Genomic DNA, 115,343 nt, shown 5'->3' with positions numbered 1-115,343 from the left:
GGCTTTTACGCCAGTATCGGCTGCGGGGGGATTTTTAGGGGTGACCGTAGCGCAAGCGATTCAAATGGGGATTGCCCGCGGGGTATTTTCTAATGAGTCAGGTTTAGGTAGTGCGCCCATTGCTGCGGCTGCGGCAAAAACCAATGAGCCCGTCGAGCAGGGCTTAGTGAGTATGACTGGCACCTTTTTCGATACTATTATCATCTGCACTATGACGGGATTAGTGCTTATCATCACTGGGGTATGGAGCGGTGACACTGCGGGCGCGGCCATGACCAGTGCGGCGTTTAGCTTAGGCGGATCGGCTGCCATCGGCCAGTATTTAGTCACTATCGCCTTGGTCTGCTTTGCGTTTACGACCATTTTAGGCTGGCATTACTATGGTGAACGTTGCTGGTACTACTTAGTTGGCGAGCGCGGGCTGCGTGCCTATCAAATCTTGTTTTTAGGCCTGATTGCTGGTGGGGCTTTTATCAAGTTGGATGTGATTTGGTTACTGGCTGATACGGTAAACGGCTTAATGGCCATACCTAATTTGATTGCGATTATTGGATTACGGCACATTATCATTGCTGAAACTCAAAGCTATTTTGTTAGAACATTCACTAACCGTACGCTAAACCCTGTTTATTAATGTTGTGAAAACAATATATTAGTTCACATTATTTTAACTTTGAGATTGTCGCCACAGCGTTCTTCGTTTACTTTATAAGAGCTACCCCAAAAAGGGGGGGACTTAAAACGGGGGCTTTGAGGCGACGCCATGGATAAAAGTAAACTTCGTACTTTCCGCAGCAAAATTTTATCCCATATTGCGCTGCCTTTGATTCTTATCATGGCGGCCGTTTATGGGATTACTTCATGGTTTAATTATCTTTCCCTTGAAAAGCGGCTTTACGATCATTTAGCTCAACAGTCGGCACATTCAGCCTCTCGATTGCAATTATTACTCGAACACGCTCAAACAAATACTCAAGGGCTTGCTGATTTTATTGGTTTTTTGGCTGACAAGAATGATATTAACGATTCTGATAAGCTGCAAAAAGTCTTAACTAATCGCCTCGAACGTAACCCCGATTTTTATGGTTCTGCCGTTGCCTTTAAACCGGGCACTTTTCTCAATAAAAAACTTTTTTCTCCCTATGTATACCGCAGTGGTAATAGTTTCCATTATTTAGATATTGGCGCCGAGGGGTACGATTATACCGATGGGACTTGGGATTGGTGGACGCAAGCCATCAATAAGGTCGAAGGTTATTGGTCAAAAGCCTATTTCGACGAGGGTGCTGGTAATACTTTAATGATTACTTATGCGGTTCCTTTTGGAGTGCAGCCGAATTATTTTGGGGTTACAACCGTTGATTTGGCTTTAGATAGATTACCTGAGCAACTAGGGATAGCCCCTAATCGGCTGATGATATTAGATGAGCAAGGTCGGCTTATCTTTCATGGGGATAAAGAAAAGGTTTTAGCCACATCAGTTTCGGAATGGCTGGATAAAGGAAATCACAAAAATAATGCCTTTGGCGCTTTGCTGGAAGATGGGCTGACTGGGCAAGCCAGTTTTGTTGATGATACTGGTACAGTTTATCTTGCCAGCATTGCAGAAGTGGCAAAGTTAAAATGGCACGTGGTTGTTATGGTGCCACAGCAGGAGTTATTTACCTCGCTACTGGACGATATTTCCTCAGTTGTCCTCAACTTAAGTTTATTAACCTTACTGCTGTTATTGACCTGCTATATCGCCGCTAAACGGTTAACTCGTCCACTGGAAACCCTTGAATCCGGCATTTTGGCTTTCGGTCAAGGTAAAACACAGCAGTTGGTTATCCCTAAAGGTGCGATTAGCGAGATAGTGACCTTAAGTGAAACCTTTAACAAAATGGCAGATCTGCTTGCTCAGCGTGAGCAAGCTATTTTAGATTCCCGCGGTAACCGCTTCGCTCGCTTGATCGACGGTATGAGCGATAAATCCTTTTATTGCTCACTTGATCCTGACGGACAACTTGCACAGGTCAGTGAAGGGGTGACCAAAGTATTGGGCATACCGCCCGAATTACTTAAGCGCAAATATCAAAGATTGTTTTCGGCCAACCCCCTTAATGAGAAAAACTGGGAATACACCGATCTGGCACTCAAAGGGCAGAACGTCCCTTCACATCAAGTTGAACTCATCGATTCAAAAGGCCAGTCAAGGCGGCTCGATGTTTTTATGCAGCCTTTAGTGTCAGATACTGGCGAGTTAATGTCGGTGGAGATGCTATTTACCGATGTGACAGAGCAATTTTCCGCCGCTGCTTGGTCTAGCGCTGTACTTGAGGCCGCACCTGAGGCCATGTTGATTGTCGATCAAAGTGGCCAAATAGTATTTAGCAATAGTCGCTGTCAGCAGCTGTTTGGTTATGACGCAAAAGCTATGTTGGGATTACAAATTGAAGCTTTGCTACCCGAAGATTTAAGGAGTCCCCATGCCAAAGAAAGATTACAGTTTCTACGTGAGGGACGTGATAGGCCGATGGCAAATGCACGCCATGTGCGGGCGCTTAAGTCTGATGGGGATGAGTTTGTTGCCGAAATCGCCTTAAGTATTTTACCGAGTGATTTCGATGGTCGTCGCCAAGTGGCTGCATCGATCCGTGATATGACCCAAAAAATAGCGGTTGAACAAAAAATCCGTGATAGTGAAGTTCGCTTCCGTGGTTTGGTGACCAATATTCCAGGGGCTGTCTACCGCACTCGCATCGGCGAGGAGTGGGTGATGGAATATGTCAGTGACAATATTGCCGATATTACCGGTTATGCCGCGAGCCAGTTTATTGAGAATCGTCAACGCAGCTTTGCTTCATTGATTTTGGAAGAAGATCGCGAGCTGTGTCATCAGCATATTGATAGAGCCCTCGCGCAGCAGGAAACCTTTGAGGTGGAATATCGTATTCGCCACCGTGACGGCAGCATCCGTTGGGTGCATGAAAAGGGCAAGGCGAGTTATACCGAAGAGGGTTTTCCCCTATGGTTTGACGGCAGTATTGACGATATAACCAAGAGTAAGTTAGCCATCGTCGAGCTTGAAGCCTCAAGGCTGCAATTAACTAATATCACTGAGTCTATTCCTTGTACTGTGTATCAATTGCGCTGGGTTTCTCCTAGCGATCGCCGTTTTACCTTCCTTTCTGGCGCAGCATTTCACATGTTGGGCTTACACCGCGAAGATTTACTCAGTAACTTTAATATTATTGCTGAGCGGATTTTTGATGAGGAACGACCAGAAGTTATACGCGCGCTTGAGGGAATGAGTGACGATAAATTAAGCTGGATCCGCGAGTTCCGCTATCGTCATCCTAATGGTGGCATTCGCTGGATGGAAGCCGGAGCCAGTGGTCATTATGCCGATGATGGCGCCATTATCTGGAATGGCTATGTGATGGATGTGACTGAACGCAAGTCTATTGAAGAAGAACTTGCGGTCAGTGAGGCGCACTTTAAGGCCTTATTTGATGGGGCAACCATTGGTATCGTGAATGTCGATATCAAAGGACTTATCCTCGATTGTAATGATCAATTCTGTGAGGATATGGGGCTGAGCCGTAATGAATTACGTAGTACGCCGATTTTTGATGTCTTGAGTGCACAGGATAAAGAAGTTGCAAAAGCGCAGTTTAAGGAACTTGTAGAAGGTAAAGTTGATCACTATCGAGGGGAAAGAAGCTTTATTCGTCCCTCCGGTGAGCATTTATGGATGACAGTTAACGTTTCAAGCTTATTGGACAGCCAGAACCAATTTGAGTCAGCTGTGGTAAGCATGGTCGATATGACTGAGTTAAAACTGCTTTCAGAACAATTGCTTGTTGCCAAGGAAGAGGCTGATGCCGCCAGTAAGGCAAAAGGCGACTTCCTCGCGAATATGTCCCATGAAATCCGCACGCCAATGAATGCCATTATCGGGATGTCGCAACTTTGCTTACAGACTGATCTAGACAAAAAACAGAAAAATTATCTCGAAAAAATTGAGCGCGCATCGCAATCTTTATTATCAATCATTAACGATATCCTTGATTTTTCTAAGATTGAAGCTGGCAAGCTTGATATCGAAAATGTGCCTTTTCAACTCGATACCATGCTTGAAGATTTGAGCGATATCTTCTCCGAAAGGGCGGCTCAAAAGCAGATTGAATTGCTGTTTGCTGTCGCACCCAATGTTCCACGTTATCTGCTTGGCGATCCGTTGCGGTTGGGGCAAGTGCTGATCAACCTAATGAATAATGCGATCAAATTTACCGAAAGAGGAGAGGTATTACTGTCCCTCAGCTTGGTCGAGCAGCAAAACGATGATGTCATATTACGTTGTAGTGTGCGTGACAGTGGCATTGGGTTAACCCATGAACAACAAGCCAAACTGTCTAAGTCGTTTACGCAAGCAGACACGTCTACTACCCGTAAATATGGTGGTACAGGATTAGGGCTGGCGATTTGTAAACAACTGGTCGAATTAATGGGGGGAAGTATCGGGGTCGAAAGCCAGCAAGGCCATGGCAGTACTTTCTTTTTTACCGTTAAATTGCGCATCTCCAGTGGACAAAAGCTCATCGTAGGTCAAGAGCTTGAAGGTATGCCAGTATTAGTTGTCGACGACAATGCCACCGCAAGGGACATTATGCGAACCACTCTAGAGAGCATGGGCTTTCAAGTGGATACCGTGCGTTCTGGCGACGAGGCGGTGATGCGGTGCAGTCAGCAGGATTATGCTGTGGCATTGATTGATTGGAAAATGCCACATCTTGATGGGCTCGAAACCGCAAAACAAATCCTGCAACGGGCAAAAAAAGCGCCGCGTATCTTGATGGTATCAGCCCATGCGAATCAAGATTTCTTGACCCAAATCGAGCAACTTGGGTTAGCGGGCTACATCAGCAAACCTATCAGCGCATCAAGATTGCTTGATGGCATTATGAACGCACTTGGTCGCGCAGGGTTCCTACCCGTCAGGCGTCATCAAGACAGTATTGCGCCTGAGTTATTATTGCCCCTTAAAGGTAAGCGTATTCTGTTAGTCGAAGATAACGAAATGAACCTTGAGGTGGCGACCGAATTTTTAGAGCAAGTGGGGATTATTTTATCCATTGCCACCAACGGCCAAATTGCGTTGGATAAGTTAGCTCAACAGAGTTTTGATTTGGTATTGATGGATTGTCAAATGCCAGTGATGGATGGTTATCAGGCAACAAAAGCACTGAGACAAAGGCCTGAGTTAGCACAATTACCTGTGATAGCAATGACCGCCAATGCCATGGCTGGCGACAAGGAAATGTGTTTAAGAGCGGGAATGAATGATCATATCGCCAAGCCGATAGAGGTTAACTTACTGTATCAAACCCTCCTAAAATATTTAGGCGCACCGTTACCGGCTCAAGAGCTTATTAATGATTCACCCAAGCCTGTGAATATTGATGTTGATTCTGTCGTGAAATGGCCTGAACACCCCGAGCTTGATATTGATAGAGGCTTGCAGCTAGTGCAAAACTCCACGCGCCTTTACCAAAGGATCTTTGATCGTTTTGTTACTAGCCAACGTAATGTTGTCGAGCAAATCAACAAGGCCGTTGCCAGCAATAAACGTGAGGATGCGGTGCGAATGGCCCATACGCTTAAGGGACTTGCGGGCAATTTAAGTTCCACAACGCTTGCGGAATTGGCTCGGCAATTGGAACTTCACTTAAGTGAAAATACTGAGTTCCAAGCGGAGTTGGACCAAATCCAAACGTTAGTGGCATCGATTTGCCAAGCAATTGAAAAAGTTAAACCTGAGTTTGAAGAATCTAGTGGGCCGACGGCGGAGCATTTACCACCAGAAGCCCTCATTGAGGCCTTAACGCGATTACGCCAAAGTTTAGAAGAAGCGGATTCCGATGCAGTCGCCCAAATGGATGCACTTAAACCGCAAGTGAGTGCTCAGTTATGGCAGCAGTTGAGTCCAGCGCTAACGATGATTAATCAATATCAATTCGATGAGGCCGTCGAGTTGATTGATGAAGTACTTGTAGACTTAAAGTAAAACGGTCAATTATGCGCAGTGTTGATCATTGATAAAGCCACTGGAAAGGTGAATGTGTTGATGGATAAGGCAACAATATTAGTCGTCGATGATACTCCAGAAAATATCGATATTTTGGTGGGCATACTCGGTGATGACTATAAGGTCAAAGTCGCGATTGATGGACCAAGGGCGCTAGCCCTTGTAGCCAAAACACTGCCTGATTTAATTTTACTCGATGTCATGATGCCCGGCATGAATGGTTATGAAGTCTGTAAGCAGCTTAAACAGGAGCCCTTAACTTGCCACATCCCTGTGATTTTTGTGACGGCATTATCTGAGGTTGCCGATGAAGCACAGGGCTTTGCCTTAGGTGCGGTTGACTACATTACCAAACCAGTCAGCGCTCCCGTGGTGAAGGCGCGAGTCAAAACTCATCTCGCGCTGTACGATCAAAAACGCTTGCTAGAGCAACAAGTTAAAGAACGTACCCAAGAGTTAGAAGAAACCCGCTTTGAAATCATTCGCCGTTTAGGTCGCGCCGCCGAATACAAAGACAACGAAACGGGTCTGCACGTTGTGCGTATGAGCCATTATGCGCGGCTGCTCGCTATCAAACTCGGTTTACCGAGTACTTTCTGTGAGTTGTTGTATAACGCGGCGCCTATGCATGACATTGGCAAAATCGGCACGCCCGATGCGGTACTGAAAAAGCCGGGTAAGCTCGATGCCGAAGAGTGGAAAATCATGCAGCAACATGCCGCCATTGGTGCTGAGATCATTGGTGAGCATGGCGACCCACTGCTGCAAATGGCGCGGCGTATCGCCTTAACCCACCACGAGAAATGGGATGGTTCGGGTTATCCTAATGGTTTGTCGGGGGAAAATATTCCGATTGAAGGTCGGATTGTGGCGATAGCGGACGTCTTTGACGCGCTGACTTCGCGCCGTCCTTACAAGGAGCCTTGGACCATTGAAGCCACTGTCGAGTTACTCGAAAGTCAAGCAGGGCAACATTTTGACCCTAAGCTGGTGGCCGAATTTAAGCAAATCTTGCCCGAGGTGGTGGCGATTCGAGATACTTATTTCGAGCATTAAAAGCAAAAGGCGCCTAGAGCGCCTTTTTCAATACGATCCGCTTATCAGCGAGAAACTAGTCTTCGAGCGAGTAGGGCAATGCTTGAATACGTAAGCTAGATTGCTCGTCATCAGCGAAACGCAATTTGGCATCACTCTCGGTATCGTTGGCGAGCACTGCGCTGAGCAGCACTTGATTACCACGTTGAACAAATTCAATGATTTGTCCACCCTTGCGATAACCGTCTTCCAATTCTATCTCGATACCCGTTTCCAAATTGATATTTAAGGAAGTGGTGCCTTGAAGAATATAGAGCGCACGCTTGTTACCACCACGGTATTTCATCCGCGCCACAGTTTCTTGACCCATGTAGCAGCCTTTGTTAAAGCTAATGCCGTTAATAGCCTGTAGGTTACACATCTGCGGTACGTACTGATTAGCATGGCTTGGCGCTAGATTGGGGTAACCCGCAGCAATTTCTAATGCTTGCCAAGCACTGGCATCAAATACGGTATGCTCGGCAATGAGGGCGCTTGCGGCTTGTGGTTGTAGAACCAATATAAATCGATCCGCATCTTTTAAAATGGCGCCATGCTCGATGAGAGTGAGTTCCTGAGTGACTTCACCGTAGTGTTGGCTGACAAATTGTTTAGCCTGTTCACCCGCCACACCGAGTAATGTCCACTCATCAGAGGCATTGGTCAGGGTCGCCTTACTAAATACCGCATATTTTTGCAGTTGTGGCAGATCCACTGCAATAGTGTCCTTTGGCATCAACATCAACAGCGCATCTCGGATGGCAAAGGTGCGGAAGCTAGCCAGCATCTTTCCCTTAGGATCACAATGTGCGCCCCAGCGCCATTGGTTGGCTTCAAGTGAGCTGATATCTGTGGTCACTTGGCCATGGATAAAACTGCGGCCCTGTTCGCCAACCACTTTGATAAGGCCTAGGTGGGATAAGTTGGCGAGCATAAGTGGAGGCGTGGAGGCGTCCAGATCCCAATTGGGTGTCGAAACTGCAATAGTCATAGCGAGATCCTGAAAATGAAGGCGATGCAAGAGGCTTGATTGTAGCGGAATTCCTCTGGCCTCAAAAGCATAAGGCGCACATATCTTAAATGAAATGTGCGCCTTAGATGGGGGTAAACCTAAGCGGTTTAGGCTTTAGAACAACACGCGAGTACGCAGTGTGCCTTCAATGGCTTTAAGCTCAACCAAGGCTTCTTCTGCTTGGTGAGTGTCGACTTCCATTACCACATAACCGATTTCTGCCGTGGTTTGCAGATACTGAGCGGCAATGTTAATGCCTTTTTCAGAGAAGGCTTTGTTGATTTTGATCAGCACACCTGGACGGTTTTGGTGGATATGCAGTAGGCGAGAGGTGCCTTTGTGCATTGGCAGAGACACCTCTGGGAAGTTAACCGCAGATACGGTTGAACCGTTATCTGAGTATTTGGCTAATTTGCCTGCCACTTCGATACCGATATTTTCCTGTGCTTCGGCGGTGCTACCACCCACATGTGGCGTAAGTAGCACATTATCTAAACCGCGTAATGGGCTGATAAATTCATCATCATTCGATTGTGGCTCAATGGGGAAAACGTCAATCGCCGCGCCTGCAAGGTGACGCTCTTTGAGTGCCACCGTGAGCGCATCGATATCGACCACAGTACCGCGGGAAGCGTTGATAAAGATGCTGCCTTTACGCATAGCGGCGAATTCGGCAGTACTTATCATGTCTTTGGTTTGCGGCGTTTCAGGCACGTGCAAGCTTACTACATCGGACTGTGCCAGCAATTGCTCCATTGAATGGATTTGCTGGGCATTACCCAATGGCAATTTGTCTTCAATATCGAAGAACACCACACGCATGCCTAAGGTTTCTGCCAGGATCCCCAGCTGAGTTCCAATATGGCCATAGCCTATCACGCCTAAAGTTTTGCCACGGACTTCGTAACTGCCTGCGGCAGTTTTCATCCAACCACCACGATGGGCGATAGCGTTACGTTCAGGAATACCGCGCATCAGCATGATGATTTCGCCTAATACCAGTTCAGCCACGCTGCGAGTATTAGAGAATGGTGCGTTAAAAACGGGGATACCGAGTAATTCGGCGGTCGCTAAATCCACTTGGTTAGTGCCGATACAGAAACAACCAATCGCAATTAATTTTTCGGCACGTTTTAATACATCGGCGGTGAGTTGGGTACGGGAACGAATACCAACAAAATGAGCATCTTTGATGGATTCATGCAGGGCTTCATCACCTAACGAGGCTTTGTGATACTCAATGTTGGTGTATCCCGCGCGTTCAAACACATCTACCGCAGATTGGTGGACGCCTTCCAACAACAGGATTTTGATCTTATCCTTGTCAAGCGAATGTTTCGCCATGATATGGGTACCCTCTAATTAATTGAAGTGGTTCTTGTATGTTATGCTGACAACCTTGGCTCATCAAAGTAGCACTTTTTTTGCTCACTGTGGAGGGCTAGATGGCTAAAGTTAATATTCTAAAATTAGAACAATATCGCATAAGAGGAAGAAACATTGAATAATAAAATCGCTTGGTGCGGTATTTACCTCTCAGTATTAGTCTGGTCGGCGATAAAACCTGCTGATACTTTCACTTGGTGGCTTGAAGCTTTACCTGCATTAGTGGCGGTTCCGCTATTATTTTTTACCCGCAAACGCTTTGAGCTAACCCCAATAGTGTATTTTTTAGTACTTGTACATTGCTGTGTGCTGTTTGTCGGTGCGCACTATACCTATGCTGAAGTGCCATTATTTGACACCATTGCCCAATGGATGGGTAGTGAACGTAACAATTACGACAAGGTCGGGCATTTCGCTCAAGGCTTTATTCCTGCCATGTTGGCCCGTGAGATTATGTTACGCAATCAAGCCGTCAAACCCGGCGCTTGGTGCGCTTTTTTGGTCACTTGTTTTGTGCTCGCGTTTAGTGCCTTTTATGAGCTTATTGAGTGGTGGGTGGCCGCTGCAACGGGCGAAGGTGCTGAGGCATTCTTAGGTACACAAGGTTACGTGTGGGATACCCAATCGGATATGTTTTTAGCCTTAATTGGGGCCATCGTGGCGCTACTCAGTTTATCCCGTGTGCAGGATAAGCAAATCACTAAACTCCTGACTCAAGCCTAATCGTAGTCTGAGAACATCCAATCCCCTTTGAATTAGATTCAAAGGGGATTGTTATTCCCAAAAATGTCATCTTAAGGTGTTAATTTTTTGTTTAAACTTTCGATTGATGTTTTCATAGACTAAGGTATAAAGATGAATGTGATCTCCATCTCATTTAGTATTAATTGCTAGCAATTAAATACTATTTAGGGACTTAGTCGAATTTACTACATATAAATAGAGGTTATTAGTACATTTGGGTGATGGCATTCATACGGTAACTAGTCAAAATGGGCTATGTTAATGAGATGTATGCTGAGATTTAGGCAGATTTCATTAAGCCGGATAAAAAGATAATGAAATACTTTTCAGGGAGAAGAGTAAATTGGGTACTATCAATGAGTTAGTATTTTTACATCAAGTGGCGGCGCCTTGTCATCTAGCGATACTTGCTGAATCTATCGGATTGAAAACACGGATCGTTAAACATGCCTCAGAGTTAGAGTTGGATTTAGACAAAGGGCATCGCAGCTTTTGTTTAATCGCCCAGAAAGGTGCGGCCTTAGACAATAAAGGGATCCCTTTGCTGGCATCTCGTCTTGTCCCCCATATTCCTGTGGCTCTGTATCAAGTTGAGCGCAATTCCTTAGATCAAGAGTCAGCTATGCTGCTTGGCATACGCGGACTACTGTTTACTGACCAGCGTATGGATTTGATGTTGACCGGATTGCGTAAAATGGTTGCCGATGAGCTTTGGTACGATAGAACTTTGCTCAGTAAGATGTTTCGTCGCGTGGTGCAAAAGTTGGATGGACAACATGATATGCCTGCCGACACTGTGGCCATGCTGCAAGCTCTTACCTCTAGAGAAAGAACCATCATTCAATTCGTTTCCTGCGGCGCGAGAAATAAGGAAATTGCCCATCGTCTTTGCATCAGTGAGCACACGGTAAAGGCGCATATTTCATCGATTTTCCGTAAAACCCAGTCACGAAATCGTGTCGAGTTATTAAGGTGGGCTCAGACCTATCAAACCCATTTTGAGTTTTGTAGTTAAGCCTTTGTTTGTGATACCCAAACGATAAGACGAATAGTGATGTACTTTTGCGTGTGATAGGCAAATAAAAACGGGAACATTATCAATGTTCCCGTTTTTATTTAGTCGCCTTCAACTTGAAGGCGACTCATATTTAAAGATTAGTATTGCACAACAGTCGCAACGTTCATATCACCATTTTGGGTTACGCTGATGCTGTTGTTGTTACCCGCTTGTGAGCCTAATACTAAGTTGTCATTACCTGTTTGGGAGATCATTAGGCTGTTGTTGTCACCACTCACGCCAAATGAGTTGGCAGCAAATGAACTACCGCTATCACCACCGACCCAGTTGCCGTTACCCGCTTGAGTGATTTCTGCTGAGTTTTCATCACCTTCGATGATTAAATCGATAAGGTTCAGATCGCCACGGTGTTGCAGTGCAGTTACATCGGCGTTGTTACCTGTTACGCTAATGATGGTCTCGTTTTGATCACCATCTTGCTCAACATCCACTTCGTTGTCGCTACCCACGGCATCCACATAAGCGAAGTTCGCATCACCTTCTTGACTGATTTCGATGCTGTTGTCTTCACCTGTTGCGAAGGCAACCAGCTCGTTGTTATCACCTTTAGAGGATAAGTCGAAGTCGTTGTCAGTACCGTAAGCGCCAAAGGTTGCGAAGTTAGCATCACCACGTTGTTTTAAGTCTACGTCGTTGCTATCGCCCCATACTTGGAACTCTGCACCGTTGCTGTCACCTTTTTGCTTGATGGCAATATCGTTATCATCACCTTGAATATCAGCAACTAAAGAATCACCAACTGTGTTGCTATCACCATCTTGAGCGATGTCGATAGTGTTATCATCACCCGTAGTCATAGAGAGGTAAGCAATGTTATTGCTGCCTTCTTGCTTCATGCTGATATCGTTTTCGCTACCGGCTAAGGCGTAAACAAAGCCAGTGTGGTTATCACCTTTTTGGTAGATATCAACACTGTTGTCGTTACCAGCGATGCCTTTGGCTGCACCAAAGTTATTGTTACCAATTTGTTCAACTGATACGTCGTTGTTGTTACCCACGTTGGCAGTCAGATCGAGTGCAATTAGACCCGCTTGGTTGCTGTTACCGTATTGTTTGATATCACCGTCGTTGTTGTCGCCTTGAACACGGAATACGGCAAGGTTTTCATCACCTTCTTGCTCAACAAATGCACTGTTTTCTGTGCCAGTGATTTCAACATAGCTTTCGTTCAGCTCACCTAATTGGCTAACTGAAACAAGGTTGTCGTTGCCCACGACATCGTTGCTGCTTTGGTTGAAGAAGCCGTCTTGAGTCACTTCAACTTCGTTATTATTGCCTTCCACATCAACAGAGGCTACGTGCCAATCTGTTTGTTGGCTAACAGTCACTTTGTTAGCATCGCCAGTTGAGTTGACTTGTGCTTCATGCCACACACCGTCTTGTAATACGGTGGCAACTTGGTCGTTACCCGTTTGGGTTACTGCTGCTGCGTTAATGACACCAGTTTGAGCGACTAAGGTATCTTGACCTTGGCCTGTTTGCTCAACGCTGATTTCGTTGACTGTGCTTGCTGCTAGCGCATTACCACTTAATCCCGCAGTAATGGCTAATGCAATCAATGACATTTTTGCTTGTGATTTCATGTGACTCTCCCTGTTTAATACTGAGTTATTGAGATTGCGGCACCGTCCGCAATCTGTTGAATCGAAAAATTGCCGCTTCCTAGCTGGTTCAATTGCACCAGGTTGTCATTACCAATCTGGGTAATCGAAGCCATATTTTTAGTGCCGACTTGTCGTAGTTGGACTTCATTATTGGTTCCAATCTGTGTCACAAGCGATACGTTATCGTTACCCGCTTGCGTCACATAGGCGCTGTTATCGTTCCCTGATTGAAACACGATCCCTTGGTTTGCCGTGCCTTGCTGCACTAGGTCGATAAGATTATCGCGCCCTGAACGCTCAATTAGCGCCTGCAGTGTGACGGGCAATTCACTGACATCTGCCGCATGGGATGATGTCAGGCAACTACATATCAAGAGCAGCAGTACCAAAAAGCGTGTTAATGGATTTGGCACAAGTGACTCCTTGCATGTATTGGTGTTTTGGTCAGAGCACAGACTCCTTCCAACTCAGGCATCAAGGTACGAGCCATAGTGCTTAGAGACAATTGGCCAAAAGGGTATTTATTTTTGAGGTGTAATTTAAATGCTAACCAGATTAACTTTTGTTAATTCCATGAATATCTTGTTTTTTGTCGATAAAACCCTGCGTTTAGGCGGTATTTACCTCACCGAGTTGGTCTAGTAGTTAAGTTGTATTTAGCGTGCAGCGTCTTTTTTAAATTGAAACATTATGGCAACAATTTGCATGCAAACATGCTGGAAATTCGTCGTTTTTATCCATCTCACTTTGAATGGTGGCTGCGTAATTGCCGTTCCAGAATTTCAACGTAAAGGACTATAGGAAGCTTAAGTATGTCAATAAAACTCTCACCATTGGCGTTAGCAATTGCAGGGGCGATGACGTTGTCAGCGGTGCCTGCAATGGCAAAAGATGCACCAGTCTATGAAAAAGACGCCATCCTTGTGGTGTACAAAGATAATGTGACTAAAGCCGAACGTGCAGCAGCACAGCGTTTAATTCGCGGCACCTTAACCGATGCAAATGCTGATGGCGTAGACGATAAATTCCAGCATTTACTCAATGGTAAACTTGCCCGTTTAGCCCTGCGTAAAGGCGCTAATATTGAAGATGCGATAAAGGTGATTAGTCGTCATCCAGCGGTAAAATATGCAGAACCCAACTACATTCTTAAGGCGATAGGCACACCCGATGACCCAAGCTTTGCTAGCCTGTGGGGAATGAACAACACTGGCCAAAATGGCGGTAGTGCCGATGCAGATATCGACGCGCCAGAGGCTTGGGAAATCACCACGGGTAGCTCGGATGTGGTGATTGGGGTTATCGATACTGGGGTTGATTACAATCACCCAGATTTGCAAGCCAACATGTGGGTTAACGCTGGCGAAATTCCAGGTAATGGTATTGATGATGATGGTAACGGCGTGATCGATGATATTCACGGTTACAGTGCGGTAAATGATAACGGTAACCCAATGGATGGTAATGGTCACGGTACTCACGTATCAGGCACTATTGGTGCTAAAGGCAACAATGGTGTGGGTGTCGTTGGGGTGAACTGGGACGTTAAAATTGCCGCCTGTCAGTTCCTTGATGCCGATGGTTATGGTTCTACAGCTGGCGCTATTGCATGTTTAGATTACTTTACGGATCTGAAGGTTAACCATGGTGTGGATATCAAAGCCACCAACAACTCTTGGGGCGGCGGTAGCTTTAGCCAAGCCTTAAAAGATGCGATTGAAGCGGGTGGTGAAGCAGGCATTTTATTCGTTGCAGCAGCGGGTAATGACGCGGTCGATAACGATGCGAGCCCACATTATCCCTCAAGCTACGATTCTGACGTTGTCCTCTCGATTGCAAGTACGGATCGTAATGACCGTATGTCAGACTTCTCACAATGGGGTTTAACTAGCGTCGATATGGGAGCACCAGGCTCCGCGATTCTCTCTACTGTTCCAGGTGGTGGTTACGCGACGTATTCTGGTACCTCTATGGCAACTCCACATGTCACGGGCGCCGCAGCCCTGGTGTGGTCATTAAATCCAGATCTCTCACCAGTAGAAATGAAATCCTTACTGATGGCATCAGGTGATGCTAATTCAGATTTAACGGGTAAAACCGTGGCTGGTACTCGCCTCAATGTGGCTAACGCACTCGAGCAGGCTAACCCATCTCCTAGCTACAAGTTTACCGTATCGCCAGTATCACAATCTGTCGAAGCGGGCAGCACTGCAAGTTATAACTTTAGTGTTGGTAGCGTTGCAGGATGGGAAGGCGATGTAGCTCTTTCTGTCTCGGTTTCTCCAGCGCTAGAAGGTGTGTCCTTATCAGCCTCAACTGTTTCAGCTGGTGGTTCATTTACCTTAGATGTTGCGACAACGGCGCAAACAGTTTGGGGTGATTACAGCATTACAGTAACAGGTACCGATGGCACCATTGAAAAGGCTAAAGTCGTTTCACTGAATGTGTTCCCTCAAGGATTAAATGACTTTACCTATGGCAATGAGAATGCTGTTGCTATCCCTGATAACAATGCTAGTGGTATTGTGAGCACGATTGAAGTTACTGATGATGTGCAGATTTTTGGCGTGACCGCCGATGTCAATATCAGCCACACTTGGATTGGTGACTTACGCGTTGTGTTAACTTCACCAGCAGGTACTGAAGTGGTTCTACATAACCGTGATGGCGGCAGCGCTGACAACATTGTTAAGAGCTGGGACTTAAGCGCGTTTGATGGTGAAAACGCACGGGGTACTTGGTCATTATCAGTAGATGACAATGCAGCGGCTGACACTGGTACTCTTAATAACTGGGGCTTAGTGATCAGCGGCTTAGGCGAAGCATCTCCAGCGGCACCAGTGGCGGGCTTCGAGTATGCAGTTGAAGGTTTAAGTGTCGCCTTTACTAACACCAGTACCGATGCGAACGATGATATCGTGAGCTACAGCTGGGATTTTGGTGATGGTTCAACTTCAACTGAAATGAACCCTAGCCATGTATTTGCTGCGGCAGGTACTTACACTGTGGCCCTCACTGTGACTGACTCAATGGAACACAGCAATACTGTGACCATGGAAGTTCAAGTTTATGAGCATAGTATCAACGCATCCGTCACTCGCGCATTGGTATCACGCCGTGGTAGCGCTATGGTAGATATTGAATGGGATAGTGCATTAGGCGAAAGTATTGCTCTATACCGTGACGGTCAGTTAGTGGTGACAACTGAGAACGATGGCAACTATCGTGATCGCTTCACTACGTCTGCATCAAGTGTGACTTACCAAGTATGTGAAACCACTGGAACCTTATGTTCTGCACCAGTAGTAGCACAATTCTAATTTAGTCCTTAAAAATGAAGGCGACCGAAAGGTCGCCTTTTTGCTTTCAACCCCTAAACTAGCTGTTTAGTCGGTAGTTACCATTTACGTTTAATGCTCAACTAATGCGTGTCATTTTTTTGGGGTTCTTCGTGTTCTACATCGGCATTTATTTGGGTTTTTCTATCCGATAATTGCTGTATAAGTTGGCTATTGATTGTGGTGAGTTTATCAAAATGATCATTAATCTTGCTCAGTTGCTTTAAATAATCGGGATCACTTTTGTCTTTATTTTGCCAATATCGCTGCCGTTCTAGTTTCTGTAATTCACTGGCCCTTAGGATTTCAAAATAGCTATTCTCTTGTTTTAGGCTATAGATTTCACCGTCGAGTAATTGCAGCAGTTTCTTTGGGGGTAAGGAGTGATTATTTAACAAAGCTTGCAATGGGTCTACTTTGGTTTCACGTTTATCCGAATCAATTTCGTTGCTAATACCCAACTGATATTCAATTTTATGCTGACTGTATTCCTGCGGACAGGCGATTTGGCTAAAGATGACTTTATCGCCTTTGCGACATTTATAGACGGTATTTGCGAGCGCCGTGAGAGGCAAAAGCATACAAATAAGAGTCACTATGAGTCTTGCCATTCGACGACAAATCCTTTGTATACGCAATGAATGAAGTTATCACAATGGGTATTAAGCTAGAGTTAAATGGAGTTGTCTCACTTATCTCCCTTTAAACTTTAGCAGTTATAAATCCATGTAGTATAAACATATGTTACTTAACGTTAACATTGGTGAGTACTATGGCGTAAGTGAAAGAATAAAACCAGTTTTTTGACACTGGAATTTATTTGACGCTTCACTGGAACGCCAGCAATACCAGCGTTCTGAGGTAATAAAAAAGGAGCCTAAGCTCCTTTTCTCAAATCTTAAATAGATGTTTAGCGATCAAAGCGCAGATTATCAATAAGACGCGCTTTACCTAAGTAAGCGGCCGCCAAAATCACCAGGGCTTGGTCCGTAGCTTCCGCATGGGCCAGCGTGGTGGCATGGCGAACTTCTAAATAATCCGGTGTAAAGCCTGCGGCGATAAGGCTCGCTTTGGCTTCTGCGGTGACTTGTTCGATACTCACGCCTTGCTTGATCCCTTGTGCCATGGTATCGATGGCCTTTTTCAGCGCGGGCGCTGCGGCTTTTTCTTCCGCCGTCAGGTAGCCATTGCGTGAACTCATGGCTAAACCCGAGGCTTCACGAATGGTATCAATGCCAATTATTTCAATCGGCAGCGACAAATCCTCAACCATAGTGCGGATCACTAACAGTTGTTGATAATCCTTGTTGCCAAAAAACGCGACATCGGGCTGCACTATGTTGAACAGTTTACAAACGATGGTCGCGACGCCACGGAAGTGGCCGGGACGACTGGCACCGCAGAGCACATCGGAGATCCCTGGGACTTCAACATAGGTTTGCTGCGCTAACCCTTTGGGGTAAATAATCGCCGGTGTTGGGGTAAACAAGAGCTCGGCGCCCGCTGCGGTTAAGGCTTGGCTATCGGCCTCTAAGGTGCGCGGGTAGGCATCGAGATCTTCATTTTGCCCAAACTGCATGGGATTGACGAAGATAGACACGACTACATGATCGCATTTTTTCGCCGCTTCTTTCACTAAGGTGATGTGTCCCTGATGGAGATTGCCCATGGTCGGCACAAAGGCGACAGTCTCGCCCTTGGCACGCCATGCTCGCACTTGAGTACGAATATCATCGATATGGGCGCTAGTGATCATTAACTCTTACCTTGCTAAAACCTAAAATGAGTAGTCTGTGTGCTTAGCACAATTTAGCTTTATGAGTGCTAGCACTCTTAGTTGAACGTGTGATCTGCACTCGGGAAGGTGCCATTGGCCACTTCTTCAATATAAGCGCGAACCGCCGAGCGGATTTCGCCCGTTTGCTTGAGGTAGTTCTTTGAAAAACGTGGAATATAACCACTCGAAATACCAAGCACGTCGTGCATCACCAGAATCTGACCATCGGTGCTGGCGCCCGCGCCAATGCCAATTACAGGGATAGTTAATGCTTGAGTAATGGCGGTAGCAAGCGATGCTGGAATACATTCAACCACTAACAGCTGCGCGCCTGCCGCCTCTAAGGCCTTAGCTTCATCGAGAATGCGCTGGGCATTTTCAGCATCGCGGCCCTGCACTTTAAAACCGCCAAAAACGTGTACCGATTGCGGGGTGAGGCCCAAGTGGGCGCAGACAGGAATACCGCGCTCGGTCAGTTTAGTAACCGTTTCGAGTAACCAGTGACCGCCTTCCAGCTTGACCATATTGGCACCCGCCTGCATTAGTGCGGTGGCGTTTTCCATGGCTTGTTCTGGCGTGGCGTAACTCATAAACGGCATGTCTGCGATCAGCAGTGATCGCTCGATACCGCGACGCACACAACGAGTGTGATAGGCGATTTCGGCTGTCGTGACGGGCAGCGTATCATCGTGGCCTTGCAGAACCATTCCCAAAGAATCGCCGACCAGTAGCACATCGATGCCTTCGCCGTCGAACGCGCTGGCAAAGCTGGCATCATAGGCTGTCAGAGCGGTGAATTTTCTACCTTCCTGTTTGTATTTCAACAGGGTTGAGCTAGTAACTTTAGACATATGGGTGATCTTCAAACCAAATGGAAGTGGTGTTATAAGCTAACTGGGGGCTGACTTCAATGATCATTGCCCAGTAGTTGTAACTCGGCCAAGAATTTTTCACTGATAAGGCTGTGTAGCGGCGTTTTACAGGGCAACACGAGATCGGGCGCAATGGCAGCTAAAGGAACTAGCACAAAGCTACGTTCTTTCATGCCGTAGTGCGGCACTTTGAGTCTGGGCTCATCGATAATGGCGTCGCCATACAAGAGTAAGTCTAGATCTAATGTTCTGGGCCCCCAACGCTCTTGGCGTACACGGCCTTGCGTATTTTCAATGTGTTGCAGTGCATCTAATAAGGCCAGCGGGGGCAGCTGAGTTTCAAAGCCTGCGACAGCATTAATATAGTCAGGTTGCACAACCTCACCCATTGGCGTTGAACGGTAATAGGGAGATACCCTAAGACTTTGATTTTCAGCCAAGGTGGACAAGGCCGCTACGGCATTGTCCAGCTGTGCTTGGGGATCTTCAAGATTCGCTCCAAGGGCGACAAACACTTGAGTCATTATTCTTCGGCTTTGGCTGCACTTGGGCGGCGACGGCGACGCTGAGGTGAATTGCGATTACGGCTGCTCGAGGCTTTATTACCGCTGCGGGCAATCGCCAAACGCTCGGTTTCATCCGCTTCAACAAACTGTTGCCACCAGGCTGCACTCTTGGCCAGATTGCCCCCTTCGACTTCGCCACGCAGTAACAGTAAGTCGTATGCCGCTCTAAACTTCGGATGCTCTAACAGTTTAAAGGCGCGCGTGCCTTGGCTGCGCTCAAAGCGAAGTTGTAGTTGCCAGATATCCTTGGCTGGTGTGCTAAAACGGCGAGGAATACTAATGGTTTGGCATTGCTGCTCCATCACATCGCCCATGGCGGCGAAAAAGGCATCATATAAAGTAAGGCCACTTTCAACAGCAATATCTTCGGCGCGTTGGCGCAGTGGATACCAGAGAATCGCCGCATAGAAAAACGATGGCGTGACGGGCTTATCTTCATTAACACGATCATCCGTACTCTTCATGATGGCTTGCACCATCTTCATTGCCGGACCTTTAGGCGCTTCTTTTAATAGGGCGTCAACCTGAGGAAATAAGGGCGCAAACAGTTTATATTCCTGCATCATCTCAAAGTTTGCCATGGCTTTGCCGGCGAAGAAGAGTTTGAGCACTTCTTCATACATGCGGGCGGCAGGAATATCTTTGAGCAGTGGTGCTAACTGTTTGATTGGTTTAGCAGTTACTTCATCAATTGTCATGCTGAGCTTAGTGGCAAAACGCACGGCTCTGAGCATTCGCACTGGATCTTCGCGGTAACGGGTTTCGGGATCGCCAATCAGCCTTAAGGTGCCGGCTTTAAGATCTTCCATGCCACCGCCATAGCTGCGGATAGAGTAGTCGCTAATATCGTAGTAAAGGGCGTTGACGGTAAAATCGCGGCGCTCGGCGTCTTCATCGATTTCTCCATATACGTTATCCCTAAGTAAACGTCCTTCGGCATTAGCTTTAGATATTTTTTCGTTGCTTTCACCGTGGTGGCCACGGAAAGTTGCCACCTCAATGACATCGCGGCCAAATACAATATGGGCGAGGCGGAATCGACGACCAACAACACGGCAATTGCGGAACAGTTTTTTGATTTCTTCCGGCGTTGCATTGGTAACTACGTCAAAATCTTTCGGTTCAAGCCCAAGGAGCAAATCCCGTACACCCCCACCGACTAAATAGGCTTGGAAACCAGCTTTATTCAGTCGATATAGTACCTTAAGCGCATTTTCACTGATTTGCTTTCGGGAAATGGTGTGCGCATCCCGAGGCACGATCGCCAAGCTTAAGCCGCCAGATGTGAGTTCGGGCGTTTGGGGTTCAATCTGAGCTGGAGTTGGAGCGGTCGTTTTAGGCGCGTCTTCAAATAGCTGCTTGCAGAATTGGCTAATACGGCGAAAAATGGGACACCTCGGAATGTATCTGTTATGTGATTAAAAATCTGGCGGCTATGATATACCAATTGCGTCCCGATGGGTATATCGCGATTTTTGAGCTATGCCACGACTTAGCGCTGATAACATGATGCTTTTAGGTCGAGAACTTGCCCGTCAGGCTTTAAGGGGCGATCAGGATTTCCCGCTGTTTAGGGATTGCCGTCAGTTCAAACTGGGCCACTGCCTGGGCCAGCATTTGCGGCGCAGTTGTGAGCTCTACTGGTGCTTGACCCAAAAAGGCGAGGGCTGCATTGAGACTCGCTTGCGGATGCTGTTTATCGATAGCCTGCGCGTGATTTTGTTTTGACAGCTTAAAACCCGGACTTAAACTGGCGAGCGGTAAGTGCAACCACTGCGGCGCGGTTAGACCAAAGGTTTGATATAGGCTTAATTGGCGACAACTGGCTTCGATTAAATCGTAGCCCCGCACCACCTCGGTAATGCCTTGGTAGGCGTCATCCAGCACTACGGCGAGTTGATAGGCATAAAGTCCATCACTACGTTTGATAATAAAATCTTCAGCAGCAAAGGCTCGATCTACAATCACTTTTCCCATCAGGTTATCGGTAAACTCGGCCACTTGAGCGCGATTAACTAGCCGAATCGCACCACTGTGATGTGGCGTGGCTAACCGATGGCAGCGGCCATCATAAATTCCACCCATGGCTTGAATTTGTTTGCGGCTGCATTGGCAGAAGTAGGCGTTATCCTCAGCGAGTAACTCATCGAGTTTGGCCTGATAGGCCTCGGTGCGCGCACTCTGGTACAGCACCGCATCGTCCCATTCGAAACCATAAGCCTCTAAGGTGCGTAAAATATCATCGGCGGCGCCAGCAACTTCCCTAGGTGGATCAATATCCTCAACGCGTATTAACCACTTTCCTCCCTCTGAGCGCGCCCGCAGATAACTACCAAGGGCGGCGACTAGCGAGCCAAAATGCAATGCTCCTGAGGGCGAAGGCGCAAAACGGCCAACATAAGGATGTAAAGCGGAAGTGTTGCAAGAGTGAGTCGCCATCATAGGAATTTGCAGGAATAACCAGTCAAAGTGGCTGTATTTTAGGGGGATACTAACAAAAAAAGCGAAGTGAAACGAGAGGATGTTTATGCAAGATGCACAAACAAGTAGGCGGGGAACTCCCCGCCTAGGATGGCCGATTAACCCGCCATTTGCTTCTCTTTGATCTCTGCAAGCGTTTTACAGTCGATACACTGATCGGCTGTTGGACGCGCTTCGAGACGGCGAATGCCGATTTCGATACCGCAAGAATCGCAGAAGCCAAAATCGTCTTCTTCGATTTTCTGGAGAGTTTTTTCGATCTTCTTGATCAGTTTACGTTCTCTGTCACGCGCACGTAATTCGAGACTGAACTCTTCTTCCTGCGCTGCACGGTCCACAGGATCGGGAAAGTTTGCTGCTTCATCCTGCATATGACTCAGAGTACGGTCGACCTCCTCACGCAACTGATTGCGCCAAGCTTCAAGAATGATCTTGAAGTGACCCAGTTGCTTAGCGTTCATATACTCCTCACCGGGTTTTTCCTGGTAGGGACTTACACCTGCGATAGCGAGTACGCCAAGTTTTTTGGTGCCTTCAGGCATAACGCATCTCCTGTCATCATTTGCGTTTGTAGGGCGTCCTTAAGAACGGCCGCTATCTATATCAGAATCTTTACAACGAGGCAAATTTTTCGTTTCACCTTGACAGAATTTTTTGACTGCCTTCGCTAATTGAAATGAAAAAGTATTTTACTCAATCTTAACATCATACTCGGACTGGGCATGATTGGGCCAGATGTATCTCATCGGGGGATATTTCGCAGCGATACGCTAGTACTTCTACACCTGATAAAATAGCTTTTTTCAATAGGTTAGAATACTCAGGGTCAATGTGTGCCGCTGGTGCCACACTCATAATGTCAGTATGTTGCACCACAAATAGCAAGACGGCTCTATGCCCAAGGCTGGCCATGTGCATTAATTCCCGTAGATGTTTTTGGCCGCGAAGACTCACAGCATCGGGGAAATAACCTTGGCCATCCTCGAGCAAAGTACAACTTTTGACTTCTATATAACAGGCGGGTTTTTGAGCAGCCTCAAGCAAGATATCGATACGGCTATTTTCATCGCCGTACTTCACTTCGCGGCTTAAGCTGTCATAGCCTGCGAGTTCGGTGATGACACCTTTATTAAGCGCCTCCTCGACTAGGGCGTTGGCATTGCCCGAATGAATGCCAATAAGGCCACCTGCTGGTGTAGTCATTAACTCCCATGTGTTGGCATATTTGCGCTTAGGGTTGCTGGAGGTGGAAAACCACACAGTTTCACCGGGGAACAGGCAGTTGCGCATTGAGCCAGTATTGGGGCAATGCAGGGTGATTTCACTGCCGTCTTCGAGTTGAATATCGGCGAGAAAGCGTTTGTAGCGCTTAAGTAGCTTTCCCGATTTCAGTGCTGGAGTAAAGTGCATGTGATCCCTGTCGCTAGTTGATTCTGGCGCCAAAGACTAACAAATTTCGCAAATGTTTACAGATTTTACCTCGGTAACTTAGGCCGATGGCTTTCAGTCCTGGGCCACTGGCAGTAAACTGCCGCCAACCCCGTTGTATTGTGTGTACCCCAAAAGCCTGAGGATGCAGGACGTCTCACCTCAACTTGCATGGGTATAAGCGCAAGAACAAATTAAAATAAGGACCCCTCATGAGTGAACTTAAAGTGACTGAAGTGATGAGAGTAGAGTTAACCAAAGAGACCCCCGCCGCCCATTGGGGCAAAGCCGATGTGACCTTCAATGCCGAAGGCGCATTAATCCACTTAGGTGGCGGTGATGAGCTGCGCCAAATTCAAATGGCGGCGCGTAAGTTACGCAATCAAGGGATTAGCACTGTTGCCTTAGTGGGATCTCTTTGGGATCTGAATAGCCAATGGGTCTTCGCTCAAGGCTTTGCCACCGCTAAACCGGGTTACAAAATCCAATGGTGCGGCGATGCCGAAGTACAAGCCGAGTTACAACGTCGCTTAGACGTGGCGACATTTGCCCGTCAACTGATCAATGAGACTCCTGAAAATCTGTCTCCTGTGAAACTGGCGCAGCAAGCGGCCAAATGGTTAGCCGAACTCGGTGGTGCCAAGGTCAGTTACCGTATTATTGAAGGTGAAGCATTATTAGCAGAGCAATGGATTGGTATTCATGCTGTAGGTCGCGGCAGTGAGCGCCCACCTGCAATGTTAGAGCTAGACTTTAACCCGCTGTCAGCCGATGCCCCAGTATCTGTTGCCTTGGTCGGTAAAGGGATTACCTTCGACTCCGGCGGTTACAGCATTAAAGCTTCTGAAGGCATGCTGGGCATGAAGTGCGATATGGGCGGCGCCGCCACTGTTACTGCCGCTTTAGGTTTGGCGATTAAATCGGGCCTGAACAAACGCGTTAAGTTATTCCTCTGCTGCGCTGAAAACCTGATCAGCGGCCGTGCCTACAAACTGGGCGATATCCTCACCTACAAAAATGGCGTCACAGTTGAAGTGGTTAACACCGATGCCGAAGGGCGCTTAGTATTGGCCGATGGTCTACAAGCGGCTTCTGCGACGGGTGCTCCTTTTATTATCGATGCGGCAACCTTAACTGGCGCAGCTGTGATGGCGGTGGGCTCTAACTACAACGCGATTTTCTCGCCACAGACAGAAGTGTTACAACTGGCGCAGCAAAAGGCTTCGACAGTAGCCGAGCGTGTATGGCCATTGCCACTGGATCCTTGGCATAAAGACATGTGTCCATCGGCCTATGCTGACACGGCAAACAGCCGCCCAGTGAAAGGTGGTGGTGCGGGCGGTGCCTCGAATGCCGCAGGTTTCTTATGGCGTTTCGTTTCGCCAGAAGCCAAGTGGCTACACGTGGATTTAGCGGCCGCCTTCGAAGATTCTGCTTCTGCACTATGGGGCGCTGGCGCGACCACCCATGGTGTGCTGACCATCAGCGAGCTGATTAAAGGCTAAGTTTGCTTTCGCGACTGAGTTTGCTTTTGCGGCTAAGCTTGCAAGTAAAGCTTCTTATTGTATTAAAACCGCCTTCGGGCGGTTTTTTATTGCATAAAATTAAAGCGTGGGCAGTATGAGTCTTTATATGTTTATTTTATGATTCAGCGTATTAGCGGTTGGCTATGGTTATGGCCACAGCTAGGGCTAGGGCTATTTATCGGGATGACTATGCTAAGGATACGTAAAGCAACGCAATTAGATGCTAAGGCTTGCTGGGACATTCGCAATGCGGCGATTAATAAAGGCTGCGCCGGATTTTATGCTCAAGATGACTTGCAGATTTGGATGCAGGGCGAATTGACCGAATCTTTTCGTCGTATGGTGGGCGCACATTTTTATGTGGCTGAAATCCTTGATGATGAAACTCAAGAAGGCACTTTGGTTGGTACCATCATGCTGGATGAACCCTATGCTCAGGTCGAGGCGCTGTTCGTTGCTCCCGAGGCGATGGGCTTAGGTGTCGGCAAGTCGTTACTGCAATTTATTGAAACAAAAGCCTTTAACTTAGGCATCGCCCAATTGCGATTAGAATCTACCCTCAATGCCGTGGGGTTTTATCGCCACTACGGTTTCGGCGGTGAAGGTTTTGAGGAAGAATCTATCTATTTCTCACCCCGCGGTATCGCCTTGGAATGTATGGTGATGTATAAAAATCTGGTTTGCTAGGACGCTGCAAAAAAACGCTGTTGCTAGAATCTAGGGCGTTGCTTTGCAACTGCGAGAGCGCTTGGCTGCTAGAACCTAGAACCTAGAACCTAGAACCTAGAACCTAGAACCTAGAACCTAGAACCTAGAACCTAGAACCTATTTGGTTCAGCGGTGCTGACATACTCAAGGGAATCAACAGATCAAGATGGGGGAATTAACTCCCAAGAGTATGCCAACTATCGTTCTTTCGCCTGAAATCCCGATGCCAATAAGATTAACTTCAATGGCTTAAATCAAACTTAATCTATTGCTCAAAAAGGCTTTATTTCATTAGCCTTTAGTCAAACGTTAACACTATCTCAGTTCGCCTGCGGACTATTAAGCTGTTGGCGTTTTTCCATCAAATCTTTAATCAGCGGTGTAAGGATCAGCTCCATTGCGAGGGACATTTTGCCACCCGGCACCACCAAGGTGTTAACCCGTGACATAAAGGAGCCTTGGATCATGCTCAAATAATAGGGGAAGTCGACGTTGTTGATGCCGCGAAAACGGATCACTACAAAGCTTTCATCTAGGCTTGGAATATCTTTGGCGCTAAAGGGGTTAGAGGTATCTACCGTCGGCACCCGTTGGAAGTTGATATGGGTGCGCGAAAATTGCGGCGTCATATGCTTAATATAATCGTCCATACTGCGGACAATCGAGCCCATGACTTTTTCGCGGCTATGGCCACGCTCCGAAGTATCGCGAATGATCTTTTGGATCCACTCTAAGTTGACGATAGGCACCATGCCGATCAGCAAATCCACATGCTGGGCCACATTGGCATCACCCGTGACCACACCGCCATGTAAGCCTTCGTAATACAACATATCGGTGTTTTCAGGCAGTGGCCGCCATTGGGTGAAGGTGCCGGGCATTTGGTTAAATGGCACGGCTTCGTCAAAGGTGTGTAAGTAGCTGCGGGTTTCACCTTGGCCAGTGGCGCCATAATCGCGAAAGCATTGTTCTAGGCGGGCAAAGTTATTGGCCTCGGGGCCAAAATAGCTCAGGTTACGATTCTCGGCTTGGGATTTACGGATCATCACTTCCATCTCTGCGCGGGTATAGTGATGAAAACTATCCCCTTCTACAAAGGCGGCATTGATTCCAAGTTGGCGAAAAATATGACTAAAGGCGGTGGTTGTGGTGGTGGTTCCTGCCCCAGATGAGCCTGTAACTGCAATAATTGGATGTTTTGCTGACATGTTTTCTACCTAGGCACCATAAAGAGCCGCTCAGTGGGAGCGATAAACCGTATAAGCTATTTATACGGCACAGGGATACTAATGGTCAATCTTGCCGTTTGGCCACTTGGTCAGCGTGACGAATGGCAAAGGACTCATCCTCTTCACTGTATTCTAAGACAAGTTTACCTTGTTTAAGTGCTTGTTGGCATTGCACTATTGCGCCTGATAGTTCTTGCTCATCTAGGCTAGTAAAACTTCCATCTTCCACTTGCCCTAACAAATATTCGCGGATCAAATTGACTAAGGTCTCTTTGGGGAGTTGGAGTAAGGCATCGTAGGGGATAAGCATTCGGGTTCCTTAAGGTGCCGATGAAGCATCATTGGCGAGTAAAAAGTCTAAAATGCGCCGCTCTAAATAATAGCGTGGCTTCCATGGCGTGCCGCCTTCGATAAAACCAACATGGCCGCCATGGGCATGTAACTCATATTCCACATGTTCGGAAAGCTGGCTGGGATGCGGGATGACCTCATCCGTCATAAAGGGATCGTCCTTGGCATGCATAATTAGCGTAGGCTTAGTGATTCGGCTAACAAAGGGTAAGCCGCTGGCGCGGGTATAGTAATCTTCTACACCTAAAAATCCATGGAGCGGGGCGGTGACTTTATCGTCAAAGTCATAAAAAGTATTGAGATTAGCAACTTGGATTGGGGTCAAGGTCATAGTGCCAGCAAGCTCTGGATCATTAAGCTTTTGATTGACCTTATATTGTAACTGCTTGATTAAATGGCTTTGATACACCTTTGAAAAACCATTCTCTAAGCGTTTTGCACAGGCCGATAATTGCAGCGGCGCCGACACGACTACAGCGCGACTCAACAGGCTGTGCTCTTGATATTCGCCTTGATATTTGGTCAATACATTGCCGCCTAAGCTGTAACCTACTGCCAATAAAGGTGATTGCGGATAGGTTTGTTGCAGCTGGCTTAGGCTAAACTGCAAATCGTCGGTGTCGCCACTGTGGTAACTGCGGGCGAGACGATTGGCTTCACCTGAGCAGCTTCTATGATGGTGAACCACGGCGGCTAACTCTTGTTCTTTACAGGCTTGCAGAATGCGTCTGGCATAATGGGACTGGGCACTACCCTCTAATCCATGAATGATAACCACAATGGGTTTACCGATTTCTGGCCTAGCTTGCCAATCTAAATCGATAAAATCGCCATCGGGAAGCTCGAGTCGCTGTCGCTTAAGCACAGGTTTGGCCACTTTAGTGAATACGGGCAAAATGGTTTGTACATGGGGACTTTTGGCCCACCAAGGCGGTGTAAAAGCGTTTGGCATGGGATCTTATCTTGGCATCAACTATTGCTGAAAATTAAAACGTGTGTTTAATTTAGGTTCGCGGTCATTGTAGCACAGTAATTTAACACTAAGCGTCTTGGGGAGACATTGATGAATAGACGAACCTTTTTACTGGGCGCGTTTGCTGGTACGGCGGCGATAGCCCTAGGGGTGAATCTTTATTCTCCCGAATTTAGTCTATCCGATGAAGGCGAGGGGAAAGACTACCGCTTACTATTCAGTGTGCTGTTGCCTGTGATGCTTGATGGGGCTTTGCCTGATGTGGCAACCCATAAGGTGGCGGCGCAAAATCGCACCTTAGATGCCATTAATCAATCGATCGCTGTGTTGCCAGATGAACAGCAGTCCGAGTTATTTGAACTACTCGATATGCTCGAGAATCGCCTTGGATTATTGCTACTTACCTCAAGCATGACGCCACTGTTAATGCGCTCTCCCGCCGAGTTGACCCAAATGCTCGAGACTTGGCGCCACAGCTACTTTGCGTTATTGCAAACGGCTTATTTAGGCCTGCGAGAATTAGTGATGGCCAGTTATTACGCTTGTCCTGAGCATTGGAGCCGACTCCACTACGCCAAGCCTGAGTTGTTCAAATAGGTCGAATTTCTAATAATAACAATAATGTGAAGATGGAGTGTTCCAAGTGGCAATCATAGATCCCATAGTGACAGGCTTAAATTCCGGTTGGTTACATACCGATGCCAGTCAGCTGCAAGAAAACCAACAATTTGAAGCCGATGTGGTGATTGTGGGCACGGGCGCAGGCGGCGGCGTAGCGGCAGAGATCCTCACCCAAGCTGGGCTCAGTGTGATCATGATTGAAGCGGGGCCGCTTAAATCCTCCAGCGATTTTAATATGGAGGAGCGGGTTGCTTACCCGAATTTGTATCAACAGGCGGCGGCGATGAAAACCGCCGATAAAGCGATTGGTATTTTCCAAGGTCGCGCCGTGGGGGGCTCGACGACCATCAATTGGACCACCTCCATTCGTACACCAAAGGAAGCCTTAGCCTTTTGGGCACAGCATAAATCGGTAGCCGGACTCGATCCTGAAACCCTCGCGCCTTGGTTCGAGCAGATGGAGCAGCGGCTCAATATCCACGAATGGAATTATGAACCTAACCGCAATAACGGTGCACTCAAGCAAGGCTGTATCAATCTAGGTTGGGATTATACCGTCATTAAACGCAATGTGGCGGGCTGCTGGAATACTGGCTATTGCGGGATGGGCTGCCCAGTCAATGCCAAACAGTCGATGCTAGTCACGACAATTCCGAGTGCATTAGAGAAAGGCGCACAGCTGATTAGCCGTGCCAAAGTCGTTAAGATTGAACATCATAATGGCCAAGTCTTTGCCCTCAAGGCACAGGCGCTCGACGTTAATTTAAGGCCGACTGCGGTTGAGCTGCTGTTTAAAGCCAAACACTATATTTTGAGCGCTGGCGCTATCCACACGCCGACCTTAATGATGCGCTCTGAGGTGCCCGATCCCTACCAGTTATTGGGCAAACGAACCTTTTTACATCCCACTGTGCTTTCTGGCGGCGTATTTGCCGATGCGATTAATGCCCACAGCGGCGCACCTCAATCTATCTATTCCGATGAGTTTGTTTGGAAAAATGGCGCAGATGGCGAGTTAGGTTACAAGCTCGAAGTGCCGCCAGTGCATCCGATTTTGATCGCCTCTAAGACCATAGGTTATGGATTAAGCCATGCTGAGTTGATGGCGCAGTTTAATCAGTTGCAGGTGACTATCGCCTTGGTTCGCGACGGTTATCATCCCGATAGTCAAGGCGGGCAAGTGCATTTAACCCCAACAGGCTTTACGTTAGATTATCCATTAACCGACGCTTTTTGGCGGGCAGCGCGGCGAGCCTACGCCAGCATGGCCGAATTGCAATTTTCGGCAGGTGCATTAAAAGTGCTGCCTATCAGCGATGGTATGCCCTATTTGTCGTCATGGAAGGAAGCGAAAGAGAGCATAGCCCAAATGGACTTAGCGCCGCTAAAGACGGTAGTGGCCTCGGCCCATGTGATGGGTGGCTGTCCATTCGGCGAAGATGAAAAGCTCTCTATGGTCAATAGCTATGGGCAGTCACATTATTTGGATAATCTGTCGGTGATGGACGGTTCTATCTTCCCGACTAGCTTAGGTGCAAACCCACAGTTGTCGATTTATGGTATTACCGCGCGCAATGCCACCGCGCTGGCGCAAAAGCTCACCGATGGCAAAGGCTGATATTTCCTCGGCCGCATAAGTCAGTCGCTAACACTTATGCGGTCTAAGCCTAATGAGTCGTCTGCTAGCGTTACATGGCGCTAATGGGCAAATGGCCTGTTTTTACTAAGATAATGGTTTCCTCTGCGACAAAAGGAAAGTGGCCGCTCATATGTGGGCTGCGTATCCATGTGTGGCGCGGATATTCGCCAAGTTCATCTTGAAACTTGCCCGATAACACTAAGATTTCTTCGCCACCAAAATGCCGATGGGGTTGAAATTTTTCTCCCTTAGGCCATTTCACTAATGCGGTATGTTGGTGCTCGAACTCGTGTAACGGCATCACTTGTAAGCCACCAATACCCGGTAACCATAGTGTCTGCTGAGTATTCATTCTGATCAGTTCGAGATCCCGCGGATCGAATTGGTTAAGTTTTACGAAAATCACGCAACCTGTTTGGCTAAAAGGAGCATGTTGGCTCCCGGGGGGATGGCGAAGATAACTGCCCGCGGGATAATCACCGTTTTCATCGGAAAATACCCCTTCGAGCACAAGGATTTCTTCGCCCTGCGGATGCTGGTGGGTCGTAAACTGCGAGCCCGCGTCATATTTCACTATGCTGGTGGTGTGCCCTGATTCCTTAGCCTCCCGCTCCAGTGGTTTACGCCACACCCCTTGAGCAGGGCTTGGCAACCAAGGTTGCTGCTCAGTATCAATAACGATACGTTCACTAAAGTTCATATTAAGCATAGTGTTAGACCCGATTTAACCTTTTCTAATGATTAGTTATGTGTCGCTCGCAGTGCATTAACTCGCGAATTTAGTTGCGTCCTGCCATCACGCCGCCATCAACATCCCAAATTGCACCTGTTACCCAGCTGGTGTCATTGGATAACAAAAAGCACACGCTATTTGCCACATCGGCAGGAGTGCCGACTCGTCCTATTGGATGAAAAGCATCAAAGCTTGCAAGCACTTGGTCTAGCTCTTCCTTTGGAATAAAAGCGTTATAGATTGGTGTATTGACCACCGCAGGTGAAACCGCATTGACGCGAATATGCTTGTCCGCCAGTTCCATCGCTAAGTGTTGGGTTAATGCGTGTAACCCGGCTTTGGCCATCGAATACGCCGACGAAGGCGTGGCTTTAACCGCTTGTTTTGCCCACATCGACCCTATGTTCACTATACTACCACCGCCCGCATCGATCATCTTGTGGGTCACGGCTTGGGTAATCCTGAACAGCGCTTTATTTAACCCCATATACAGTTCGTAATCGGCTTCAGTGTGGTCAATAAAGGATTTGGGATTGAAATACCCCGCCGCATTGACGAGATAGCCGACCTTATGCTCGAGTTGGTTGATGTGTGTAATGAGTCGATTAAGATCCGCCGCTTGGTAAAGGTTGGCTTGAAATCCCTCGACCTGTAACTCGGGGGTTGTATTTTCCTGTTTGAGCGCAGCGACGGCATCAGTGAGTTTTTCTTGTTGATTACCCACGATAAGCACTGATACGCCTTGCTTGACCAGTTGTTTAGCGGTTTCAAAACCGATGCCGCTGCTACCGCCAATAATAATGGCCAGATTTGAGGTATTAAATTGCATTTGCTACTCCTATGTATTATCAAGGTGGTAATCTTATGAACTCAATAACTATCTGAACAGTAAGTACAAATTGGTTAGGCAGGTACTTTTTGGTACATCTTTATGAATAACAATGAAAAAATTATTTCTCGCAAATCGCCGCCTGAGCGCTCAGCCCGAATGGTCGAGACGATTTATGGTTGCAAATGGTCATTAACGGTTTATCAGTTGTTGGCCAATGGGATCCAAAGGCCTGGAGAAATGGTGCGCTCAGTCGAGGGACTCTCCACTAAGGTATTGAATCAATGTTTAAAAAAGAACATTGAATTTGGCATTTTAGATAAGGTCATTTATAACGAATTACCACCGCGGGTCGAATATCAAGTGACGGAGTTTGGCCAAAAATTTCTGCATATTTTGGATGAGCTGGAAAAATTGCAGCAAGAAATTGATGCGTAATGAGCTGTCTTGACTGGCCAGTTACACAAGATAATCAAGGTAACTTAATGTATTAGGTTTTTGCTCTGTTTGATGAGGGTTAATGGATATGTCTAAGATCTTGCAACAGGGTGGCTGTTTATGCGGAGCGATTCGTTATCGGATTGAGGGCAAGCCCTTCGATGCGGATTATTGTCACTGCTGCATGTGCCAAAAGAGTATTGGGGCAGCCTTTGGTGCTTGGATGGATTTTAAGGTGTCGCAGGTGACATGGCTTAAGGGCAACGTCACTGAGTTTGCCTCATCAGATTTTGTAAGACGCGGATTTTGCGCCCAATGTGGCTGCTCACTGACCTTTAGGCACACTGAGTATCCCGACTATCTCACCCTAACGATCGCCAGCTTAGATGATCCAAATTCAGTGCAGCCTAATTACCATATTTATACTGAGCAGCAGCTGAGCTGGCTTAACATTGAGGATAACTGCCAGCGTTATCCTCAAGCTCGCACTAAGTAAACCTGAGCTCGGGATAAGTAGAGCCGCTGAATAGGCATCTTTTCGGGCCTCTCTGCGTTGCTCTGTCTAACCATAGCTCGCTATGGCATACGACAGAGCGCCTTGATATGCGCAAAAATCTGCGCATTCAGTCAGAAAAAAGATTCTTCTTTTCAAAAAAATCATTTATAGCATTGATTTTGATTGTTAAATTTAGATTTTTCCGACACTCGTTATCCCGAGTTCAGGTTAAGTAAGCTGTGCGTGAGGCCAGTTAAGGTGCGATAAGATCTAGCGCAATAACATCCGCAGCGGATAAACCAAATAGCGCGAGGTAACTCACGAGATTGGTTTGTTGACCGCTAGGCGATAAATCATTGACGGCATGTAAAATGGTGCGCTGCGCCTTGCGTTCCATCATCAACTCAACATCGAGCATTTGCTGATATTCTGCTGCATTCAGGCTGGCTTTGGCGAGACGACGGAGACGGCGATAGGGTGTGAGAAACTTTTCATCCCATTCCCATACTGCATTGACGAGTTGTTGCCATTGCTCGGTTGAATATTCCCGAGGTCCCGCCACATCACTGGTGAGATCTAAATACTGCGCTAGCAGTAATAGATTCACATTCACCTGACAATTATCCTGAAGCTCAAGGCAAAGCACTTTATTTTGCCCATAGCTCATATCACACCAATGCCAAATTTGGCTGTCTAGCGGGGTTACATTCGACATACGGCTTCCTTGTCAATTAGGCGCCAGCAGACCGGTTATTGGCCCATTAACTCAAGTTCTATTGCATCAATTTCTTCTTGTAGCTCAAGCCATTGCATTTCACTTTCTTCTAGCGTCTGTGTCAAGCTGGTGCGTTCATTCAGTACCGAGGTGAGCTTGGCTTTATTGTCTTGATCATATAATTCGCCATCGGCGAGCAGGTGTTCTAACTCGGCAAGGCGCTCACTGAGTTTTTGTTGATCAATTTCTAACTTGGCTTGTTTCCGTTTAAGGGGCGACACTTTTTGGCGTAGCTCAGCCTCTAAGCGCTTTTGCTGCTTCTTATCGACAGCGGGTTTGGTGTCATCGCTGTTGGCCGTTTGGTTGGCACTGGCGGCTTTTGCGGCGTCGAGCAACCATTGGTGGTAATCGTCAAGATCGCCATCAAAGGCTTGTACTTCACCTTGGTCAACCAAATAGTAGTCGCTACAGGTTAAGCGCAATAAATGGCGGTCGTGCGATACAATCACCATTGCACCTTCAAAGGTTTGCAATGCCATAGTGAGCGCATGGCGCATCTCTAAATCTAAATGGTTGGTTGGTTCGTCAAGCAGCAACAGATTGGGCCGTTGCCATACCAATAATGCCAACACTAAACGGGCTTTTTCGCCACCCGAGAAGGGGCGCACTGGCGAGAGTGCCATATCGCCATTAAAGCCAAAACCACCGAGGAAGTTACGCAATTCCTGCTCGCGGGCATTGGGCGCAAGGCGCACTAAATGTTGCAGCGGCGTATCGTCTAAGCGTAAAAATTCGATTTGATGCTGGGCAAAGTAACCGATATTGAGGCCAGGATTGGGCTCATACAATCCGGTCATCGGTGATAACTGGCCCGATAACAGCTTGATTAGGGTTGATTTACCCGCACCGTTACGGCCGAGCAACCCAATGCGCGCTCCAGGCACTAAGTTTAAATGCACTTTGCTGAGGATTTGCTTATCGCCATAGCCAACAGCCACTTGCTCCATCTTAATCAGCGGATTGGGCAGGGCTTCAGGCGGGCGAAACTCCATATAAAACGGGCTATCTGCTTGAGATGGTAACAGCTCAGTCATCCGCTCCAGCGCCTTTAAGCGGCTCTGCGCTTGCTTGGCTTTACTGGCCTTGTAGCGGAAGCGGTCAACAAAAGACTGCATATGCGCCTGTTCTTTTTGTTGGCGCTCAAAGGCGACCTGTTGCTGTGCCATACGTTCAGCGCGGATGCGTTCAAAGGCACTGTAGTTGCCTTTGTAGAAGTTGAGTTTTTGATTTTCGACATGGACGATTTCATCAACGATTTCATCGATAAAATCCCTATCGTGGCTGATTAAAATCAGCGTGCCTTGATAGGACTTAATCCAACCTTCGAGCCAGTACATGGTATCTAAGTCTAAGTGGTTGGTCGGTTCGTCGAGCAGCAGTAAGTCCGAGCGGCATAGCAGTGCTTGGGCTAAGTTGAGGCGCATCCGCCAACCGCCCGAAAAGCTTTTCACTGGGTTATTTTGCTCGGCTTCGCTAAAGCCTAAACCTGCAAGCAGGGCTCCGGCGCGGGCGCGAATAGCATAACCGCCAATGGCATCGATTTTACCGTGCAAGGTCGCAATGGCATGGCCATCATTATGTTCCTGTGCAATGTGCAGTTCAGCCTCAAGCTGGCGATATTCTTTATCGCCATCAAGCACATATTCAAGTGCAGACATATCGAGCGCAGGGGTTTCCTGGGCGACGCTGGCAATCTGCCAACCCGAAGGCATACTAAACTCGCCTTTATCTAAGCTCAGGTGACCCATAATTAATGCCAGCAGTGAGGATTTACCCGTGCCGTTGGCGCCCACTAGGCCGACCTTATGGCCGGGATAGATGGTCAGAGAGGCTTCGTCGAGCAGGGTTTTGCTACCACGGATTAATTGTGCTTGGTTGATGCTGATCATTAACTACAACTTGGTCATATCATGAATGAGTAAGGGTTGTGATGATAACGTACAAGCTCATGGCAAACCACAACTTAGGCCGAGTTGCTGCGTATTTCTTCGACTTTTTATGGCCTAGTGCGATAGCGATCTACCGCGTGGTCAGGGAGTATGGCTGCACAAGTTTATTCAAGGACTGGCAATAGCTGGGCAGTATGGCAAAATAGCGCCACATTTTCGCCTTAACGCCGATGATTCGCTTATCGCTGGGCGCGTAGCCATTTATAGGTTTGTATCATGACCACTAAAATAAAAAAACGCTTTGTTGCTGGCGCAAAATGCCCTAAGTGCGGCGCGAAAGACAGCATTTTGCTGTTTAAAGAAAACGGTATCGAAACCGTAGAATGTACTGACTGTGATTATCGTGAGCAGCAAACCGATATCAAAGTGACCGAAAAAGCCACGGGCGCCGTCATTGGGGTGTTTAAACCCGACTAGGCTCATCTTTATGAAGCGCCAAACACGTGCTGGCAAAGTATGTAAGAGATTTTATTCACCGCTGCCAATGGCCCTTGCATCGTTGTGGGGCTGATATAACTGTATTCTGTCGTCCTATTTTAGGGGCGTACACCCTTATCGATTTCAGCATTACTGGAGACAAAACTCATGACAAACGTGAATGTGGATGTCACGCCGTTAAAGACTAAGCCATCACAAGATGGTTTTTATATGCCCGCCGAATGGGCGGCGCAGCAAGCTGTGTGGATGATTTGGCCCTATCGTCCTGATAACTGGCGCGCTGCGGGTGCGTATGCTCAGGCGACTTTCGCTAAGGTGGCCGATGCGATTGGCGCGGCAACGCCAGTGTATATGGGTGTCCCTAAAGCCTTTTTAGCCGAAGCCAAAACGGTAATGCCATCCCATGTTACCTTGGTTGAAATGGACAGTAACGATTGCTGGGCTCGCGATACAGGGCCAACTGTGGTCGTTAATGCCGAGGGCGAATGCCGCGGTGTTGACTGGGGTTTTAATGCTTGGGGCGGCCATAACGGTGGTTTGTACTTTCCATGGGATAAGGACGAGCAAGTCGCGCAGCAAATGCTTGCACAGCATGGTTTTGCCCGTTATCGCGCGCCGCTGATCCTCGAAGGTGGCTCCATCCATGTCGATGGTGAAGGCACCTGTATGACGAGTGCCGAATGTTTACTCAACGCCAACCGTAACCCTGAGCTGACAAAAGAACAGATTGAAGACTTACTGCGTGACTATTTGAATGTTAAGCAGTTTATCTGGTTACAAGATGGCGTTTATATGGATGAGACCGATGGTCATATCGATAATATGTGCTGTTTTGCCCGTCCTGGTGAGGTTATTCTGCACTGGACTGATGATGAATCGGATCCACAATATCCACGTTCAAAAGCCGCGCTCGAAGTGCTGCAAAATACCGTGGATGCCAAAGGCCGTAAGTTAAAAATCCATCTGTTGCCACAACCAGGGCCGCTGTATTGCAGCGAAGAAGAATCAAAAGGTGTAACTGAAGGCACTGGTGTGCCACGTACGGCAGGTGAGCGTTTAGCGGGTTCTTACGTGAACTTTTTAATCACCAATCATCGCATCGTATTCCCACTGCTTGACCCAGCAACCGATGATATCGCAGCCCAAAAACTGCAAGAAATTTTCCCTGAGCATGAGATTGTGGGGGTGCCCGCCCGTGAGATTTTATTAGGTGGCGGCAATATCCATTGTATTACTCAGCAAATCCCTGCTGGAAAGTAACCCAAGGAGAACAGCATGACGATTGATGTCACTGTTAATACACCACAATTGGCTTTCTACGGGAGGGCGTAAGATGTTTGAAGTCACTGAAGTTTCTATTGCCGAGCTGCGTGCTGCGCTCGAATCTGGCCGTACCACCGCAGTGGAGTTGGTGAAATCGTATCTCGCGCGGGTTGAAGCGTATGACGGCCCCGCGACAAAAACTAAGCTCAATGCGTTAGTGGTGCACAACCCCGAGGCGCTGAAAGAAGCTGAAGCCTCAGATGCGCGCCGCGCTCGAGGTGAAACCTTAAGCCAGCTCGATGGTATTCCTTACACCGCTAAGGACAGCTATTTGGTGAAGGGACTGACGGCGGCGTCTGGCAGCCCAGCATTTAAAGATTTAGTGGCTCAGTACGATGCCTTTGCCGTCGAGCGCCTACGTGCCGCGGGTGCCATTTGCCTAGGCAAAACCAATATGCCTCCCATGGCTAATGGCGGTATGCAGCGTGGTCACTATGGCCGCGCTGAAAGCCCATACAATGCTGATTATCTTACTGCACCCTTTGCTTCGGGGTCTTCCAATGGGGCGGGCACGGGCACGGCGGCAAGTTATTCTGCTTTCGGTCTTGCCGAAGAAACTTGGTCGAGCGGTCGTGGCCCTGCGTCCAATAATGGTTTATGCGCCTATACGCCGTCTCGCGGCGTGATTTCCGTGCGTGGTAACTGGCCGCTAACCCCGACCATGGATGTGGTTGTGCCCTATACCCGCACAATGGCGGATATGCTCGAAGTGCTCGATGTGATTGTGGCCGATGACCCAATCACCCGTGGCGATCTCTGGCGTCTACAACCTTGGGTTAAAATCCCTAAAGCATCGACAGTTCGCCCAGAATCCTATCTAGCGCTGGCGGCTAGCGCCGATACGCTTAAGGGTAAGCGTTTTGGTGTGCCGCGCATGTACATCAATAAAGATGAATTGGCTGGCACCAGCGAAAATCCGGGTATTGGCGGCCCAACGGGTCAACGGATCCATACCCGCCAATCGGTGATCGATCTGTGGGAAGCCGCGCGTAAAGTCTTGGAAGCCGCTGGCGCCGAAGTGATTGAAGTCGATTTTCCGTTGGTTTCAAATTGTGAAGGCGACCGCCCCGGCGCGCCGACCGTGTTTAACCGTGGCATAGTCACGCCGCAATTCCTCCATGATGAATTATGGGAACTCTCAGGTTGGGCGTTCGATGAATTCCTGCGTGCTAACAATGATCCTAAACTCAACAAGCTTGAAGATGTGGTGGGGCATTTGATATTCCCCCATGATCTTGGCACCTTGCCAAATCGTGAAGGTGACTTAGCGGCAGGCATGGAAGAGTATGTCAACATGGCTAAGCGTGGCCTTAAATCCTTCGATCAGATCGACAGTATTCCCGATGGTCTGCGTGGTTTAGAAAAGACCCGTAAGCTGGATCTTGAAGATTGGATGGACTGGCTAAAGCTTGATGCCGTGCTGTTCCCAACGGTGGCCGATGTGGGCCCCGCCGATGCCCATGTGAATCCGGCCTCAGCCGATATTGCGTGGAGTAACGGGGTTTGGGTGGCAAATGGTAACTTAGCGATTCGCCACTTAGGCGTACCGACTGTGACTGTGCCTATGGGGGTGATGGCCGATATTGGCATGCCAGTGGGTTTGACCTTCGCGGGCCGCGCCTATGACGACAATAACCTGCTTAAATTTGCCGGTGCATTTGAGTCAACAGGTAACAGGCGCATTATTCCGCCGCGCACACCAAAACTGAGTCAATAAGCGTTAAACTGACAAATATAGACTTAGCTTAATCTTAGGGATTTATCTTGCTAGAGATTTAGCCCCTTATAACGGCAAAGTGTAGAGTCATAAAAACGGGATGGGCCTTAATATGCCAATCCCGTTTTTTATGCTAACAAAAGCCTGATACAAGATTTCGCCATTTGCTGCTGTTTGCTACTGTGTGAGAGTAATACAGCCTTATACCAAGCAATTAAGAATCACGCTAAATGGCAGCAATCTCATCAATACGCAGCCTTTTATAAAATGTTTTTGCCCCAAAACGAGTTAAAAATTTGCCGATGGAGCAGTAACGAACTTTCTGACCTAAAAAATTTCATTGTTACACACCATGTTATGTGATTCTCTATCCCCTATCAAAAAGTTGGATAAGCATACTGTCGTATTCAAAACATCAGGATCTAGAACGATTTTGATCCTTTACTCGTGCGCGTTTTCACTGGTCTTGGCAGTTGGAAAGACAGTAAAAAAATGGATGAGCGTTAGTTAAGACGCTCAGGAAAGGATGGCTCAAATTGCAAGCCATCCTTGAGGGTTACGAACTCGCTCGGTCTCTTAAACAGGTCTTGTGATCAAGAGACTGCCTACTGAAGTAGGTGGTTTAGGGCTGGAAACAAAAAAGGGGCTAAGCCCCTTTTGATGTCAATATCATCTAAAACTGATAACGCAGATTGAGTTGATAGCTCAATAGGTCATTCGGTTCAATATCAATGTATTGATAACCTAAACCCATAGACCAAGCATCACTAAATTGGTAACTGAAACGCACTCCCGCATACCAATCTGTGCCGTCTAAATCGGTCGTTATCGTGGTATTGCCCATGGTACTACTAATATCCGCTTGCCAATGGAACAAGCCTACAGGCACTTCAAAGCGCCAACCTTGATGCTGCAGCAAGGTAAATCTCAAGCCCAACATAACCCCATCGGCAAGCACTGGGGTGACAGTTTTCACCAACTCATGGTATTGCGCTGGCGTTAACGTCGCGCCCTTAATCCTCGCTGTTCCTTCACCAAAATCGGCATAGCCCAGTTCCAACGCCACAATCGGCGTCCATTGATAACCTAGACTCACCCCAAATGCGGTATCCGAGTCATCGACGTTGAGGAGTTGTCCCTCTCCGACTTGGGTATTCAACTCAGGCAGTGTTTTATCGGCCTGCGCTTGGCCGATAAAACCCTCAACATACCAGTCGGTTGCCTGTGCCTGTTGCGTCACACTGAGCAATAACAGGCAGCCTAAGGCCAATCGCTGTAATTCTCGGCGACGCAATATCGCGCATGCCAAGATAAATGCCAACGCCCATAAGGTCATACTGCCTCCTCCTGACTTATTATCGATAATGACCTCTTGATAGGCTTTCACTGTGATAAGCACCTGCCCCGTCGCTTCACCACCTTGGCCATCGCTAATCCTATAGGTCACGGTATCCACACCATCGAATCCTGTTTTAGGGATATAGCGCAGTTTATTGGCTTCGATAGCCACAGTGCCCTGTTGAGCCGTCGCACTTAACAAGGTTAACGTATTACCATCCACATCGGTGTCATTACTCAGCACATCGATAAGCAAGCTGGTACGGTCATCGGTAGCGGCGCTGTCATCGACAGTCACAGGTGCAGTGTTACCATTCACCACGATCGTCAGCTCACTACTTGCCGTACCGCCTTTGCCATCAGTAATGCTATACACCAACACATCGGTGCCGATAAAGTCTGCCGCCGGTGTGTAGCTGAGCTGCTGATTGGCCAGCACGGTGACTGTGCCAAACTCACTAATCACTTGCGTGACGCTCAAACTATCGCCATCGCTATCCGTATCGTTGGCGAGCACATTGACATCGATACTTTGGTTCCAAGCAATTGCTGCCGAGTCGGGATTGGCGACAGGCAAGTGGTTACCATTGAGCATCACCGCGACGCCACTTGGGTCGACGATAGTACGGTTAGCCACACCATCATCATCGTTAGGGCCACCGTCTTCGATAGTCAACTGCACACACCAATGGCCTTCGGTTAATCCCGGCGTCCAACGGCTATCCCCGGGTGGCGGGCAGAAACCACGTTCACCCTCAGTACTGGCAACAGTGTTGTTTGCATCAATCACAAAGTCTCGCCAGCCCGCTTGCGCATTAAACTTGCGGTAGACGGCATTCGCTGGAACGGGCGAGCGTTGTGGCAATACCAAGCTATAGCTTTGGCCCTGTTGTGGCAGACCCGTCGCGATAAAGTCGAAAATACCACCCACATTGGCAGCTAAAGCATCTTCAGCCACGGCTTCAGGCTGTAGTTGCACACCGCTCTGTCCACGGCTTAGGGCAATATTTCCCAAACGTAAACAGACGCCCGCTTGCCCTTCGGCCAAGAAGTACACTGGCTGCAATTCACCTTCAGGCATCACATTACAGTCATTGTTCGCATCCAAATAATCTGGGATGCCATCACTATCGCTATCGCTATAGCCTTCTTGAACATCAGGGATTAAATCGCCATCCGTATCGGCACTCGTCAATGCGGCTAAACTTGGACGCACTACGATGTACACTGTTTCGGTACTCGACAGCATAGGCGAACCATCATCGGTCGCTGTTAAGCTCACGGGATAAATCCCCGGCGTTACCGCGGCTGGAGAGAACATCATCCCCGTCGCATCCGCTTGCAAGCTTAACGCGCCGCTAGCCCACGTCAGCGTCAATGTATCTTGCTCATTGGCATCGGAGGCGGTGGCACGAATATGCACATCGCCGCCATTTTGCGCGACAATGACTTGTTGCTGGCCAGCTTGAGTCACCGCCAAACTAACCTGTGGTGCAATATTGGCTTCGGTAATCACCACTTGGGTCTGCTGCTTACTACCAAGATTCAGGCTTGGGTCAAGGCTGATTAGTACCTCTTCATTCCCTTCACTCACACCATCGTTCAAGGTAGTAAAGTGGATTTCTGCCATTTGTCCTGAGGCTATCTCCACTACGCCATCAACCAAATCATGGTCGCTGCTGTCTGCCGTTCCTGACACTGTGTAAGGAATACTCAGCGGATAGCTTGGTGCCTCTCCGTTGAGGTGAACACTCACGGTCACTTGATTCCCTTCTGCAATAACTTGATCTTTGCTCAGCGAAATCAATGGATTGACTTTGACCTTCTGCGCTTTAATCGCCTTATTGCCCTCGCTGTCTATAGCCTGCCAATAGGCTAAGTAGTTGCCAGGAGCGAAGAATAAGCTCTTATTCACCAGCGACACGGGTAATGGATGGCCATTACGGTCAACCGCCTTGGCAAAACCGAGTTTCACCCGCGTAAACAGGCCTGTCGCATTCACTTCCACATCATCAGGGAGGGTGATCACGGGTTGACTCGCTGAATCAGCGCCTTCAATCAGCAGATTCACTTTGGCGGTTGCTCGGCCTTTGTTGCCATCGCTAATGGTATAACGTAGTGCAACTGGCCCCACATAAGCCTCGGGCGCGGTAAAGCTGAGTCCATCAGCAGTGATTTGTACACTGCCAATATCCGCAGCAGCACCATCAATGCTTAAGGTGTCACCATCAACATCCACATCGTTTGCCAACACAGCTAACGAATAGGTGTCATTTGCAGTACTGGTTAAGGTATAGCTGTCATCGATAGCTTGAGGATCGTCGTTCACTGGCGTAACCGTCACGGTGACTGTGGCAGGCTCTGAGCTCAGCTCTGCATCTTTAGCGATAAAGCCAATAGAGTCAGTACCATTAAAATCCTTCTCAGGCGTGTAGAGCCAGACACTACCGTGCTGCTCTAAGGTACCAGAGGCAGGTTGGGCACTGATCTCATAGGTCAGAGGATCATTGTCGGCATCCTCACCCGCAAGCGTGATCATCACCGAACTGTCTTCCTCTAGCGTCACTGTCTGATTGGTAGCGACAGGTGCATCATTAACGTTTGCCACCACAATGCTGAAGCTTTGCTCTGCGGTTAAGCCATCCACATCGGTGGCGCGTAGTACCACGGCATGACTGCCGACATTGGTGTTAGTTGGGGTGCCACTTAACACGCCTGTGGCTGCATTAAAGCTCAGCCAGCTTGGCAGAGTGACTGCGCTTAAGGTGAGACTGTCGCCCACATCGCTGTCGGTCGCCACCAAGGTGTAGCTATAGGCCGCATCTTGGGTGGCGCTGGTTAACGCCATTGAACTGATGGTCGGTGCATCGTTGACGTTTGCCACCACAATGCTAAAGCTCTGCTCTGCGGTTAAGCCATCGACATCCGTAGCGCGAAGCACCACGGCATGGCTGCCGACATTGGTGTTAGTTGGGGTGCCACTTAACACGCCACTGGCTGCATTAAAGCTCAGCCAGCTTGGCAGTGTAACCGCGCTTAAGGTGACACTGTCGCCCACATCGCTGTCGGTCGCCACCAAGGTGTAGCTATAGGCTGCATCTTGGGTAGCACTGGTTAACGCCGTCGAACTAATGGTCGGTGCATCGTTGACGTTCGCCACCACAATGCTGAAGCTTTGCTCTGCGGTTAAGCCATCCACATCGGTGGCGCGTAGCACCACAGCATGACTGCCGACATTGGCATTAGTTGGGGTACCACTCAGCACGCCCGTGGCTGCATTAAAGCTCAGCCAGCTTGGCAGTGTGACTGCGCTTAAGGTGAGACTGTCGCCCACATCGCTGTCCGTTGCTACCAAGGTGTAGCTATAGGCCGCATCTTGAGTGGCACTGGTTAACGCCGTTGAACTAATGGTCGGTGCATCATTAACGTTTGCCACCACAATGCTGAAGCTCTGGTCAATCGTCAGACCATCCACATCCGTAGCGCGAAGCACCACGGCATGACTGCCCACGTTAGCATTAGTTGGGGTACCACTCAGCACGCCCGTGGCTGCATTAAAGCTCAGCCAGCTTGGCAGTGTCACGGTACTTAAGGTGAGACTGTCGCCCACATCGCTGTCCGTTGCTATCAAGGTGTAGCTATAGGCCGCATTTTGGGTAGCACTGGTTAACGCCGTTGAACTAATGGTCGGTGCATCGTTGATGTTTGCCACTGCAATCGTAAAGCTCTGGTCTGCGGTTAAGCCATCCACATCCGTAGCGCGTAGCACCACGGCATGACTGCCGACATTAGCATTAGTTGGGGTACCGCTTAACACGCCACTGGCTACATTAAAGCTCAGCCAACTCGGCAGAGTGACTGCGCTTAAGGTGACACTGTCGCCCACATCGCTGTCGGTCGCCACCAAGGTGTAGCTATAGGCTGCATCTTGGTTGGCACTGGTTAACGCCGTTGAACTGATGGTCGGTGCATCGTTGACGTTTGCCACCACAATGCTGAAGCTTTGCTCTGCGGTTAAACCATCCACATCGGTGGCGCGTAGTACCACGGCATGACTGCCTACGTTAGCATTAGCTGGGGTACCACTCAGTACGCCCGTGGCTGCATTAAAGCTCAGCCAGCTTGGCAGTGTCACGGCGCTTAAGGTGAGACTGTCGCCCACGTCGCTATCCGTCGCTACCAAGGTGTAGCTATAGGCCGCATCTTGGGTGGCACTGGTTAACGCCGTCGAACTGATAACGGGAGCACCATTAGGCTTCACTGTATTACTCGCCGTGGAGGCGCTACTGGTTCCGGCTGAGTTTATAGCTGCAACCGTAAATGAATAGGAAGTCCCATTGGTTAATCCCATTATCGTGATGGGTGAAGAAGTGCCCGATGCCGTAATACCGCCTGGAGTCGATACTAAGGAATAGCCCGTAATGGCATCACCACCAGTGAATGCCGGAGCACTAAAACTCACCGTTGCTTGAGCATTCCCCGCAGTGGCAGTGCCGATTGTTGGCGCGCCGGGTACAACGGCATTGACACTGAATGAACGACTCACTTGGGTCGCCGCCAAATAACTCGCATTGCCCACCTGGTCTGCGTTGATGGTACAAGTGCCTACAGTGACAAAGCTCAATAAGCCCCCACTGGTGATGGTACAGACACTCGGAGTGGATGAGGTAAAGGTTGGCGCCAAACCTGAATCGGACGTTGCAGTCAAAGTCGGTGAAGTACCAAAGTTTTGCGATCCCGGATTAGTGAAAGTAATGGATTGGCTTGCTGCGGGCGTCACGCTATTTGATGCAGCTGATGCAGCGCCTGTGCCAGCAGAGTTATTTGCCGTTACCGTAAAGGTATAGGCCTGTCCATTAGTCAAGCCTGTCACTAAAATCGGCGAACTGGCACCATCAACTGGGGCAACATCAGGCGGGCTGACGCTCACGGTATATCCTGTTAGGGAGGTTCCACCCGTGTTAACCGGGGCAATAAAGGATACGTTTGCTTGCATGTCACTGGCCGTTGCTGTGCCAATTGTTGGCGCACTCGGTACAACAGCATTTACTGTAAATGTTCGGCTGACCGTGGCGGCGGCCAGATAGGACGAATTACCAGCCTGCTCAGCGTTGATGGTACAAGTACCTGCAGTGACAAAAGTCAGGGTTGAACCGCTAACCGTACATACCCCTGTGGTAGATGAGCTAAAGCTGACGGCTAAGCCTGATGTTGAGTTGGCAGACAAGTTGGGCGACGTTCCAAAATTCTGCGCCCCAGGGTTAGCAAAAGTAATAGTCTGAGGCGATGCGGGTGTGACTGAATTGGATGCTGCAGACGCAGCACCAGTACCTGCGGAGTTAGTCGCTGTGACAGTAAAAGTGTAGGCCACTCCGTTAGTCAACCCTGTCACTGTAATCGGCGAACCAGATCCAGTACCCGTTGCACCACCGGGGCTAGCGGTGACAGTGTAGCCTCCGGCAAGGATCGGTGCACCACCAGTGCTAACGGGGGCTGTAAAGCTAACCGATGCTTGAGTATCCCCGGCCGTTGCGGAGCCAATCGTTGGAGCACTGGGGACAACAGCATTAACGGTAAAGCTTTGGCTTACCGTCGTTGCAGCATTGGTGGCCGCATTCCCGACCTGGTCGGCATCGATAGTACATGAGCCAGAGTTAACAAAGGTCAACGCACCTCCAGAGGTGATGGTACAGATCCCCGTCGTTGAAGATGAGAAGCTGACCGTCAAGCCCGAGCTAGAGGTCGCACTTAGGGTCGGACTGGTACCAAAGTTCTGTGCACCGGGATTATTGAAAGTAATTGTTTGATTAGCTTTGGGCACCACTGAATTGGAAGCACCAGAAACAATGCTTGTTCCAATGGCATTAGTTGCCGTCACTGTAAAAGTATAAGCCGTGCCATTCGTAAGGCCCGTTACCGTTATCGGAGACGTTGTAAATCCATTACCACCTGCGGTAATACCGCCGGGATTGGAAGTCACGGTATAACCAGTAATTGCCGAGCCACCGTTATTGACTGGTGCAGTAAAGGCGACTGTGGCCTGTCCAACGCCTGCCGTTGCAGTGCCTATCGCTGGTGCATCCGGTGCCGTTGGAATGGCTACCGTATGGCTCGTGCCACTGGTATAAGCTGCTGGGCCAGCATTGCCTGCCGCATCAGAAATATTGGTGGAGCCGTTCAGGTTGAGCTTTATCGTACCATTGCCAGTAATACCACTCACCGTCACTGTCACACTGGAGCCCGAACTAGCAGATACACTTGCAATCGTGCCTGTTGCACCACCCGTAGTTCCCAAAGCGAAATCGTCAGTGGAAATATTACTGACAGACTCACTGAAATTCACGCTGAAATCCACGTTGGGATCCGTTGAAACCGCGCCGCCAACAGGGGCAGTACTGGTTACAAAGGGCACGACGCCATCCACCACCAACGCTTTGTTAGCGCCTAATGAATTAGCCGCTCCGGGTGAAGCCAGTGTAAGGGTCGCATTATTCGTAGCCGCATCGCGAATACTGCCGCCGTTCAACGCCAGCGAATTGGTTGATACATAGTCCAAATCGCTGCTATTGTCGCCCGCCTGAACAGTGTAGCTGAAGGTCAAGCTGCTGGAGCCACTACCACTCGCATAATTAATGGTGCGATCCGTTGTGCCAGTTTCCAGAGTCAGTTGTGGCGTACCAGTGACATTCACCACTTCGCTGAAATTGACCTGGACATCAATAACATCACCAACTTTGTAGGTACCGTTAGCGGTGCTTGCAGTCACCGATGAAACCGTGGGTGCCACACCATCAATGATAATATTTTTGTTGGCGCCCAGTGAATTTGCACTACCAGGACTTGGTAGGGTCAAAACTGCATTATTCGATGCGCCATCCCTGATGCCCGCAAGATTGACCGTCAGGGCATTGCTTGACAGGTAATCCAAATCAAATGTGTTGTCGCCTGCCTGAACCGTATAGTTAAAGGTCAGTGTGCTGCTGCCGCTGCCACTCGAATAACTGACAACCCGATCAGTCGCGCCGGTTTCCAGTGTCAACTGCGGGGTCGCAGTCACATTGACTGGCTCACTGAAACTAACTTGGATACTAATCACATCGCCCGCTTTGTAGGTGCCATTCGCTGTACTGGAGTTGACCGAAGTCACAGTAGGTGGAGTGACATCCTGAGTGGCATCAAAACTTTGCAGGTTCAGATAACCAATGTGAGAATTAGGCTGATTCACAAATACCAAGCGGAACCTGGTGAGGTTGACTCCCGCAAATGCTGACATGCTGGCGCCGGAGAAGGTAAAGGTATTCACTGCCGTTGTATCGCTGGTGATTGGCGTGGATTCTACTGTGCCGCCACCCCAAACGTAACCCACCACTTTGACGCTGGTAAATACATTTGTACCGCCAAAGGATTCGGCCGCAACCACGCTGGAAAGCTGGAAATTGCCATTGTTTCTGCGAACCTCAAAGGCATTGGTACCAGAAAGCGTTTGATTGTTAGTAGCACTGCCATTCGGGCTCAGAAATGCATCTGTCTTGTTGCCATAGTAATTGGAAATATGCACGGTGGTGCCACCAGTACTATTGTTCCCCATAAAGCCACAGACAATATAACTGTCTTTAGTGAGGGACTGGTAATTGTAGGTGAAGGAAGGTGAATCATCAGGACAGTGTTGGTTGACACCGTAATTCATTGTGAAGTTAGAGAGGGTGTAAGTCGCCAGTACCGCCGAAAAATCTTTTAAGGCTTTTTCAGAGAACGCCAATTCTGTGTCGATAGTGCCGCGCTGGATCTCCAAATTCCAATCAGCGCCCTGCGCCAGATTACCGGTTAAATCATCGGATGCAGCGACATCCAGATGCGTGTTGTGCTGGATAATATCCAGTAATTCTTCACCTTCTTCATTCGCTGCCAAATCACAACCGTACAACAGCAAGTCACCGCCGTCGCGCACAGCGCCATTTAATGCCGCGAAGATTTCCGATTCACTCTTGAGGTTATCGACATTAATATGAGAATTGCCAAGTAAAAACTCACCCGCTTGTGCATGGGAGACAATGTGAACTGCTGCAAGATTTTGATATTTAGAGAGAATATCTTCTAACTGACGAATGCCAGATTGGCTAGAATCGATTTCAACAATATCAATCCCAGGTTTAAGATCTCGGTAAAAAATTTGTTTATCCGGTACAGCTGAATCTATTATTACCAACTCTCTAATAGGGTAAGCACTAACTATATTCAATTCGCTAGCATTTTCTGGAGCTAATCCGCGTAATACCTTTGAAGATGCAACTGTGCTTACTGGAAGCAAGTTTCCTTGAGTCGTAGCCGAAAGATACGAGCGTGAATAACCAGAAGAAAGGTGAATAGGCGCGCCATATAATCCAAAGGGCAATAACAGAGAAGACAACCCAGTAACAATTTTGTTTGCCATATTACTGTACATTCCTTAGTTTTTTACTGGAGTTGCTGTCGACTTTTTACTGGCAATAATATTGGCTGCAGTGCCAGTAGTATCCAGCCAGAAGTCCATTTCTTGGTACTTTACAAATAAATCAGGCGGCAAAATGCTACGTCGTGATTTAAACTCCACTTTCTTTTTCACTGTATGCAAATCTTTTACACCCAGTTGTTGGTCGAACTCACTTTCTTTGTAATCAACATCATTAAAATCATGTTCAAATAATGGCTCGTCAATAAATTTATATATTAATTCAACAGTGCGCGCAGGATGCTGAGTCAGTAGATCATAGTCCACTAAAAGTAAGTGATCAGAAAACTCACCATAGTATGCTTCCTTTAGTGCTGTCCAAGCGCCCCCCACTACACCACCGGCTCCGATTAACGACTCACAGCGGCTATATACTGTTTGGCGAGTTGCTGCATTAAACATTCGGCTATAGTCAAAAGGATTTTTACGATAGATCTTTTCAAAACTATCCATAATCCAGGCTGGATTACGTACACAACAAATCACTTTAAAATCATCAACCAGCTCCACCAATTGATGTATACGAGCAGTCCATTGACGGTTGGTGTCAAAAATCACCGGATGAGACTTATCTGAGTAGTAAGCTTCAATTAATGCTTTGCAAATAGTTTTGCGTTTATGTTCATCAAAAAATGAATAGAACTCGCCACCTGCCCCCATTTGTTCAAGAGCACCATTAACTAAGCCCGCGACAGGACTACTCATAGACGCATGGAATCGCGGGTTTTGTCTTAATATACCCGCAAGCAGTGTTGACCCTGAGCGTGGTAATCCTGAAATAAAATGTAATTGAGTGGCCATTCAATCCCTTGCTCTCTAAAATCATTATTTATAGAAATGTCAAAAGAACCGACTATGAAACTTAACTATAATCTGGATAAAAAATTCATGTGGATAAATGGGTCTCTTACCCACACAATCTAGGACAGTTATCCAAAATTGTATTTAATTCTCGGTATAATTATTTCGACCTACCTATTTTTAGCTGCAAACATAACCAGAAATAAACAAAATAGCTACCAAATGAGGGTGGTGCAAAACAAATGAGAAACATTTTAAACATATTTTTTCTGCGGAACATATTCACTACTGTTTGTTGGACAAATAGCAACCACACAGTACCTCACATGTTTGACTGGAAGAAGATTGATACTGTACTGCTCGATATGGATGGCACCCTGCTCGATTTGCACTTTGATAACCATTTTTGGCAGAGTCTGGTGCCGCAGGAGCTGAGCAAGCCGCGGGGATTAAGCCGGAGCTAGGCGCAACAACTTGTGGAAGAAGCCTACGTCAGAGTTGCGGGTCCCTTAGATTGGTATTACCTCGATTATGAGCAAAAACAAGTTTCCGGTTAGACCAAAGAAAATGACGTTCAATCTTAAATAAACGGCATTACCCGAAGGCTTCCTCTTGATCACAAACCCTCGTGGTTAAGAGACTGCTAAATGAAGGGGACTGAGGTGGCAGAGCGGTTTCATTTGATTGATAAAAAGTATTTAGAAAAACTCAAAATGCCTAACAGGCTGCGGTAGGTGAACCAAATTTACGCACCTTGTTGCTCTTATTTGTCCACTTAGCTCAGCGTTAACCCGAAAATGTCCCAAAGCATGCTGCGTAACGCTTTTAAATCTACAGGTTACGTTAATGCCAAAAAGGTGAGTCATGGTGATTAGGAGACGACCGTCCGCCCCATGGCCGCTCTTTGGCATCCATGCCACCGCGGTATTGGTGAATCCATTCACATCAGACGGGACAGCCCTACATCCTCGGATGGACTTGAACAACATCTGTGTTTAAAGTCCAGTTCGCCATCCATGGTTCTCGTTCATAATCTCAGAAAACCTAGGTTTCTATTCACCGTGTTGGTGAGTAAACATCATGGCAAGCTTGTATGAGTGGGTATCAGCAACCTACCGTTCCATTTTCTCGAATGTTTAGACCGTGATTTCGCGTTATTCTTTTGCAAATTTCCTTGTTATTCTGCCACCATCAGCATTGCCACAGTTTCACCCTGTCATTTTGGGAGCCAAAAGATAGCGAGTGCACAGGCTAATGCCTTATGAGTTAGGAGCATAAAATGAAAGTTTTAGGTCAGTTTTCTGCTAAACCTGCGATGGATGGCGACGGGGTGAATATTCGCCGTGTGGCGGACTTTATCACTACCCATTTTGACCCGTTTTTGATGATGGATGAGATTAAATCCGATGATAAACAGGATTTTATTGGTGGCTTTCCACCGCATCCGCACCGTGGGATGGAGACCTTTACCTATATCCGTAAGGGCGGATTTGAGCATAGAGATCAAATGGGTAACGTCAAAGCGATTCGTGCTGGCGATGTGCAGTGGATGAGCACCGGCTATGGGGTGGTGCATTCTGAAATGCCGCTGGCCGATGCACTCAATGGTCTGCATGGCTTCCAAATTTGGGTCAATATGCCCGCGAAAGATAAACTGCGCCCCGCGACGTATCAGGATACGGCTTCAATCCCAAGCGTTGAAACCACTAATGACACAGGCGCAACCCTTAAAGCCTTGGCGGGTGATTGGGCTTTTGCGGGTAAGAGCGCCATCAGTGCTACCATCCAAGGATTAGCGGGCGAAGCGGCGATTGCCGACTTGATGATTAACGCCAATGGTGAAGCGCTGCTCGATTTATCCAAGCATGAGTTTGCCGCCCTCTATATTTACCAAGGTGGCTTGAGTAAGGGCGAAGGCTCACAGTGGTCATTCAATCAAGGCCAGTTTTTAGTGCTCGATAGCCAAACGCCATTGCAGCTTAAGGCCGATGAACGCGGTGCGAGCATGTTACTGTTTGTGGGTAAACCGATTCGCGAAAAAATTGTGCAGATGGGCCCCTTTGTGATGAACACCCAAGCGGAAATTCAGCAGGCGATTCGCGATTATCAAGAAGGGCGTTTTGGCCAAATCGCTTAATCTGTTAAGTCTGCCGTGCTGATCAAAACCAAAGCCCTGTATCCTTGCAGGGCTTTTTTATTGCAGTTTACGCAGGCGATTTCGATTGTTTAAGGACTTGAGTTTAAGGACTTGAGGTAAAAGCTGCCCGTTGTTGCTACAATAGCGGTACTTTTGGGTTGAGCGAGCGCAGAATTGAATTCTTGCCCTACGTAAACCTGAATCTTGATAAACCCGTTTAATCGATAAGTAACACAATTTTAGTAACCTAGCAGCCGCTTCGTTACCCACCACAGGATATTCGCCTTGAGCAATTCAGATACTAAGCCTACTCCATCACTGGCTTTCTCGACCCTTAAGCTAAAAACCGAACTGCTTGAGAACCTTTCTTCTATGGGCTACAACGAGATGACGCCCATTCAGGCGCAAAGCTTGCCAGCCATTTTAGCGGGTGAGGATGTTATAGGTCAGGGTAAAACGGGGTCAGGTAAAACGGCGGCCTTTGGTCTAGGTTTACTAAATAAATTAGACGTTAAGCGTTTTCGCATTCAAACCTTAGTGCTATGCCCAACCCGCGAGTTAGCCGACCAAGTGGCGCAGGAGATCCGTACTCTGGCCCGCGGTATACACAACGTGAAAGTATTAACTCTGTGTGGTGGTGTGCCAATGGGGCCACAAATTGGCTCTTTAGAGCATGGTGCCCATATTATTGTGGGAACACCGGGGCGGATTGTCGATCACTTAGACCGCAATCGTTTAGATTTAAGTCATCTGAATATGTTAGTGCTTGATGAAGCTGATCGCATGCTCGAAATGGGGTTCCAACCACAGCTCGATGCGATTATTGAACAGTCACCACGCGAGCGCCAAACGCTGCTGTTTAGTGCAACATTCCCTGAGCAAATTCAATCGATTGCTAAACAAATCATGTATAACCCTGTGATGGTTAAGGCCGCGGTTACCCATGAAAAAAATACCATCGAACAGCATTTTTATCAGTTAGATGACGATAAGTCGCGCATGCAAGCGCTGCAATTATTACTGTTAGAACATAAGCCAGAAAGCGCCGTGGTGTTTTGTAATACCAAACGTGAAACGCAAAAAGTGGCCGACGAACTCGAGGATTTAGGCTTTAGTGTTTTGGCCTTGCACGGCGATTTAGAACAGCGTGATAGGGACGAAACCCTGCTGCAATTTGCTAACAAGAGCGCATGCGTGCTGGTGGCTACCGACGTGGCCGCCCGTGGTTTAGATATTGATGCGCTAGATGCCGTATTTAACTACCATGTGGCCTACGATACCGAAGTGCACATTCACCGTATCGGCCGTACTGGCCGTGCGGGCAGTAAAGGCGCTGCTTATACCTTTTATAACGATCAAGACGGTTACAAGATTGCCTTACTAGAAGAGTACTTAGATCGAGAAATTACCAGTGAATCACTGCCATCATTAAGCTTGCTTGGCAGTGCGCCCAATGCGCCAACCATGATCACTCTGCAAATCGATGGCGGTAAAAAAGAGAAACTTCGCCCTGGTGATATTCTTGGCGCCCTGACGGGTGATAATGGCATTGAGGGTACGCAGGTGGGTAAAATCCTCGTGACCGACTACCGCGCTTATGTGGCGGTAAACCGTAAAGTGGCTAACAAGGCACTGAGCAAGATCACCAGCGGCCGCATTAAGGGTAAGTCTTACCGCGCGTGGTTGATGAAATAAACTGCTATTAAGTGAACAAAAAGCGAAGCCAAATGGCTTCGCTTTTTACTTTTTATAGTTCATAAATGTGAGTTCTGAATACTATTTTCAATCAATGTCTTGGCATATTATAAATACAAATTAAAAGTGATTAATTGAATGGTTTTATAAGTCTTTCATTCTGTAAATTTAATAATTTTCTTTGCTTTATAAATAAGCTGATTTTCAGCTGATGATAAAATATTTTGTATTATGGAAATAATAAATGGCAAATAATGCTTACCTAATTAACTCTGAGTTAATGAGTGGTTGTATCGAAACTTTAATCGAAAAAGCAGAACCTTACGATGTTGTTGCTACTGGTAGTAATCAAATTCCTGCGGCTTGGTTTTTTTGTTTTGAGGCAGCGGATCTCCAACCTGCTGAATACAATTACACCAGTGATGAAGATGAGCCCGGTGTATTTAAATTTATGGCTCCTTGTACAACCAAAGAAAGAGCCTTAGCAAATATTATTGCTAGCAAGCACTTGTTTGTTGAGTTTTGTGGACATGAAGCAATCGCAGAAGAATATTGGGCCAAAGCCGTTAGTGATCTACAAGACTTAAAATATCCCTACCTTTCAATGCATCCTTTAGAGGTATTTTTCTTAAATGATCCGGATGAGGACGCCATTACCTTTAATCAATGTTTTACCCGAACGGCGGAATCATTTTCAGGTATTGCTGAACTCTCCTTTTATGATAAAAATTTAGTGCCATACGGTTTAGTTGAATTATATGCTAACCCTTATTTGAGTGACAGATACAGGTGTCGAAATTCCTCCTCTTTGGATATGGGGATTAAAGGTGTCGATACCTCTTCTTGGGTGCCAATGCCTGAGACTCCGGCGACTAAAGAGACTCAAGCTCCTATGCCTTTGCAGCGTGAAAAGCCATGGTGGAAATTTTGGTAACTTAGTCTCAGCTAGTTTCTGGGGAAAAGCGAAGCCAAATGGCTTCGCTTTTTGTTTTTTGCGCATCTAACTTGATAGTGCCTTGTCATAATCCGAGTGCTTGGTCGTAACTAGCGACACTTGCCATTACTGCATCGGTGTCGATGCAGAGTATGATTGCTAAATGAGGGAAAGGCTGATTTACTTTTTATTCAATCACATAGTTACTGACATCTTTTCGCCATGGGGTGATGAGGGCTGAGCTGCAATAAATCCCAGCGGTTGCCATAGAGATCTTCAAATACGGCTACAGTGCCGTAATCTTGCACTTGTGGATCGCGAATAAAGTGAATGCCTATTGACCGCATATGCTCATAATCGCGCCAAAAATCATCGGTATTTAAGAATAAAAACACCCGTCCTCCGGCTTGATTACCGATAAATGATTCCTGCTCAGGTTTGGAGGCTTTGGCTAATAGTAGGGCGGTACCATGGGAATTAGGCGGCGCAACCACAACCCAGCGTTTATCTTGCTCGGGTTGATAACTGTCTTCAATCAATTCAAATTTGAGTTTATTAACATAAAAATCAATCGCCTCATCGTAGTCTCTTACTACGAGTGCGATATGGACAATAGTCTGTTTCATCTTTGTTCCTTGATGTTGAGCCCAATCGTATAAGCTATGGTAGCAAGCTGGTCGGGTAATGTATCGATATGCGTACAAAGGATTTAATGAAAGAAAAACAGTTCAATGAGTTGCACTATATTCCTCAGGGCCGCATAGGCTTAGCTTGCAGTGCGGTTTAGCCAGCTTATGCAAAATAAGGGGATTAGACGTACTTTTTGTTACCTAAAAAATCAGTCAAATGGTTACCCAAATATCCCTAAACCCCACACTTTCTAACAAACTGTTGTAATATGTAGCGCAAAATAACGATTAAAAATGTGAATTAAATGGGCATGCATATTCATTGGCTTCTTATATTAATACTGAGCATTCTTCCCGGTACCGTTGCCGCATCAGATATTGCTAGTAGCGTGAATGGCGGCGCAAATCGCTTCGATGACGGAGGTGATTTTGAGCTGGGTATGAGTGTTTATGGGGTCAATCAAGTTGATGTCCGACAAGCAGAAGGCGGTACTGCGCAGCTGTCACTGTTGGTCAGTGGCATGTATCAGTATAAAGGGTTGTTTATTGAGATGATTCACCAATCTCAGGATGGTGTGAATCTTGGAGTTAATCTTTGGAGTTCTGAGGATTGGTCCTTAGAACTGTTACTGGCGAACTTACAGGGGTCATGGGCTCGTCCGTCAGATGTGGACCCCAGCACGCTCGATGAAGCGGGTCGCAATGCTTATTTACTCTCAGAGGATTCTCTCTACATTGGCGCAGGGTTTCGTGCCACGCGTTATTGGGGTGATAACTACGTTTTTCAGTACAGATTAGTGTCTGATTATTATGATGATCAAGGTATTCAGAGTACTGCCAGATTGGGTAAATCTTGGCAGGTTCGTAACTGGAATTTTCACGTATTGGGGAGCGTTGGCTATTCTTCTGCCACCTTAAATCGCTATCTTTTTGGTATCAGTAAAGAAGAGGCTACTGAGCAATTTCCCGAATATCGTCCGAGTAGTTCTTTTAGCTATGGTATGGAGCTAGGCGTTGCCTATCCTATCAGTGAGAATGTTGTCTTTCGAGCTATGTATCGCTTCAACCTGTTGTCCCAAGAGGTAACCGACAGTCCCTTTAATCAAGCTAGCTATGCATCGTACTTTAATGCCTCTATCAGCTATGTGTTTTAGGGAGAAAGCATGAAGCGATTCTTTCTATGGCTTGTGTTACTGAATGCGCCTTTTTTTGCTTGGAGTCAGGACGATTCGGTGATGTTTACTGCCACTCCCGAGCGTTGTATTGCACTACATAAAGGGCAAACCTGCTATCAAGATGTCTTATTTCGCTGGCAGACACCCGCGAGTGGCGAGTATTGCCTTATCCTCACGGATCGCCAGCAACAGCTAACCTGCTGGAGTGGTAACAGGTTGCAGGAATACCAATATAGTTTTGAAGGGGATAAAACGGCGACTTTCACTCTGATCCGCAATGATGACGTGCAAGCGCTCGCTCAAGTCAAAGTGGTGGTCACATGGGTTTATAAGGCCCCTAAGCAGAGCCAGTCAGGTTGGAGGTTATTCTAATATGTCAGCTGAAAAGCACATTTTAGTGGTTGAAGACGATATCTCGCTGGCAGAGTGGATCAGTGATTATTTACTGGATCATGGCTATGGGGTAACGGTCGCCAGCCAAGGTGATTTTGCCTTAGAGATGATTGCTGAAGAAACACCGGACTTAGTATTACTCGATGTGATGATGCCCGTTAAGAATGGTTTCGATGTGTGTAAGGAGGCGAGGGCATTTTACTCTGGGCCGATTTTATTTATGACGGCGTGTATTGAGGACGGCGATGAGATCCGCGGGTTAGATGCCGGGGCTGATGATTATCTCACTAAACCGATCCGGCCGCAGGTGTTGTTAGCGCGGATAAAAGCCCTATTACGTCGCGTGGGGGATGAAGAACAAAAACAACAGTTAGTGTTTGATTCTATGTTGCTTAATGCAACGGCAAAAACGGTCACTATTGATAAGCAGCTGCTGGATTTAAACGCTAATGAGTTCGATGTATTGTGGCTGCTGGCACTCAAGGCGGGCACGATTGTCAGTCGCAATGAGTTAGTCGCTGAGTTGCGAGGCTTTGAATACGATGGCTTGGATCGTTCGGTGGATATTCGTATATCCCGTTTACGCAAAAAATTGCAGGAAGCTTCAAGCCTGCCCTACAAAGTGAAAACCATCCGTGGCAAGGGATACCTTTTTTGCCGCGACGAGGCTGAGCTGGAGTGATGAAGAAATTAATCACTTCTCTGGTATTGGTCGTGTTGGTTTCTATTGCAAGCTTAGGATGGTCGATAAGTGAGTTTGCCAGCTTTTTGGATCCTGATAATGACACGCAAATCCCAGCCACTCAGCTCGCAGCATTAAAGCTGCTAGGCGGCACGTTGGCTAAAACCCTAGATGAAGACAGTGCCAGTCAGCATCGCGTCATAGAAAATTGGAACCAGCTAAATTCAGAGCAACTGTCTTTAGTGAGTGAAGCCGATTTCGTCTTACCCTCAGCCCTTAAAGCAGAGTTTTATGCGGGAAAATCACTTCTGCTCGAGTCCGATGACGGCATCTCCTTGCATTATTTACTGCCTAAAACAGGGCAAGTATTGAACATCAATACCGATATTGTTACGCCGACGGATGTCAGCTTTGACTTGAATAAGCTATACACCATGCTTTTTTATGGTGGTTTGGTGGTGATTTTGTTGGTGTGGGTATCTCCTTTAATCCGTCAGCTAGTTAATCTTAGTAAAGTGACTCAAGCGTTTGGCATGGGGGATTTACAACAGCGAATTCCAGTCCAAAAAACCTCTTATATAGGCAATATTGAAAACGAATTCAACCGCATGGCTGATCGCATTCAGCAGTTGATTGATGACAACAAATTGCTCAGTCGAGCCGTTTCTCACGATTTAAAAACCCCGATTGCGCGGCTCAGATTCGGTATTGAGGCATTGGAAGAAACCCAAAGCGAGCAGCTTAGAGTCAAGTATTTCCAGCGCTTGAACCGCGATTTGGACACGATGGAAGACTTGGTGATGACATTGCTGAGTTATGCCCGTCTCGATGAGGCGAATATCGAGCCCGATTGGCAGTCGATTGAGCTAAATACGTGGTTGCTTGCCACATACCAAGGCCAAGAATACCCCGGTTTTTCGGTTGAATTGGTTACCTATTGCACACCACTTGTTGTCAAAACAGATCCTAACTACTTGTCCATGCAGGTTAATAATTTACTCAGTAATGCACTGCGTTTTGGTAAATCGACGATCCGGCTGAGCTTGGATGTAGAGCAGGGCGCAACTTGGTTACATGTTGAAGATGATGGTCCGGGGATTGATGAACATGAGTCTTTGCAAGTGATTAAACCTTTTGTGCGTGGTCAGCATAGCCGTGGTAATGCAGGTCATGGTATGGGGTTAGCGATTGTCGTTAGAATTGGCTGTTGGATGGGCACGCCATTAAGCATTGGGCGCTCTGCTAAGCTTGGTGGTGCTCGCATGTCATTAACGTTTACGCTTTAGGATCGATGCCTTAGCAGGGTGTGCGTATGGGGGCATAGGGGATAATGGGGATTAAAGTGCACCAGCATGAGCTGATGCACTTTGGATGGGCAATTAACTGTTTACATCGACATTATTCAGTATGTAATCCGTTTCGTAGATACGTGAACGGGGATTTTCAGGCTTGCTTTGTAAACCTGTGACTTCGACCATGACAGAGGTCTCCTGATTCATTGTCGATGTTCCCCACAGGATATCCTTACTCGCGGTTGCACCTACACCAAACTGGCCTACGGCGTCACGATCTGTTTGCTCGTGAGTAAACGTGAAGTAGCGATAACCCGCTTGCTTACATAACTCTGCCGACTTACGCATAACGTATTTACGAGCTAATGCACGGTCAGTGTTGGTATTGCCAACAAAGCTTATCTGCCAGCCATCGGGCGCTATTTGCACGGTTTCAAATCCCTTACCGAAAGACCAAAATTGCTTTTCAGTATCATAGGAAGTGGCACAAGCTGAAAGCATCAGAGCTAATCCTGCGCATAAAAACGTTTTATTAATAGATATCATGATCTTGTCTCGTCAGATTACTTAGAAGCTATAGCTCACACCTAAGGTTGCCGCCCACTGATTACTGCTATCAATGAGTGGCGAGTCAGCCATATTGGTACCTAAGTACGAATAACCTGTAGCCTGGGTAATGTCTAAATGCTTAGTGATTGGAATAACTAAGCTGTAACCCAGTTTATAGGCGAAGGTACCGTCTGCCTGATATGCAGGGCGCTGCGCGGTTGCTTCGGATGAGTTAACACCTGTGTAGTAGTTGGCAAAGTCTTTACTAAAGTAATGTACACCGGCATAAGGCACGAGATCCCCAAAGCCAAGATTAATGGGATGGTAATAGGTGATATCAGCCTGAAAACCATTATAAACATTTGTCACATCGTGTTGGAATTTGGTTGAGAGTGTACCTACACCTAAATGAATGTCGGCGTTTAGCCCTACATCACCGCTGAATTTGCGATCCTTCATGCCAGTTAAAATATCGGCATCATCGGCATCAAACCCTGGGTTAGCAACCGCAAATACGCTGAAATTGATAGCACTATCATTTGTTCCTAAAAAGCGATAGTTAATTCCGGACAGATCGGCGTTGAAGTCTTCACCGTGGTAGCCTCCATTGAGGTAGGCACCCGTTTGGTGATCTTGTCCTTTGTAAAACTTGCTGCCAGTTGCGACACCAACTCCTGCAAAAAACTGATTTTGATGGCTATAAACATTACCGTTACGAATGTAAGTATTGCTTTCTGCAAAAGCATGGCTAGACATCAAAACACTTGTGATAACAAAGCAAAGTTTCTTCATTTTCTATCCTTAAAATTTCTGTCGAGTGGTAGTGCGAGCACTATATTTCAGTTCTTAAAAGGACTTTGTATCCGAATGTAACCTAGGATTGGGGATTGCGTTGAGGGTGTGGCTTGGGAGGTTAATGACGCAGCGTCAGTGAGAGAGGAATAAGGTTTCAATTAAGCTATATCCAGATAGGTACAGCGAGAAAAGGAATGCATAACGGCTTAGAGTTTATTGCTATTAAATCAATGGCATCAGGTGTATTTACTTGATGCCATCGTTCCATTATTTAACCCGCTTATCGACTAAGGGCAAGGTAATCTAAATTGATCGGATAGTTGGTTTAGTCGTACGAGTAACTCGGGCGATAGGCTGACTTTTAAGCTGTCGATATTCTCTTTTAGCTGGTATAAATCTGTGGCACCAATAATGTTTGAGCCAACAAATTTACGTGAATTAACAAAGGCTAGCGCCATTTGCGCGGGGGATAGATTAAACTCGCGGGCTAAGTCTACGTAGGCCGCTGTGGCATCGAGTGCCATTTGCGAACCAGTATAACGGGCGAAGCGTTTAAACAGGGTTAAGCGCGCACCTTCTGGCCATTGGTTATTGCAATATTTGCCGCTCAGGGCACCAAAGGCCAAGGGCGAGTAGGCCAGCAGTGGCAACTCTTCGCGGTGGCTGATTTCACTCATGCCTACCTCAAAGCTGCGGTTGAGTAGGTTATAGGGGTTTTGCACTGTCACAATGCGCGGCAGGCCGTGTTTTTCCGCCAGTTGCAGATACTTCATCAGTCCCCAAGGGGTCTCGTTCGACACGCCGATATAGCGCACTTTGCCTTGGCGAATGACTTCGGCGAGGGCTTCAAGGGTTTCGAGGATTGGCGTTTGCTGCTCAATCTCTTGCTCGTCGTAAAATAATTCCCCGAAGAAGTTGGTATTGCGGTCAGGCCAATGCACTTGGTAGAGATCGATAGTATCGATTTGCAGGCGTTCGAGTGAGGCATCGACCGCTTGGTGAATGTTGTTCCAGTCTAGCGCCATATTCTTGCGAATATAGTCACTCTTGCCACCCGGTGCGGCAATCTTAGTGGCGATCACTAAGTCATCACGATTGCCACGGGCCTTGATATATTGACCCAAAATGCGCTCGGTTTCGCCTTGGGTTTCCGGCTTTGGCGGCACAGGGTACATTTCCGCAGTATCAATAAAGTTGATGCCACTGCCTATGGCGTAGTCTAGCTGTGCAAAGGCCTCGGCTTGGGTATTTTGCTCGCCCCAAGTCATGGTGCCTAAACAGATTTTGCTCACCTCGAGATTAGAATGCGGTATGCGTCTGTATTCCATCTATTTCTCCTACGGAAACTATCTTAGTTCGAGGCTATCAAGCTTTTGCTGTAAAGCAAAGGTTAATGCGGCGCTAAGAATGTTAGTGGGTTAAAAATAACCAATGCCTTGTGGGGATTTTGCTAGGTTTATTGCGACATATTGTGCACTAACTCGCCACTGACTCTGGGTTTTGTGCCTTTGCCCCGATTCGGGGTCTAAGAGGGGGATTTTTGTCTGTTTTTAGGTGGTTAAGTTATTTCTAAAACAGTTATGACGTAATTATTAATTATTTGTTATAAAACTACATTTGAAGTTTTTGTTCAGAATATGACTCGATCTTCATCACAAAATAATGCAATTTTACGTATATTACTTACGAAATTGCGGCGGAATGTGACGCCACTATCGGATTATCTGTTAACAAACATCTACCCTAAATTTATCTAAAAATTTTCATGGTTGATATTTGTGATGGCAGATTTTTCAAACCAAGTTATAACGATCAAAAAAGGCCTCGACTTGCCGATTTCGGGTGAGCCTAGGCCGATCATCGAACCCGGTAATAGGCCATCCCAAGTGGCCCTGTTGGGGGAGGAGTATGTTGGCTTAAAACCGACGATGTTGGTGGAAGTCGGCGATAAGGTCAAAAAAGGCCAACCTTTGTTTGAAGATAAAAAAACAAAAGGCGTACTGTTTACCGCTCCCGCCAGTGGCGAGATTGTGGCGATTAACCGTGGCGAGCGTCGAGTCTTACAATCCGTGGTGATCCGCTGCAATGGCTTAGACGCCGATGAGCAGATCCGTTTCGATATCCACACCGATTTACAGACACTTTCTGCCGAGGTGGTTCAGGCGCAATTGGTTAACAGTGGTCTGTGGACTGCGCTGCGTACCCGTCCTTTCTCCCGTGTTCCCGCGTTAGATAGCAAACCCGCAGGTATTTTCGTGACGGCTATGGATACCAATCCACTCGCCGCCGATCCTAGGTTGATTATTGCCGAGCAGCGCGATGCCTTTAAGGCAGGCTTAGCGGTACTGAGTCATTTAACTGAGGGCAAGGTTTACCTTTGCCAAGATAAGGGCGAAGCCTTAGTCGGTACTGATTTACCAAAGGTTGAAGTGCGCCGTTTTGCTGGCGTGCATCCAGCCGGATTAGCCGGAACTCATATTCACTTTACCTTGCCCGTGAGCATTGAGCGTCAGGTATGGCACATCGGCTATCAAGATGTGATCGCCTACGGCAAGCTGTTCCAAACGGGTGAACTTTATACCGACCGCGTGGTGGCTTTAGGTGGTCCAAGTGTGCTTAATCCACGTTTACTGCGCACTCAGTTAGGGGCAGAGCTGAGCGCCTTAGTGGCCGATGAGATTAAACCCGGTAATAACCGTGTGGTGTCAGGCTCAGTGTTATCGGGCCATACCGCCCAAGGCGTACATGACTTTTTAGGCCGCTTCCACAACCAGGTATCGGTTCTTGCCGAAGATGCGCAGCACCAAGTATTGCCTTGGGTGCGTGGCGGTTCGGACAAATTCTCTATCACCCGTGCGGTAACCTCCCGTTTATTTGGCCTGACTAAATCCTTCGAATTTACCACCCATCAGGGCGGCTCTCAGCGCGCCATGATGGCCTTTGGTCAGCTCGATCGCGTAATGCCATTAGATATTTTACCCACTCTGCTAGTGCGTGACTTAGTGGTGCGAGATACCGATGAGGCGCAGGCGTTAGGCGCATTGGAGTTAGATGAAGAAGATTTGGCCCTGTGTACCTTTGTGTGCCCTGGCAAGTATGACTTCGGTAAAGAGCTACGTGCTTGTCTAGATGTTATCGAGAGGGAAGGTTAATGACGACACAACCTAAAAAACCTGATTTACAGGACGACTACTACGCCACGGGTAAATCGATGAAGGGCTTTGTGCGCTCATTGGTGATCGCCAGTGGTCGCAGCACTAAGGGACAAGTGCACGTACGTGACGCCATTGACGTAAAACGTACCATGACCTTAGTGGGCCTTTGTTTATTGCCTGCCATTTTATTTGGCTTATATAACGTAGGCTTACAGGCACAGCTCGCACTAGCAAGCGGCTTAACGACGCCAGAAACCTGGAAACTCGCGCTGTTTAACGCTCTAAGCGGTGGCTTAAGTGCCGAGACGGGCGTGATTGGTTTATTCCTCTACGGCTTAAGTTTTTATCTGCCGATTTACTTAACGGCATTGCTGACAGGCCTGTTTTGGGAAGTGGTGTTTGCCAAGGTGCGTCGCCAAGAGCTGCACGAAGGCTTCTTCGTCACAGCCTTGTTATTTACGCTGATTTTACCTGTTTCGATTCCGCTTTGGCTGGTGGTAATGGGGATTAGCTTTGGGGTGGTAATTGCCAAAGAGCTGTTTGGTGGCATGGGATATAACTTCCTTAACCCCGCATTAGCTGGCTTGGCCTTTATCTATTTTGCCTATCCCTCAGAAGTCACGACCGTTAAGCAACTGGTTGCCGTGGATGGTTTTTCTGGCGCGACAGCCCTAGCGCAAGCCGCTGCCGGTAAGCTGCAATTTGCCGATTACGCTTGGTACAGTGCCTTTAGCGATCCTAACTGGTGGAATAATTTCTTCGGTTTTACCGTGGGCGCGATTGGTGAAACCAGCACGCTCGCTGTGCTGCTCGGTGGGCTATTACTGCTTATCACCCGTTTAGCCGACTGGCGTATTGTGGTGGGTGTGATGCTGGGCATGATTGCCACTGCAACCTTGTTCAATGTGATCGGTTCAAGCACTAACCAGATGATGGCAATGCCTTGGACATGGCATTTAGTCACTGGTGGTTTTGCTATCGCGATGATGTTTATGGCGACCGATCCAGTCACGACCTCTTATACCCGCCAAGGCAAGTTTGCCTACGGAGCGCTGATTGGTTTTATGACAATCCTTATCCGTGTGGCTAACCCCAAAATGCCAGAAGGCGTGATGTTAGCCATCCTGTTCGCCAACCTGTGGGCGCCGCTGTTCGATTATCTGGTGGCCCGTGCCAACATCAAACGGAGAGTAAAACGTCATGGTATTTAAGAAAGATACTGTGGTGGGGACCATGATCTTCACCATCACGCTCTGCCTTTTGTGCTCCTTTATGATCACCGGTACCGCAGGCGTGTTGAAAGAGCGTAAGCTCGCAAAAAAACGCGATGAGTTACAACGTTATGTGTTGATGGCGGCCGATGTGAATATTGGCCAAGGTAATGAGTTTAGAGAGATTTTTGCTAAATCCGTTAAGCCATTATTGATTAATCTTGACACAGGCAAAGTGGACTCTGATGCCAATGTACTCGACTTTGACGAGCGCATGGCGGCGATTAACCCTGAAACCTCAAGCGCCCCTAAAAAGGATATCGCCAAAATCAAGACCCGCGCCAACGATGCCCGCGTGTTTAAGGTGTTCGATGATAGCGGCAAATTAACCAGCGTCGTAGTGCCTTTCTACGGTAAAGGGCTATGGTCGATGATCTACGGTTACGTGGCCGTCGAGCCTGACTTTAATACTATTAAAGGCATGGTGGTTTACGAGCACGGTGAAACCCCAGGTATCGGTGACTTTGTGACTGACCCACATTGGTTATCCCTGTGGAAGGGTAAACAACTCTTTGATGAAAAAGGCAAGTTTGCGATGCGCCTCGTGAAAGGCGGCGCCAAAGAGGGTGATATCCACGGTGTTGATGCTGTGAGTGGCGCGACCATGACAGGCCGTGGCGTACAGCGCGCAATGGAGTTTTGGTTTGGCGTCGAGGGTTTCCAAACCTTCTTCAACCAATTAAAGGCATCGGCTGAGCAAGGTGAGTTGGGAGGTGCAAAATGAGCAACAGTTTATCCATGCGGGACATGCTAGCAGGCCCTGTATTTGCCAATAACCCAGTGGCGATGCAAGTGCTGGGCGTATGTTCGGCGCTGGCGGTGAGTAACTCCATGCAGACGGCCGTGGTGATGACACTGGCGGTGACCTTCGTACTGGTGTTCTCTAACCTTATCATCTCCGCCATTCGCAACTTTATCCCTAACAGTGTGCGGATTATTGCCCAGATGACGGTGATTGCTTCCTTGGTGATTATTGTCGACATGGTATTGCAGGATGTGGCTTATGAGCTTTCTAAGCAACTGTCTGTATTCGTTGGGTTAATTATCACTAACTGTATCATCATGGGCCGCGCAGAAGCCTTTGCGATGAAGTATCCACCGCACTTAGCTGTGGTCGATGCCGTGGGTAACGCGGCGGGTTATGGCTTGGTGCTGATCAGTGTGGCCTTTGTGCGTGAGCTATTAGGCACGGGCAATCTGTTTGGCCATAGCGTGTTGATTACGGTTGAAAACGGCGGCTGGTACTTACCTAACGAGATGTTTAAGTTGCCCCCAAGCGCCTTCTTCCTGATTGGCCTGCTGATCTGGACCATTAACGTGATCCAGCGTAAACGCGGTTAAGGAGCGGATATGGAACACTATATTAATCTGTTTATACAGGCCACTTTCTTAGACAACATGGCGCTGTCGTTCTTCCTCGGTATGTGTACCTTTTTAGCCGTGTCTAAAAAGGTGTCGACCGCTTTCGGCTTAGGCGTTGCGGTTATCGTGGTGATGACCTTAGCCGTGCCCTTAAACCAACTGATCTATGCGAAGGTACTAGCACCGGGCGCATTGGCTTGGGCGGGCATGCCTGGCATCGACTTAAGTTACCTGCAACTGATCACCTTTATTGGTGTGATTGCGGCCTTAGTGCAAATCCTTGAAATGTTTTTAGATAAATACATTCCAAGCCTGTATGACTCCCTCGGGATCTTCCTGCCACTGCTCACCGTAAACTGCGCGATTTTTGCCGGGGTGATTTTTATGGCTAACCGTGATTACAACTTTGCCGAATCGGCGGTGTTTGCCATGGGTTCGGGCACAGGTTGGGCGTTGGCGATTGTGATGCTGGCAGGGCTGCGTGAGCGGATGAAGTTCCATGCGATTCCCGAAGGCTTACAGGGGATTGGTATCACCTTTATTACCACAGGGTTGATGGCACTTGGCTTTATGTCTTTCTCGGGGATCTCGCTGTAGCGCGTGGCTGAGAAAGTGAAACCGCATTCTGTTTAGAAAAAGGGTTATCGAATGGAAATGGCAATAGGCATAGGCATGTTCACCCTAGTGGTGTGCCTACTGGTGATAGTAATCCTTATCGCCAAAAAGAAATTAGTGACTACCGGTGAGATCACTATCGGGATTAACGACGACGCCGAGAAAAGCATTAAAGTTGCCGCAGGCGACAAACTGCTTGGCGCCTTGGCGAGTAAGAATATTTTTATTCCCTCAGCCTGTGGCGGCGGCGGTACCTGCGGCCAGTGCCGAGTGAAAGTCAAATCGGGCGGTGGTGATATTCTGCCAACAGAACAAGGGCATATCACTAAAAAAGAAGCCAAAGAAGGCTGTCGTCTCGCCTGCCAAGTGGCGGTGAAGACCGATATGGAACTTGAGCTAGAAGAAGAAATCTTTGGCGTGAAGAAGTGGCAATGTGAGGTGATCTCAAACGATAACAAGGCCACCTTTATCAAAGAGTTACTGCTAAAACTGCCCGAAGGTGAAGACGTGCGCTTTAAGGCGGGTGGCTATATCCAAATTGAAGCGCCTGCCCATGTGGTGAAATACGCCGACTTTGATATTCCGGCTAAGTACCGCGACGATTGGGAAAAATACGGTCTGTTCGACTTAGTCTCCACCGTTAATGAAGATGTGCTGCGCGCCTATTCAATGGCGAACTATCCCGATGAAAAGGGCCGCATTATGCTTAACGTGCGGATTGCCACGCCACCATCGGCCAATGTGCCACCGGGTAAGATGTCTTCTTATATCTTTAACCTCAAGGCGGGGGATAAGGTGACTATTTCTGGCCCATTCGGTGAGTTCTTTGTGAAGGATACCGATGCAGAAATGGTATTTATCGGCGGTGGTGCGGGCATGGCACCGATGCGCTCACATATTTTCGATCAGCTAAAGAGTAAAAAGACCAAGCGTAAGATGAGTTTTTGGTACGGTGCCCGTTCGACCCGTGAGGTGTTTTACCAACACGATTTCGATGCATTAGCGGCTGAGAATGACAACTTTCTTTGGCATGTGGCGCTGTCGGAGCCGTTACCAGAGGATAACTGGACGGGTTACACTGGCTTTATCCATAATGTGATTTACGAAAATTACCTTAAACATCATAAGGCACCAGAGGATTGCGAGTACTACATGTGTGGCCCTCCAATCATGAACTCCTCGGTGATCCGTATGCTTGAAAGCCTAGGGGTCGAGCCTGAAAATATCCTGCTCGATGACTTTGGTGATTAAGCGGTAAGTGGTAAGTGGAATAGAAAATCGCGTTAGGCAGAGCTAGTATAGCTGTGTCTAACGCGATTTTTGTTTATAGGGCTTTTAGTTGGCTTTGATATCTAGCTAAAGGATTTACCGCCATGGCGGCTTAAATAGCTCACCATACGCTGACTTTCAGTGGTATAGCATCCCATGCGAAACTCTCCTTGCCAGTAAGCAATATCGAGCGGACGATACCCCAGCGCATTTGGATGATTCACATCGGCACCTGCATCCACTAATAGTTTGAGCAGTTCAAAAGACTGTAGCTCACAGGCATGCAACAGTGCCGTCATCCCATTCTTATCAACGCCTTCAAGATCAGCGCCATTAGCAATAATGCGCTTAACCGCAAGTGTATCCTTGGCTTTAACTGCATGGATAAGTTCAGTGTTCATAGGGATATTTAACCTGATCCTGTGAAGCAAATTTAAAGGAGATCAATCAGAAACGCCCAAGTGAAGCAATACAACTCCTTTCCTGCCCTCGATAGCAAAATCAACCCATTCCATCTCGTACCATTCATCCGTTATCAATGAAACAGCTAAAACCCTTTTAACCTCTACCAACGCATCAAGTTGATCACTTATCTGTTTGATAAATTCGTCTCTAAAGCTTTTTATGGACATTGAAAAGGCGTTATCGACATCCTTAAGAGAAGCAAAAGCTGAGCCGCAACCGCCCTGTGTTGTAGGTAGGAGATAGAAAAAAAGCCAATCATGAAGTGCTGCATTGATCTCACTACGCCAGTCTATGACTTCACTAAAGCTAACCGTGGCATCCTTATAAAAACCCTTAAGATAATTTTCCGTTGCAATCTCTAATGGTTTTGATGCATCAATTTTAATGATTTCAAACGTATAGCCGTGATTCGCTTTATTGTTTACATAGGATAGCCCTGTGAGTATCCCGTTTAACGTACCCAATTTATAGTCAAAGTTATCCATTTCAGTTACTACACGCCTTAGCCATTGAAAACGGCAACCAATAATTCTATCTGCCATTTTAAATCAACAACATAATCTGCTTTCGGTTTCCCCTCAAGCGAATAGTGATTGAGATTGCTTTAAAGACGTGGCAAAAGTGGCTGTTAACATTAGTCAATGTGAATAGGCTCGCCATGGCATTGACTCACCGACACGCAGCAAGTCCTATCCTTGGATGCTCGACCGCCCCGTCCATGGGGCGGACGGTCGTCTCGCTAATCACCGTGGCTCACCTGTTTAACATCGGTGTCGCCTGTTTATTTTAAAGCAGATATGTTGCTCGTTTGGGGACAGAACTGTGCTGGAACAGATGCTCTAATTGGTATGTTTCAGATTAATATTTGTATGGGGTAGCGCTACAATAAGCGTCTGTAATACGCGGGCTAAAATAGGATATAGGCGACAAAGCCTGTGTGTTAGCTTACTTGTTAACTTCTACCATTTCAATAATTTGACGTACACATAATGGAAAATAAATCTGTCTAAAGCTCTCAGGATCTTTTCTCAAAGATAATAAATCATTGGTGAGCGTTTCGGTTGTTTTTAAAGACTGCTTATACGATTCTCTAATCTCAACTATTTGTTGTTCTGACATTACAATAGACTTAGATTTCGCGATTGCAACCGACCTATTGATTACGTCATTAATTACTTCTTCCTCTTGTTTATTAAAGAGAAACCTATCGAGTATAGCTTGCCAACTGACCATGCAATTCATTTCTGCATGTACTTGCATTTCGTTTTTCAGAGGATTAATGTTTTCAGTCAGGTTCGCTGCACTTGGCGAACTTATATTACTGCCAAAATATTTTGGAGTATTTATATGACAGACTTTGTCCCAAGAAATACAAGAGTTTCCACAAGGCTGCCCTTTAATACAATTTTTTGCGTTTGCATTGAAGGAAAACACAAGTGTAGCAATCATCAAAAACCTAAGTATCACAAAACTGCCCTTAGTTAAGCCAACATCTAGTATTAAGTCAAACTATCCATTTTAAATCAAAAACATAAGCTAATTTCTTCAGTTTTAAAGTACAAGAAATTAATTTTTCTGTTGGAATTTAAAACAAAAGGTCCGCTAAGTTGGGGGAACTGTGAATCGCCACAGATTTCCTATGCACTCTGTAGGAACAGTAAAATTAAGTCAATATTGCAATGCCTAAGTTAGCCTAAGATCACATCTCTAATGCGTTTTGGGGCAATAGCTTTTTAGCTAAATGAACAATAAAAGGGCTCGTTAGGGATGGAATTGTTGCACCAGTGACCGTTGGCAAACAATTTAACAAGCCACCCATTGTTAAATTTTCTAAAAGTGATGTTAGGCATCATTCGGTGTAGTGCATTGCGAGCAGACCGCGCGAAAGCTAGCAGAAGTTCACCTCCTTTGGAAGCGATAGCAATTTATCCAAAATTTAACATTCCTACTGTGATAAGCTGGCCGCTTTCTAATCAGGCAGTATTTGCTAATTAAGTTAAGGATAACCCATGCGTTTGAGTGTTATCGGCTCCCTGCTATCGGGGTTGTTATTATTCCCAAGTGCCAATAGTGTTGGCGAGTCGCTTGAAGCTGCGATTATGTCGGAAAGCGCGCAAGGCGGTCAGTCTGTTAAGCTTGAAAGCCAAACCGCATCCTCTGTCTCAAAGACTGCGGAGATTAAGAGCTTAATCCAAGCCGCGATCAAGGATTCGCCGCAGCCATTGAGTGGCAGTGTTATCCTGCTTGAGCGGGGCAAGCCGCTGTTTGAATTGCAAAAGGGTGAAGGTATTAGTAAAGATTCGCGCTTTGTGATGGCATCGCTCTCTAAACAAATCACTGCAACCTTGATATTACAGGCGGTTGATGCGGGGAAACTCGATTTAACTCAAACGCTTAATCATTACCTTTTTAGTGATGCGAAGGGAGATAACAAGGCATTAAAAGCCGTTGTGGCGGGCACAAATTCAAGTGCAAACGCTTTAAATCCCGGTCGATATGATGAGCGGATTACGCTGCATCAACTGCTGACGCATGCATCGGGTGTCGATAAACTGGGTAAGACCAATCGATTCGAGCCTGGTAGCCAATTTGAATACTCCAACTTTGGTTATTCACTGCTTGGGCAAGTGCTTGAGAAGGTTAATCACCAATCCTTTGCCGAGCAAGTGGCGCAGTTTGCAACGCGATACCAGCTTAATGGTTTGAGTGCAGAGCTGGGTAGTCTTGCGGCTATTCACAGCAAAGTGCCTTCACTCGCCGTTGGTTTACAGGAAAGCGAAGTGATTGCACCTGCTGAGCTGGTAATTGATGAAGCGTTATTGCCCGCTGGTGGATTAATTGCCTCGGCGGCCACTTATGCCGACTTTCAGCAGCAATTACATGCTGGCAAGTTGTTGAGTCCTGAGAGTTATCAGCGGATGACCACTGCGTATATCGAGTTGCCATTTTTGTGGCCGAATATGCGTTATGGTTATGGAATAAGGATCAATAAGGACGATGGCCTCGTCGAATACAGTCATACGGGTTATTTAACCGGTTATATGTCGATGACGCTGCATTATCCTGAATTTAATTTGGATTTGGTGATGCTGGAAAATCTATCGCTAAATCTTAATGATCGCGCTCGAGTATTTGAACTGCATAATCAGATCCGCCAAATTATTCGTAGTCAGTTGCTGCTTGCTAAAGCATCTAATGTTTAAGCCTCTGATGTTTAAGCCTCTGATGTTTAAGCCTTAGCTTTCGCCATTATGTTGGCGAATAGACGGCTAAGTCTGCTGATGCGCGGTTAGGCTTAAACTCGAAAGTATAAAGCCCCAAAGTAGGGGCTTTATACTGGGTCTAGTTGGTTACTAATGTGCTAACTGTTACCAAAAGCGCTTTCTTAGCGCAGTTTCGATTTCAATCTCTACTCTAAAGTATTGCAAAATTGTCCAAACAGAATCGACTAAGGCTTCGGTAAGTGCGGGATTATCATCTCCGATAACCTTGTTGATTTCATCAACCATTTCATCGAGATAGTCCTGAACTCCTTCTTCAAATTCGGCCTTTGTCGCTTGATTGCGGAAAAAGCTAAAGTTGTCGAGCTTTTCAATCAATAGTTCAACCTGTTCTTTAACCGAGTTTAACTGTTGAGCCGTGATGCTTGGATCGCTGGCTATCGGCTTAAAGAAATGCAGCACTTTGTTTTTGAGATCAAATAGCGTCGGAATTTGGCTTCTATCCACCGCCGCATCACTGACCTCTAATCTGGCTTTATGAGTATGTGCAGGTTTTGGTGCCTCCACATGGGTTGTGCCACATTCAAGCGTAAGCGATGCGACTTCTGGCTTCGCTACGTGATGGTCGATAACTGTGAGTGCTGGTGGTATTTCACGCCCTAGCTTCTGTAATAGCCGACGTTGGAAATAACTTTGTGGCTGGGCTTTGCTCAGGGCTTGCTCAAGTTGTGACTCACTGTAGGGGACGATTTGCAGTAGTACTTCGAAAATCTCTTTATATTCCTGCTCCATAGTCACGCTCAGCGGGCTATTACCGACACTATTAGTTACGGTTAAGTCAGCGCCATATTGCTGTAACAGTCTTAAGATCCGCACCGCCGTTGACTCAAAGCGAGGAAACTCAATAGAACTGCCGCCCATCACGGCGCAAAGGGCGGGGGTGGTGTCTTCGGCATTGATGGCATTGGGGATGGCGCCATGTTCGAGTAACACTTCAACGCAGGATTGTGCGCCGTAATAGCAGGCACACATCAGTGGTGTAAATTGTTCATCTACTGAGTATTCTTCAATTTTTGCTCCGTGGCGTAGTAATAGTTCCACAGTATTACGCCGCATCGGGCCAGTGATTTGATCCCACCAGTAGGTCGAAATCGCCTTGTGCAGAATAGGCGAATTATCATGGCCGCAATGGGTAAAAATATCCCCGCCTTGGTTAATCAGCCATTCAAGTACTTGGGTTCGACAGGCGATGGCCGCAGCGGACACGTAGTTAGTGTTGTAGATATTGGTAAGGCTTAAATCGAGTCCCTTGGTGAGCAGATATTCCATCACTTGGATAAGTGTGGCTTGATCTTCCTTACCCGAACCACGTTGGCAGATAGTCAGCAAGCTTGGTTCATCCACTGCACCAAATTTTTTATTGATATCCATACCATATTTTATGAAGAGGTCGAGAAACTCCGGCAGAAAGGTTTTCTTCTCGACCATTGGATAAACCAATAGTCGCAAGTTCGACCAGGCCAACATTTCGTAGGGTTTACCCGCATTCATAAATACAGAATTGGGATCCGCGCCATATTTGAGCAACAGCTCTAGTGCTTGATAGATATATTCCCGTTGATTCACATCGGTAAATTGGGCGTTATTAATAAATTGGTTGAGCACGGGGGAATGGTCGGCGTCAGGCGGTGTCATCCTATAGATGCGATTGATATCGACGGTCGCCTTAATCAATTTTTCGATAATTCTGAGGTCAAATTCTGAGGTCAATGCCGCGTAGAGCAAACTTTTAGCGTGGGAGTCGGCTTTGATCTGCGGATAATGATCTAGCAGATATTCAGTGTATTGTTGTGATTTAGCATAGACACAGAGTTCGAGTAAATTGGCGTCGTCCCAAAAGCTGCTATCGTTGGCCATAATATAACGGGACTTTTTAAACTCAGGATAGCGTTTTACTAATGGCGCGAAGGCTTCAACTCCCCAATAGTCGCTGGAAAAAATAATCTCTTCAATCAGGCTTAATTGGCCAATGTCCAAATAAAGATCTTTATTAATGATATGTAAAAAGACATCTTTACTGCGCTCAGCATAAAGGATTTCTAAGGGATGATTTAACTCGCCATTGGTCCAAAAACTCACTGAATGATTGATATCCAGCCCCAGTTCAAGCAAGTGATCGAGCATGATAATCCGCTGACTGTCTTGGTAGATATACTGAGGATTTGGATGAAATAAGTAGTTTAACCAGCAGTTATTAAATTGATTTTGATAGTAAAGATTAGCACCAGCCTTGAGGTAGAGCTTTACCAACTCAGGATTATTAAACTCAATTGCTGCGTGCAGGGCACTAAAGCCATTGCATTCAATTTGTGCGCCCTTGTTGATTAAATAATCTACCAGTTCGAGGTCGGACTCTGGGCTGCGGGAGAGGGGGACTAACACATTACAGGGGGAAATATCGGGATCAATAAAATTAATATCACCGCCATTGGCGAGGTACTTATTAATTTTTTGAATTTTCTTGGCTGTAGACAGCTCGTTATTAACACATATTTCCCGCAGGGTGAGATTATTATCACCAAAAATCCAATTTAGCATGGGCTTCCCTATTTAATGCTTTAACAATAATGCAGCAAAATCATTTCAAATAAACATCATTTAACTGAATGATTTTATGTGTATTTTAATATGGTTAGCCACTAAAACTCTATGCTAATAAGGAGAATTAAAGACTGATTTTAGTTGAATAAGTGATTAACTGTGTTGGTTGGCATTGATTGCCGCTTATTATCAGGCAGGATGTTTAGCGAAGAATATAGCGGGGATTTACTCGGTTGGCAGACCATCCGTGGTCTGCTAAATGGAATTATTTAGGTTGCAATGGTAATAACATCGGGATCTCACAGGCATGGTGGCCGGTATTTCCTAGTGGTGCGCTCAGAGGGTAAAAGCCTAAGTGTTCATAGAGCTTGAGTGCTTCTTTTAATATCGCAGTCGTTTCTAAGTAGCAGCTTTGGTAACCCGTTTGACGGGCAAAGTCGAGAGCGAGTAGTGCTAAACGTTTAGCTAAGCCTTTACCGCGGATTTCAGGCATAAAGTACATTTTTTGTAGTTCACAAATGCCTGCATTATTGGCAAGTGGGGCAATGCCTGCACCACCAACGACTCTACCTTCATATTCAACAACCCAATATTGAGCACCCGCTTGCGAATAAATCTGGCTTAGACAATCTAAGGTCGGGTCAGCCACGCTATAGCCTTTATCTGCGGTTAAACCATATTCGGCAGATACATCGCGGATAACTTGGGCTATGGCGGCATCATCGGCGGCTGAGGCTGCACGAATTATGCAGCCTGACTGTTGTTTGGCTTTATCTATTGCTTGGTTGTACTGCATGAGGGCTTGCTCAATATGGTGAATTTGATCAGAGGTGAGTTGCGCTAAGATTTCTTGAAACAGCTGATTTTGTTGGTTATCGAGTTTTGCGAGTAGCTTTTTACCCGCGCTCGTCAGTTGTACGACAAGGCAGCGATTATCCTTTGGATGCATTTGGCTCTGGGCGAGATGCTTATCGATTAAGTGCTTTATTGCTCGGCTAGCATTGGATTTATCAATACTTAGTTTGCAGGCGAGATCTTTAATGGTTTGCGGTTGATTACCGATCTCAAGCAAAGCATGGGCTTGCACGGGGGAGAGAGGTAAATCACCGACTGCTGCGTTAAGCATGCCTAGATGCCTCACCATATAGCGAGAGAGCTGCCGAAGTTGGCTAGATGAGTCTAAATCATTTGCCATAGTTTAATTAAACGCCTTTACGTTATGCAACGTTGAGCCTGACGAGTATTGCAAGCCGGTGGGCTAGCTAGGCTTATATCGCATAATTTAGTTGCAAGTTACAACTAAATTAGCGGGCTTTGCGTTGTTTTGCAATATTTTATTAACAAATTTATGGGTAAATCTCGGGATTTAAAAACGGCGCCATCGCGAGAATGATCGCTTGGGTATAATTGCTTTCACGAGTAGCGTGGCCGTGGGTGAGCAGGCCTATTGCGCCACCTTTTTGTTTGATATTGACAGTATTAAACAGTCTATCCATCACATGACCCAACTCTTCACCCGCTTCAAGTGCTTGATAGACCTGCATCGGCAGCGGTAACTGAGCGCCACGGCCAATGCTTAAGCGTTGCTGGTGAGCAATCGCAATATAGGCAAAGGTTGCTGGGCCAAACTCGAAATGGTCGACGCCGCCTTCCATCGCAAAATAATAATCAGCTTCGGTATGCCGTTGGCAATAGTTAACGCGATTCACTGCACCTTGGCGGGTATCGCTATCTGTCATGGGCTGGGCGGGGACGCCAGAAGGTGCGTCCATGCTGAGGGTTTCAATCTGGGATTCAGGAAACAGCAGCTTCATCGCATTGGTCGCAGCATTCACTTTGACGGGGTTTTTCGACCCAACGATTACCTTGATAATATTTTGTTGCATATAAGTTATTTATTTTGATTTTTAAAGTGGACGCTCATATGGATCATTGCTTAAATGGTCGGAGGTGTCTCGCCTATGGGTTTTCTATTCTGCCATATTCATTGCTATGACTCAGTAAAAAGAGCTCAGTAAAAGCAAATGTTTGGGGAGCAAATAGCCATAGCCGAGCATCAGGAAGCGACATGCCATTATTGCTCCTTCAGTAAGTTAGCTGATTTAAGCAGTAAAGCGATGTCATTGAAGGAACCAAAATTAAGAGATAATAATAATGAAATTCAACAAACTCATGATCGCGATGGGGATGGCCTGCGGGGTGATGCTCACAGGCTGTAACGATAGCGAAGATAGTACTCCACCTACCGAACCTGAAACCCAACTGCAAACCTTTGCCCCTAATGGCTTACTCAAAGCCAATATCCGACGAACCACCTACGGCGTACCCCATATCCAAGCCGACAATTTAGAAAGCCTCGGTTTTGGTAGCGGTTACGCGCAAGCGCAGGACAACCTCTGCGTGCTCGCCGATGGTTTCATTAAGGCGAATTCCCAGCGCTCTATGTACTTTGGCCCCCATGCGTCGATAGATTTCACCACAGGGCTACCTACCGCCGAAGATAATGGCAACTTAATCTCCGATTTTGCCTACAAAGCCTTAAAAATCCGTGAGCAAGCCGAAGCTAAGTGGCCGCAGTTTAGTGAACGCTCTCGTGCATTGATCCAAGGTTTTACCGCGGGTTATAACCAGTATCTTGCGGATGTGGAGGCGGGCAAACAAACAGCAGAACCTTTCTGTGGCGGCCAACCTTGGGTAAAACCTATCGTGCCTGAAGATGTGGTCACTTATTTGTTTTCCATTGCATTGTTACCTGGTGCGGCTAACTTCCTCGATTTGATTTTCTACGCTAATCCTGGGGATGCGCAGGAATATATGCCACGTATCGTGGGGCCTGCGCCGAGCCAAGAGCAGACCGCGTTTGTTAGCGATATGCAGTCTAAATTGATAGCCCGTGCTGCCCGTATTACCACGCCAGAAACCAATCCTCGGGATTTAGGCTCTAACGGCTGGGGACTGGGTAAAGATAAGACCGAAAATGGTCGCGGTATGGTGCTGGGCAACCCGCATTTCCCGCACACGGGTAACCTGCGTTTTTGGCAATCCCATATTACCATCCCTGGGCATTTAGATATGATGGGTGGCTCGCTGGTGGGGATGCCTGGCCCGATTAATATAGGTTTTAACAAAGACTTAGCTTGGACTCATACCTTCTCAACCGCTGAGCATTTTGTGATGTACAACCTTGAGTTGGTCTCGGGCGATAGATTGCAATATCTGTTTGATGGTAAGCCCATGCCGATCAATAAAGAGACGGTTTCTATCATAGTGAACGCCGGTCCTGCGGGCATGTTAGTGGCTGAAAAGGATATTTACACCACGGCCAAAGGCCCTATGGTTGAGGCGCCACCTACGCTTGCGCCTTTTGGTTGGGATGATGGCAGTGCCTTTATGATCCAAGATGCCAATATGGCGACAATGGATCCTGTCGATCACTGGCTCGCCATGAACTTAGCGACCAATAAAGATGAATTTCAACAAGCCTTTAAAGATTACGACGGGGTTATTTTCAACAACACTATGTATGCCGATAAAGAGGGCAATGCCTTCTATATCGACGACTCGACAGTACCCGGTTTGTCCGAGTCTGCCGTTGTGCTGTTAAAGACTTCGCCCGATATTAAGGCGGCAAAAGAGAAAGCCGGCTTTACTATTTTGCCGGGTAATACTTCCTTGTTTAGCTTTAGTGGCCCCACGCCCTATGAACGTGCGCCTAAGCTGGAGCGTAGTGACTTTGTGCAAAACTCCAATGACTCCTTCTGGTCAACAAACTTGAATGAGCCCCTGACCTACTTCTCGCCTATGTATGGCCCAGAAGCAGGGCAATTATCGCTGCGTACCCGTATGGGATTAACGCTAATGCAGGATGCGGCAGGCAGCGATGGTAAGTTCAATCTCCAAGAGTTGGAGGCCGCCGTATTATCAAATCGTAGTTACTTGGCTGAACTGGTCTTGCCGGCATTAATTGCCCAATGTGAGGCACAAGGCAGTACGCCTGTGGTAGTGTCTGCCAGTTTATCAAAAGATCTCACCTCAGCTTGTGCGGCGTTAAAAGCCTGGAATGGTAAGCAAGATAATGACAGCAAAGGCGGCGCCTTACTGCGCGAATTTGCCCATCAATTTAATCAAAAGACGATGCTGACCAAGGGATTTGATCCCGCGAATGCGGCGACCACTCCGAATACACTGGCTACTGACGGCAGTGCATTAGTGGCGCTTGCTCATGCGGCGCTGAATTTAGAAGCCTCAGGTTTTGCTTTAGATGCACCGCTAGGTGATGTGCAGTTTGTCGAGAAGTCTCTTCCCGATGGCACTGCCAGCGGAGCGCGTCTACCTTGGCCAGGGAGTCACAACGCTGAGGGTGGTTTTAACGTGTTTTCAACTAGCTTATCAGGCGACGATACGTTAATTCCACAACATAAATATGCGCCTCTGATGGACGTCGTTACAGGCAAAGCCATGGGTTCTGGCTTAACGGCGAAGGGATATCAAATACGTTATGGTTCAAGTTGGATGATGGCGGTGAGCTTTACCGATGAGGGCCCTGTTGCGCGCGGCATACTCACTTATTCTGAGTCGAGCAATATACTGTCGCCTTCGTTTACCGACCAAAGCAATCTGTATTCCAGCAGTAAGAGTTTCCGTCCTTTACTGTTTAAGGAAGCTGATATTGCGCCAGCCGTAGTCTCAACGACTGAGTTGGTGCTGCAAAAAGCCCAATAATGCTGCGCTAGTCGGGTGGTGATTCATTGGCCCACTTAGGTGGGCCTTTTTATTGGGTGGGCTTTTTATAGGTTGTTCAACGTTACAAAATGTAAAAATTTAACAATGTCGCTAGTGATCTAGTTCAAGTTTCTATAGTGGTTGTTTGAATCTAGTCTTATTTATCAGTTTTTTGTGACTTAGCGCGTTTTTGTGGCTTTTATCGACGGCAGAGTAATGTCGCCATTTAGGCTTAAGGGTAAATTTACTGTACTTTCTTGGTGATTAATTGTGATCACTTTGATGCGCCATTGAAAATTTATTACATAAATTCATAGATCTAGATCTCAATCCCAGCTTTATTTGAAATTCCATTACTTAAAATGGTTTTAGATCAACTTTTGCTTAAGCTTTTTCGCTATCCTTACGCCGAATTTTTTATGCGGTTTCACCGTAAGGTAATTTTACTATGCAAAAAGATGCGATCAGTGTTTTAGAAACACCTCAAAGCACGCAAGAAAGCACAACAAGACGCTTACCTTGGACGCGCCAAGATACTACTTGGATGCTGAGTTTATTTGGTACCGCTGTGGGGGCGGGCATTCTCTTTCTACCTATCAATGCGGGTATGGGTGGTTTTTGGCCCTTAGTCTTGATGGCCATCATCATCGGACCTATGACCTATTTGGCCCACCGTGGTCTTTCACGCTTTGTTTGTTCGTCGAGCATTCCTGGCAGTGACATTACCCAAGTGGTTGAAGAACACTTTGGGATTGGCGCGGGCAAGGCGATTACGCTGCTCTATTTTTTAGCGATCTATCCGATTGTGCTGATCTATGGCGTGGGGATCACTAATACTGTTGATAGTTTTATCGTCAACCAATTGGGCATGGCATCACCGCCGCGTTTTCTGCTTTCTGGTATCTTGATTTTCGGCATGATGGCCGTGATGGTAGCCGGTGAGCAATTTATGTTGAAAGTGACTCAACTGCTGGTGTATCCGCTGGTAGGGATTTTGGCCTTTATGTCTTTGTATCTTATTCCTGAATGGAAAATGGATGCACTGCAAGTTGTGCCTGAAACCGGCGCCTTTTTAGGCACAGTATGGCTAACCATCCCTGTACTGGTGTTTGCCTTTAACCATTCTCCGGCGATTTCGCAATTTTCGGTTTCCCTTAAGCGCGACCATGGCGGCAATGCCGCACGTAAGGCCGATGTGATCCTGCGTAATACGTCGATGATGTTAGTCGGCTTTGTGATGCTATTTGTGTTCTCCTGCGTGTTGTCATTGTCGCCTGAACAATTGGCCGAAGCGAAGGCAAAGAACCTGCCGATTTTGTCCTATTTAGCAAACGTGCATGATAGCGGTTTTGTCAGTTATTTCGGGCCTTTCATTGCCTTTATCGCGATTGTTTCTTCCTTCTTTGGTCACTATATGGGCGCAACTGAAGGTATGAAGGGCATTATTGTTAAGCAATTACGCTCAAGCAATAAGCAAGTCTGTGACAATAAACTGAACAAGTTTATCCTCGTGTTTATGTTTGCCACCATTTGGGGCGTTGCGATTAAAAACCCAAGTATTCTGGGAATGATTGAGGCGCTAGGCGGCCCAGTGATTGCGGCGATTTTGTACTTAATGCCAATGTATGCGGTGTATAAAGTGCCGGCGCTAAAAGCTTATCGTCACCGTATCAGCAATGTGTTTGTGGTTATTGCGGGTTTACTGGCGATGACGGCGATTCTATTTGGTCTACTCAGTTAAGACTGAGATATATAAGCGGTTTAAATGAAAGGATCGAGCATTGCTCGATCCTTTTTTATTACTTTTCTTCGTACATTAGATAGTAACTTTGCTTCATCCCTAAGGCTTGGTAGGTTTGCTGGGCTGCGAGGTTTTCCTGCTCGACATATAAACGGAAACTGGCGGCGCCACCATTGGCCTCGGCTAATTGTTTTACCTCAGCATAGAGTCTGCCATAAATCCCCTGACGGCGATTTTGCGGGCGAATATATACGCTCTGGATCCAGTAGTAATCTTTGGCGCGCCAGTCACTCCACTCGAAGGTCACCATCAGCGAGCCGACAATTTCTCCTTCGATTTCAGCCACCAGGTAAAAGCCTTTTTCGGGATGACTAAGTAGGGTATTGACGCCTTTGATAAGCGTGGTTTCATCTAAGGCAAGACCTTCAGTCTCTTGCGCCATTGCCTGATTAAATTGGACTAGGGCGCTAAGATCTTGCACTTTAGCTTTACGGATCAACATTTAACAACTCCTCGGCGGTTAATGGTATTTACCGCTCTTGTGTTTGGGATGACGCTGATGTATCGGGATGAGTTAGGCATACACTGTAGCACGGAACCCCCCATCAGAACGAGTGAGCACAGATCCCTATTGCCCTTTAATTGCGGCTAAATTTTGTACGACTAAAGTCTAATCTGCTAGGCTTGAATAAGGTTTTCACTAGCAGAAGTGGCGCGATTATGGGATTCGTTAAATCAACTCGTCGGTTTAAACCAATATTCTTACAACCTTATGATGCTCATAAAGATCTTCAAGTTAACCATGGGATGCACTTTATGCTAACTTTAGTTACCTTTGGCTTATGGGGGCTGGTTTGGTGGTATTTGATCCTCAAATCTCAGGGGGAAAATCAGTCACTCTTTAGCGGTTTCGATGATGACTATTGGAGCTACCTTATCGAGTGCGAGCAGCCGCCTGCATCGTTGTATCGTCAACGTTTTGCTCCGTCAGACAATACGGCGCAATTCGAAGCCTAAGCCATGCTTTAGCTGGATTTTGCCGCGGTTGATATCAACGTGATATAGATCATCCTTAAAGTTTTATTGCTTATGGTAGACTCGGCGGCTGGCTAATTGAAGGTTAGTCCCGCCAAGGATAAGGCTTCGCCCTATCATCATTTCAAATTCAAGGTTATAAACATGTCAAAACAAAGGTCATCAGCCTTAGGCCGGATCTGGTCTGCTTGGATGTCAGTGCCCCTGTGGCTACAAATTTTCGTTGGTATGGTGCTCGGGATTCTGGTGGGGGTCACTTTAGGCGAGCAGGCTTCCTACCTAAAACCTATTGGCACGCTGTTTGTTAATACCATCAAAATGCTGATTGTGCCTTTAGTCTTTTGTTCCTTGATTGTTGGTGTCACCTCAATGGAAGATACCGCCAAAATGGGCCGGATTGGTTTTAAATCCTTTGCGTTTTATCTCTGTACGACGGCGATTGCGATAAGCCTAGGCTTAGTGGTGGGCTATGTGATTCAACCTGGTGCGGGTGTTCCTTTGTTGCAACACGAGGCGGTAAGTACGGCCAAAGAAGTACCCTCGGTGATGCAAACGCTGATTGATATAGTGCCCACCAACCCCGTCGCTGCATTGGCGAGTGGCCAGATCCTACAAGTCATTGTGTTTGCCGTGGCACTTGGGATTGCATTGGTATTGATTGGCGACCATGGCAAACCTGCGATTAAGGTGTTTGAGAGCCTTGCCGAGGCCATGTACAAGTTGACCGATATGGTGATGAAGCTTGCGCCCTATGGTGTGTTTGGTCTAATGGCATGGGTTGCGGGTGAGTATGGCATCGACATGCTATGGCCACTGATTAAAGTCATTATTGCCGTTTATATTGGCTGTATTATCCATGTGTTAGGTTTCTACAGCATAGTGCTGCGCCTATTTGCCAAGCTTAATCCGTTGCATTTTTTTAAGGGGATCAGCAATGCGATGGCGGTGGCATTTACCACCTCAAGTTCGGCAGGCACTTTACCTGCAAGTATGAAATGTGCGAGCGAATATCTTGGGGTAAACAAGAAGATCTCCAGTTTTGTATTGCCCTTAGGCACCACCATCAATATGGATGGTACAGCCCTATACCAAGGCGTGACCGCGCTGTTTGTGGCGCAGGCCTTTGGGATTGATTTAACTTGGGTCGACTATCTAACGATTATTTTAACCGCGACGTTAGCCTCAATCGGCACCGCGGGGGTACCGGGCGCAGGCTTAGTGATGTTGACTCTAGTGCTCTCGACTGTGGGCTTACCCTTAGAAGGTGTAGCCTTGATTGCGGGGATTGACCGCATTTTGGATATGGCGCGAACTGTTGTGAACGTCTCTGGTGACTTAGTGGCGACGACCGTAATTGCCAAATCAGAAGATGAGCTTGACGTTGAGCATTACAATGCTGATATGGTGCAAAGCGCCGTGATTGCAGAGCAAAATGCCGCAAACGAAAGTGCTGCGACTAAGAGTTAATCGATCGAGTTAAGATTTGATTCGAATAAAAAACCGCCAATCGGCGGTTTTTTATTATCGATACACTTTTATTTCAGTTGGGTTAACACTAAAACAGGTTTATCGTCGCTGCTGAGTAATGTCAGACGTCCTTGCACTAATTTGGCTTTAGCGACCAGTGGTAGTGCTTGCATGACTTTATGCTCTTGCTGCATCAATGAATCGACACAGGCTTTCATGGTGCTGCCACCAGGGATGATTTTCAACTCCTGTCCTTGCTGGTTATATTGGCCAAAAAAGTTATTGCAGCTGTTATTGCCTGAAAGCTTACCTTCTGCATCGAAGGTGATTTGAGCTGGGCTGTAATCAACAGTCGGTTGTCCTTGGACTGCTTCAATATGCCAGCTTCCCTGTAATGACACAGTGTCTTGATGGGCGACGTCAGTACTCTGACAAGCCGTTAAGCCAAAAAGTAATGCGCTTAATAGAAATGTTTGTTTTAACATTGTCTCAGTTCCTTTTTCGATATTCATGGCAATAGTGTACAAGTTTAGCGAGAGATAAAAAGAGGTTTATATGCAAGATAGCATTAAAAGCACTATGAATTTGTTGAAGTTTTTACATTGGTTAGGGGTTTTGATGTTAGTTTGTGGACTTGGGTTTTATATGTTGACTCAATGGAGTCTAGAAATCAGTGGGATGTTATTGATCGCAAGCTTAATTGGCTTAGGCTTAGTGTTGATGTCACCTTATCCTGTGGTGTTATTTATCCAATGGGCGAAGCGTCAGGATGAGTTGCCAAAGTAATAATAGCGTTTGCGACTTTTACAACTCGGCCGAGTCTGCAGCGGGGTTGTTATAAAGCTCGGCATTGATCCCTTTTGCCTGATTACTGCTCGATTGTGTTGGATCTTGCAACATAGATTTTAGTTTACAGCGAGCATCTTCCATCATGGGCGCTAACTTAGCCGTCGATTCAGGGGTAAAGAAACTGTAACTGGAATCGAGTTTAAGGTGATGATTTTGCTGTTCTAATTGTTTTTCGACCCGCTTCATAATGTGCAATATATCGCGTTCGCTATCGACAAAGGCTAACACCACAAACTGAGTCGCGCTGAAATGGGCTGCTACATCGGCTGTGCGGATGGTATCTTGAACCAAATTACCGAGGAGCCTGTGATGTTTCTCTTCTAAGCGTTTTTCCGGCGAGTCAGCTTCAATCAATTCGAAGAAAAGAATCCCTGCATGGGCGCCAAAGCGTCGTCCAAGATTGAGTTGCCTAGGAGCCATCATCATAAAGCCGTAATGGTTGAGCATGCCGGTCTCTTGATCGCGCATTGATAGCGATTCGATTCTATGGTTTTGACATAACAGGGATAATTCCTGCTGAAGCAGGATTTGGAAAGGTTCAAGCATGGCGCTGTTGCTTAAAGGATCGGCCATATGGGGATTTAACACGCATAGTGAACCAAATTGACTGCCATCAGGCCATGCAATGGGGCGGGACAGAATGTATTGAATTCCGTCAAAATCTCTTGGAAGTTCATCGAGCATAAAGCGGCTTAAATTGAGATAATCTCCGTCTATGTTGCTATTTTTTAATGCTTCAAAGAGCGGGAAGTTATTTGGAAAAAGCGTGCCAGAAGTAAAAAGCGGCGTTTCGCTAACGGAGCTGACGATCACTTCAAAACCCGATTGCGTTATCTGTAATACAAACACGTGGGTAGCGCTGTAGTAACTTTTTATTAATTCGCATTGTTGCATCCAACGACCTAAATTGACTTGAAGTAGATCGTTGTCAAGCACACTGATTTGGGGATTGATAGTCTCTGGCAGCATAAAATGGCGAGTGAATGACCTACAATTCAATAAGTGTGGGAAACAATAGCGTTATTAGCAAATTTTTTCCTAAAAGATAAAGTCTTTAGTATTTATTTAAGTATACTGACGCGCTTAAAATCTAGCGATAAGCTCAACTTGGACATACCTCTGATGCAAACGCGATTAGCAACTAAACAAGATGTTGATATATTGGCCGCGTTAGAGCGCCAGCATCTCAATGATGAGTTAATGTCTAATGGTGTCAATTTGGAAGGGCAAGCATTTAATCGTAATGAATTAACTCAGCTAATTGATAAGCATTGGATTGTGGTCGCTGAAATTAACGGACGCATTATAGGTTATGTGATTGCGGGACGTTGGTCGTTTTTTGAGACCTGGCCAATTTATCGCAATTTGTTGAAAAGATTGAATCGAATCAATGGCGATGGTCCTCAATTAACGGTGCAAAACAGCTGCCAATACGGTCCTATCTGGGTTGATAAAGCATATCGTGGCCAAGGCGTTTTTGAGGCACTTGTTACTCGCATTTACCGAGAAGTTGCGCCTAGTTTTACTTATCTGGTGACGTTTATAGCTGATGAAAATGAGCGTTCTTTGGCGGCGCATACTCGTAAAGCTAAAATGCAAGTTGCAGATTTTTTTACTTTTTCTGATAGGGATTATTATATTATGAGTGTTGATATTCGCTCATATGCACTCGCTCATCGTTAACTCGTTTTCCCGCCATATGTTACGTTGTTCTGCTTTCAAAAATCAGTATTTTTTAGGTTGATTGTGTCCTAAAAGATTGATCGACTATGTTTTATTAAATAGTTGTCAATAATAACCCTGATATCATGTTTGAACTTCGAAATTTTCTGGACAGAAGTTTTCTTATCTCTGTACGTGAGTCCTTTATCGCGTTACTGCCATTTATTCTTGTTAACTCACTACTATCACTGGTTATAGCGTTATTAAGTAGTTGGATCCCGGAATGGCAAACAACGGCATTTTTTTATGGCTTAACATTTTTTTCAGTGCAGCTTGCAAAGATATTTCCGTTGCTTGCGCTTATTTCTCTTTCCTTCCATTTTGCCAAATATCTTCAGCTTTCAGCGATTGTTGTGTGCTCAATCTCCTTTAGCATCTTACTGGCTTTGCATGTGCCAACCACAGAGGAAGTACTTAGCATTGATTATGTTGATGTGGTTTTAGGTGATCCTCGGGTGGTTTTATTACCGATTTTAACGGCATATCTATTGCGCATATTGGTTACTTGGCGATGGCTAGACTTAGTAAAAGGAAAAGCATTGAGTCGATATTTAAAACAGCATCTGAATATTTTTTTGCCAGTAGTTATTTGTTTTATGGTTATATTGATGCTTGTTACTGAAGCATCTGCCTTACTTAGCTGGTTTTTTTCGCCACTAATTGATACTTTGCAAACCGCGAGTATTGGGATCCAATTGTTTATCCGTATTTTATTAACCCATGTGCTCTGGAGCTTCGGAGTGCACGGTGATAATGCATATCTACTGTTAATAGGTGTCGATAATGGCTTGACTGAGGTTGTACCTAATCTAACCGCTAGTCAATTTATGGATTTGTTTATTCTTTACGGTGGCAGCGGGGCGACTTTATCGCTCATTATTGCTATTTTCATTAGTTCTAAAGACAGTGCAACACGCCATATTGCTAAGATTGCAACACCCTTTGCATTTTTCAATATCAATGAAATATTGATTTATGGTTTACCTATTATTTTTAACCCTAGATTATTATTGCCATTTATACTCTCACCCATAGTTAATTTTATATTGGCCTATAGCGCCATCAGTATAGGTATTCTAGAATTTGATGCTCATAGCTTTCCTTGGATAACACCTCCATTTATTAATGCTTATATGGCGAGTGGGCATTTTAGTGCTGTAATATTTCAATGCTTTTTGATAGCTATCGGTGTGTTGATTTATCTACCATTTGTACAGCGATTTTCTTTAATGAGTGAACACTATGAGTTCGATCGTGAGCTTATCAAAAGGATTCAATTTCAAGCAGATATTGAGCTGATGAATGAAACACATTATCTAAAAAAACAGTCAGAGTCTTTAAAGGCTGAAATTAATTTAGAGAAAACCATCAAAGAGGTGTTAGCCGGTGAATTGCAGCTTCACTATCAACCTAAGATTGCTTTAATTGATGGTAAAGTGGTTGGATTTGAGGCTCTTATTCGTCTTCGGGATGAGTATGGGGCCTTAAAAGGCCCTTATTTTATTGATGCGTTTCAACGTGCGGGCTATTCCCACATTATTGATCGTTTTGTAATTAATACCGTTGCAGAAGATCTTGCTCGTTGGGCATTAGAGGGCTTTTTTCCTAAGGTCAGTATCAATATTGACCCCAATAACATCACCGATAGTCAATTATTAGCGATTATGAATGATAGATTAGGTAGTGTTGCTCATCAGGTCGAAATTGAGATGTTAGAATCGGCATTCATGTTGGATCTAAGCCGCATTGATAGCAGTATCAAACAGCTTAAGCTGTGTGGTTTCCGTTTTTGGTTGGATGATTTTGGTACTGGGTTTTCGAGTTTAAGTCTACTGAGTCGAATCAATGTTGATGGTATTAAGCTAGATCGCAGTATTCTCGCCAATGCCAGTGAGCCTAAAGGTCGTACTTTATATCTGCAAATTTGCAAACTTTGTAGTAGTTTAGGTTTTAGCTTAACAGCTGAGGGTGTTGAAACCCGTGTTGAAGCCGAGTTTGTAAAAGAAGCTGGTGTTGCTTATGTGCAAGGTTGGTTATATGCCAAGGCAATGCCAGGACCCGATGCTAAAGCCTTTTGGTTGGAGATAAATGGTGAGTAAATCCTTGGTCAATATCTTGTTGACTAACTATGCCCAGACAAGTTTATCGGCGTGGGACAACCTGCGCGTATTATTATCCGAGTGTGCCTTGCAGCAATGTGAGGCCCGAGGATTTGAAGTCGATTGCGACGATAGTCGCCCCCATTATTGGTTACAGATTGAAGATTGTTGGCTCGATTGCGGCCGCACCAATGCTTACAGTGCGGCTATAGTATGTTTAACGCCTGAGGTCGTTCAAGGTGCAAGGATAATTGGCGAACAAGAGTGTGCACTGTTATCCGCTGCGCAGATAAATCTGCTGTGTATGCAAAACGCCCATTTTGACCACTGCTAAAACATAAACAATTCTGATATTCCTTAGAATAATAAATTCTGCAGTGGCTTTGTGTTTCTTATTTCGCCAAACGAGAGATTACGATACGTCACGCATGTTGCACTGTATAACATCCCGCTAATTGTTAGAAAAGTGGAAACGTCAACACGCCCTAATAATGGCAAACTTAGTTACTCAGTGTTCTTGATAATAATTTGCTCGTTTGTTTATTAGCATTAAGTTATTTACTACCTCTTTTTGAGTATTTATTCTTGGCGTATTGGGATTTGGCTGCTTTACTTAACCTACTTATTTATCAAAATTTGTATTGTTTAGTGCTGGATGGACACTGCCATGATGGATGATGATTGGTGTGATGGATCGCATTTTATCGAACATGCCAAATTTCTGGCTGCTCTTCTAGATTCTCTGGAGGATCAAATTTCGGTAATTGATAGTACTGGTGTCATACAATTTACCAATCTTTCATGGAACCGGTTTGCTGAACAAAATGGTATGCCTAAGGGGCATAATTGGATTGGTACAAATTATATAAATGTGTGTGCAGGTTCTGACGAACCGCTTGCACTAATTGCATTAGAAGGTATTCGCCGAGTTATTCAGCATGAGCAAGAACGTTTTTATTTGGAATATCCCTGCCATAGTACTGATATATTTCGATATTTTATGATGCGAGTCGTCGCTGTTAAAGGGCTCGAGCCGGAGTTTTATGCCATTTCCCATGTCAATATTACTGAGCGTAAGTTGCTAGAGTTAGAAATCGCAGATCTTTCGGAGCATGATCCATTAACGGGATTAGCCAATCGACGCTTATTTAGTCGTTTTTTGCACAATGAGTGGCGTCGAAGTCAGCGAGAACAGACACCGCTTTCCCTTATTATGCTGGATTTGGATAACTTTAAAACCTGTAATGATCATCTTGGTCATCAGGCGGGAGACGATTCACTGCAGAGGGTGGGACGGATATTAAAGTCTTTTTGTCAGCGCCCTGCTGACCTACCTTGTCGGTTTGGGGGAGACGAGTTTGCGTTAATCCTTGGGAATACTGATAGAGAAAATGCGCTGCATATTGCAGGAGAGATTTGTCGGGCGATTAAAGCGTTAGATTTAGTTATTCAGGGTGATATTCGATTGAGCGCCAGTATTGGTGTCGCAACGCTCTATGCCAATCTTGGCGAGTCAGAAACTCAGTTGCTTACTGCCGCTGATGCCGCGTTATATGTTGCTAAACGATCGGGTAAAAATTGTTACCATGGAGTGCATAGTGAGCCTAGTTTTACGGAGTAATTGGCCCAGCGTCAGATGTTTATCTGATGTGTAAGCGCGATGGTCGCGGCATGGTTTGAAACGCGAGACGTAGCAGCTTGAAAATAGAGTAAAAAAACCGCCCTTAGGCGGTTTTTTTACAATCGAAAGCTTAATGCAGATTATAGACCTGCATCTGCTCGCAGTGCGTCAGCTTTATCCGTCGCTTCCCATGGGAACTCGCTGCGGCCAAAGTGACCATAAGCGGCTGTCGCTTGGTAAATTGGACGAGCTAAGTTCAACATCTCAGTCAGGCCGTATGGACGCAGGTCGAAGTGTTGACGGACTAACTTGATTAAGACTTCTTCAGACACTTTACCTGTACCGAAGGTCTCAACGCTGATAGACGTTGGTTCAGCCACACCGATAGCGTAAGACACTTGGATCTCACAACGGTCAGCCAGACCCGCAGCTACGATGTTTTTCGCAACGTAACGGGCAGCATAGGCCGCACTACGGTCAACTTTTGATGGGTCTTTACCAGAGAATGCACCACCACCGTGACGCGCCATACCACCGTAGGTATCCACGATGATCTTACGACCGGTTAAACCACAGTCACCCATTGGACCACCGATAACGAAACGGCCAGTTGGGTTAATGAAGTATTTAGTGTCCTTGCTCAGCCATTGTGCTGGCAAAACTGGTTTGATGATGGTTTCCATCACGCCTTCAATCAAATCCGCTTGGGCGATATCAGGGCTGTGTTGGGTAGACAGTACAATCGCATCGATACCAACAATCTTGTTGTCTTCGTAGGCGAAGGTGACTTGGCTTTTTGCATCTGGGCGTAACCATGGCAGAGTGCCGTTTTTACGCACTTCTGATTGACGCTTCACTAATGCGTGGGCATAGGTGATTGGCGCTGGCATCAGAATGTCAGTTTCGTTGCTGGCATAACCAAACATTAGACCTTGGTCGCCGGCACCTTGCTCTTTTGGATCGGCGCGGTCAACACCTTGATTGATGTCTGGAGACTGTTTGCCAATCGCATTTAATACGGCGCAAGAATCGGCATCGAAGCCCATATCTGAATGGATATAACCAATTTCACGAACCGTTTTACGGGTCAGCTCTTCAATATCAACCCAGGCAGAGGTGGTCACTTCGCCACCTACTAATACCATGCCAGTTTTGACATACGTTTCGCACGCAACACGTGCTTTAGGATCTTGGGCCAGAATCGCGTCTAGCACAGCATCAGAAATCTGATCTGCAATTTTATCGGGATGACCTTCTGAGACCGACTCAGAAGTAAACAAGTGCTTTGCCATAGTAGGAAAATCTCGTTGTTAGCAATCAAACGTGTAGAAGCATCTACATCTAGACGGCTATTTTAGTGGAATTTCATCGCCATGACACCCCCAAAGCTAAATATTTCTGTACTTAGTGAGGTAAATCTCAGCTTTAAAATTTGAACTAAAAAGCATGTTAGTCATTTAACTGATTGAAAATAATTAATTAAAAGTGTTTAAAATCCATCTGATTCCGTTAAGGATACGCGGCGGCATTTCCTCTTTTCCACCCAGACGAGCTTTGGGGGAAATTGTACAGAGTATTGTCATAGCGACTTAAACTACGAATCATTGGCTTGAATAGTTCATCCTTAAGCCATTTTTTATCGCAAAAAGTTCTATTGGCGATGGTAAGGCGAGATTGTGATGAATTTTCGTTTGCGTCGCTTCGCTATGTAGGGGAAAATATGCGTCCAAATTGCCCGCTAGACCCCACAAATTAAGCAGGAGAGAGCATGTCTTCCCGTAAAGTACTCGCCAACGCAATCCGTGCGTTAAGTATGGATGCAGTTCAAAAAGCAAACTCAGGCCACCCAGGCGCCCCAATGGGCATGGCAGATATTGCTGAAGTGCTGTGGAATGATTTCCTTAAGCACAACCCGAACAATCCGAAATGGGTAGATAGAGACCGCTTTATCCTCTCTAACGGTCACGGCTCTATGCTGATCTACTCTTTATTACACCTCACTGGCTACGATCTGCCAATGGATGAACTGAAGCAATTCCGTCAGTTACATTCTAAAACCCCAGGTCACCCAGAATATGGTTACACCCCAGGTGTTGAAACCACCACGGGTCCATTAGGTGCGGGGATCAGCAACGCTGTGGGTATGGCGATTGCAGAAAAAACCTTAGCGGCACAGTTTAACCGTGAAGGTCACGAGATTGTTGACCACTACACTTACTGCTTCCTCGGCGATGGCTGCTTGATGGAAGGTATTTCCCACGAAGCGTGTTCTCTGGCTGGTACCTTAGGTTTAGGCAAACTGATCGCATTTTGGGATGACAACGGCATCTCTATCGATGGCCATGTTGAAGGCTGGTTTACCGATGACACGCCAAAACGTTTCGAATCATACGGCTGGCATGTGATTGCTAACGTTGATGGTCACGATAGCGATGCGATTCGCGCTGCTATCGAAGCGGCTAAAGCGGTCACCGACAAGCCAACCATGATCTGCTGCAAAACCATTATCGGTTTTGGTTCGCCAAACAAATCTGGCAGCCACGATTGCCACGGCGCGCCATTAGGTGATGCGGAAATCGCCGCGGCCCGTGAATTCTTAGGCTGGCCACATGCGCCATTCGAAATCCCTGCCGATGTATACGCTGGTTGGGATGCTAAAGAAGTGGGAGCAGCCCGTGAAGCGGCATGGAACGATAAGTTTGCCGCTTACGCGAAAGCTTACCCAGAACTGGCTGCCGAATACGAGCGCCGTGTACTGAAAGGTGAATTACCAGCCGATTTCGAAGCCAAAGCACAAGCCTTTATCCAAGAATGCCAAGCCAAAGGCGAAGGTATTGCGAGCCGTAAAGCGTCACAAAACGCGATTGCAGCCTTTGGCGCTATGCTGCCTGAACTGTTAGGCGGTTCAGCAGACTTAGCGGGTTCTAACCTCACCTTGTGGGCAGGTTCTAAAGGGATTCAAGACGATCCAGCGGGTAACTACGTGTACTACGGTGTGCGTGAATTCGGTATGAGCGGCATCATGAACGGTGTGTCTCTGCACGGTGGTTTTATCAACTACGGCGCGACTTTCATGATGTTCATGGAATACGCACGCAACGCTGTACGTATGTCTGCACTGATGGGAATTCAAAACATCTTCGTTTACACCCATGACTCTATCGGTCAAGGTGAAGACGGCCCAACTCACCAACCCGTTGAGCAATTAGCTAACCTGCGTATGACGCCAAACATGGCGGTATGGCGCCCATGTGACGCGGCTGAAACCGCAGTCGCGTGGAAAGCGGCTATCGAACGTCGCCATGCTCCAACATCACTTATCTTCAGCCGTCAAAACCTGAAGGCTCAAGCACGTACTGCTGAGCAATTAGCCAATGTGGCAAAAGGCGCTTACGTACTGCAAGACTGTGCAGGTACGCCTGAGTACATCCTGATTGCGACTGGTAGTGAAGTGCAATTGGCGGTAGAAGCTGCTGCGGCCCTGACTGAACAAGGCAAACAAGTTCGCGTGGTATCTATGCCATCAAACACTGAGTTTGATAAGCAAGATGCTGCTTACAAAGAATCTGTACTGCCAAAAGCCGTGACTAAACGTATTGCTATCGAAGCGGCACATACTGACTTCTGGTACAAGTATGTTGGTTTTGAAGGCACAGTTGTGGGCATGACTACTTTTGGTGAGTCTGCGCCAGGCAACGTGCTGCTGAAGCACTTCGGTTTCACCGTTGAAAATGTGCTGAACGCTGCAAAATCACTAGGCTAATTGTTTAGGTGATGGGATTACCGACAAAAGGTTAAACTTTTGAAAGGTTAATCTGTATAATGCGGCCTGCAATCGTTTGCAGGCCGTTTTTGTATATGCAGTATTGTTAAGAGGAAATAAAGACCTCAATGATCCGAGTCGCAATCAATGGTTATGGTCGTATTGGCCGCTCAATCCTTCGTGCTTTATATGAGTCCGGAAAACGCCAGCAAATCCAAATTGTCGCAATCAATGAGTTGGCTAAGCCTGAAGCCATTGTCCATTTGACCCAGTATGATACTACCCACGGTCGATTTCAGCCCAGAGTCAAATTAGTCGATGATCAGATGCTGATCGGCGATGACGCCATCAAAATTCTCCATGAACCTGATCCAGCCAAGCTACCTTGGTGCGAGATGGACATCGATATCGTCTATGAAGCGACAGGTGCCATTTTAGATCGCCAAAGCTGCGAAGCCCATATCCACGCGGGTGCCAAACAAGTCTTAATCAGTCATCCTTCATCGGCCGATGTCGACGGCACAATCGTTTACGGTGTGAATCAAGACTTACTGCGCGCCGAGCATACCGTGGTCTCCAATGCTTCTTGTACCACCAACTGTATCGTGCCTGTGATTGATGTACTGGATAAACACTTTGGCGTGAAAAGTGGCGCGATTACCACCATTCATTCTGCGATGAACGATCAGCAAGTGATTGATGCCTATCATGATGACTTACGCCGCACCCGAGCTGCGGGTCAGTCAATTATCCCTGTTGATACTAAACTTGCCCGCGGTATTGAGCGGATTTTGCCGCACATGAAGGACAAATTTGAGGCGATTTCGGTGCGCGTGCCGACGATTAACGTTACCGCTATCGATCTTTCGGTAACATTAGATAAAACAGTGGATATTGCGACCGTCAATCAAGTGTTAGAATTGGCCGCCAATGGACGATTTAACGGCATCTTAGGCTATACTGACGAGCCGCTGGTATCCTGTGATTTTAACCATGATCCGCGCTCCAGTATTGTTGATGGCACCCAGACTCGGGTGAGCGCAGGGCAGTTGGTTAAACTGTTGCTGTGGTGCGATAACGAGTGGGGCTTTGCCAATCGCATGTTAGATACCAGTTTGGCGATGATTGCAGCTAAACAAAGCTGAAGATAAGAATTGATACCAATGGGTTAAAGCGTAGTGGCCAATTCGACGGGATGTCGAGTGCCGAATCGCCATCTACACTAACCGATTGATGAAAAACCAGTTTGTTTTTTGATTATAAAAGGAAGCGTTATCATGGCAATTATCAATATGTCAGATTTAGATCTCCAAGGTAAGCGAGTGCTTATTCGTGAAGATCTCAATGTGCCTGTCAGCAACGGCGTCGTCACCAGTGATGCACGTCTGCGTGCCTCACTCCCCACTATCGAGTTAGCCCTTGCTAAAGGTGCGGCGGTAATGGTGATGTCTCACTTAGGTCGTCCAACCGAAGGTGAGTACAACAGTGAATTCTCCATGCAACCTGTGGTCGATTACTTGGCCAAAGCTCTGTCTTGCCCTGTGCGCTTAGCGACCGACTATTTAGACGGCGTTGAAGTGGCAGTAGGCGAAGTGGTTGTGTTTGAAAACGTTCGCTTTAACAAAGGCGAGAAGAAAAACGACGAAGCACTCTCTAAGAAGATGGCAGCGTTATGTGATGTGTATGTGATGGATGCTTTCGGCACGGCTCACCGAGCAGAAGCCTCGACCAATGGCGTTGGTTTATATGCGCCAATCGCCTGTGCTGGCCCATTATTGGCACAAGAGTTAGATGCTTTAGGTAAGGCGTTAGATAATCCAGCGCGCCCATTAGTGGCCATCGTTGGCGGCTCTAAAGTGTCAACTAAGCTGACTGTACTAGAAAGTTTATCCGGTATTGTGGATCAATTAGTGGTTGGCGGTGGTATCGCCAACACCTTTATCGCTGCGGCGGGCCACAACGTGGGTAAATCCTTATACGAAGCGGATTTAATTGATGAAGCTAAGCGCTTAGTGGCGAACGCCCAAAGTCGCGGTGGCGACATTCCTGTGCCTACCGATGTGGTTGTGGCGGGTGAGTTTAGTCCAACGGCTGCTGCGACCTTAAAAGCAGTGAGTGATGTTGGCGATAGCGACATGATTTTCGACATTGGCCCCGACAGCGCCGAAGCGTTAGCGAAAATCATTGAGTCTGCTGGTACTATCGTATGGAACGGCCCAGTGGGAGTGTTCGAATTCGACCAATTCGGTGAAGGCACTAAGCGTATCGCGCAAGCAATCGCTGATTCTAAAGCCTTCTCTATCGCTGGCGGTGGTGACACCTTAGCGGCGGTCGATAAATACGGTATCGCCGATAAAGTCTCTTACATCTCTACTGGTGGTGGTGCTTTCCTCGAGTTCCTCGAAGGCAAAGAGTTACCCGCTGTAGCTATGTTGAAAAAACGCGGTGCCTAACATTGAGTTAGGTATTGCGCTGTCGCGGCACTGCGCCGCGACAGCACAAAAAATGATAAAAAATTATAAAAAAACCGCTCCTTCTCTAAAGGGATTTACACATCACTAGAGCGATTGAGCATAAAAATCCATCCAAACGATAGCGACCTCGGTGACCCAGCGTTAATGTGAAGTCACCCTATTATTGGAGTTAAAAAAATGGCGTTAATTTCCCTACGACAACTACTCGATCACGCGGCAGAACATGGATACGGTGTGCCAGCGTTCAACGTAAACAACCTTGAGCAAATGCGCGCCATCATGCAGGCCGCAGAAGCCACCGACAGCCCTGTTATCGTGCAAGCCTCTGCGGGTGCGCGTAAATATGCGCGTCCACAATTCTTAAAATATCTGATGACGGCTGCACTTGAGCAGTATCCCGATATCCCTGTCTGTATCCACCAAGACCATGGTACTGACCCTGATATTTGTCAGCGTTCTATCCAATTAGGTATGTCATCAGTAATGATGGACGGCTCATTAATGGCCGATGGTAAAACCCCTGCTTCTTACGAGTACAACGTTGATGTAACTCGCAGAACCGTAGCATTCGCCCACGCTTGTGGTGTGTCTGTTGAGGGCGAAATCGGTTGTTTAGGCAGCTTAGAAACCGGTACTGCCGGTGAAGAAGACGGTGTGGGCGCTGAAGGCGTATTAAGCCACGATCAACTGCTGACCAGCCCAGAAGAAGCGGCACGCTTCGTTGCTGATACCCATGTTGACGCGCTTGCGATTGCAATTGGTACCAGCCACGGTGCATACAAGTTCAGCCGTAAACCAACGGGTGATGTACTGCGTATCGACCGCATCAAAGAAATCCATGCCCGCATTCCTAACACTCACTTAGTAATGCACGGTTCATCTTCTGTGCCGCAAGAATGGCTTAAGATCATCAACCAATACGGTGGTCAAATTCCTGAAACTTACGGCGTGCCATTAGAAGAAATCGTTGAAGGTATCAAACATGGTGTGCGTAAAGTGAACATCGATACCGACCTGCGCTTAGCGTCTACTGGTGCGGTACGTAAATACTTGGCCGAACACCCAAGCGAGTTCGACCCACGTAAGTTCCTGAAAGCCTCTATGGAAGCGATGGCAGACATCTGTACTGTTCGCTACGAAGCCTTTGGTTGTGCGGGTCAAGCTTCTAAGATTAAGCCTTTGTCTTTACAAGCAATGTACAAAGCGTATCAATCAGGTGCCTTAGATCCTAAGATCAATCTGTAAGCTTTAAATCACTTTTCAAAGCCCGCTGATTAGCGGGCTTTTTTATTTTACTTTAATAAGTTAGCTACTTTTTATTATAACTTGAATGCGTTTTTTTTCTGATACTTATGTTGGCTTTTTGTTTTGTATGTTAAGTATCTTTGGTGGAGTTATGTGGTTTTGATCGAGTCAATTGGATTGCCAATAGTCGAAAAATCTTCACAATAACCGAGCTAAATTATCGATTTGTTGAATGGAATGTCTGGAGAAGTACTGTTGTCCTCATTTTTTGGGTTTCTGTTGCTGTTAAGCATCTTGGTTTTTTGTGTTTATCTAGTCAAACTCACGATAACTTACCAAGCAAAGGTGAAGTCATTTCAGACTGAACTTACTCAGGCTAATCAAATAATACAATCGCTTAGGCAACAACGTGAATGTGAACAGCGCACCTTTAGTCAGCTATTTACTGAAATAACAAAAAATGTCACTTGGTTAGCACCCTATATTGCCAACACTCAGACCCATACTGATGAGATGAATGTACTATTGCTGCGAATCAATCAGTTACTCGAGAGTACAAAGCAGTGGAATGAGTCATCTCGCCAGATGTTATCCTCACCATTTTTGTTGCAACCTTGGCTAAAAAATCAGTTAAGTTTCGAAAAGGCAAAAAGCCAACAACCTTTACCCATTCATATCGGTGAAATCCCCGATCTGCTTGTTCAAACCCATCTCGAACTGTTAGAAAAAGTCTTTAATAAGTTTTGTCAGGACGTCAGACAATCGACAGGCTTAGCTGGCTATGTACTTGAGATAGAGTCACAGCAAGGGCTTCGCTTAACCTTAACGGGTAACGTCGAGGCTACGCGGGAAGAATGTGCCGATGCAAGTTATCTGTTGTTAAAAAAGCGGGTGGAAGAAAATGGAGGGATACTCTGTTGCCTACACAGCGCTCAATCAATTGCTAAATATACGCTTAACCTACCAGCGACTGTCTATGAATTACCGCTATTTACGCCGGATTTCAGATATCTAAAGCACCATATTGCCGATGAGACCAAAGCTAAAATATTGATCGTCGAGAGCGAACCAGAGTTTATGGATTGGCTTTATTACCACTTAGCGGCGGATTTTCGGCTCACTCTTTGCCAAACATGGCAAGGAGCGCAATATGAGTTAGATGAACAGGGCGCAGAATTAATCCTGTGTGATACCCAGTTAAGTGATGGCGATGCGGCCAGTTGGTTATCAACACTCAAACATCAGCCTGAATATGCCGCTATTCCGTTTGTGATGTTAACTGCGGTTGATGATCCGCAGCAGCGCTTACAGGCATGGCAGTGTTATGCTGATGATTATGTCAGCAAAAACAGCGATCCCGCATTATTGGTGGTGAGGTTAAATGCTTTAATTGAAAATAGGCGCCTTGTGCAGCAGCAAATGTTATCGCTTTCCTTAGCCACAAATTCTGTGCAAGAACCCTCTTCTGCACCTGTGCTAAGCACAACAGAAAGCCTTGATGAACAATTCGCTAAACGTTTAAGATGGGTGATTGATCAGCACATTACCACACAGGAATTGACGGTTGAGTTTGTTGCTCAGCAGTTTCATACCAGTAGCCGCTCATTGCAGCGGCGGGTACAAAGCGTATTTGGCTTGTCATATTCTCAATATTTAAAGCAAACCCAATTACAAATCGCTAAGGATGCTTTAGTCGCAGGGCACAGCGTTAAAGAAGCGGCCTACTATGCAGGTTTTACCAGTCAAAATTACTTTGGCCGCGTCTTTAGAGCGGAATATGGGGTAACGCCCAGCCAATTTAAAAAGGATGCCAGTACTAAACCGCCAAACTTGGCTTAAGTTTTTTTAATTGCATGGCTTCACCTAAGAGGCGATCAATAACTTGTCGATCGCTTTCTTCAGAGAGGTGTTGAACACAAAAAGTGCTGATAGCAAGTGAGGTCAGTTGTTTGGCTTTATCTGCTAGTTGCAGCGCGAGTTGATTGGCATCCTCTAACCAATAGCGGGGTAAAATAATAATAAAAATATCGCCAATATAACGAGTTAATATGGCATCACTGGGTAAGTGATGACTGAGGATATGGCTTAGCTGTTTTAGGCGCATATCGCCAACAGTATAGCCGTGAACTTCATTCACTTTACGAAAGCCGACAATATCCAATACAACAATAGAAAGCGGCGTTAACTGGTGGCGACTTTCAATAATTTGTTGTTTAAGTCGGCAATGTAATGCATGGCGGTTATGGCAGCCCGTTAATGAGTCGGTATTGGCGATTCTTTCCATTTCTTCGAGCAGTTGCTCTTTTTCGGTGACATCGGACAGCATAATCACACTGCCAATCGCCATTGCGGCGTTTTTTCCCATTAGTGAACGCTGTACTTGGACTCTTTTACCATCGTTTAATCTGATTACCTTAGTTTGGTTATCAGCCACCAGCGATGGGTCAATAAAACTACTTAATGGCTGACCTATTTTCCCCGTCGATAGTGCTGGCAAGAAGACTTTTGCCTTTGGGTTATAGTCAATTAAGCGCGATTGTTCATCTATCACGATATAACCTTGTTCAACTTGGTGAAATATTTGATCCCGTGCAATGGGGGTGAGTTTAATTAAGTCATAACGAAACACACTTATCGCAAAGGCGATAGTACAAAAGATAAAACCAAAAGTACCTATATCAAGGCCGTAGGGGGTATTGCCAAAAAGAGTCCAAATATAGTTCAGCCAAGTTAGGGTAATGCCGACCAGAATGAGTAAAATCTGTGGCCTTAACACCGGATGTGTATTTTGCATGCAGCGGATAAAAATAATCACACTCACGATAACGGCCAAATGAATATAGAGCGAATAAGCTAAGTACAGCCATCCTAAATGATTGGTCGTGACAGTGATGTTATCCACTTTTTCTAGCCCGACAATATTAAAGCCTAGGCCATGCAAATCATTGGTTAATTGGCCTAATAGCACTATGGCACTGATCGAAAGTAAACTGCTCACTAACCATAAAGGTGGCGAGGTTCGGGTCTGATAACTCACCGCAAACAAGACTACACAGGTAGGAATAAAGCAGGCACCTACAAATTCAATATTGAGCCAAAATTTAATTGAATCTAGCTCATGGCTTGTCAGTTCAAAAGCATAACCAAAGGCTTGAATCGCGTAAGCCAGCAGCAGCCCAATAAACCAAATCGTGACCGCTTGATAACGGATTTTAAGTGTTGCCCCGGCAAGGATGAGGCATAGCGCGGAGATAACGAACAATACCCAACTGAAAACCGTAAAATCAGCAAACATGCTAACGCCTTCTCAATACGCCGTAACCCATACATCAATCACACGCGGCTAACTGACGCATATCCGCTCAGTATCCATTTTTCTACAAATGCGCGCCTATCTTAACGTCATCAATACAAGAAAGAAATAAGCATAAAACAAAAGGTTGACACCTAAACCGCATTATTTATTCGCACTTTTACGCCAACTATTCGGACTAATACGCCAAGGTGATTGCGTTCAATCCCCCGCTGAGTTCACATACAAGTTCTTTATTTTTCAGTCGTTAATCTGTTATCGCGAGAGACCGCTATTTCAATACTCAATGTCAATGGGCTGTTGAGTATCACGATAGCACTTGGTGGACTTTGGCTTGGCAATAACAGATAAAGCAGAAAAGGGAATAACCGTGATTCGAGCGAAAAAACCAATTACACAGGCATTTTCAATAGCCTTGTTTGCCATGTTCAGTGGCGTACTTTCTGGCTGTGGCGGAGATGACGCAGGGGCTAATCCTTCACCAGAGCAACCGGATAATGGTGGTGGCGTTACTCGGGTCACTATCAGTTCGGTCGCCTCAGAGGGCGGCTCGATACTGCCCGTACAGCTTGAACTCAACAAAGGCGGTTCAGCCAGCTTTGTGATTAGCGCCAATCCTGGCTATTCCATTGACCAGATCACTGGCTGTGATGGTGAGCGACAAGGCGATATTTACCAGGTTAAAAATGTGCAGCAAAGTTGCCAAATTACCCCCACTTTTACGCGTAATCGCTATCAAATAGATACAAAGATCACGGGCAACGGCCAGATTATTCCGACGCAATTGCAACTAGAGTATGGTCAGCAAGGGCAATTTACTCTCACCCCACAAACGGGTTTTATCATCGCCAATGTGACGGGATGTGAGGGCAACTTAAGCGGCAATACCTATACCAGCTCACCAGTGACGAGTGCTTGTACGGTTAACGCTAGCTTTACCCCTGTTGCTTATACCGTTACCGCCAGTGCGAGTGAGGGAGGGATTATTTCGCCTGAAAGCCAACTGGTAAACCATGGTCAAAGCGCATCTTTTACCCTTACGCCTAATCCAGGTTATCGAGTCGATACAGTGAGTGGCTGCGATGGCACCTTAAAGGAGAATACCTATGTTATCCAAAGTGGCTCGGCTGATTGCAGCATAAAAGCCCATTTTGCATTAGCGGCAAATTTCACCAATGTACAGATAGGTACTCAAGCCTTAAGCCCTGAGCAACAGCAACAACCCTTGTTTTTAGTAAACGATGCCTACGCCAAATCCCTCGATAAAAACCTAGCCGAAGCAAGTATCGCCACGTTACCCGAGAAAAATCAATTGTTAACGCTAATTGATCACACTGGCGAGCCTTTAATGCTAGGGCTAAAACTCGCCAATCAACCAACCACTGAGGTGACGGTAGAAAGCAGCGCAGTGGTATTTGTTTTAAGCAGCAACCATTTTTACGGTGTTGATTTTACCGACCGAGCTGAACTCAACCGCCGTATACGCGCGCATCAAACCTTCCCGCAATTAGTGAGTGAGCTTAGCGAGCAGTTACAAAACGGTAATCCTTGCCCAATGGATAGAAGCTGTAGCGCAGTGGCGGCGATCATTTCTGAGCGCATTGCCAGTTCTTTAAATGTTGATGGTTTATTGGTGGCGGGAGAATAAGGATGAAAGGGTTTAAACTCAAAGTCGCGGCCAGTATCGGTATGTTTGCCATCACCATGGCAATGGGAAGTGCACAAGCGCAAACGCAGTACCGTTTAAATGACAATATTAATTTCACCTTAGATGATACAGGCAAATTGACCGTTAATAGCGGTTACCTCACCTATTATTTATTGCGCGGTTACGATCCTAAAACCGAATACCAAACGGGGCGTCATTTAGTGAGTGCTTCTAGTCAACGTATCGACTTTGATGTTGCCGATCTTGAACTCGATGGTTTTTTCCCTAAGGTTGAGTTAAAGCTGCCGCAGCGGAAATACGAAAGCACTGAGCTTGAATTACCTAAGGTACTGCCAACGGCTAACGGTTGGCAAAATGCTGAGCTGACCCTCAAAGGCATTAGTTTAGTGGGCTTGGTGAATGAGTATAATGATAATGAAAGCATGGAAGGAGAAGACTTTGCCGATATGGTCGCGCTATTGGCATTAAATACGTTAGTGGTTGTTGATATTGCCGCCAATACCGTCACTGGGGGGCCAATATCTACAGCTAAAAAACGCAACCAGTTTCAACAATCATTGGATAGGTTTGCCCATTTTGCCGATTATGTCAGAAATGCAAGAGATCAAAAGTTTTGGAATAAATACGCTGATTTTATTGACTATGTAAAACTTTCACGGGATATCCTTAGCAACTTTGTTGATGATGCTAATATTAATGCGGCCGATTACCCTTGGCTGGAATATACCCTACACGACAGTGAAATCATTTTCACGGGACTCGAAAAACTGCAAGTTATTACCGGGGAGGTGGATGAGGACTCACCAATAAAAGGCACCTTAAAGCAGCAATACCAGCGATTATTAAAAGCCGACATTGATGCAGGTAAAGTGTCAGGTGATTCCTATGATGAGTTAATCAAATTTGGCGCTAAAAAATTCACCGAAAGCCTCAAAGGTGCTGATCCAAAGACGGCAGAAATCATTATTGCTAAATATATTATGGAGCCACTCGGGCAAGCATTAGCCGCTTATCAAAAGGGATTACGGCAACAATTAATGATCGCGCAAGCAAAGGGGCAAAAGGAGAATATTACATCCCTTGAAGCTCAAATTAAGGACCTAAACCAAGCGCGAGTCGTGATTTTGCTTTCCTCGTTAGTACTAAATTCGAGCGATATTTATCAAGATCTTAAAGCCGAACCGCAAAAAATGATCAGCACGATTTTTGAGCTTGGCGTAGAAGCCAGCGCCGAAATGGCGGAGCAAGTTTTTGACGGGGCCGACGGTGCAACCATATTAGCTAAATACGCACTGCAACGCATGACGGGAAGTGATGGCCGAGCACATATTTATCATGTCACTGGCAAACTTAGCCAAGGGGTCTCCATTGGTAACAGCATTGCCAACAAGCTATTGCCTTTTCTTTGGGATTTAGCTTGGGCACCGGGCAAAATGTCAGTTGCTTTGGTCGACGGCAAATTAAACCCGCTGGGAGCAATGCAAAGCCGTGTGGATATCTATCGTGTGGCAAATAATGGCGCGCGTGAATTAGTTAAGCAACTCAGTAATACCAATGTGATTAAAGATACGGTTATTGCTTTAGAACACCTTGAGCAGTTGGATATTGAGGTTGCACTCTCACGCCCAAATATGTTCGATACCACTCGTTCACCTTGGTTAATGAGTGGTAATGTGCCGCCTCAATCTCTCTATGAAGCCAAGATTATTGACACCAATCAGCGTGGCTATGCCAGCCGCTTTTTATGTACTCGCACCCTATTAAACGACTTGAAATATGTCGATTACCAAATAGCCAATACATCAATGGCTGACGCCTACGATACAAGATGTGGCGCTGGCGATTGGTATGCTAATACTTGGTTTAATGGCACTAAGTCAGGTGCAACCATTTATGAAGACAACGATAAATTAGCAAATAGCCTCAAGTTAAAACCCGAGCTAAGTGATGCTCAGGCGCTGATCAGCTACCAACATATTTATCGTGAGGGCGATAAACCCGTATTGGTTCTAATTGATGGCCACTCCACTAACGCGATTACTCACAAAATTAGTTTTGTGCCAGCCGTAAGCAATGTTGGTTTTGGCACAGTGCAAATGCCCGTCGATAACGGTGGCTATGTGATTGGGTTTGATGTCTCTCAAATAGTGCAGTCCAATCTTGATCCGATTGTCACCTATCGTTGGGACTTTGGTGATGGCTCAGCGGTGTTAGAAACCAGTTCAACCTTGGTCGAACATGTTTACGCCGAAGGTAGCTTTACCGTTACCTTAACCGTTGTCACCCAAGCGGGGATTGAAACCACGGTCAGCCAATCGGTTGCGGTGGGTGAGCGGCTACGTACGCCAATGCTTGAGCAACCGCGTTATCAAATTGAAACCGATGGCAGCGCCAGCATTACCCTCGATTGGCGCAATATTGAACAGAGCAGCGCAGTCAATCTGTATCTCGCCGAAGAAAGCTTTACCGACTTAAACGATATTGCCAACTACGCCAGTTTAAAAGGTGCAAGGCGCACATCGGTAAAAGGCGCAGTTGAGTACCGCTTTACTGGGTTAACGGCCGATACTGCGTATTTTATGGTGGCCACCACCCAAGGCGCACATAAAGAAAGCCCCTTAAGTAATCAAGTGCAGCTCGTTACCCGCAGAGTGGCCCAGCCCACCGGCAAACTTAATGATACTGGCATCGACTGGTGCGCCGATGGTAGCAATAACTACTTGGATTGCCCTGTACAAGGTTATGAGGGCCAAGATGCCGAGCATGGCCGCGATGCGCTTGCGCGCAGCGGCCAGTTGCAAAAAGTGGGTGGTGGCGCGGCAGGCTTTGACTTTACCAAGCTCGATAACAGCGGTAACCCATTACCCGAAAGCGCCAGCGAATGGAGCTGCGTGCGCGATAACCACACAGGTTTAATTTGGGAAGTCAAACAACCCGCGGGCAGCGGCGGCCTGCGTGATGCCAGCCATACCTACAGCTGGTATAACCCCGATAACAATACCAATGGGGGGGATGCCGGCACACAAAACGGCGGCACCTGCCAAGGTAGCGCTTGTGATACTCAAGCCTTTCTTAATGCGGTGAATGCCGAAGGTTTGTGCGGTGCCAGCGATTGGCGATTGCCGTCGGTAAATGAGTTACTCAGCATTATCCATAATGGGCGTGTTGAACCTGCAATAGACCAAAATTATTTTCCATATACACCGCAATACAGTTGGTATTGGTCGTCTTCGCCCTATGCCAGCTATAGTCGCAAGGCGTGGGGCGTCTACTTCTACGATGGTCGCGTCCACTACTACGGCAATAAGAGCTACGGCTTCCACGTCCGTTTGGTGCGATCCGGACAGTAATGGGCTTTTGGAAAATAAGGAGAGGTGATGCGTTATCTGGCTCAGTTACCTATCTGGCGCAGTGCCAATCGGCTGTTGTTAGAAATTGAACAAGCGGTGCGTGGCTTTAGCCGCTACCACAAATACACCATTGGTCAGCATTTGCGAGAAACCGCGATGCGCATTGGCCAAGCGTTGCATCGCGCTTTTTCACGGCGTAACAGCCAAATTAAGATGGTGCAACAGGTGGCTGAGTTAATTGATGACATCAAAATGCAAATCCAGCTCGCCAAAGAGCTGCACGCATTTCATAGCTTTGGTTGACTGCAGGCACTGACGATGACTATTTTTCTGTTCAACCACAAGAGGAACACGCTTATGCGTAAGCGCAAACTGCTACCCACTGTTGTTACTGCGGCGGCCTGCTTACTGGCCAGTGGTCAAATTCAAGCCAGCAGCTTATGTGCTGGTAGCGAAAACACGGCTATCACCGCCACTACGCCAAGCGCGGATTTTACTGATAACGGTGATGGTTCTGTTACCCACCATACCACCGGGCTTATCTGGCAGCGCTGTAGCCTTGGACAAAGCTGGGATGGCGTTAATTGCACTGGCGAGGCCACTAACTTCACTTGGAAACAGGCCTTAGCGGCCGGCGCGCAAAATACCTTGGCAGGATTCAGTGATTGGCGCTTACCGAATAAAAATGAGCTTGCCTCAATTGTTGAATACCGCTGCCATGGTCCTGCGATTAATAACCAACAATTTCCCAATACGTCGTCATCAAGCTGGTATTGGTCGTCTTCGCCCGATGCCAGCTCTAGTTTCAGCGCGTGGCTCGTCGACTTCTACTATGGTTACGTCGACAGCAGCAATAAGGGCAACCACCGCCACGTCCGTTTGGTGCGAGCCGCAAACTGATGGGCTTTTGGCATCTTGCCCCTATTTCCTGTCGCTAAAGCCGAGTGGTGGTTGCTGTGACTAAAGCGATAACCTTAGCGCAGCTACTCACGCAGCCTCAAAACTCACCGCATTATCTGGGTTTTAGCCCAACCCAGTGGCGCTGGGCGTTTAGGGCATGGTTGCCGTTGCTGCCATCACTGACCTTTGGTGGGATTTATGGAGTGTTTTCGCTTAGCCGTTATACCCAAACGACTTGGCATTGCTGGTGGTAGATATTGCGGATTATTTCACCTGCTAAAAGTTAGCCAAAACCTAATTAATAACAAGGATCGCTTATGAGTAGTCAACGAACCCTTACCGTATTATTTTTCATATCTCTGTGCGGTTTTTTGTGTTTATCAAAACCGGCGCAGGCCAGTGATTATGTCAGTTGTTTAGCCGAAAAATTGCAGGGTATAACCCATGATGCCGCCGTAAAAGCGATCACTGAGGCATGCCAAGCACAATATGCTAATAATACTGCCCCCAAGCCTGCCAGCGCCCCAGCTAAAGCCCTTATTGATGGGCGCTATCGTGATAACGGCGATGGCACCATTACCGATGCCAAAACCAACCTTACCTGGATGCGTTGCAGCCTTGGACAGCAATGGACAGGCAGCACCTGCGCAGGTTTGGCCATGGAGATGGATTGGAATGATGCGTTGAAAACTGCAATGAGTTTTAGCTATGCAGGCCACAGCGACTGGCGGGTACCCACTGTCGATGAGTTAGATACTCTGGTGCAATGCTCGGCAGGTCGAGCACCCTCAGCACGCCCCAATGGTAAGTTTGTTGCTGATACTGATGGGAGTTGCCATGGCAATGAATTTAGTAATCCCAAAATTAATATTAATGCCTTTCCAAACACGCCTATAGTAGGTTTCTTCTGGTCATCTTCGCCCAATACCGACCACAGTGGCTACGCGTGGGGAGTTTACTTCGACAGTGGTTATGTCGGTTTTAACAATGGTGGTGCATACGGCTCCAATCGGGGCGAGGGCCGCCACGTCCGTTTGGTGCGAGCCGGACAGTAATTGGTTTTTGGCAGTGCGTCTTGGTAGCGCATTTTAGGGGCTAAAAAGGCCGAGTAGGTGCGGATGCAGCGAGTGAAACTAACAATACAGCTTGGATTGGTGTTACTTGGCGTATTGCTGCTTGGCGCTGTGGTTTACGCGCTGAGCAAGTCAGAGCGTGGTGCGGTAATAGTGGGGGATAGTGATCCACTATCTCCCATGCCTGTGCCTTATTATTTAAACCTTGAAGAGGGCGAGTACGCCCGCCTCATCCCTCGGGCGCAGAAACAGTATGCGCTGGCACTGTGCCAAGGTGAAGCCTATTGGCCCTTGCCTTATCTCGCTTACGATAATCAGCTATTGCAAGAAGTGCTGCAAAATCAAAATGAATTTTCACAGCAGGACTATCTTAAAAGTCGCCTTGCACTGCTGAACGAACGCTTTCGTTTTAAGCAGGATCGGCCTTTTTTACGTGACGAGTTGCAAACGCTATTGCAACGCAGTACTGCTGAGCAAAGCATCACCTTCAGTGCTTGGCTGAAAAACCGTATGGCAAAACAGTTTGAACAGTTTCAGCAATTGGATCATCAGCTAAAAGCGAGCCAGCCTTGGTGGCCGTGGGCAGATTGGCCAAGTGATAATCACTGCTTGCAATGGGCGAAGCGGGTCAAGAATGATGACTCCCTCTCGGCTGTGCCGATTTACCTTACCGACAATGGTGGTGGCAAAGGCATTGTCATTGATGACTTTTTTGCTTTGTTGTTAGAGCATCAAATCGATCAATACCTTGCGCGCGGTGATGTGCAAAGTGCCGCCAAGGTGTGGCCGCAGGTGATCCGATTTGAACTGCTCGATGCCCGCATATGGCAAGACAACATCATTGCGCATATTGATGAGTATTTGGGCTTTATTACGCTGTTTGGTTTAGATAAAACCGAGGCCGTGGCGTACGCCGAAGCGCAGTTGCAGCAAATCGACGATATTGATTACTACCCTGGCGATAAAGCCATCATGCAGCGCAGCCTAGCCTACTTACAACAGAAGACGCGTGAATCACCGCCAGTGCCAATTTCTGCCAAAAATCAACATCGTTTGCGCTGTTATCAAGGTAAAGCGCCTTGCCTAACACTATGGCAGTTATATGAACAAAGTGATTGGCAGCGTTAGGTTTTTCATCGCTTATTTATATTGTTGGCCTTGTATAAAAGAGATTGTTAGATGGTATGAACTTGAACGGAACTTTAATTAATGGCATTGCCTATACCATGCTTGTTGACGGTAATTAAATATAAACGATGGTACTGAAATATGGATAAAAAGATGTTTAATATATTTAAAAGAATTGCTTTGGCCGTGCTGTTGATATATGCAGCAGGACTTTCTTTTGTTAATTACCTTGTATATGTTGATGATGAGCATGGGTGGGTTAAAGTAAGGGAGATAAATTCATATTTGTCAACTATCAAAGAGCAACTTAAACAATACCGTATTAATATGGAGTATGTTGGGGCGGGGCGGGATGGCGATTTGATAAAATTTTCTAAATTTGAGTTTAACTATAATAATGCAAAGTTGGAATTGGAGCGTGTAGCGATCACTGGGATAGGAAGTGATCAGCTTAAGTTTGAAGCTTATTATAATTATTCTGTATCAAAAGAAATTATGTTTAGAGGTGACGTTGAAGCTGTTCTTGATTTCACTCGTGATGGTAATAAATTGACCAATGTGGAGGCGAGATTTAAGCTAAAACCTAGAGGCGTAGAACGGGTTGAAGGTTCTTTTGTTTTTGATTACTCACAGGTAACGGATAATGATATTGACAATCTTTTTAATAAAGCACTTATTAAACTTTTTAAAATGAAAATTGATGACAAGGATTTATTGTCTGAGCAGGCTAAAGCAACAAAGGATTATTTTAATTATATACAACCTGAGCTGAAGTTTAATGATGTTGAATTGATGTCTCATGTGATTAATAAATATTTAAATGATATTTACATTTCTTTGTATGAGATTGGTTTTTCACTTGATGGTGGTGATAGTGTGCATATCAAAAACTCTCTAGCGAATGATAGTATTAATATTTTTGTCTTTTATAATGATGAAGATGGCTTAACCTTGAAAAGGTTATATGAGGGGATGAGATTAAATGAAATCCGCCCTAGTATACACTCCCTCTAAGTGAAAATAATACTTTGGTGAAATTGCAGTGCAATTTTATTCTGTTTAGTCATGCTGTCATATAATATGGGTCAATAAAGTTTCTTATGGATAAGGATTTTCGGTGTGATAAAGAGGTGTAATGCACTTTGGCAGGAATTAAGGTTTGGCTTGCTCCTGCTTGTGGGCTTATATGGATTTACCTATGCCGTAAAAGCCACGGAAGATCCCTTGCCAGCCGTACAGACAGAAGCTGTTTTTCCGTCTGTGCTCGATAGAAATACGCCTACATTTAAGCAGGCTCTTAGCTTATTGCAACAACAGGGTGCTAGCTTGGATATTGCGTTATTTGAGCGCCATCCAGTGGAATATCAAGCGTATTTGCTCGGCAGTTACAGTGCGCAGGCGCAGCATTACCCGTTAGCGATTGAATGGTTTAATCGAGCCTATGCGGATGTAGATAAACTGAACGAGTTCAGTCAGCAAAGTTTGCTCTATCAGTTGGGATACAGCTATGCGCAGCTTGGTCAGTTAGCAGAGAGTGAACTGTGGTATCGCCGCGCAATAGCCAAGGGCAGTGCCGATGCGTGTGTTAATTTAGGTGCGAGTTATGAGCAGCGTCAGCAATATCAACAAGCCGAGGCTCAGTATTTAAGCTGTCTTCCTGACAACGAAAGTGCCTTGCTTTACCTTAATCTCGGTACGCTTTATTACAACGGGTTAGTGAAGCAAGATAAAGGCTTAGGCGGCCGTTATTGGCAGTTATCCGCTAAGCTTGACCCCTACGATAGCGATATTCAATATAACCTTGGCGTGTATTACCTCAATACCGAGCGCGACTTAGACAAAGCCCGCTACTACTTTAGCCAATGCAGTTGGCAAGAAAGCGAATGTGCCAGCGTGTTATCGCATCCCTTACTAATTGGTCGCAGTGCGGAACAAGCGCATTGGCAAGCATTACGCCAAGGCCGTGTGGTCGAACAGCGTCATCTTTTAGAGGACAGAGCCAAGCATTTGTTACCTGTGCCTGTGTATTTTGAGGATGAAACGGCAGAGATTATGCTGCAAGTGCAATTGAACGATAAAGAGTGGCAGAAGATCACCGTCACGGCTCAAAGCCGAGAGCAGTTAGAAAAAGCCTGCACTTGGTTAAATCGACTGATTTGGGTCGATACCTTTTCGGGGGCGAATGCGCAAACTTATCTGAAGCTAAACAGTGGTACGTCAATGTTACCCTTGGAGTGGCAATATCAGGGCTTGCGTTATCAAGTCCTTGAGCAAAATGGACGGTGGCAGTGCTCAGCGTATCTCCTTAAATCTAATGAGTAATTGGTATTAATATCAAGAGAGCTGCAAATAATAGTGGCGTTGTTTTTAGACCTCAAGTTTCGATAAAAACATATGATTTTGCTTATTCTGTTAAGGTTTAATGATGATGGACATTCCATGACATATTTTTAAACTGCTTATGTGGATTTGGTGATACTTAAGGGATTTATTGATGCCTTGGCTTTAATAGAAAAATCGATGAATTTTTATTTTTCAATCGTAAATGTTAGTATTGCGCAGATTTTTAGGGGATTAAACGGAACAGGAACGGATAAATATGAAGAAAGTACTGACCGCTGCACTATTGATGACGGCGCCATTTATGGCGAATGCAGGAGCCGATTTTGTTAAAGGCGATAAAACATTCGCGGGCGAAGCCGAGCTAGGTGCAACCTTAACCACAGGCAACACAGATACCTCATCTTACAAAGGTCGCTTAAACTTCAAACACGAATTAGGTGATTGGGAAAACCAATATCTTTTAGAAGGTTTATATAAAGAGGATACTGGCGAGGTCACGGCTAAGCGCTATTTAGCGGGGGCACAAGGCAACTATAAGATGACTGACCGCAGCTATCTATTTGCTAACGCTAACTACGAAGTTGATCCTTTTACCGGTTATGACTACACAGTATCTGGCGCAACGGGTTATGGTCATAGACTCTATGACACCAGCAAGACTTTCTTAGATGTTGAAATCGGTCCCGGTTATATCTATCAACGCCTCGATTCAGAGCAAGCTCTGTTAGAAGGCACAGATTCCAATGACAGTGTGGTTGCCCACGGTGTGATTAACTTCGAAACTGAAATCACAGAAACCTCAAAATTCCAACAGCGTTTTGTCGCCGACTATGGTGATAAATTAGATGCGCGGTCGGAAACCTCACTCACTGCGAATATTATTGGCGCCTTGGCAATGAAGTTTGCCATTATCGTGCGTTATAACAGCGAGCCGCTGGACAATAAAAAGAGCACCGATACCGAAACCAACATGACCTTGCTCTATTCGTTCTAATCAATGTGATTGATATCAACATAAAAGCACCGAGAGGTGCTTTTTTATTGGCTGTTTTTAGACTAACTTGAAACAAAGTTAGTTAAATCTTTATTAGTTTCGTCTGTAGTTATACAAAAATTAATGTTCTAAGTGCCTTTGGTTATCGGGAAATGCATAGAAAGTTGCGTTTTATCAAAATTTACAGAACCCGAGCTATGGTAATTTGCGAACTGATTTCCCTTGCAGAGATGAATTTAGATGAAATTACAGCGGTGGTTTAGAAACAGTGGAATGGCATTATTTAGCCTATTCTGTGTTGCAATATTGAGCGGATTCTCACCAGCAGTTTGGGCAATGACCGAAGGAACAGAACGGCTCGATTTAACCGCTGCATCAGTGGGGTATATTGCCGTATGCGTCTTCGTGTTTGCCTATATTTTGGTGATGGCCGAAGAGGCGCTGCACCTGCGTAAATCCAAACCCGTATTGGTCGCAGCTGGCATTATTTGGGGCATGATAGGTTTTGTGTATGTGCAAAATGGCATGTCAGAGGTCTCTGAAGCAGCCTTTAAGCATAATTTATTGGAATATGCCGAGTTATTACTCTTCCTATTGGTGGCGATGACCTATATCAATGCCATGGAAGAACGTAATTTATTCGATGCCATTCGCGGTTGGTTAGTGGGACGTGGTTTTAGCTTACGAACCGTTTTTTGGTTGACAGGCTTTATGGCTTTCTTTATTTCGCCCGTGGCTGATAATTTAACCACCGCATTATTAATGTGCGCTGTGGTCATGAAAGTTGGCGCGGGACAGCGAAAATTTATTACCCTCGCTTGTATCAATATCGTGGTGGCGGCCAATGCGGGCGGCGCATTTAGTCCATTTGGTGATATCACGACCCTGATGGTATGGCAAAAAGGGTTAGTGCACTTTGCCGATTTTTTCCATCTATTTATTCCTGCATTAGTCAACTTTGTCGTGCCAGCGGCAATTATGAGTATATTTATTCCGCATTATATCCCTGAGCCTGAAAAAGAGCAGGTTTACACTAAACCTGGCGCTAAACGTATTGTGGCGCTCTTCCTACTGACGATTGCTACTGCAGTATGTGCTCACTCTTTCCTTGGTATGCCACCGGTGCTGGGGATGATGACAGGTCTTGGCTTCTTGCAATTCTTTGGTTATTACCTGCGTAAAACCTTTGATCGCTCCGTTGCTCGTGAACGGGCAAAGGCGGAGTTACGTCAGGATAAACAGCGTCTTCAACAGTTAGGTAGTGTCGTGCCGTTCGATGTGTTTAATCGGATCTCCCGTGCTGAGTGGGATACATTGCTGTTTTTCTACGGGGTAGTGTTATGCGTAGGTGGTCTTGGTTTTATGGGGTATTTAAGTCTCGTTTCTGAGGCCTTGTATTCCCATTGGGATGCGACCTTTGCCAACGTAGCCATCGGTTTGTTGTCTTCAGTCGTGGATAATATTCCGGTGATGTTTGCGGTGTTGACTATGAATCCAGATATGGCCTTAGGTCAGTGGTTACTGGTGACGTTAACCGCAGGGGTGGGTGGCAGTTTATTGTCCATCGGCAGTGCGGCTGGGGTAGCATTAATGGGTCAGGCAAGGGGGATTTACACCTTCGGATCACACTTACGTTGGACTCCTGTCATTGCGTTGGGATATGTGGCGAGTATTTTAGTACATATGTGGCTCAATGCTGCAATGTTCTAAAAACAAATGAAACATAATGTATCTTTGTTTGTTTTTAGCATTAAATTTTTTATTGATGTAATTCACAGATTATTCATCTGATGGGAGTAGATGTCCTCGGATTACTGCGTTATTAAAGTTCAAATTGTATACTCGGCTTCAAGTTAAGTAATGCTAGGAGCCGAGATGCAAATTGGTGATTGTTGGTTTGATGCCCAAGAACATTTGTTAGTCGATGCCTCTGGTTGTCGCTGGATACTGAGTAGCGATGAATATCAAGTACTGAGTGTATTGGCTAAGCATCGAGGGAAGGTGGTTTCCCGCTTTGAATTAACGCAGTTATTGTCATCCTATGTTAAGGGTGCCCGTCGGTGTGATGATACTCTCGATGATGTTATCAAGCGGTTGCGTTCTATATTAGGAAAAAAGCCATATTCTTTACTCGATACGGTACGGGGTGAGGGGTTTATTTTATATCCTTCATCAGTGTCGATTAATCATAAGCTGCTTGACTCCCCAACATATCAAATCAATCCGCTACAGTTCGCACTTATCATACTTGTGACCCTGATAGCCCTATGTGGGATTGGGGCGCATATTAGCCATCCAACGCAAATTGCACCAAATTATAGCCAGCAGATCCAGAAGCCAAATGGTTTGGCGTCAGAGGTTAAGTTCTACACTGGGCAATACTATTGTACGGAGATGAAGTCCCTCGTCGAACAAATGATGGGGCAAATTGAAGCGTGTGCCGTGTTTCCTTGGCAATCTGTGGCGGCGAATATTTCTATTGATCGCAAGTTAATCAGCTTTATTTTACGGGATAACCGTGAGAATGGGCTTAAGTTTCAGACGATAAAATTAATGTCTGACAATTTTATGAGTGATACATCGCAACCTGATTGGTTAACACTTGCGGGGATATGTAGCTAAGATGGCATCCAGCATTTTCTCGTTAAGCCGTTTAAAACCATGGCAACTCCTGTTAATCATTATGCTCGGATTGGGGGGGCTGCTATATGGATATGGGCAGAGTGTTAGCCATAAAAGTTTACACTTAGATTGTCATGCTCAGTTATTCCAGCCACCATTTTCCGATGCATCTTCGTCATTATTGCGCCATTCTTTATCGCTTTCGGTCCAAGTGCAGGGGCAAAAGGCCACTTTAGATTATAGTTATGGCATTGATAATAAGGAGCTTGCGTCCATCAACTATTCTGGTGAGGTTAAACATTTTGACATTGGCACTATGACCTATCAATTTGATTTAGCTCAAGCGAATATCAAAATGGATCTGCTGCAAACAGAGCTCCCTGAGCCGATTCGAGAAGATGTGCAGCGCTCAAGGGCTGCATTAATCGCGCTGGGAACTATGAGCTTTAATATGCAGATTGTGGATATTAATCGTATTGATGATTATACCCTGATTAAATTTATGCCCAGTGGTAATTTATGGGCGTGTAGTAGTCGCTAATAACAAAATAGGCACCCAAACCTAGAGGTGGATGCCTATTTGATTAGGAGTCGATGAAAAGGATTACAACGGAACGACTGGAACTAAGGTCAGTTCATTATTGGCTTTGGTACCATAAATTTGAATCGCGACTTTAATTTGCGCCACGGCGCCACTTGGGTCCTGTTGCTGCCAATCAAGTCCTGCTATTTCAAACTGATATTGACCATTTTTTACCTCGGTTAATTTACCGCTGCATTCACCTTTGCTTTGGCAACGATAGCTTTGAGTGACATGCCAACGTTTCCATGCTTTAGCATTTGACGACGATTTATTCTTGTCAGGAAAGCCAAAATAGTAAATATCGTAGTTTTTAGCCGCAGTGATTGCAGCTTGTGACGCATCAGCCAATGTAAATAACAACGTGCCAGTATTGGGATCAAATTGCTTTACTGCCAGATTAATTTGCGTCGCCTCGTCAATACTCACGGTTTTTTCGACGGGCGGAGGTGGTGGCGGAGGTGTGATTTCCTCTGACTTGTTATCGTCACTACCACAGCCAGCAAGGGCAAACGAAGCTAGGGTTAACGCAAGTAATGGGTATTTCATCACTGCCTCCTTAATTAAAATGTCCAGTGTGGCAAGTGGTAC

Annotated in this window: 94 protein-coding genes and 2 pseudogenes (2 of these 96 cut by a window edge); 57 read left to right on the top strand and 39 right to left on the bottom strand. The window is 46.5% G+C overall.

Features of this window, described 5'->3' with window-relative positions:
- The 3 genes from KXJ80_RS19830 to KXJ80_RS19820 form a co-directional block, all read left to right on the top strand.
- Window positions 1-634, top strand: the 3' end of a protein-coding gene (locus KXJ80_RS19830; RefSeq protein WP_218737412.1) for an alanine/glycine:cation symporter family protein. Its footprint begins 725 nt before the window's first position; the window shows 634 of its 1,359 coding nt (coding positions 726-1,359); its start codon lies off the left edge, out of view; its stop codon occupies window positions 632-634.
- 129 nt (window positions 635-763) lie between these two features.
- On the top strand, window positions 764-6,049 hold the full coding sequence (locus KXJ80_RS19825; RefSeq protein ID WP_218737411.1) for a PAS domain S-box protein: 5,286 nt from the start codon (window positions 764-766) through the stop codon (window positions 6,047-6,049).
- Between the two features lie 60 nt (window positions 6,050-6,109).
- Window positions 6,110-7,126, top strand: coding sequence for a response regulator (locus tag KXJ80_RS19820; RefSeq protein WP_047540828.1), 1,017 nt, complete (start codon window positions 6,110-6,112; stop codon window positions 7,124-7,126).
- Between the two features lie 55 nt (window positions 7,127-7,181).
- Here the strand turns inward: KXJ80_RS19820 and ygfZ are convergent, their stop codons facing one another.
- Entirely contained in the window at window positions 7,182-8,135 is a 954-nt protein-coding gene (gene ygfZ, locus KXJ80_RS19815; protein ID WP_218737410.1) for a tRNA-modifying protein YgfZ, read from the bottom strand.
- Between the two features lie 135 nt (window positions 8,136-8,270).
- Window positions 8,271-9,500 (bottom strand): phosphoglycerate dehydrogenase, encoded by a 1,230-nt coding sequence (gene serA / locus KXJ80_RS19810; protein WP_047539679.1) that lies wholly within the window; start codon window positions 9,498-9,500, stop codon window positions 8,271-8,273.
- 156 nt (window positions 9,501-9,656) lie between these two features.
- On the opposite strand from serA, the gene KXJ80_RS19805 reads away from it, so the two are divergent.
- Both KXJ80_RS19805 and KXJ80_RS19800 read left to right on the top strand, forming a co-directional pair.
- Window positions 9,657-10,265 carry a DUF2238 domain-containing protein gene (locus KXJ80_RS19805; RefSeq protein ID WP_055648172.1) on the top strand — a complete coding sequence of 203 codons (609 nt, stop codon included), beginning with the start codon at window positions 9,657-9,659 and terminating at the stop codon, window positions 10,263-10,265.
- Between the two features lie 364 nt (window positions 10,266-10,629).
- Window positions 10,630-11,301: a helix-turn-helix transcriptional regulator gene (locus tag KXJ80_RS19800; RefSeq protein ID WP_259474502.1), complete on the top strand. Its 672-nt coding sequence runs from the start codon at window positions 10,630-10,632 to the stop codon at window positions 11,299-11,301.
- A 140-nt stretch (window positions 11,302-11,441) separates the two neighbouring features.
- On the opposite strand, the gene KXJ80_RS19795 is transcribed toward KXJ80_RS19800, so the two are convergent.
- Both KXJ80_RS19795 and KXJ80_RS19790 read right to left on the bottom strand, forming a co-directional pair.
- Window positions 11,442-12,947 (bottom strand): curlin, encoded by a 1,506-nt coding sequence (locus KXJ80_RS19795; RefSeq protein WP_037414540.1) that lies wholly within the window; start codon window positions 12,945-12,947, stop codon window positions 11,442-11,444.
- Between the two features lie 14 nt (window positions 12,948-12,961).
- The gene (locus KXJ80_RS19790; RefSeq protein ID WP_037414543.1) at window positions 12,962-13,381 is read right to left on the bottom strand and encodes a curlin; all 420 of its coding nucleotides are present in this window, start codon (window positions 13,379-13,381) and stop codon (window positions 12,962-12,964) included.
- 399 nt (window positions 13,382-13,780) lie between these two features.
- On the opposite strand from KXJ80_RS19790, the gene KXJ80_RS19785 reads away from it, so the two are divergent.
- Window positions 13,781-16,288, top strand: coding sequence for a S8 family serine peptidase (locus tag KXJ80_RS19785; protein WP_259474501.1), 2,508 nt, complete (start codon window positions 13,781-13,783; stop codon window positions 16,286-16,288).
- A gap of 101 nt (window positions 16,289-16,389) precedes the next feature.
- On the opposite strand, the gene KXJ80_RS19780 is transcribed toward KXJ80_RS19785, so the two are convergent.
- The 8 genes from KXJ80_RS19780 to sfsA all read right to left on the bottom strand — a co-directional run bounded on the left by KXJ80_RS19780 (window position 16,390) and on the right by sfsA (window position 23,412).
- On the bottom strand, window positions 16,390-16,917 hold the full coding sequence (locus tag KXJ80_RS19780; RefSeq protein WP_037414547.1) for a hypothetical protein: 528 nt from the start codon (window positions 16,915-16,917) through the stop codon (window positions 16,390-16,392).
- A 299-nt stretch (window positions 16,918-17,216) separates the two neighbouring features.
- On the bottom strand, window positions 17,217-18,062 hold the full coding sequence (panC, locus tag KXJ80_RS19775; RefSeq protein WP_203432189.1) for a pantoate--beta-alanine ligase: 846 nt from the start codon (window positions 18,060-18,062) through the stop codon (window positions 17,217-17,219).
- A 77-nt stretch (window positions 18,063-18,139) separates the two neighbouring features.
- Window positions 18,140-18,934, bottom strand: a complete 795-nt coding sequence (panB, locus tag KXJ80_RS19770) for a 3-methyl-2-oxobutanoate hydroxymethyltransferase (protein ID WP_037429053.1) — start codon at window positions 18,932-18,934, stop codon at window positions 18,140-18,142.
- A gap of 56 nt (window positions 18,935-18,990) precedes the next feature.
- Window positions 18,991-19,479: a 2-amino-4-hydroxy-6-hydroxymethyldihydropteridine diphosphokinase gene (gene folK, locus KXJ80_RS19765; RefSeq protein WP_037414553.1), complete on the bottom strand. Its 489-nt coding sequence runs from the start codon at window positions 19,477-19,479 to the stop codon at window positions 18,991-18,993.
- On the bottom strand, window positions 19,479-20,780 hold the full coding sequence (locus KXJ80_RS19760) for a polynucleotide adenylyltransferase PcnB (protein ID WP_037414638.1): 1,302 nt from the start codon (window positions 20,778-20,780) through the stop codon (window positions 19,479-19,481). Before KXJ80_RS19760 ends, folK begins: the two co-directional genes overlap by 1 nt.
- A gap of 283 nt (window positions 20,781-21,063) precedes the next feature.
- Complete coding sequence (gluQRS, locus tag KXJ80_RS19755; RefSeq protein ID WP_203433850.1) at window positions 21,064-21,960, bottom strand: tRNA glutamyl-Q(34) synthetase GluQRS; 897 nt, start codon at window positions 21,958-21,960, stop codon at window positions 21,064-21,066.
- A gap of 140 nt (window positions 21,961-22,100) precedes the next feature.
- Window positions 22,101-22,544 carry an RNA polymerase-binding protein DksA gene (gene dksA, locus KXJ80_RS19750; protein WP_037414555.1) on the bottom strand — a complete coding sequence of 148 codons (444 nt, stop codon included), beginning with the start codon at window positions 22,542-22,544 and terminating at the stop codon, window positions 22,101-22,103.
- 163 nt (window positions 22,545-22,707) lie between these two features.
- Entirely contained in the window at window positions 22,708-23,412 is a 705-nt protein-coding gene (gene sfsA / locus KXJ80_RS19745) for a DNA/RNA nuclease SfsA (RefSeq protein WP_203432188.1), read from the bottom strand.
- A gap of 230 nt (window positions 23,413-23,642) precedes the next feature.
- On the opposite strand from sfsA, the gene pepB reads away from it, so the two are divergent.
- Both pepB and KXJ80_RS19735 read left to right on the top strand, forming a co-directional pair.
- Complete coding sequence (gene pepB / locus KXJ80_RS19740; protein WP_203432187.1) at window positions 23,643-24,935, top strand: aminopeptidase PepB; 1,293 nt, start codon at window positions 23,643-23,645, stop codon at window positions 24,933-24,935.
- 210 nt (window positions 24,936-25,145) lie between these two features.
- The gene (locus tag KXJ80_RS19735; protein ID WP_218737940.1) at window positions 25,146-25,643 is read left to right on the top strand and encodes a GNAT family N-acetyltransferase; all 498 of its coding nucleotides are present in this window, start codon (window positions 25,146-25,148) and stop codon (window positions 25,641-25,643) included.
- Window positions 25,644-25,984: 341 nt separating this feature from the next.
- Here the strand turns inward: KXJ80_RS19735 and KXJ80_RS19730 are convergent, their stop codons facing one another.
- The 3 genes from KXJ80_RS19730 to KXJ80_RS19720 all read right to left on the bottom strand — a co-directional run bounded on the left by KXJ80_RS19730 (window position 25,985) and on the right by KXJ80_RS19720 (window position 28,196).
- Window positions 25,985-26,872: a phosphoribulokinase gene (locus KXJ80_RS19730; protein WP_011071167.1), complete on the bottom strand. Its 888-nt coding sequence runs from the start codon at window positions 26,870-26,872 to the stop codon at window positions 25,985-25,987.
- An 85-nt stretch (window positions 26,873-26,957) separates the two neighbouring features.
- On the bottom strand, window positions 26,958-27,203 hold the full coding sequence (locus tag KXJ80_RS19725; protein ID WP_037429042.1) for a YheU family protein: 246 nt from the start codon (window positions 27,201-27,203) through the stop codon (window positions 26,958-26,960).
- A gap of 9 nt (window positions 27,204-27,212) precedes the next feature.
- Window positions 27,213-28,196 carry a hydrolase gene (locus tag KXJ80_RS19720; protein WP_037414562.1) on the bottom strand — a complete coding sequence of 328 codons (984 nt, stop codon included), beginning with the start codon at window positions 28,194-28,196 and terminating at the stop codon, window positions 27,213-27,215.
- Window positions 28,197-28,307: 111 nt separating this feature from the next.
- Between KXJ80_RS19720 and KXJ80_RS19715 the strand changes: the two genes are divergently transcribed.
- Window positions 28,308-28,814: a TAT leader-containing periplasmic protein gene (locus KXJ80_RS19715; protein WP_218737408.1), complete on the top strand. Its 507-nt coding sequence runs from the start codon at window positions 28,308-28,310 to the stop codon at window positions 28,812-28,814.
- Window positions 28,815-28,860: 46 nt separating this feature from the next.
- Window positions 28,861-30,456, top strand: coding sequence for a GMC family oxidoreductase (locus KXJ80_RS19710; RefSeq protein ID WP_218737407.1), 1,596 nt, complete (start codon window positions 28,861-28,863; stop codon window positions 30,454-30,456).
- 70 nt (window positions 30,457-30,526) lie between these two features.
- Here the strand turns inward: KXJ80_RS19710 and KXJ80_RS19705 are convergent, their stop codons facing one another.
- Window positions 30,527-31,186, bottom strand: coding sequence for a cupin domain-containing protein (locus KXJ80_RS19705; protein ID WP_218737406.1), 660 nt, complete (start codon window positions 31,184-31,186; stop codon window positions 30,527-30,529).
- A 70-nt stretch (window positions 31,187-31,256) separates the two neighbouring features.
- Entirely contained in the window at window positions 31,257-32,039 is a 783-nt protein-coding gene (locus tag KXJ80_RS19700; RefSeq protein ID WP_218737405.1) for an SDR family NAD(P)-dependent oxidoreductase, read from the bottom strand.
- 102 nt (window positions 32,040-32,141) lie between these two features.
- On the opposite strand from KXJ80_RS19700, the gene KXJ80_RS19695 reads away from it, so the two are divergent.
- Together KXJ80_RS19695 and KXJ80_RS19690 are read left to right on the top strand one after the other, a co-directional pair.
- Window positions 32,142-32,477 (top strand): winged helix-turn-helix transcriptional regulator, encoded by a 336-nt coding sequence (locus KXJ80_RS19695; protein ID WP_037414574.1) that lies wholly within the window; start codon window positions 32,142-32,144, stop codon window positions 32,475-32,477.
- 88 nt (window positions 32,478-32,565) lie between these two features.
- Window positions 32,566-32,973 (top strand): GFA family protein, encoded by a 408-nt coding sequence (locus KXJ80_RS19690; RefSeq protein WP_218737404.1) that lies wholly within the window; start codon window positions 32,566-32,568, stop codon window positions 32,971-32,973.
- A 253-nt stretch (window positions 32,974-33,226) separates the two neighbouring features.
- Here the strand turns inward: KXJ80_RS19690 and KXJ80_RS19685 are convergent, their stop codons facing one another.
- Both KXJ80_RS19685 and KXJ80_RS19680 read right to left on the bottom strand, forming a co-directional pair.
- A complete protein-coding gene (locus KXJ80_RS19685; protein ID WP_169548336.1) occupies window positions 33,227-33,688 on the bottom strand; it encodes a DUF2390 domain-containing protein in 462 nt (153 codons plus the stop codon).
- A 35-nt stretch (window positions 33,689-33,723) separates the two neighbouring features.
- A complete protein-coding gene (locus KXJ80_RS19680) occupies window positions 33,724-35,637 on the bottom strand; it encodes an ABC transporter ATP-binding protein (RefSeq protein WP_259474500.1) in 1,914 nt (637 codons plus the stop codon).
- Between the two features lie 276 nt (window positions 35,638-35,913).
- Between KXJ80_RS19680 and KXJ80_RS19675 the strand changes: the two genes are divergently transcribed.
- The 3 genes from KXJ80_RS19675 (at window position 35,914) to KXJ80_RS19665 (ending at window position 39,175) form a co-directional block, all read left to right on the top strand.
- Window positions 35,914-36,114: a YheV family putative zinc ribbon protein gene (locus tag KXJ80_RS19675; RefSeq protein ID WP_011071175.1), complete on the top strand. Its 201-nt coding sequence runs from the start codon at window positions 35,914-35,916 to the stop codon at window positions 36,112-36,114.
- 168 nt (window positions 36,115-36,282) lie between these two features.
- Complete coding sequence (aguA, locus tag KXJ80_RS19670; protein WP_218737402.1) at window positions 36,283-37,395, top strand: agmatine deiminase; 1,113 nt, start codon at window positions 36,283-36,285, stop codon at window positions 37,393-37,395.
- A gap of 73 nt (window positions 37,396-37,468) precedes the next feature.
- Window positions 37,469-39,175 carry an amidase gene (locus KXJ80_RS19665; protein WP_218737401.1) on the top strand — a complete coding sequence of 569 codons (1,707 nt, stop codon included), beginning with the start codon at window positions 37,469-37,471 and terminating at the stop codon, window positions 39,173-39,175.
- Window positions 39,176-39,848: 673 nt separating this feature from the next.
- Here the strand turns inward: KXJ80_RS19665 and KXJ80_RS19660 are convergent.
- From KXJ80_RS19660 to KXJ80_RS19655, 3 genes and pseudogenes are all read right to left on the bottom strand, one after another.
- Complete coding sequence (locus tag KXJ80_RS19660; RefSeq protein ID WP_445772417.1) at window positions 39,849-47,786, bottom strand: putative Ig domain-containing protein; 7,938 nt, start codon at window positions 47,784-47,786, stop codon at window positions 39,849-39,851.
- 453 nt (window positions 47,787-48,239) lie between these two features.
- Window positions 48,240-48,944, bottom strand: a pseudogene (locus KXJ80_RS22510) (DUF4347 domain-containing protein); the annotation flags it as partial.
- 15 nt (window positions 48,945-48,959) lie between these two features.
- Window positions 48,960-49,802, bottom strand: a complete 843-nt coding sequence (locus KXJ80_RS19655) for a sulfotransferase (protein ID WP_218737352.1) — start codon at window positions 49,800-49,802, stop codon at window positions 48,960-48,962.
- Between the two features lie 326 nt (window positions 49,803-50,128).
- Between KXJ80_RS19655 and KXJ80_RS19650 the strand changes: the two are divergent.
- The 4 genes and pseudogenes from KXJ80_RS19650 to KXJ80_RS19635 form a co-directional block, all read left to right on the top strand.
- Window positions 50,129-50,350 (top strand): annotated as a pseudogene (locus KXJ80_RS19650) (HAD family hydrolase); the annotation flags it as partial.
- A gap of 731 nt (window positions 50,351-51,081) precedes the next feature.
- A complete protein-coding gene (locus KXJ80_RS19645; RefSeq protein ID WP_218737351.1) occupies window positions 51,082-51,939 on the top strand; it encodes a pirin family protein in 858 nt (285 codons plus the stop codon).
- Between the two features lie 285 nt (window positions 51,940-52,224).
- On the top strand, window positions 52,225-53,634 hold the full coding sequence (dbpA, locus tag KXJ80_RS19640; protein ID WP_218737350.1) for an ATP-dependent RNA helicase DbpA: 1,410 nt from the start codon (window positions 52,225-52,227) through the stop codon (window positions 53,632-53,634).
- Between the two features lie 244 nt (window positions 53,635-53,878).
- Window positions 53,879-54,568 (top strand): hypothetical protein, encoded by a 690-nt coding sequence (locus KXJ80_RS19635; RefSeq protein WP_218737349.1) that lies wholly within the window; start codon window positions 53,879-53,881, stop codon window positions 54,566-54,568.
- 203 nt (window positions 54,569-54,771) lie between these two features.
- Here the strand turns inward: KXJ80_RS19635 and KXJ80_RS19630 are convergent, their stop codons facing one another.
- Complete coding sequence (locus KXJ80_RS19630; protein WP_037414649.1) at window positions 54,772-55,194, bottom strand: VOC family protein; 423 nt, start codon at window positions 55,192-55,194, stop codon at window positions 54,772-54,774.
- A gap of 308 nt (window positions 55,195-55,502) precedes the next feature.
- Here KXJ80_RS19630 and KXJ80_RS19625 point away from each other — a divergent pair, with 308 nt between their 5' ends.
- From KXJ80_RS19625 to KXJ80_RS19610, 4 genes are read left to right on the top strand one after another with little or no spacing between them, the layout of a single operon-like run.
- The gene (locus tag KXJ80_RS19625; protein WP_144346595.1) at window positions 55,503-56,351 is read left to right on the top strand and encodes a MipA/OmpV family protein; all 849 of its coding nucleotides are present in this window, start codon (window positions 55,503-55,505) and stop codon (window positions 56,349-56,351) included.
- A gap of 9 nt (window positions 56,352-56,360) precedes the next feature.
- Window positions 56,361-56,744, top strand: coding sequence for a DUF3019 domain-containing protein (locus KXJ80_RS19620; protein ID WP_144346596.1), 384 nt, complete (start codon window positions 56,361-56,363; stop codon window positions 56,742-56,744).
- Between the two features lies 1 nt (window position 56,745).
- A complete protein-coding gene (locus tag KXJ80_RS19615; RefSeq protein WP_144346597.1) occupies window positions 56,746-57,447 on the top strand; it encodes a response regulator in 702 nt (233 codons plus the stop codon).
- Window positions 57,447-58,733 (top strand): ATP-binding protein, encoded by a 1,287-nt coding sequence (locus tag KXJ80_RS19610; RefSeq protein ID WP_218737348.1) that lies wholly within the window; start codon window positions 57,447-57,449, stop codon window positions 58,731-58,733. The genes KXJ80_RS19615 and KXJ80_RS19610 overlap by 1 nt, the downstream gene beginning before the upstream one ends.
- Window positions 58,734-58,826: 93 nt before the next feature.
- Here KXJ80_RS19610 and KXJ80_RS19605 read toward each other — a convergent pair whose 3' ends face one another.
- From KXJ80_RS19605 to KXJ80_RS19595, 3 genes are all read right to left on the bottom strand, one after another.
- A complete protein-coding gene (locus tag KXJ80_RS19605; RefSeq protein WP_172591034.1) occupies window positions 58,827-59,285 on the bottom strand; it encodes a CC0125/CC1285 family lipoprotein in 459 nt (152 codons plus the stop codon).
- Between the two features lie 21 nt (window positions 59,286-59,306).
- Window positions 59,307-60,080: an outer membrane protein OmpV gene (gene ompV, locus KXJ80_RS19600; protein WP_218737347.1), complete on the bottom strand. Its 774-nt coding sequence runs from the start codon at window positions 60,078-60,080 to the stop codon at window positions 59,307-59,309.
- 290 nt (window positions 60,081-60,370) lie between these two features.
- Window positions 60,371-61,411, bottom strand: a complete 1,041-nt coding sequence (locus tag KXJ80_RS19595) for an NADP(H)-dependent aldo-keto reductase (RefSeq protein WP_218737346.1) — start codon at window positions 61,409-61,411, stop codon at window positions 60,371-60,373.
- Window positions 61,412-61,864: 453 nt separating this feature from the next.
- Between KXJ80_RS19595 and KXJ80_RS19590 the strand changes: the two genes are divergently transcribed.
- From KXJ80_RS19590 to nqrF, 6 genes are read left to right on the top strand one after another with little or no spacing between them, the layout of a single operon-like run.
- Window positions 61,865-63,235, top strand: coding sequence for a Na(+)-translocating NADH-quinone reductase subunit A (locus KXJ80_RS19590; protein ID WP_259474498.1), 1,371 nt, complete (start codon window positions 61,865-61,867; stop codon window positions 63,233-63,235).
- Window positions 63,235-64,449: an NADH:ubiquinone reductase (Na(+)-transporting) subunit B gene (locus tag KXJ80_RS19585; RefSeq protein WP_037429001.1), complete on the top strand. Its 1,215-nt coding sequence runs from the start codon at window positions 63,235-63,237 to the stop codon at window positions 64,447-64,449. Before KXJ80_RS19590 ends, KXJ80_RS19585 begins: the two co-directional genes overlap by 1 nt.
- Complete coding sequence (locus KXJ80_RS19580; RefSeq protein WP_047539897.1) at window positions 64,439-65,233, top strand: Na(+)-translocating NADH-quinone reductase subunit C; 795 nt, start codon at window positions 64,439-64,441, stop codon at window positions 65,231-65,233. Before KXJ80_RS19585 ends, KXJ80_RS19580 begins: the two co-directional genes overlap by 11 nt.
- Window positions 65,230-65,850 (top strand): NADH:ubiquinone reductase (Na(+)-transporting) subunit D, encoded by a 621-nt coding sequence (locus KXJ80_RS19575; RefSeq protein WP_218737344.1) that lies wholly within the window; start codon window positions 65,230-65,232, stop codon window positions 65,848-65,850. Before KXJ80_RS19580 ends, KXJ80_RS19575 begins: the two co-directional genes overlap by 4 nt.
- Window positions 65,851-65,859: 9 nt before the next feature.
- Window positions 65,860-66,468 carry an NADH:ubiquinone reductase (Na(+)-transporting) subunit E gene (gene nqrE / locus KXJ80_RS19570; RefSeq protein WP_011071187.1) on the top strand — a complete coding sequence of 203 codons (609 nt, stop codon included), beginning with the start codon at window positions 65,860-65,862 and terminating at the stop codon, window positions 66,466-66,468.
- 51 nt (window positions 66,469-66,519) lie between these two features.
- Entirely contained in the window at window positions 66,520-67,737 is a 1,218-nt protein-coding gene (gene nqrF / locus KXJ80_RS19565) for an NADH:ubiquinone reductase (Na(+)-transporting) subunit F (RefSeq protein WP_218737343.1), read from the top strand.
- A 101-nt stretch (window positions 67,738-67,838) separates the two neighbouring features.
- Here nqrF and KXJ80_RS19560 read toward each other — a convergent pair whose 3' ends face one another.
- From KXJ80_RS19560 to KXJ80_RS19550, 3 genes are all read right to left on the bottom strand, one after another.
- Window positions 67,839-68,156, bottom strand: coding sequence for an ankyrin repeat domain-containing protein (locus KXJ80_RS19560; protein WP_259474497.1), 318 nt, complete (start codon window positions 68,154-68,156; stop codon window positions 67,839-67,841).
- Window positions 68,157-68,198: 42 nt separating this feature from the next.
- Window positions 68,199-68,762 carry a hypothetical protein gene (locus tag KXJ80_RS19555; protein WP_218737342.1) on the bottom strand — a complete coding sequence of 188 codons (564 nt, stop codon included), beginning with the start codon at window positions 68,760-68,762 and terminating at the stop codon, window positions 68,199-68,201.
- A gap of 403 nt (window positions 68,763-69,165) precedes the next feature.
- Complete coding sequence (locus KXJ80_RS19550) at window positions 69,166-69,669, bottom strand: hypothetical protein (protein ID WP_256930947.1); 504 nt, start codon at window positions 69,667-69,669, stop codon at window positions 69,166-69,168.
- A 560-nt stretch (window positions 69,670-70,229) separates the two neighbouring features.
- Here KXJ80_RS19550 and KXJ80_RS19545 point away from each other — a divergent pair.
- On the top strand, window positions 70,230-71,423 hold the full coding sequence (locus KXJ80_RS19545) for a serine hydrolase domain-containing protein (RefSeq protein WP_218737340.1): 1,194 nt from the start codon (window positions 70,230-70,232) through the stop codon (window positions 71,421-71,423).
- Between the two features lie 165 nt (window positions 71,424-71,588).
- Here KXJ80_RS19545 and KXJ80_RS19540 read toward each other — a convergent pair whose 3' ends face one another.
- The 3 genes from KXJ80_RS19540 to yjjX form a co-directional block, all read right to left on the bottom strand.
- The gene (locus KXJ80_RS19540) at window positions 71,589-74,039 is read right to left on the bottom strand and encodes an ankyrin repeat domain-containing protein (RefSeq protein WP_218737339.1); all 2,451 of its coding nucleotides are present in this window, start codon (window positions 74,037-74,039) and stop codon (window positions 71,589-71,591) included.
- Window positions 74,040-74,307: 268 nt separating this feature from the next.
- On the bottom strand, window positions 74,308-75,237 hold the full coding sequence (locus tag KXJ80_RS19535) for a bifunctional helix-turn-helix transcriptional regulator/GNAT family N-acetyltransferase (RefSeq protein WP_218737338.1): 930 nt from the start codon (window positions 75,235-75,237) through the stop codon (window positions 74,308-74,310).
- 151 nt (window positions 75,238-75,388) lie between these two features.
- A complete protein-coding gene (gene yjjX, locus KXJ80_RS19530) occupies window positions 75,389-75,928 on the bottom strand; it encodes an inosine/xanthosine triphosphatase (protein ID WP_218737337.1) in 540 nt (179 codons plus the stop codon).
- 268 nt (window positions 75,929-76,196) lie between these two features.
- Between yjjX and KXJ80_RS19525 the strand changes: the two genes are divergently transcribed.
- Together KXJ80_RS19525 and KXJ80_RS19520 are read left to right on the top strand one after the other, a co-directional pair.
- Window positions 76,197-78,764 carry an acylase gene (locus KXJ80_RS19525; protein WP_218737336.1) on the top strand — a complete coding sequence of 856 codons (2,568 nt, stop codon included), beginning with the start codon at window positions 76,197-76,199 and terminating at the stop codon, window positions 78,762-78,764.
- Window positions 78,765-79,212: 448 nt separating this feature from the next.
- The gene (locus KXJ80_RS19520) at window positions 79,213-80,505 is read left to right on the top strand and encodes an SLC5/6 family protein (RefSeq protein WP_037414617.1); all 1,293 of its coding nucleotides are present in this window, start codon (window positions 79,213-79,215) and stop codon (window positions 80,503-80,505) included.
- A 58-nt stretch (window positions 80,506-80,563) separates the two neighbouring features.
- Here the strand turns inward: KXJ80_RS19520 and KXJ80_RS19515 are convergent, their stop codons facing one another.
- Window positions 80,564-81,007: a GNAT family N-acetyltransferase gene (locus tag KXJ80_RS19515; RefSeq protein WP_218737335.1), complete on the bottom strand. Its 444-nt coding sequence runs from the start codon at window positions 81,005-81,007 to the stop codon at window positions 80,564-80,566.
- 218 nt (window positions 81,008-81,225) lie between these two features.
- Here KXJ80_RS19515 and KXJ80_RS19510 point away from each other — a divergent pair, with 218 nt between their 5' ends.
- Window positions 81,226-81,522 carry a DUF4234 domain-containing protein gene (locus KXJ80_RS19510; RefSeq protein WP_037414621.1) on the top strand — a complete coding sequence of 99 codons (297 nt, stop codon included), beginning with the start codon at window positions 81,226-81,228 and terminating at the stop codon, window positions 81,520-81,522.
- 162 nt (window positions 81,523-81,684) lie between these two features.
- Window positions 81,685-83,007, top strand: coding sequence for a dicarboxylate/amino acid:cation symporter (locus KXJ80_RS19505; RefSeq protein ID WP_037414623.1), 1,323 nt, complete (start codon window positions 81,685-81,687; stop codon window positions 83,005-83,007).
- A gap of 68 nt (window positions 83,008-83,075) precedes the next feature.
- Here KXJ80_RS19505 and KXJ80_RS19500 read toward each other — a convergent pair whose 3' ends face one another.
- The gene (locus KXJ80_RS19500) at window positions 83,076-83,492 is read right to left on the bottom strand and encodes an META domain-containing protein (RefSeq protein WP_047539874.1); all 417 of its coding nucleotides are present in this window, start codon (window positions 83,490-83,492) and stop codon (window positions 83,076-83,078) included.
- Between the two features lie 70 nt (window positions 83,493-83,562).
- Between KXJ80_RS19500 and KXJ80_RS19495 the strand changes: the two genes are divergently transcribed.
- On the top strand, window positions 83,563-83,793 hold the full coding sequence (locus KXJ80_RS19495; RefSeq protein WP_037414628.1) for a hypothetical protein: 231 nt from the start codon (window positions 83,563-83,565) through the stop codon (window positions 83,791-83,793).
- A gap of 18 nt (window positions 83,794-83,811) precedes the next feature.
- On the opposite strand, the gene KXJ80_RS19490 is transcribed toward KXJ80_RS19495, so the two are convergent.
- A complete protein-coding gene (locus KXJ80_RS19490) occupies window positions 83,812-84,825 on the bottom strand; it encodes a GGDEF domain-containing protein (RefSeq protein ID WP_218737334.1) in 1,014 nt (337 codons plus the stop codon).
- A gap of 153 nt (window positions 84,826-84,978) precedes the next feature.
- On the opposite strand from KXJ80_RS19490, the gene KXJ80_RS19485 reads away from it, so the two are divergent.
- From KXJ80_RS19485 to KXJ80_RS19470, 4 genes are all read left to right on the top strand, one after another.
- Window positions 84,979-85,539: a GNAT family N-acetyltransferase gene (locus tag KXJ80_RS19485; RefSeq protein WP_186293762.1), complete on the top strand. Its 561-nt coding sequence runs from the start codon at window positions 84,979-84,981 to the stop codon at window positions 85,537-85,539.
- Between the two features lie 125 nt (window positions 85,540-85,664).
- Window positions 85,665-87,677, top strand: a complete 2,013-nt coding sequence (locus KXJ80_RS19480; protein WP_239000457.1) for an EAL domain-containing protein — start codon at window positions 85,665-85,667, stop codon at window positions 87,675-87,677.
- Entirely contained in the window at window positions 87,670-88,011 is a 342-nt protein-coding gene (locus KXJ80_RS19475) for a hypothetical protein (protein ID WP_144346614.1), read from the top strand. Before KXJ80_RS19480 ends, KXJ80_RS19475 begins: the two co-directional genes overlap by 8 nt.
- Before the next feature lie 333 nt (window positions 88,012-88,344).
- A complete protein-coding gene (locus KXJ80_RS19470; protein ID WP_218737333.1) occupies window positions 88,345-89,298 on the top strand; it encodes a GGDEF domain-containing protein in 954 nt (317 codons plus the stop codon).
- Between the two features lie 140 nt (window positions 89,299-89,438).
- Here the strand turns inward: KXJ80_RS19470 and metK are convergent, their stop codons facing one another.
- Window positions 89,439-90,590 carry a methionine adenosyltransferase gene (metK, locus tag KXJ80_RS19465; RefSeq protein WP_037414745.1) on the bottom strand — a complete coding sequence of 384 codons (1,152 nt, stop codon included), beginning with the start codon at window positions 90,588-90,590 and terminating at the stop codon, window positions 89,439-89,441.
- Between the two features lie 476 nt (window positions 90,591-91,066).
- Between metK and tkt the strand changes: the two genes are divergently transcribed.
- The 5 genes from tkt to KXJ80_RS19440 all read left to right on the top strand — a co-directional run bounded on the left by tkt (window position 91,067) and on the right by KXJ80_RS19440 (window position 98,619).
- The gene (gene tkt, locus KXJ80_RS19460; protein WP_218737332.1) at window positions 91,067-93,061 is read left to right on the top strand and encodes a transketolase; all 1,995 of its coding nucleotides are present in this window, start codon (window positions 91,067-91,069) and stop codon (window positions 93,059-93,061) included.
- A 128-nt stretch (window positions 93,062-93,189) separates the two neighbouring features.
- Window positions 93,190-94,206 (top strand): erythrose-4-phosphate dehydrogenase, encoded by a 1,017-nt coding sequence (gene epd, locus KXJ80_RS19455; RefSeq protein WP_240292447.1) that lies wholly within the window; start codon window positions 93,190-93,192, stop codon window positions 94,204-94,206.
- A 132-nt stretch (window positions 94,207-94,338) separates the two neighbouring features.
- Window positions 94,339-95,514 carry a phosphoglycerate kinase gene (locus KXJ80_RS19450; RefSeq protein ID WP_218737330.1) on the top strand — a complete coding sequence of 392 codons (1,176 nt, stop codon included), beginning with the start codon at window positions 94,339-94,341 and terminating at the stop codon, window positions 95,512-95,514.
- A gap of 198 nt (window positions 95,515-95,712) precedes the next feature.
- Window positions 95,713-96,780, top strand: a complete 1,068-nt coding sequence (gene fba, locus KXJ80_RS19445) for a class II fructose-bisphosphate aldolase (RefSeq protein WP_011071213.1) — start codon at window positions 95,713-95,715, stop codon at window positions 96,778-96,780.
- 345 nt (window positions 96,781-97,125) lie between these two features.
- Window positions 97,126-98,619 carry a response regulator transcription factor gene (locus KXJ80_RS19440; protein WP_259474496.1) on the top strand — a complete coding sequence of 498 codons (1,494 nt, stop codon included), beginning with the start codon at window positions 97,126-97,128 and terminating at the stop codon, window positions 98,617-98,619.
- Here the strand turns inward: KXJ80_RS19440 and KXJ80_RS19435 are convergent.
- Window positions 98,597-100,075: a histidine kinase N-terminal 7TM domain-containing diguanylate cyclase gene (locus KXJ80_RS19435; protein WP_037414728.1), complete on the bottom strand. Its 1,479-nt coding sequence runs from the start codon at window positions 100,073-100,075 to the stop codon at window positions 98,597-98,599. The genes KXJ80_RS19440 and KXJ80_RS19435 overlap by 23 nt on opposite strands.
- A 352-nt stretch (window positions 100,076-100,427) precedes the next feature.
- Here KXJ80_RS19435 and KXJ80_RS19430 point away from each other — a divergent pair, with 352 nt between their 5' ends.
- The 13 genes from KXJ80_RS19430 to KXJ80_RS19370 all read left to right on the top strand — a co-directional run bounded on the left by KXJ80_RS19430 (window position 100,428) and on the right by KXJ80_RS19370 (window position 114,713).
- The gene (locus KXJ80_RS19430; RefSeq protein WP_259474495.1) at window positions 100,428-101,741 is read left to right on the top strand and encodes an InlB B-repeat-containing protein; all 1,314 of its coding nucleotides are present in this window, start codon (window positions 100,428-100,430) and stop codon (window positions 101,739-101,741) included.
- Between the two features lie 2 nt (window positions 101,742-101,743).
- Entirely contained in the window at window positions 101,744-105,112 is a 3,369-nt protein-coding gene (locus KXJ80_RS19425; protein ID WP_218737327.1) for an Lcl domain-containing protein, read from the top strand.
- A 27-nt stretch (window positions 105,113-105,139) separates the two neighbouring features.
- Window positions 105,140-105,415, top strand: coding sequence for a four helix bundle protein (locus KXJ80_RS19420; protein ID WP_218737326.1), 276 nt, complete (start codon window positions 105,140-105,142; stop codon window positions 105,413-105,415).
- A gap of 54 nt (window positions 105,416-105,469) precedes the next feature.
- Window positions 105,470-106,012, top strand: a complete 543-nt coding sequence (locus KXJ80_RS19415; protein ID WP_218737325.1) for an Lcl C-terminal domain-containing protein — start codon at window positions 105,470-105,472, stop codon at window positions 106,010-106,012.
- Window positions 106,013-106,068: 56 nt separating this feature from the next.
- On the top strand, window positions 106,069-106,266 hold the full coding sequence (locus KXJ80_RS19410) for a hypothetical protein (protein ID WP_218737324.1): 198 nt from the start codon (window positions 106,069-106,071) through the stop codon (window positions 106,264-106,266).
- A gap of 63 nt (window positions 106,267-106,329) precedes the next feature.
- On the top strand, window positions 106,330-107,067 hold the full coding sequence (locus KXJ80_RS19405) for an Lcl C-terminal domain-containing protein (protein WP_218737323.1): 738 nt from the start codon (window positions 106,330-106,332) through the stop codon (window positions 107,065-107,067).
- A gap of 72 nt (window positions 107,068-107,139) precedes the next feature.
- The gene (locus tag KXJ80_RS19400; RefSeq protein ID WP_218737322.1) at window positions 107,140-108,213 is read left to right on the top strand and encodes a hypothetical protein; all 1,074 of its coding nucleotides are present in this window, start codon (window positions 107,140-107,142) and stop codon (window positions 108,211-108,213) included.
- Window positions 108,214-108,354: 141 nt separating this feature from the next.
- A complete protein-coding gene (locus KXJ80_RS19395; protein ID WP_259474494.1) occupies window positions 108,355-109,227 on the top strand; it encodes a hypothetical protein in 873 nt (290 codons plus the stop codon).
- A gap of 105 nt (window positions 109,228-109,332) precedes the next feature.
- Window positions 109,333-110,535 (top strand): tetratricopeptide repeat protein, encoded by a 1,203-nt coding sequence (locus tag KXJ80_RS19390; protein WP_256930946.1) that lies wholly within the window; start codon window positions 109,333-109,335, stop codon window positions 110,533-110,535.
- Window positions 110,536-110,812: 277 nt separating this feature from the next.
- On the top strand, window positions 110,813-111,550 hold the full coding sequence (locus tag KXJ80_RS19385; protein WP_037414718.1) for a DUF481 domain-containing protein: 738 nt from the start codon (window positions 110,813-110,815) through the stop codon (window positions 111,548-111,550).
- Window positions 111,551-111,790: 240 nt separating this feature from the next.
- Window positions 111,791-113,260: a sodium:proton antiporter NhaD gene (gene nhaD / locus KXJ80_RS19380; RefSeq protein WP_218737320.1), complete on the top strand. Its 1,470-nt coding sequence runs from the start codon at window positions 111,791-111,793 to the stop codon at window positions 113,258-113,260.
- A 165-nt stretch (window positions 113,261-113,425) separates the two neighbouring features.
- On the top strand, window positions 113,426-114,172 hold the full coding sequence (locus KXJ80_RS19375) for a winged helix-turn-helix domain-containing protein (protein WP_047539842.1): 747 nt from the start codon (window positions 113,426-113,428) through the stop codon (window positions 114,170-114,172).
- 1 nt (window position 114,173) lies between these two features.
- On the top strand, window positions 114,174-114,713 hold the full coding sequence (locus KXJ80_RS19370) for a hypothetical protein (protein WP_144346217.1): 540 nt from the start codon (window positions 114,174-114,176) through the stop codon (window positions 114,711-114,713).
- Window positions 114,714-114,776: 63 nt separating this feature from the next.
- On the opposite strand, the gene KXJ80_RS19365 is transcribed toward KXJ80_RS19370, so the two are convergent.
- Together KXJ80_RS19365 and KXJ80_RS19360 are read right to left on the bottom strand one after the other, a co-directional pair.
- Window positions 114,777-115,301, bottom strand: a complete 525-nt coding sequence (locus KXJ80_RS19365) for a hypothetical protein (protein WP_088586078.1) — start codon at window positions 115,299-115,301, stop codon at window positions 114,777-114,779.
- A 10-nt stretch (window positions 115,302-115,311) separates the two neighbouring features.
- Window positions 115,312-115,343 carry the 3' portion of a cytochrome c3 family protein gene (locus KXJ80_RS19360; protein ID WP_037414755.1) on the bottom strand. Its footprint extends 790 nt past the window's final position, so the window shows 32 of its 822 coding nt (coding positions 791-822); its start codon lies off the right edge, out of view; its stop codon occupies window positions 115,312-115,314.

The organism is Shewanella xiamenensis, from assembly GCF_024971755.1.
Lineage (GTDB): Bacteria > Pseudomonadota > Gammaproteobacteria > Enterobacterales > Shewanellaceae > Shewanella > Shewanella xiamenensis.
Note: the sequence above shows the minus strand (reverse complement) of the source record. Positions and strands in the feature narration are given on the sequence as shown.

What these genes read in the sequence shown, in the direction of transcription:
- KXJ80_RS19660 (WP_445772417.1), bottom strand. Translation starts at nt 47,786, where the DNA reads ATGTCAGCATTTGCGGGAGTCAACCTCACCAGGTTCCGCTTGGTATTT.
- KXJ80_RS19495 (WP_037414628.1), top strand. Translation starts at nt 83,563, where the DNA reads ATGCAAGATAGCATTAAAAGCACTATGAATTTGTTGAAGTTTTTACAT.
- nhaD (WP_218737320.1), top strand. Translation starts at nt 111,791, where the DNA reads ATGAAATTACAGCGGTGGTTTAGAAACAGTGGAATGGCATTATTTAGC.
- KXJ80_RS19520 (WP_037414617.1), top strand. Translation starts at nt 79,213, where the DNA reads ATGCAAAAAGATGCGATCAGTGTTTTAGAAACACCTCAAAGCACGCAA.
- KXJ80_RS19385 (WP_037414718.1), top strand. Translation starts at nt 110,813, where the DNA reads ATGAAGAAAGTACTGACCGCTGCACTATTGATGACGGCGCCATTTATG.
- ompV (WP_218737347.1), bottom strand. Translation starts at nt 60,080, where the DNA reads ATGAAGAAACTTTGCTTTGTTATCACAAGTGTTTTGATGTCTAGCCAT.
- KXJ80_RS19680 (WP_259474500.1), bottom strand. Translation starts at nt 35,637, where the DNA reads ATGATCAGCATCAACCAAGCACAATTAATCCGTGGTAGCAAAACCCTG.
- KXJ80_RS19580 (WP_047539897.1), top strand. Translation starts at nt 64,439, where the DNA reads ATGGTATTTAAGAAAGATACTGTGGTGGGGACCATGATCTTCACCATC.
- nqrF (WP_218737343.1), top strand. Translation starts at nt 66,520, where the DNA reads ATGGAAATGGCAATAGGCATAGGCATGTTCACCCTAGTGGTGTGCCTA.
- KXJ80_RS19505 (WP_037414623.1), top strand. Translation starts at nt 81,685, where the DNA reads ATGTCAAAACAAAGGTCATCAGCCTTAGGCCGGATCTGGTCTGCTTGG.
- KXJ80_RS19510 (WP_037414621.1), top strand. Translation starts at nt 81,226, where the DNA reads ATGGGATTCGTTAAATCAACTCGTCGGTTTAAACCAATATTCTTACAA.
- panB (WP_037429053.1), bottom strand. Translation starts at nt 18,934, where the DNA reads ATGTCTAAAGTTACTAGCTCAACCCTGTTGAAATACAAACAGGAAGGT.
- KXJ80_RS19620 (WP_144346596.1), top strand. Translation starts at nt 56,361, where the DNA reads ATGAAGCGATTCTTTCTATGGCTTGTGTTACTGAATGCGCCTTTTTTT.
- KXJ80_RS19615 (WP_144346597.1), top strand. Translation starts at nt 56,746, where the DNA reads ATGTCAGCTGAAAAGCACATTTTAGTGGTTGAAGACGATATCTCGCTG.
- KXJ80_RS19825 (WP_218737411.1), top strand. Translation starts at nt 764, where the DNA reads ATGGATAAAAGTAAACTTCGTACTTTCCGCAGCAAAATTTTATCCCAT.
- KXJ80_RS19515 (WP_218737335.1), bottom strand. Translation starts at nt 81,007, where the DNA reads ATGTTGATCCGTAAAGCTAAAGTGCAAGATCTTAGCGCCCTAGTCCAA.
- KXJ80_RS19450 (WP_218737330.1), top strand. Translation starts at nt 94,339, where the DNA reads ATGGCAATTATCAATATGTCAGATTTAGATCTCCAAGGTAAGCGAGTG.
- KXJ80_RS19715 (WP_218737408.1), top strand. Translation starts at nt 28,308, where the DNA reads ATGAATAGACGAACCTTTTTACTGGGCGCGTTTGCTGGTACGGCGGCG.
- KXJ80_RS19535 (WP_218737338.1), bottom strand. Translation starts at nt 75,237, where the DNA reads ATGGCAAATGATTTAGACTCATCTAGCCAACTTCGGCAGCTCTCTCGC.
- nqrE (WP_011071187.1), top strand. Translation starts at nt 65,860, where the DNA reads ATGGAACACTATATTAATCTGTTTATACAGGCCACTTTCTTAGACAAC.
- gluQRS (WP_203433850.1), bottom strand. Translation starts at nt 21,960, where the DNA reads ATGGCGACTCACTCTTGCAACACTTCCGCTTTACATCCTTATGTTGGC.
- KXJ80_RS19785 (WP_259474501.1), top strand. Translation starts at nt 13,781, where the DNA reads ATGTCAATAAAACTCTCACCATTGGCGTTAGCAATTGCAGGGGCGATG.
- KXJ80_RS19470 (WP_218737333.1), top strand. Translation starts at nt 88,345, where the DNA reads ATGATGGATGATGATTGGTGTGATGGATCGCATTTTATCGAACATGCC.
- KXJ80_RS19655 (WP_218737352.1), bottom strand. Translation starts at nt 49,802, where the DNA reads ATGGCCACTCAATTACATTTTATTTCAGGATTACCACGCTCAGGGTCA.
- KXJ80_RS19635 (WP_218737349.1), top strand. Translation starts at nt 53,879, where the DNA reads ATGGCAAATAATGCTTACCTAATTAACTCTGAGTTAATGAGTGGTTGT.
- KXJ80_RS19605 (WP_172591034.1), bottom strand. Translation starts at nt 59,285, where the DNA reads ATGATATCTATTAATAAAACGTTTTTATGCGCAGGATTAGCTCTGATG.
- dksA (WP_037414555.1), bottom strand. Translation starts at nt 22,544, where the DNA reads ATGCCTGAAGGCACCAAAAAACTTGGCGTACTCGCTATCGCAGGTGTA.
- KXJ80_RS19375 (WP_047539842.1), top strand. Translation starts at nt 113,426, where the DNA reads ATGCAAATTGGTGATTGTTGGTTTGATGCCCAAGAACATTTGTTAGTC.
- sfsA (WP_203432188.1), bottom strand. Translation starts at nt 23,412, where the DNA reads ATGCACTTTACTCCAGCACTGAAATCGGGAAAGCTACTTAAGCGCTAC.
- KXJ80_RS19485 (WP_186293762.1), top strand. Translation starts at nt 84,979, where the DNA reads ATGCAAACGCGATTAGCAACTAAACAAGATGTTGATATATTGGCCGCG.
- tkt (WP_218737332.1), top strand. Translation starts at nt 91,067, where the DNA reads ATGTCTTCCCGTAAAGTACTCGCCAACGCAATCCGTGCGTTAAGTATG.
- KXJ80_RS19585 (WP_037429001.1), top strand. Translation starts at nt 63,235, where the DNA reads ATGACGACACAACCTAAAAAACCTGATTTACAGGACGACTACTACGCC.
- KXJ80_RS19625 (WP_144346595.1), top strand. Translation starts at nt 55,503, where the DNA reads ATGGGCATGCATATTCATTGGCTTCTTATATTAATACTGAGCATTCTT.
- KXJ80_RS19435 (WP_037414728.1), bottom strand. Translation starts at nt 100,075, where the DNA reads ATGTTTGCTGATTTTACGGTTTTCAGTTGGGTATTGTTCGTTATCTCC.
- KXJ80_RS19730 (WP_011071167.1), bottom strand. Translation starts at nt 26,872, where the DNA reads ATGTCAGCAAAACATCCAATTATTGCAGTTACAGGCTCATCTGGGGCA.
- KXJ80_RS19645 (WP_218737351.1), top strand. Translation starts at nt 51,082, where the DNA reads ATGAAAGTTTTAGGTCAGTTTTCTGCTAAACCTGCGATGGATGGCGAC.
- serA (WP_047539679.1), bottom strand. Translation starts at nt 9,500, where the DNA reads ATGGCGAAACATTCGCTTGACAAGGATAAGATCAAAATCCTGTTGTTG.
- KXJ80_RS19525 (WP_218737336.1), top strand. Translation starts at nt 76,197, where the DNA reads ATGAAATTCAACAAACTCATGATCGCGATGGGGATGGCCTGCGGGGTG.
- folK (WP_037414553.1), bottom strand. Translation starts at nt 19,479, where the DNA reads ATGACTCAAGTGTTTGTCGCCCTTGGAGCGAATCTTGAAGATCCCCAA.
- aguA (WP_218737402.1), top strand. Translation starts at nt 36,283, where the DNA reads ATGACAAACGTGAATGTGGATGTCACGCCGTTAAAGACTAAGCCATCA.
- KXJ80_RS19820 (WP_047540828.1), top strand. Translation starts at nt 6,110, where the DNA reads ATGGATAAGGCAACAATATTAGTCGTCGATGATACTCCAGAAAATATC.
- KXJ80_RS19725 (WP_037429042.1), bottom strand. Translation starts at nt 27,203, where the DNA reads ATGCTTATCCCCTACGATGCCTTACTCCAACTCCCCAAAGAGACCTTA.
- KXJ80_RS19560 (WP_259474497.1), bottom strand. Translation starts at nt 68,156, where the DNA reads ATGAACACTGAACTTATCCATGCAGTTAAAGCCAAGGATACACTTGCG.
- KXJ80_RS19540 (WP_218737339.1), bottom strand. Translation starts at nt 74,039, where the DNA reads ATGCTAAATTGGATTTTTGGTGATAATAATCTCACCCTGCGGGAAATA.
- KXJ80_RS19685 (WP_169548336.1), bottom strand. Translation starts at nt 33,688, where the DNA reads ATGTCGAATGTAACCCCGCTAGACAGCCAAATTTGGCATTGGTGTGAT.
- fba (WP_011071213.1), top strand. Translation starts at nt 95,713, where the DNA reads ATGGCGTTAATTTCCCTACGACAACTACTCGATCACGCGGCAGAACAT.
- KXJ80_RS19405 (WP_218737323.1), top strand. Translation starts at nt 106,330, where the DNA reads ATGAGTAGTCAACGAACCCTTACCGTATTATTTTTCATATCTCTGTGC.
- KXJ80_RS19695 (WP_037414574.1), top strand. Translation starts at nt 32,142, where the DNA reads ATGAATAACAATGAAAAAATTATTTCTCGCAAATCGCCGCCTGAGCGC.
- KXJ80_RS19675 (WP_011071175.1), top strand. Translation starts at nt 35,914, where the DNA reads ATGACCACTAAAATAAAAAAACGCTTTGTTGCTGGCGCAAAATGCCCT.
- yjjX (WP_218737337.1), bottom strand. Translation starts at nt 75,928, where the DNA reads ATGCAACAAAATATTATCAAGGTAATCGTTGGGTCGAAAAACCCCGTC.
- metK (WP_037414745.1), bottom strand. Translation starts at nt 90,590, where the DNA reads ATGGCAAAGCACTTGTTTACTTCTGAGTCGGTCTCAGAAGGTCATCCC.
- KXJ80_RS19795 (WP_037414540.1), bottom strand. Translation starts at nt 12,947, where the DNA reads ATGAAATCACAAGCAAAAATGTCATTGATTGCATTAGCCATTACTGCG.
- KXJ80_RS19705 (WP_218737406.1), bottom strand. Translation starts at nt 31,186, where the DNA reads ATGCTTAATATGAACTTTAGTGAACGTATCGTTATTGATACTGAGCAG.
- KXJ80_RS19550 (WP_256930947.1), bottom strand. Translation starts at nt 69,669, where the DNA reads ATGATTGCTACACTTGTGTTTTCCTTCAATGCAAACGCAAAAAATTGT.
- KXJ80_RS19575 (WP_218737344.1), top strand. Translation starts at nt 65,230, where the DNA reads ATGAGCAACAGTTTATCCATGCGGGACATGCTAGCAGGCCCTGTATTT.
- KXJ80_RS19480 (WP_239000457.1), top strand. Translation starts at nt 85,665, where the DNA reads ATGTTTGAACTTCGAAATTTTCTGGACAGAAGTTTTCTTATCTCTGTA.
- KXJ80_RS19425 (WP_218737327.1), top strand. Translation starts at nt 101,744, where the DNA reads ATGAAAGGGTTTAAACTCAAAGTCGCGGCCAGTATCGGTATGTTTGCC.
- KXJ80_RS19590 (WP_259474498.1), top strand. Translation starts at nt 61,865, where the DNA reads ATGGCAGATTTTTCAAACCAAGTTATAACGATCAAAAAAGGCCTCGAC.
- KXJ80_RS19555 (WP_218737342.1), bottom strand. Translation starts at nt 68,762, where the DNA reads ATGGCAGATAGAATTATTGGTTGCCGTTTTCAATGGCTAAGGCGTGTA.
- KXJ80_RS19735 (WP_218737940.1), top strand. Translation starts at nt 25,146, where the DNA reads ATGCTAAGGATACGTAAAGCAACGCAATTAGATGCTAAGGCTTGCTGG.
- KXJ80_RS19610 (WP_218737348.1), top strand. Translation starts at nt 57,447, where the DNA reads ATGAAGAAATTAATCACTTCTCTGGTATTGGTCGTGTTGGTTTCTATT.
- KXJ80_RS19545 (WP_218737340.1), top strand. Translation starts at nt 70,230, where the DNA reads ATGCGTTTGAGTGTTATCGGCTCCCTGCTATCGGGGTTGTTATTATTC.
- KXJ80_RS19700 (WP_218737405.1), bottom strand. Translation starts at nt 32,039, where the DNA reads ATGCAATTTAATACCTCAAATCTGGCCATTATTATTGGCGGTAGCAGC.
- KXJ80_RS19415 (WP_218737325.1), top strand. Translation starts at nt 105,470, where the DNA reads ATGCGTAAGCGCAAACTGCTACCCACTGTTGTTACTGCGGCGGCCTGC.
- KXJ80_RS19720 (WP_037414562.1), bottom strand. Translation starts at nt 28,196, where the DNA reads ATGCCAAACGCTTTTACACCGCCTTGGTGGGCCAAAAGTCCCCATGTA.
- KXJ80_RS19490 (WP_218737334.1), bottom strand. Translation starts at nt 84,825, where the DNA reads ATGCTGCCAGAGACTATCAATCCCCAAATCAGTGTGCTTGACAACGAT.
- KXJ80_RS19500 (WP_047539874.1), bottom strand. Translation starts at nt 83,492, where the DNA reads ATGTTAAAACAAACATTTCTATTAAGCGCATTACTTTTTGGCTTAACG.
- ygfZ (WP_218737410.1), bottom strand. Translation starts at nt 8,135, where the DNA reads ATGACTATTGCAGTTTCGACACCCAATTGGGATCTGGACGCCTCCACG.
- KXJ80_RS19420 (WP_218737326.1), top strand. Translation starts at nt 105,140, where the DNA reads ATGCGTTATCTGGCTCAGTTACCTATCTGGCGCAGTGCCAATCGGCTG.
- KXJ80_RS19690 (WP_218737404.1), top strand. Translation starts at nt 32,566, where the DNA reads ATGTCTAAGATCTTGCAACAGGGTGGCTGTTTATGCGGAGCGATTCGT.
- KXJ80_RS19630 (WP_037414649.1), bottom strand. Translation starts at nt 55,194, where the DNA reads ATGAAACAGACTATTGTCCATATCGCACTCGTAGTAAGAGACTACGAT.
- KXJ80_RS19365 (WP_088586078.1), bottom strand. Translation starts at nt 115,301, where the DNA reads ATGAAATACCCATTACTTGCGTTAACCCTAGCTTCGTTTGCCCTTGCT.
- KXJ80_RS19370 (WP_144346217.1), top strand. Translation starts at nt 114,174, where the DNA reads ATGGCATCCAGCATTTTCTCGTTAAGCCGTTTAAAACCATGGCAACTC.
- KXJ80_RS19780 (WP_037414547.1), bottom strand. Translation starts at nt 16,917, where the DNA reads ATGGCAAGACTCATAGTGACTCTTATTTGTATGCTTTTGCCTCTCACG.
- KXJ80_RS19665 (WP_218737401.1), top strand. Translation starts at nt 37,469, where the DNA reads ATGTTTGAAGTCACTGAAGTTTCTATTGCCGAGCTGCGTGCTGCGCTC.
- epd (WP_240292447.1), top strand. Translation starts at nt 93,190, where the DNA reads ATGATCCGAGTCGCAATCAATGGTTATGGTCGTATTGGCCGCTCAATC.
- KXJ80_RS19595 (WP_218737346.1), bottom strand. Translation starts at nt 61,411, where the DNA reads ATGGAATACAGACGCATACCGCATTCTAATCTCGAGGTGAGCAAAATC.
- panC (WP_203432189.1), bottom strand. Translation starts at nt 18,062, where the DNA reads ATGATCACTAGCGCCCATATCGATGATATTCGTACTCAAGTGCGAGCA.
- pepB (WP_203432187.1), top strand. Translation starts at nt 23,643, where the DNA reads ATGAGTGAACTTAAAGTGACTGAAGTGATGAGAGTAGAGTTAACCAAA.
- KXJ80_RS19395 (WP_259474494.1), top strand. Translation starts at nt 108,355, where the DNA reads ATGGATAAAAAGATGTTTAATATATTTAAAAGAATTGCTTTGGCCGTG.